Genomic DNA, 112819 nt, shown 5'->3' on the forward strand with positions numbered 1-112819 from the left:
GGGTCTCCTTCTTACCCATTATGCCCGCTCACACACGGAATTCCTGACAGTCCCTGAATCTGCGATTTCTCGTCCACACACAGCACCACCGCACGATTCGGAGGCGATAGGTAAAAGCCCACGATATCCTGTACCTTGTCGACGAACAGGGGATTGCTCGACAGCTTGAAGGTCTCTGATCGGTGGGGCTGTAGACCGAAGGCACCTCAAATTCCGCAGATCGTGGTATGCGACAGCCCAGCCTCGGCCGCCATCGAACGGATCGACCAATGCGTGCCGGCCTTGGGTGTGGTATTCAGCGTTCGCTCGATCACATGCGCCACTTGCGCGTCGCTCACCGTCCGCGGCCGGCCCGCCCGATATTCGTCGGTCAACCCTTCAATCCCGGGTTGCGCAAAACGACGAGGCCATTTGCCAACCGTGTGTTCGTGAACTCCAAGCCGTTCGGCTACTTCCTTGCTCTGCAGTCCGTCCTCACACAGCAACACCATCCCGCAAAGGTCTGATAATGAGCGAGGAACCTTACGACGCCGCACTTGCGATTCAAGGAATGTCCGATTTGCAGCGCTCAACTTGATAACATCTGCTTGACGACCGACCATCGCATGTCTCCTGTCAATGCAGGGCTTATACAATGCGGCTTATTTCGATTCCAGGTTACTAGGAACCATTGAACAGCAGGTGCTCGAACAAGTGGGCGAAGCCGGTCCGTTCCGGGCCGCTCGTCACGCGAGCCGACATGATACCAGATGCCGACGTGGACGAAGGGGGATGGTCTTGTCCTGGCTGGCGAGCACGCGCAGCCCGCTGGCTAGGGTTATCTTCTCGTACTTGATGACCGTCGACGCGTGGGCCTCGGCGGTTTCGGGCGCCAGCTTCGCGCCCGTGGTCTGCACCGCGGACAAGGCAAAGGCCAGGCAGCAGCGAAGTAGACAATTTCATTGAACCTCCCGAGGAAACGACCATCGAGCGCTTAGCGAGCGAGCTATGCCGCAACCTTGCGGGACGCCTTCGCCGCCCCCGATTTACCGAAACAGGGCCCTGACTACCGACAGGTGCGCCCAGGGGGGCGCGCGCCACGTTTCCCGCGCGTGAAATGACGCGCGGCGAGAGGAGACAAGACGATGACGGCATCGGAAACGCTCGATCTGGATCAGGCGATCCGCGACACCTACCGCTTGTGGAACGAGGGTAGCTATGAGGAACTCAACACGCTTTTCCGCACGATGGGGCCAAATGGCTTCAGCATCGAATACGTCGGTTCTCCCGCGGTGGATGGGCCTGCGGCGATAGAGGCGATGTGGCGCCAATATGGCGGAAAATGCACCACCGAAGCGGTCGAGGTGATCGTCAACGGTTCCGAAGGGGCAGCCTATGTCGCCAATCATCTCCAGACCGAGGAAGGCGTTACAATCCTGCCAAGCCTGGAAACCTACCGGGTCGACGACGGCAAACTGACGATCCGGTACTTCCACCGGACGGCGAACTGATAGCGGCCGTCCGGCGCGCGGTTAGTCGCCGGATTCCATGAACGCCAGCAGGTCGGCATAGTGGGGCTGGTGCACGAGGCCGCCGCCGGAAATCGAGATGTTCTCGCCGGTGATGTAGCGGGATTCGTCCGACGCCAGGAAGGCGACCAGCGCCGCTATGTCGTCCGGGGTGCCGAATTCCGGCGTCAGTATATGGCGCTGGATCATTTCCTTCAGCCCCGGCACCGTCTTCTCCAGCGCCTCGGTCAGTACCACGCCGGGCGCGATGCTGTTGCAGCGGATGTTCTGGCGTCCGTGCTGCGTCGCCACGTAGCGGGTGAGGCCGATGATGGCCGCCTTGGACGAGCCGTAGGCGATGCGGGCGAGGTCGCCAGCGCTGCCCGAATTGGACGCGGTGTTGATGATCGAGCCGCCGCCCGTCTCGATCATGCGCGGGATGGCGTACTTGCAACCCAGCAGGTAGCCGGTGAGGTTCACGTCCAGGATTTCGCGCCAGATGCCGATTGGAATGTCGGGCGCGGTGGTGTCCTGGGCGCTCTTGGCGGGATCGGTCATCGCCGCATTGTTGTGCAGGACGTCGAGGCGGCCGAAATGGTCGACCACGCGATCGACGAGGGCACTGACCGATTGCGGATTGGCCGCGTCGAACTGCACGGCCAGCGCCGCCTCCCCGAGCGGTTCTGCGGCCCGCAGCGCCGAATCCTCGAACAAGTCGGCAATGACGACACGGGCGCCTTCCGAAACCATCCGGCGCGCCACCGCCGATCCGATGCCGCCGCCACCACCCGTCACTATCGCAACCTTGCCGTCCAGACGCTTCATCCTTCGTTCTCCCGCAATTGGTTTCGTTCACGGCTGGCACCCGGTTCAACACCATCGTGCCAGTGTATCGCTGCGTGGCTGGTTGCCCGGGCTCGGGCACCCGTCCAACGGCAGGGCGTGCCCCCCTCGTAGCGAGGGTGACCCTGTCTGGAGAGAGGGCATTGCAGTCCCTATCGTGCCATCCTCAAGGCGTACAGCAGGTAAGGACGGGACCGCCAGCGCCTGCCACCGCAGTTCTGGAGGAGGAACAGCTTCATGAGCCAAAGAGCCCGTCATATCTGCGCCTTGCGTGATCGCGCGCTTCTGCTTTGTCTGGCCATGTTGATGGCGGGAGTATCGCCCAATGCCCTGACGCGGGCGGACGAGACCACCAACGCCGCCGCCAGGGAGGTGCGAAACGACGATATCGTCGTGACCGCCCGGCGCGCATGGGAGAATATCCAGGCGACGCGGTGTCGGTCGCCGCGTTCAACGAAGAGGTGCTGCGTTTGGCCAATATCCAGAGTTCGTCGGACCTCATGTTCAAGACGCCGGGCGTCTACTTGTCCGGATCGGGAGGCAGGGAAAACTCGGTGTTCCAGATCCGGGTCCAGACCAAAGCGCTGGGCGGCTCGAACGCGCTCGCCGTCGTCAGCTATCTCGCCGATGTGCCGCAGTCCACATTCGGCAGCGGGGTGTGGACTTACGACATGGCCTCCGTCCAAGTGCTGAAAGGGCCGCAGGGGACGCTGTTCGGCCGCAACACGACGGGCGGTGCGGTACTCTACTATCCGGCGGCGCCCGGATACGAATGGGAAGGCTATCTCCAGGCCGACTACGGCAACTTCGACCACAAGCAGCTCGAAGGCGCCTTCACGCTGCCGATGGTCACGGATCGCCTTTCCGTTCGCTTCGCGGGCCGCCACGACAAGCGCGACGGGTATACGCGCAACATCGGACTGGGCGGCGATCTGGATGACGTCAATTCCCCCGCCTTCCGCGTCTCGGTGCTGGCCGAACCGACGGATTCGATCCGCAATCTCACCATCTTCGACTGGTATCGCAACTATTATACTGGCGATGGTGCGATCCTGCTCAACGTCAACGATGCGCCGAGCTTGCTCGACCTGCTGGGCATAAAGGAATCCGCGCAGGCAGCCTTGGCCGCCCAGAAGGCGGGTGGTCCCCGCGTGGTGGACAGCGACGTCGAGCCAACCATGAACCGGACGCGGCGCTGGGGGCTGACCAACCGCACCGACATAACCTTGGGTGACATCGAACTGGTCGCTATCTTCGGGTACCGCAAGACTTACGTGGAATACAACTTCAATACAGATGGCGTTCCCCGACTGGACAGCACCCTGGCGCCTGGACTGAGCTTCCCGCTGCTGAATGCCGGCGCGATCAGCCATGTAGAGCAATATACCGAGGAAGTGCAGCTCAAGGGGCAGCCTGCTGGACGACAAGGTCGACTGGCTGCTGGGAGGGTTCTACCTGAAGAGCAAGCTCTACGGCACCACCGGCACCGGCAACGACGTGGGCTTTTGGACCAGTTTTGCGCTGGCGAACACCAAGACCCGGTCGCTCGATGCACCCGCAGCGCTACAGCCCTATCTCAGCGCACGGGAGATCCCGTTCGATCTGGTTGCCAAGACCACCTACACATTGGGCATGCAGTACGGTCTGCCGCTGGGGGACCTAGGCGATCTTGCCGCCAATGCGGACTATTACCATTCCAGTTCGCTGAAGTACGTCAACACCGCGCTGCCCGCCTATGGCATCGTCAACCCCAGGATCGAATGGCGCGGGTTGGCGGGGCGTCCGTTCGACCTGTCCGTCTACGCCACGAACTTGTTCGACAAGGCCTATGCCGCGATCGGTTCGGTGTCAGCTGCGGCGCTGGGGTTCGATGCGGCCATCTATGGTGCGCTTCGCCAGTACGCAGTGTCGTTGCGGTACCGCTTCGGCCCGTGATCGCTGGCGGCACGATCTGACTGCAGAAATGTCGCCCCGGGCGCGACAGGAAAGGAACAGCCAATGAGCAGGACCAAGGCCGTGTGGGCGCAACTAGTGCCGATGCCGGGGGACGCGCTGGTCGCGCTGGCGCAGTCCTACGAGGCGGCGGGGGTCGACGGGGTGTGGGCGCCGCAAATGTTCGGCGCGCCGTTCTCTACGCTCGCCGCCGTCGCGCCGGCCACGCGCAGCATCAAGCTGGGCACGGGCATCGCGCTAGCCTTCGTGCGCAGTCCGCTGGAGACCGCGTGCAGCGCGATCGACCTCGATCTCATCAGCCAGGGCCGCGTGGTGCTGGGGCTGGGATCGAGCGCGCAGAGCCAGATCGAGGGTTCGTTCGGCAGCCCCTACGGCAAGCCGCTCAGCCACATGCGCGAGATCCTCGGCATGATCCGCGCGATCGTGGCGCGCGGCCACACCGGCGAGCTGGAACGGTTGGAGGGCGAGTATCACACGCTAGACCTGTCGCATTTCCGGCTGCTGCATCCGCCGGTGCGGTTCGCCATTCCGATCGTATTGCCCGCGGTGTTTCAGAAGGCCTGTGCGCAGGCGGCGGAGATCGCCGACGGGTTGCTGGGCCATCCGCTGTGGAACGATGCCTGGATCGCGCGCGAGGTGATCGCGAACGTGAAGGCCGGGCTCGATCGCGGCGGCCGCGCGCGCGGCGACTTCACGCTCAACCTGTCGATCTTCACCGCGATCGCGTCTGACCGGCGCGAGGCGATCGAGGATTGCCGCGCGACGGTGGCCTATTACAGCCAGTCGCCCCAATACTTGCGCTATTTCCAGGAGATCGGCTTCGGCCGCGAGGCGGCGGCGATACAGGATGCGTTCGCGAAGGGCGATCACGCGGCGATGGCGGCCGCCTGCCCCGACGCCATGGTGGAAAGCATCGCCGTCGTCGGCACCGTCGACGAAGTGCGCGCGCGGGTGGCGAGCCGCGCTGAATATGCCGATGCGATCACCCCGGTCATCCCGCACTACGGCCTCTCGGCGGACAAGAGCGCCGCTTACACCCAGCGCATCGCGGACACCTTCTATGAATAGCGCCACCATCGCCGCGATGGCGGGCGGTGGGCAGTACAACCGCCATTCGCGCCTGCAACTGGCCAACCTGCAATCGGCGCTGCCCTTGTGGGAGCACGCGGCGGCGGCCGTGGGGCAGGACAGCGCCGGCCTCGTGACCATCGCCGACTACGGGGCCTCGCAAGGGCGCAACTCGATGGGGCCGATGGGCCGCGCGATCGACCTGGTGCGCGAGCGCGACGCCGACCGGCCGGTGCAGGTCGTCCACACCGACTTGCCGTCCAATGATTTCGCCTCGCTGTTCACGCTGCTTGCCGACGATCCGGCGAGCTACCTTCGCGGGCGGGGCGAGGTCCATCCGCTCGCGGTCGGACGCTCGTATTTCGACGCGGTGCTGCCGGCGGGGAGCGTCGACCTCGGCTGGTCGTCGAACGCGCTGCACTGGATGAGCCACAGCCCGATCGAGGTCGACGATCATGCCTGGGCGACCTTCAGCGCCTGCGCACAGGCACGCTCGGCGGTGGACGCGGTGCTGGCGGACGACTGGCTGCGGTTCCTGCGCGCGCGCAGCCGCGAGCTGCGGCCGGGCGGGCGCGTGGTCTGCCAGTTCATGGGGCGCGGCGAGGAGCAGCAGGGCTTCGAATGGATGGCCGACCATTTCTGGCAGGCGATCCTGGCCCTGCGCGCGGCGGGACAGCTTACCGAAGCGGAGACGCGGCGGATGACCGCGCCCTCGGCGGGCCGCTCGCCCGAGCAGATCGCGGCGCCGTTCGCGGCGGGGCTGGTGCCCGAACTGGCGCTCGATCACGTGTCGCGCTTCGTCTCGCCCGATCCGTTCTGGGACGAATACCGCGAGACCGGCGACGCCGCGCGGCTGGGGGCGCGATGGGCGGCGATGATGCGCGCCGCCAACGGTCCCAACTTCGCCGCGGCGCTGGGCTCTGGGCTGGACCCCGCCCGCGACCGCGACGCGCTGCTCGATGCGCTCACGCAGGAACTGGCGTGGCGGGTCGCCGCCGATCCGCAGCGCAGCGTTTCGTGGAACGTGCTGGTGTCGATCCGCAAGCGCGGCTGAGTTTCAGGCGAAGAACAGCGCCAGCAGGACGCCGCACACCGCGACGACCCATGACTGGAAGGCCCATAGCATCGGCGCCGGCGCATCGCGCAGACCCATGAACTCGCGCCCGACGAGCAGGACTTTGGCGAAGGCCACGACGAGGATCACCGCGCCGGAGGTGCCCAGCACGGTCGTCTCGAACGACAGCAGCGTCGCCGCCACCAGCACCGCCCAGACCAGGACGGCGCGATTGGCCAGGATCGAAGGCATCTTGGAATCGTTTCCTTACAAAAGATAAAGCAGCGCGAAGAGGACGATCCACAGCAGGTCGACCAGGTGCCAGAACGCCCCGCTGCCCTCGATCAGCGCCGCACCTCCGGGCATCCTACCGGCCTTGTCGAAGCGCGAGGCGGCGAAGCACAGCACGCCCAGGCCGATCAGCACGTGGACGAGGTGGATGGCCGTGAACATGTAATAGTAGATCGAGAAGCTGTTGGTGTTGAGCGTGAAGCCGTGGCTGATCTTGGCCGCGTATTCGAACGCCTTGACCACCACGAAGCCCGATCCCAGCGCGATCGTGGCCAGCAGCAGCGGCCGGGCCCGCCGGTCGTCGCGGCGCACGGCGGCGACGGCCTGCGCCATGCACAAGCTGCTGGTCAGCAGCAACGGCGTGTTGAGCAGGCCGAGCTGCCGGTCGAGCAGTCGCCGCGAGGCTTCGAACAGCGCATATTCCTGCCGGTGCGCCACGGCGTAAGTGATGAAGAAGACGGCGAACACCACCAGGTCGCCGCCGATGAACACCCACAGGCCTTCCTCGCCCGGCACATGCCCGCCGGATCGGCGTTCGGCGGTGGTCATGCCTCGGCCAGCGCGTCGCGCTTGATCGCCGCCAGCATCGCCACGATCATCAGGTTGAACCAGATGCCGAACACCACCGCCGGCACCCAGAAGGCGAGCACCCCGTTCCATGCGAAGGGGCCGGTCTTGAACAGGCCGACGGCGAAGCCGGGCAGCAGCAGCAGGCCGGTCCACAAGTTCATGTAGCCCAGCCAGCGCGGGAGAATGGGCCGGGCGCGCTTGTCCTGCAGGATCGCCACCCCGGTGACGACATTCTGCACGAAGGCCGGCACCGCGGGCATGACGAACAGGAAGAAGGCGATGTCGCTCAGCATCGCGATCTCGGCGTCGGGCCGGTCGGTGCGATAGGCGGCGACGGTGAAGAACAGGCCCGCGAAGAACAGGGTGACGAAGCCGTAGGCGACGATCATCACGAAGGCCCAGGTGAGCGGCGAGATCGCGCCTTCGATCTTCTTGAGGAACGTTGCGACGGCGGCGAGGAAGGGGAAGAACAGCACCGACGCAGAGGTGATGAGGATCCCCCCGACGAGGATCCCGGTCTGGTGTGCGCGGTAGTAGTCGGCCACCTGCGCCACCGGCAGCGCGGGGTCGAGCGGCGGAAACATGCGTGCGAGCGGCCAGATGCCGACGAACATCAGCGTCCCGGCCAGCGCCCCCATGAACGTGCACAGCTTCATGGTCGTGCTCTTGGTGTCCATGTTCCCTCCCCCGATCCGGTGCCCTGCCCGGCGATCGCGGCATGCTGGCGGGTCGCGGGGCGCACACCACCCGCCTTCGGATAGGGTTCCGGGCAGGCTCGGCGAGCCGATAAGAGCGCGCGGACAAAGGAGCAGTGACGATGACCGATACCGAGGCGAACAAGGCGGTGGCCCGTCGTTACATGCAGGCGGTCGAGGACGGCGACCTGGCTACGATCGAGGCCCTGCAGCACCCCGACTGCACGTGGTGGATACTGGGCTATGGCGACATGAGCCGCGCGGATTTCATCGCCAGCGTCACCGGCGGGCTGCTCAGCGCCAGGCATCGCAAGGCCGAAGTGGTGGGCCTCACCGCCGAGGGAGACCGGGTGGCGGTGGAAGTGCGCGGCGAAATGGTGTTCCCCGACCGGGTTTATCGCAACGAATACCACAACCTGCTGATCGTCCGTGACGGCCAGATCGTTTCGGGCCGGGAATATATGGACACCCGGGCGGCGGCTGAGGCATTCCCCGCCTGAGCCGATTTTCCCGTGTCCGCACGGGGCAGGCGAAAGCAGCGGCGCCCAGCGCCCGGACAGGAGACGGTGTTTGAGCAGCAGGAATGAAGACCTCGCAGGACGAGTCGCGATCGTGACCGGGGCGGGGCAGGGCATCGGCCACGAAGTGGCGACGGTCCTGGCAGAGCGCGGCGCGACGGTGGTTCTGGCCGACATTCTCGGCGACAAGGTAGATGCCGCCGCGCAGGCGCTGGGCGAGCGGGGCCTCAAGGCCGACGCGATCGCCTTCGATCTGGGCGACGAGGCGGCGGTGGCCGATGCCGTGGCGCGGATCGTGGGCCGGCACGGCCGGATCGACATCGTCCACAACAACGCCGCCTACCAGACGAATGAGCAGCGCGCCGGCGACCTCGACGTGATCCACCTCGATACGGGGGCCTGGGACAAGGCGTTCACGGTCAACGCGCGCGGGCCGATGCTGCTGTGCAAGCACGCCCTGCCGACGATGATCGCCGCCGGCGGCGGCGCGCTGATCCATTCGGCCTCAGGCTTCGGCCTGCTGGGCGAGATGACGCTGACCGCCTATGGCGCGTCGAAGGCCGCGCTCATCAACCTGAGCCGGTTCCTGGCGACGCAGTACGGCAAGCAGGGCATCCGCTCGAACGTAATCGCGATCGGCTTCGTGCTCAGCGAAACGGCGGTGGAATCGACGCCGCAGGTCGTCAAGGACGTGCTGCTCGATCACCACCTCAACCCCGAACTCGGCAGCCCGCGCGACATCGCCAACGTCGTCGCCTTCCTCGCCTCGGACGAATCCCGCTTCGTCAACGGCGCGCTGATCCCCGTCGACGGCGGGTTCACCGCGCACCAGCCGACGATGGTCGATTTCCAGAAGCTGTTCGCGGCGGCCGGAAGCAACCAGTTGTAAGCCCTTCTAAGTACCGCCCAGGCGCGCGTTGCCGACCCTATCTTTCTGCAGGTTGCCGGGCGACGGTCGGCCCTATCTTTCGCGTCTCGGACCCCCGCGGACACGGGGGCCGACACAGGACGGGGAGGACGATGCGCGAAGCGGCACTGGAACTGCTCAAGCGGACGATGGACGAACAGCTCGGGCGGTCGGATCATCCGGCGGAGTTTCCGGCTTTGCCGCCGATCCCCGCCGGGCGCTATACCGACCCGCGCTTCGCCGCGCTGGAAAACGACAGGCTGTGGACCGGAAGTTGGCTGCTCGCCGCGATCGAAAGCGAACTGCCGCAGCCGGGCGCTTATCGCCTGTTCGAGAATCTCGACCGTTCGGTGATCGTGTCGCGCGGCAAGGACGGGCGCATCCGGGCGTTCCACAATACCTGCCGCCATCGCGGATCACCGCTGCTGCTGGAGCCGCAGGGCCGCGCGATGCGCTTCATCTGCCCCTATCACTCCTGGGGCTATGACCTCGAAGGCACGCTGCGCTCGGTGCCGGGGCAGAGCGACTTTCCCTGCCTCGACAAGGCGCAGAACGGCCTGGTCGAAGTGCGCTGCGAAAGCCATCGCGGGTTCGTGTTCGTAAACTTCGACCCCGATGCGGCCCCGCTCGCGGATTTCCTGGGCGAATTCGTCGCGCTGACCGAGGGCTATCCGCTGGAGCGGCTGGTCGTGAAGGACCGCTTCCTGATCGAGATGGAGTGCAACTGGAAGATCGCCTACCACAACTTCCTCGAAATCTACCACGTCAACACCGTCCACCCGCGCACGCTGGCGCCGCACCTGGATTCCAGCAGCTTCGTGATCGCACTCTACGAAGGCGGGCACATGCGGTTCGGGACGCGCAAGAAGGGCGGGGATTCGCTGTTCGAGACGCCGCCCGTCCGGCCCGACGACATCGCCGAGGTGTTCCTCGAAAACACGATCGCGCTGCCGACTTTCCCCAACACGTTCTTCTCGCTCGATCCGGTGGGTTTCAACCTGCAGTGCTTCTGGCCGGCCGGACCCGACCGTTCGATCATGGAAGTGCGCCAGCTCGGCTGGGCGTCGGACAGCGAGGCGGACAAGACGTTCTGGTCGGGCATGCGGACCGCGACCGAGCACATCCTGTCTGAGGACATGTGCCTGTTCGCCAATATCCAGCAGTCGCTGCGCAACGGCGCGTTGCCGGCGGTCGTGACCGGCTACCAGGAGCGCGCGCTCTACTGGTTCGAGGAGGAGATCGACCGCCGGATCGGGCCGGAGCATATCCCGGCGGAGTTGCGCGTCGAACCGCGCATCGGCGCATTCATGGCACCGCGCAGCGCCTGACGGGCTGTGAAGGGGCACGCCATGTGACGCGCCCCCCGGTCACGCGCCCCGAGTCACGCGCCCATCGCGGCGAAGCAGGTGCGCAGTTCCTGCACGAACAGGTCCGGCTGCTCGAACGCGGCGAAGTGGCCGCCTGCCGGCAGTTCGTTCCAGTGGACGAGGTGGGGGTAGCTGCGCTCGGCCCAGCGGCGGCTGGGGCGGAAGATCTCCTGCGCGAAGATGCTCACTCCCACCGGCAGTTCCAGCCGCTGCGCCCGGAACGCGTTGGCGCTTTCCCAATAGAGCCGTCCCGAGGATGCGGCGGTGTTGGTGAGCCAATAGAGGCTGATATTATCGAGCATGGCGTCGCGCGACAGCGCGTCTTCGGGATCGCCGCGGTTGTCGGTCCAGGCCTGGAACTTCTCGTAGATCCACGCCGCCTGGCCGATGGGGGAATCGGCGAGCGCATAGCCGACCGTCTGCGGGCGTGTGCTCTGCAGCTTGGCGTACCCGGAATCGTGGTCCTGGTAATGCTGCATCCGCGCGACCGTCTTCGCCTCGGCTTCGGTGAGATCGGCGAAATCGCTCTCCTCGGGGAACACCAGCGGCATGTTGAGGTGGACGCCGGCGCATTCCGGCGGGCGGGCCATGGCGATCGCGGTCGTCACCGCCGCGCCCCAGTCGCCGCCTTGCGCGAAGAAGCGAGTGTATCCCAGCCGCCGCATCAGCCGGATCCAGGCATCGGCGATCTTCTCGACCCCCCAGCCGGTGCCGCTGGGCCTTTCGGAAAAGCCGTAGCCGGGCAGCGAAGGGATCACGACGTCGAACGCCGGCGCATCGGGCGCGTCCGGCGCGGTGAGCGGGCCGATCACGTTCAGGAATTCAAGCACCGAGCCGGGCCAGCCGTGCGTCAACAGCAGCGGCGTTGCACCGGGCCGGGGGCTGCGAACGTGGATGAAGTGGATCGCCAGCCCGTCGATCGGCGTGGTGAACTGCGGCAGCGCGTTCAGCGCGGCCTCGCAGGCGCGCCAGTCGTAGCCGTGGCGCCAGTGGTCGCACAAGGCCTGCAGCCGGGCGATGGGCACGCCCTGGCTCCAGTCCTCGACCGTCTGCGGCTCGGGCCAGCGGGCGGCGTCGAGGCGGCGGTGGAGGTCCTCGATCGCGGCTTGCGGGATGGCGACGGTGAACGGGGTGATCGCGTCCGACATGTGGGTTCCCTGAGTCAGAAAGAGAGGCCGAGCGCGTCGACGGTGCCCAGGTCCTCGCCCGCGACGAAGATGCGTTCGACGATGTGGAGGCCCTTCTGGCCCCATTCGTCCATGTTCGCGATCCACGCCTGCATCGCGTAAGGCGGCCAGCGCCGATAGTATTCCCAAAGCGTGTCGTCGTCGGGCACGCCTTGCGCCCCGGTCTCGACGAGGCACTGGCGATAGTGGCGCAGCAGGTCGCGGTCGTGGGCGCGGCGCTCCTCGATGGTCAGCGCGCCGAGGATGAAATAGGTGAAATCGCGGATCGGGCGTCCCTTGCGCACCAGTTGCCAGTCCAGCCACACGCGTTCGCCATCCGGGCGGACGTAGCTGTTGCCCTGGTGGCTGTCGCCGTGGACCAGGCACCAGGGGCCCTGCTCCTTGGTCTGCGCGAAATCGATCAGCGCGTCGAACACGGTGTGCAGGCGCGAGAGGTCGCTCTTGATCCACGCCGGCAGGAAGGCCTGGTATTCGGCCTTGACGTGATTGCGCTCGGCGAAGCTGTACATCATGTGCAACTGCTGCGTGTCGACCGGGGTGGCCATCGAGACTGGCAGCCAGTCCGCCGCGTGCAGCAGCGGGCTGTCCCAGAAGGCGCCATGGATGCGCGCCAGGCTGGCCACCCCGCGCGCGGCTTCCTCGACCCCCATGTGATCGGTGCTGACGCCGAAGTGGCCGCCCTCGATCGACAGGTCCTCCATCACCACCAGCCCCTGGCCGCTGTCGGCGCGCGGATCCCACGCCTCGAAGTAGGAGCGCGGCGCGGGGAAGGCGACGTGGCTGCGGAAATCCTCGTAGAAGCGCGCCTCCAGGCGGCAGATGCCCTGGCTTTCGAACTGCGCCCAGTTGGCCTTGAGGCACACGTTCTGCGGGATGCCCGCCGCCTTGCCGATGGCGTTGAGCGTCAGCTTGACCTGGTACTTGGTGGTGTGGCTGTTGCGCAGGAAGACCTTGTCCATCGCTTCCACGACGATGCCGGGATAGCGCGGCTGCATGATGGCGGTCAGCCACTGCGGCGTCACGTCTTCGAGGCGGGCGGGGATGCCGACCGGGTTCGCCCTTACCTCGTCTGCTGCTGCCGTCATCGCCCGCTCTCCTATTTCGTTTTCTTGAGTTCGCGCAGCGCGCGGTTGGCGGCGATGCGCCCGGCGATGCCCGAGACGCCGCCGCCCGGATGCGCCCCCGCGCCGCCGATCAGGAAGCCGGGGAAGGGCGGCTTGGGTCCGCCGAAGCCGGTGGCAGGGCGATGCACGCCCGATCGCAGCGCGCCGAAGTCGATGTGGGTGACGCAGCCGTTCGTGACGTTGAGGCGCTTTTCGCGCTCGCGCGCGGTTTCGACGAAGCGGCCGACCTCGGTGTCGAGACCGTCGTAGAACTCGCCCAGATGCGCCTTGATCGAGGCCATCGTGCTGTCCTTTAGCGCGGGCGACCAGCCCTCGCGCGCGTCGACCGCAACGCCCGGCAGGTAGACGTAAGCGAGCGAGCCGCCGGGCGGGGCCTGCGTCGGGTCGGAATTCGACAGCGGGCTCAGCGACATCGCGTGGCGCTGCGGAATGTCGCCGCGCCGGGCGGTGGCGAAGGATTCGCGCACTTCCTCGGGCGTGCCGATCAACCCGACCGCCTTGTTGAGATCGGCGCCGTCGTGGCGCAGGTCCTGGTGGCGCTTGAGCGTCAGCGGGCCCGACATCGCGATGTTGGCGAGGAAGGGGGCGGCGTTGGAGCGGTTGGCCGGCGCGTGTTCGATGCGGTGCACCAGTTCGCGCGGGACGCCGCCGGGTGTGGTCAGGCGCATCGCGGTGCGCGGATCGCAAGTGGCGATCACCATCTTCGCGCGGATCACCCGGCAATCGGCCAGCCGCACCCCGCGCGCGGCGCCGCCGTCGACGATGATCTCGGCGACCGGCGCGTTCAGCTCGATCCGCGCGCCCGACGCCTCGATGCTGCGCGCCAGCGCGTTCGAGAACGACTGCAGGCTGCCGATCGGCTTGCCGGTGCCGTATTTGTGCGTGACCGCGAAGATCATGTAGGCGGCGGCGTTGCCGTCGTCGTCCACCGGACCCGCGCCGGCGGCGATCCCCAGCAGCAGCGCGATCGTGGCGGGATGCTCGAAGCGTTCGCAGGCGATCTGGTCCGCGGTCGCCTTGGACATGGCGATCAGTTCGTCCTTCAGGCGCACGTTGCGCACCGCCGCGCCGATCATCTTGGACGCGTTGCGGAAGTCCGGCCGGCCGGGTTCGGCCATCATCATTGGAAAGCCGATGTCCATCATCACGTTCAGCGTCTTCATGAACGCGAGGTAGGCCTTGCCATCGTTGCGGTTGATCCGGGCGATGTCGTCGGCGGTGCGCTCGTAGTCGTAGAACAGCGCGATCGAACTGCCGTCGGGATGGAGATAGGCATACGTCGGATCGGGATCGACGGTGCGCAGGCCGTACTTGTGGAGGTCGAAATCCTCGATGATCCCGGACTTGCGTGCGAACAGCAGCTCCACCGCGCACGGCGTGACGAGGTGCTCGGGCGCTTCGGGGATCATGTACCCCGAACTGGTCATGCCGCCCACTTTGTCGAGCCGCTCGACGACGACGACCTTCTTGCCCTCGCGTGCGAGATAGCCGGCGGCGGCCATGCCGTTATGGCCCGCACCGATGACGACGACGTCCACCGCCTCGCCGATGACGCTTGCTGGTGCAGCCATGGTCAGGCGTCTGCTGCGGCGGTGTAGGCCTTGCCCCACTCGGCCAGGGCGATGAGGCGGGCCTTGCGGTCGGCCTCGATCTGCGGGATCTTCTCCTCGTCCGGGCCATCGGGCACCAGCACCAGCGGCTCCTTGCCCAGGCTGGCGAGCGCCAGCGCGCAGACGTCGGCGGGATCGTAGGCGGCCGAATAGTCCATGCCCAACCCTTCGGTGGCGCGGCGCAGCGTGGGCGTGTCCATGATCGGCGCGGCGATGCCGACGATGTCGACGTTGCGGCCCTCAAGCTCGGCCCACAGCGATTCGACGAAGTTCAGCTCGAACGCCTTGGTCGCCGAATACATCACCAGCCACGGCTGCCCGCCCAGCCCCGCGCCCGAGGACATGATGACGATGCCGCCCTTGCCGCGCGCCAGGAAGCGGTTGCCGAAGCCGTGCGTGGCTTCGAGCACGTTGGCGGCGTTCATCCTCAGCAGCCGCAGCGAACGGTCGACCGGCTCGCCGAAGAAGCTGTTGCCGGCGCCGTCCGCGCCCGCGTTCGAGATGTAGAGGCCGATGTCGAGGTCGGCCGTCGCCTCGACCAGCCGTGCGCCCGCGCCCGGTTCGGTGAGGTCGGCGGTCAGGCTGCGGAAGGCGATGTCATAGCGGTCTTCGAGGCTTTGCCCCAGCGCATCGAGCGCGGCGGCGCGCCGCGATACGAGCACGAGGTTGATGCCCATCGCCGCAAGCTGCTCGGCATAGCACGCGCCGGTTCCCTCGGACGCGCCGGCGATGATCGCCCAGGGGCCATAGCGTTCGACGAAGGCGGCTGTGTCCAGTTCGGGCAGATCGATCTTGCGCATCGGCTTTTTTCCTCTCGCTCGCGGTTGCCCGGCCGTGACCGGCGACCGCTGTTCGCGAGGGAGACTAGAAGAGCGCGCGGCAGGTCCCTCCTATCGGTGGGAAGGGGGTATGAAATGCCGGCCGGGTCCTGCCGCCGGGTAGGCCACGGTGCGGCGTGCGGATCGCATGCGTCGGGATATGGATTTCGAACTGCCCGAGGAATATCGCGCCTTTCGCGACATGGTCCGCCGCTGGGTGGACAAGGAAGTGCCCAAGGCCTGGGCGCGCGAACTCGAACGCGACGAGCACGCCTATCCCTTCGCCTTGTGGGACAAGTTCACCGAGGCCGGCTTCCACGGCATCGGCATCGCCGAGGCGTTCGACGGGCAGGGCGGCGACGTCGTCATGCAGATGCTGCTGGCGCGCGAACTGGCGCGCTCGCTGGGTGGCCTCGCGTGGATATGGGGCATCACCAGCTTTGCAGGCTCCAAGTCTATCGGGCTTTACGGGTCGCCGGCGCAACAGGCGAAGTACCTGCCGCTCATCGCCACCGGGCAGCTCAAGGCGGCGATCGCCTTCACCGAATCGGGCGGCGGCACCGACCTGCTGGGTGCGATGGCGACCACGGCGGAAAAGGTCGACGGCGGCTGGACGCTGAATGGCGAGAAGATCTGGTCGTCGTCCGCGCACGTCGCCGACTACCTGCTCGTCATCGCGCGGAGCGACAGGAATGCCGCGAAGAAGCACCAGGGCCTGACACTGTTCTGGGTTCCGACGAAGACCGCGGGCGTGACGATCACCCCGCTCGCCAAGCTGGGCATGCGTTCGATGGGCAGTTGTTCGGTCCATTTCGAGGATGCGTTCGTGGCCGACGAACAGGTGCTGGGAGAGCCGGATAAGGCCTGGTACATGCTGCTACCCACGCTTAACAACGAGCGTATCATGGTCGGCGCGTTCTGCCTGGGCGTGATCGACGGGGTGCTCGAAGACGCGGTCGAATACGTGCGGCAACGCAAGGCGTTCGGCGGCATCATCGGCCGTTTCCAGGCGCTGCAGCACTACATCGCCGATATCGCGACGATGCAGAAGACCACCGAACTGATGCTGCACTACTGCGCGGACAAGCAGGCGCGGGGAGAAAACGTCGGCGTCGAGGCCAACATGCTGAAGCTGATGGCGTCCGAGAACGCCAATGCCGCCGCGGACCTCGGCATCCAGATCCTGGGCGGCATGGGCTACTCGGCCGAAACCGACATGCAGCGCTACTGGCGCGACAGCCGGCTATGGCGGATCGGGCCGATCACCAACGAGATGGTGCGCAATGGCATCGCCGAAAGCCTCGGCCTGCCTCGGTCCTTCTAGAGGTCGAGACGGGCCTTCTAAAGGTCGAGGCAGGCCTCTTCGAAATCGAGGCGGGGATTGCGCGGGAACAGGCCGGCCGGGTCGCCGTAGCCGATGTTGCACAGGAAGTTGCTGCGCCAGCGCCCGTCGGGGAAGAACTCGGCGTCGAGCCCCGCCTTGTCGAACCCCGACATCGGGCCGCAGTCCAGGCCCAGCAGCCTGGCGGCGATCATCAGGTACGCGCCTTGCAGCGTCGAGGAACGGGCGACCGTCTCCTCGATCAGGTCAGGCTTGCCTTCGAACGCGGCGCGCATGTCGCGGGCGGGGAACAGCTTGGGGAACAGGTCGTGGAACCGGGTGTCGCCGGCGATGATGACGGTGCAGGGCGCCGCCGCCACCTTGTCGACGTTGCCGGGATTGACGTGCGGCAGCAGCCGCTGCTTCGCGGCGGCGGAGCGCACGAACACGAAGCGCCCCGGATTGCCGTTCGCCGCCGTCGGTCCCCACCGCGCCAGATCGTAGAGCGCCCGCACGGTGCGATCGTCGACGCGGCGGTCGGTCCAGGCGTTATGGCTGCGCGCCTGCAGGAACAGGCGGTCCATCGTGGCGGCATCGAGCGTGGCGGCATCGAGCGGGGCGGCATCGATCGGGTCGGCGGTCACGGTCATGGCGGTTCGCTTTGCGCAGGATGGCGCGCCGCCCACCGGCAGGGCGGGCGGCGCGTGTCGGCGATCAGTACGATCCGGGCGGCGAGATCGGGTCGGCCCCGGCCTTGTTGCGGCCGTAGATCTCGTAGCCGATGGTCGGGATGTTCTGGATGTGGCGCGTCGCCATCGACACGTCGCGCCAGTAGCGGTTGATCGGCTTGTCGGTCGCGAAGCCGGACGAGCCCGCCTGGAACATCAGCGATTCGCTGGCGCCGTGGACCAGTTCGATGATCTGCGCGGTCGCCGCGCGGTGGCGGGCCTTTTCGGGCAGCGTGTACTCTTCGCCGAGGCCCACGCGGTCGAGCTTGGCGGTCACGTCGAACAGGATCAGCCGCGCGGTGTCGATCATAGCCGCCGCTTCGCCGAGGTCGCGCATGTAAGCGCCCGAATTGGTGCGCGGGGTGATGAAGGTCGTCAGCACCGGCTTGCCGGGCGATTCGGCGGTGACGATCTCGAGCATCGCCTCGACCGCGCCGATCAATTGGGCGACACCGGTGACGCGCACCACGGGGACGGCGGGAAGCAGGTCCGAAGGCGCGCCGAAATGGCGCTTGGTGCGGTCGATCTGGCCGGCGCGCTCGTCCATCAGCACCATCTGCGCGTCGGGAATGAAGACGTCCTTGGCGATCGCGGTGTCCGAGCCCGTGCCCTGCATCCCGCTGACGAACCAGGTGTCCTCGATCGTCATCGCGTCCATCGGCAGGTAGCACATGCTGATACCGGGCACGACCGGGCCGTCGTAGCCTTCCAGCACCACGCCCTGCTGCGCCCATTTCGATTGGCGCGAGCCGGACATGTAGGGCCAGCGGCCGTTGATGATCCAGCCGCCGTCGACCTTGCGGGCCTTGCCGGGTGGGTTGTAGGCGCCGCAGACCGGCTGCGGTCCTTCGCCGAAGATCGCGTCCTGCACGCCGTCGGGCGCAAGGCTGGTGATCCAGCTGGTGCCGTTGACGATCTGCATCACCCAGCTGACCGCGGGGTCGCCCTTGGCGATCTCGATCTGGACGCGGCAGAAGTCGGTGGGCGAAAGCCCGAAACCGCCGACCCGCTTGGGCAGCAGCAGCCGCAGGAAGCCTTCGTCGGTCAGCATCTGGTGCACCGCCGGGGTCGGGCTGCGGCGCTTTTCGCCCGCCGGGGCCTCGCCCTGCAGGAAGCTGCGCAGGCTGCGGGCCTTTTCGACGAACGCGTCGGCCGTGGCCTTGTCGGCGAAGTCGCCGTCTACCCCGACCTCGATTTCAGCCATAGTCGCCATCGGTCATCCTTTCTCTGATTTTGTCTGATTTCTTGCGATCTTGAGCGCCCATTCGTACAGTCGGTCGGGAGCGTCGTTCCAGATGTTCAGCCACTCGTCGGTGGCGGGGATGATGAGCGTGCTCAGTTGCAGGCGCACCATGGTGTCGCAGAACGTGTCGCGGTCGAGCGGGCAGCCGACGACGGTTTCGAAATGGTCGAGCACGGGATCGAGCGCGCGGCGCACCGCGGCCTTGTGCCGGGCGAAGTGGGTGCGCAGGAAATTGAGGTGGAAGGCCGGCTCGACCTCGAAGATGCCATCCGGCGAACGCTCGACGGTGAACCGGGCGTAGAAGCGCATGACCGAACGGAAGCGCTCGATCGGCTCGGCAATGGACTCGCCCGCTTCGACGATGCCCCGTTCGAAATTGATGCACACGTATTCGCTGACGGCGGCCAGCACCTCGTCCTTGGAAGCGAAGTAGCGATAGAGCGTACCGCGCGAAACGCCGCTGCTTTCGCTGATGTCGCTCATCGAGAGCCGGCGCGCGCCCATGCTGCCGATCGCCCGCAGCGTCCCGTCGAGAATCTTGAGGACGCTGCCGGTCTGGTCGGTCTCGACCAGATTGCTCCAGTTCGGAGGTGGCATCAGTTTCATGTTTGCGCTTCCATCTCGGCGAGATTGTGGGGAACGCTCACATAGCCCGGTAGATGCTGGCCGCCATCCACATTGATAAGCTCGCCATTGACGAAGCGGGACATTTCCGAGGCTAGGAACAGCACGACCGGACCGATGTCCTTTTCCGGGTCGCCCGCGCGTTTCAGGGGATTGCTGGCGGTCGCCATGTCGAGGAAGCCGGGAACGGTGTCGACCAATTCGGCGAAGACCTGGCCCATGCCGGTTGGCGCGATCGCGTTGGTGCGAATGTTGAAACGCCCCCATTCGACCGCCGCGCTGCGGGTGAGACCCAGGATCGCGCCCTTGTTCATGTTGTAGTCGGCGTGGAGCCACGCGCCGGTCTGCGCGTCGATCGAATAGAAGTTCACCACCGAGCCGCCGCCGCGCGCCTTCATGTGCGGGAAGGCCGCGCGCATCGCCCACCAGGTGCCCCAGGTGCCGATCTCCAGCGTGCGCTGGAGCATTTCGTCGGTCTTCTGTTCGAGCAGGATGTTGTCCGAGAGCAGCGAGGCGTTGTTGACGAGGATGTCGAGACCGCCGAACTCGGCGACGGCGCGTTCGACCATCGCCTCGACCTGGTCCTTCACGCCCATGTCCGCGGATAGGCCCGCCGCGCGCACGCCGAACTCTTCGGTGAGTTGCGCCGCGACCGCTTCTGCGGCGGCCCCGTCGCGGCCGGTGACGAGCACGTGCGCCCCGTCGCGGGCGAGGCAGCGCGAGATGCCGTAGCCCAGACCCTTGGCGCCGCCGGTGACGATCGCAACTTTGCCCTTTACCAAACCCGTCATGCTGCAAGTCCCGTCGTTTGCTCGCTCAGAGCGCGGTCCATGTTCATGCGCTCCTGGCAGTAGTCTTGTGTGAAAACGTAGCCGCGCACGGAACCGCGCCGATCGCGGAATAAGTACTTCAGGCCCTTTTCGTCGTTCGCCGTCTCCTCCCAGGCACCCTCGACCCCTTGCGGGGCGGGCAGCAGGACGACGGGGCACGCGGTGGTCTTGACCTGCACCGAAAGCGGCGGGAAGCGGATTTCCATCGGCGTGCCGAGCACGCTGGGCGCGATCGCCCGCGCCGCCGCCATAATCGGAGTGACGTAGGCGGCCAGCCCTTGCGGATACTGCGCGCAGTCGCCGATCGCGAAGATGTGCGGGTCGCTGGTGCGGCCGGTCTGGTCCACCACGATGCCGCGCGCGACATCGAGCCCCGCGTCTGCCGCCAGTTGCAGATGCGGGCGCAGGCCCACGGCCGAAAGCACCGCCGCGGCTTCGATCGTCTCGCCGCCGTCCAGTTCGGCACGGATGCCGGTGCCGGACTTGTGGATCGCGAGGACCTTGCGGCCGAGGTGCCATTCGACGCCCTTTGCGGCGAGCGCCTCGCGGATAGCCGATCCGACGCCCGCCGGGACCAGTTGTGCCAGCGGATGCGAGAGCATGTCCACCACCACCGGGCAGTAGCCGGTGGCGGAAAGGTCGTTGGCGAACTCGGTGCCGACCAGCCCGCCGCCCATCACCAGAACGCGTGCGCCCTCTGGCAGGATCGCGCGGAATTCGCGGTAGTTGTCGAGGTTGTTGACCGCCAGCGCGCGATGGGCGGCGTCGCCGTCGATCGGTGGTCGCACCGGATCGGCGCCCAGCGCCAGCACTAGCTTGTCGTAGAAGATCGGCCCGCCGGTGGTCAGCACCGCCTTGTCCTCGCGGTCGATCGCCTCGACCTCGCGCCCGGCGCGCAAGTCGAGGCGAAGCTGCGCGGCCATCTTTTCGGCAGGCGTGGTGACGAGCGTGTCGGCGACCTTGCCCTTGGCCAGCGCGGTGGACAGCGCCGGCTTGGAGTAGAAGTGCCCATCGTCGCGCGTCACCAGCGTCAACCGCGCGTCCGGCGCAAGTTTGCGAAGCTCGCGCACGACGCCGTAGCCGGCCAGGCCACTGCCGATCACCACGATATGCGGGGATGCCGTCACCACCGTGCTCCCGGTCAGAGGAAAATGGCGAAGTTGGACATGCCCAGCGTCGACTGGTCGACGATGATCTCGCGCCGGGCCAGCTTGTATGCGCCGTCGACGAGCCGCCAGACGTCGCGGCGCTCGGCGGTGATCGTCTCGTTGTCCGGATTGTCGAAACGGCTGCGCTCGACGTAGAGGTAGCTGACCACCTCGTATTCGCCGGGTGTGTCGCATTCGGCGGCGCGCACGTTGGTGACGAAGCGGCGGGTGCGCGAGGGCGGGTCTTCCGCCCAGGCGCTTTTTGACAGGCGTCCGGTGCGCATCAGCATCGAATCGTAGTTCTCGTCGAAGTGCTTCATCGTGCGCACCACGTCGCGGTCCTTGTTGGGACCGTTGCGGGTGAGGCGCAGCGGCGCGGTGTAGCTGAGGTCTTTTTCGAGATAGGCGACCCAGTCGTCGAACCGGCGCTCGTCCAGCGCGGCCGCTTCGTCGTACAGCGTTTCGAGCAGGCGGTTGTAGACTTCCGAGCCGAGCGGAACGCGCTTGGTCGAGACCAGGCCGCGCATGACGCCGGTCTTTTCGACCGCGGCAGTGGCGTAGTTCACCATGATGGTATCCTCTCTCTTGTTCGGGCGGCTCAGGCGCGGGTCATTAGGTCGTAGTAGGCCATCCACCAGGCCCACTGCGTGTCGTCCTTGGTGAAGCCGGGGTAGAGATCGCCGCCGCCGACCCAGCCTTCGGGACGTTCGTGGCCGTGGAGCGCCTGGTACTTGAGCGTGATGGTCTTGCTCATGTGGCCGCGCGAATTGCGCATGATCTGCGGCCAGGTGTCGGCATCGTCCTGCTCGATCGTGCCCGAGGTGCCGGTGCTCCAGATCGCGTTCTGCAGCATGTCGCGCTTGACGTCCTCGGGTGCGTCCTTCTCGGCGAAGATGAAGTTCACGAACTCCACCCGGTCCGGCCCCTTGGGCACGTAAGTGTGCAAGGACAGCGCCCCCGAAGCACCGCCGTCCGCGCGCGGGGCGAAGATGAAGGCGATCAGGATGTTCGGGAACATGCCGCCGACCTGCGGCGGGATGGTGGCCAATTGCTTCACCTGGTCTTCCGACAGGTTCTTGAATAGCTGCGGGATCAGGTCCTTGGTGATGCCCGGCGGCGGCAGCAGGTGGAGGCATTCCTCGACCGACTTACCCTCGAAGCTGACGTCGGCGAACATCTTGAAGGTCTGCGCCGCCTCGAGGCAGCGCAGCGTGTGGCCCTGCGGCACCGACAAGTCGACGCCGTACATGCCCGGCGCGGTGTCGTAGATCGATTCGGCGGTGCCGCCCATGATCCCGCCTTCCATCAGCGAGCGGTGCAGTGTCAGCGTGTGGAAGCCGTCGGAACCGGACTGCTCGCCAGGAATCTTCCAGTTGCACGGCAGCACGAAACGCTGCGGGGGGCCAAGCATCTCCAGCCCGCTGTCAGTGCGGCAGAACAACTGGTCGAGGTAGAACTTGGCGTCGCCCAGGTACTCCTCGAAAGGCAGGTCCTCGTTCCAGGTGGCGAAGATCAGGCCGCCGTAGAGGTGGACCTTGGCCTTCTTGAGCCCGAGTTCGTCCTTCCCCCGCTTGTTGCCGTGCATCTGCTCCTTTTCGATCGGCGCGCCGATGAAGCTGCCGTCGGCGCGGAACGCCCAGCCGTGGTAGATGCAGCGGTGCGCGTGGGCGTTGCCCGCTTCCGCCGTGCACACCTTCATCCCGCGATGCGGGCACACATTAAGCATGACGTGGATTTCGCCGCTGCGATCGCGCGAGACGATGACGTTGTCCTCGGCCATGTCGCGCATGACGTAGTCGCCGGCCTTGGGGATCTCGGTCTCGTGGCCCAGCAGCAGCCAGGTGCGCGCGAAGATGCGCTCCATTTCGACTTCGTAGAGTTCCTTGTCGTTCATCACCCGCAGCGAGACTTCGTTCATGTCGCGATCGATGAGGTCGTCGATGGTCGTGCCATCGGTCAGCGTAAGCCCCGAGTTATGAAGCATTTTCCTCTCCTTGGAAAATATCGTTGTTCGCATGATACATATTGAACTAAAACTGTTCAAGCTGTAATATCAGTGGGAGAGGAGAGAAAGCGATGACGCTGAAGGTTGTGATCGATAAGGCGGCGTGCTGCGGGTACGGGGTCTGCGCGGAAATATGCCCGGACGTGTACAAGCTGGACGCCAACGGCATCGTCTACGTCGATGACGAAACCGTCCCCGAGGGGATGGAGGACCTGGCCCGCGAAGGCGCCGAAGCCTGTCCTCAGTCCGCGCTCGCGGTGGTCGATGCGTGACGTTTCTCTCCCTCGGCCGCGCGCCCTTGGCTGCGCGCGATCGCCGCTGGAAAAACCTGCCCTCGGATAGGTCCTATGACCTGTCGCGCTGGACAGGATCCATGCGCGACAAGGGAGAGATACTGGTGGGCGCCGATACCGACATTCTGTTCACGCCGTTCGATGCGGGCGGGCTGACGCTGCGCAACCGGTTCGTGATGGCGCCCATGACGCGCAATTTCTCGCCCGGTGGCATCCCGTCCCCAGGCGTGGCCGACTATTACCGGCGGCGGGCAGCGGCGGACGTCGGCCTGATCGTGACGGAGGGGGTCGGGGTCGATCATCCCGCGGCGCTGGGCCGCGAATCGGTGGGCGGCGGCGCCTCGCCCGTGCTGCACGGCGAGACGGCACTGGCACGCTGGCGCGAGGTCGTCGCTGCGGTGCACGAGGAGGGGGGTAAGATCGTCCCGCAACTGTGGCACCAGGGCGTGATCCGCGCTCCCGGCACCGGCTATCACCCCGAAGCGCCATCTGCCCGGCCGTCGGGAACCTGGGGGCCGACCGAGGGGGCGATGGTCCCCCCGAACTACCTCGAACTGGTCCGGCAAGACACCGCGCCGCTGACCGAGAGCGAGATCGGCGACATCATCGCCGGCTTCGCGCGCAGCGCCGCCAACGCCCGCGCGGTCGGCTTCGACGGTGTCGCGCTGCACGGGGCGCACGGCTACCTGATCGACAGCTTCTTCTGGCAGCAGACCAATCGCCGCGCCGATGGCTGGGGCGGCGACCTGCCGGCGCGCGCGCGCTTCGCAGCCGAAGTGATCCGCGCGGTGCGTGCGGCCACCGCGCCGGACTTCCCGATCGTCTTCCGCTTCTCGCAATGGAAGCTGCAGGACTACGACGCCAGGATCGCCGCAACCCCGGCCGAGCTGGAAGCCTTGCTCGCCCCGCTGGTCGATGCCGGGGTCGACGTGCTGGACGCCAGCACCCGCATCTTCACCCGGCCCGCGTTCGAAGGGTCGGACCTTGGGCTGGCGGGCTGGGCGAAGAAGCTCACCGGCAAACCCACCATGGCGGTGGGCGGAGTGGGCCTCGACAAGGACCTGCAATCCTCCTTCGCGCAGCCCACCGTCATGACCGACAACCTCGCCCTCGTCGCCGAACGCGTTGCGAAAGGGGAGTTCGATCTCGTCGGCGTCGGCCGGGCGCTGCTGATGGACGCCCAATGGGTCCGCCGCATGCGCGAAGGGCAGGCGGTGAATCCATTCCGGCTGGAAGCCTACGGCTCGCTGGACTGACCCGCGAGCAATCCGTCGTCCCGGACTTGATCCGGGACGACGCCCCCCGCTTAATGGGTATCCGCCGCAGCGTAGACCTGGATGCGCGCGAGGTTGGTCCGCTCCGGCTGCAGCGCCATGTGGACGATGGCGCCGGCCACGTCCTCGGGCTGCATTGGCGGAATGAAGCTGTCCCAGCCCGGTTCGCCGCGGCTCTTCATGTCGTCGAAGATTTCGGTTCTGGTCGTGCCGGGCGCGACGATGCCGACCTTCACCCCGCTGCCTGCCAGTTCGACGCGCAGGCAGTCGGTGAACGCCTCCAGCGCGCGCTTGAGGCCGCCGTAGACGCCGACGCCAGGAGCGACGATCTGGGCGCCGATGCTGGAGATGTTGATGATCTGGCCGCGCCCCGCCGCCTTCATCGTGCGCCCGAACAGCGTGCTGGTCCGCACCACCGCTTCGTAGTTCAGCGCGATCATCGGGCGCAACTGGTCGAGATCGAACAGGTCGAGCGGCGCGGCGTGGAGGATGCCGGCGTTGTTCACCAGAATGTCGGTCCGTCCGAAACGGTCGAGGACGAAATCGTGCACCGCCTGCGCCGCGTTAGGTTCGGCCATGTCGATGGCGAAGGGCTGGCTGTCGGGCCCTAGCGCGCGAGCCAGGGCCTCAAGCCTTTCCGCCCGGCGTGCGACGGGGACGATGGTAGCGCCTTCGCGGGCCAACGCGCGCGCCGTCGCCTCGCCAATGCCCGAGGATGCTCCGGTCACGATCGCCACTTTTCCGTCCAGGTTCATGTGAAATCCATCGTCCTTGCGATCGTTCAAAGTTGCGCGGCATGGCCCGCGCCGCGCGGCAGGATCGTGGTCCCCCCGGTCAGTCCGCGGCGGATCATGGGCGCGGCGAGGAAATCGTGCGGGAAGCCCGGTTCGAACCGGCTCGCCTCTTCCAGCCGCGCGACGTGGTCCGCTTCGAGGGCGACGCCCAGCGCGCCCAGATTGTCGTCCAACTGCCGCATGGTGCGCGCGCCGATCAGCGGCGAAACCACGGCGGGGTTGCGCAGCGTCCATGCGATGGCGACTTGCGCGGAGGTGACGCCGATCTCGTCCGCGACCGCCTTCACCGCATCGGCGATCGCGACGGCGCGCGCGTTCACCCGGCCCGTCGCCGCGAGCAGCGGCGCTCGCCCTCCCGGTTCCTCGGCCGTTTCCCCGGCCGTCGCGCCGGTCGCATATTTTCCGGCGAGCCGCCCGCTCGCCAGCGGAGACCACGGCAGCACGCCGATGCCCAGCGCCTGCGCGGCGGGGATCAGGTCGCGCTCGGCGGTGCGCTCGATGAGGTTGTATTCGACCTGCAGCCCCGCGAACTGCGTCCACCCGCGCAACTCCGCCACGGTCTGCAGCCGGGCGATCTGCCATGCGGGGGTGTCCGAAATGCCCAGGTACAAAACCTTGCCCTGCCGCACCAGATCGTCGAACGCGCGCAGGATTTCGTCGCCGGGCGTGGTCCCGTCCCAGACGTGGAGGAAAAACAGGTCGATCCGGTCGGTGCGCAGGCGCTTGAGGCTGGTCTCCACCGTCTGCATCATCGTGCGGCGGCTGTTGCCCGCGGCGTTGGGATCGCCCTCGCCACGCGTGAGCGAATACTTGGTGGCGAGGACCAGGCGTTCGCGCTTGGCATGGGCGAAAGCGCCGGTCAGGTCTTCGGAGCGGCCGTCGGCGTAATAGCCTGCGGTATCGATGAAGTTGCCGCCGCGATCGACGTAGGCGTCGAACATGCGGCGCGACTCGTCCTCGGGCGCGCCCCACTCCTCGCCGAAGGTCATGGTCCCCAGCGACAGCGGCGATACGCGCAGGCCGGAGCGGCCGAGCAACCGATACGTGTCGAGCGAAAGCGGCGCCTGTGTCATCGAATGTCGTGTCTCGAACGTGTCCCGCGCCTATTCACCAAGCGCGGCCGCGCCGGTCCCCCGCCGGGCGACAGGGCCCGCCGTCATTCGTCGAGGCTCGCCTTGACGAGGGTGAAGCGGCGGCGCGCGATCTTCCAGCCATCGGACGTTCGCACCAGCGCATCATCGTAGTACCCCTCTGCGCGGTGCGTGACGCCCGAGTGGACCGGCGTCAGGATCGCGTCGACGTAGCTTCGCGCCAGAACTTCGTTGTTCTGGTTTTCGATGGTGATGTTGGTGATGCGAAACAGAGTCGGCCCCAGCCGCCGGTGCGTCGCCTCCATGAACTCGGCGATCTCGCGCAGGCCGCGCCAGTGCCCGAACGCGCCGTAATCGGCTTCGCAATCGGGCGAGAAGCAGGTCCTGAACAGCGGCCAGTCGCGATTGTCGATGCTGGTCGCGTAGCGGAACAGCAGCCTGGATATTTCCCGCTCGTCCTCCGCGCAAATCGGTCGTCGCCGCGCCAGGCTGCAGTGTCCTCGCATGGTGTCGCTCCTGTTTGCCTCGACCGACACCATACGTGTACCGTGTAGTGGCTGGCCCGCCGAACGATAGGGGGCAGCGCCGATCGCAGCGTTTTCGTCCACCGACGGGCGATCAGCCGGGCAGTTGCGCGGCGAGCCAGTCGGGCACGTTCAGGCTGTAGCATTTCTGCTCGTAGAGGCGGGCGATCCGCCACCCTTGGGCGGTGCGCACGAAATCGTGCAGGTACCACAGGCCGAACACCAGCGTATCAATGGTGGTGCCATCGTTCACCGTCATCGGATTGTAGCAGGCGGTGCGGGTCTTCGCGCGATCGCCGTCGATCTCGTAGCGGGTGGTCGACACCGCGTGCTGGAAGGCCTGGATCGGGGCCAGACTTTCCGACAGGAACCGCTTGATCTCCGGCAGCCCGCCCTTGACGCCGACCATTTCGGAATAGTCGATCACCGCGTCATCGGTGAACACCGCGTCTAGCGCGTCCCAGTCGCGCGAATCGACCGCATAGCAATAGCTGACGATCAGGTCCTGAATCTCGAACCGATCGGACATTTCCTGCACACTGAGCGGCATGGCTTCTCTCCCGTTTCCTGAAGCGGGGGCTCGCATGCGCACAGTGTCTCGCGGCCTTCCGTCGGGTAGGTGCCGGTAGATGCACGGCGAATGAAGAAAGCGGTACCACGGCGCTGCTGCGGACAATTTTACGATAAAGGAGAGATATTTATGGGCCTCGCCCCATTCACCGAAGCCGATTTCGTTCTGTCCCCGGAGAAGCGGGCGGAAATTACCGATGGGCTGACTGATCGCCAGGCGTTCATGGTCAACCACTGGATGGACCTGCACGAAGTCATCAACCGCGGCGACTGGGACGGCATGGACGCCTTCTTCAACACCGAAACGATGACCTACGACAATCCGAACCGCCCGGATCTCGGCACCTATCACGTCTGGAAGACCTCGCCGCAGGGCCTCTACACGACGTTCCCGCCCAGCATCTACCGCACGCTGAAGGCCTGGGGCCGCGGCGAGGACGAGATCTGCGTGCTGTGCCACCACCACGGCAAGCACACCGGCGGTCCCTACATGGGCGTCCAGCCGACCGGCAACGAGCTGAACGTGCTGTGGTTCTCGTGGCTGCGCTTCCGTGGCGACAAGATCGACCACATCTATTCGATCTCGGACGTGCTGACGATGCTCAAGGACCTCGAAGTCATTCAGGTTCCGCAGCCGGTCGATCCCTACAAGTGATTACTTGCGCTACCCGGTCGGCGTGAAGCCGGCCGGGGGCGTGTGGATATAATCGTCCCCGTCGCGCAGCGATGGGGAGGGGGGAGGACTAAGGGCTCACCTAACTAAGGCCTCTCCTACAAGCTGAACCCGCCGTCGACGATCAGCGTCTGGCCGGTGATATACCGCGCGCGATCGGAGGCCAGGAAGGCGACCGCCTCGGCGATCTCCTCGCCGCTGCCGAAGCGTTGCAGGGCGATGCGTTTGCGCTGCGTTTCCCAGATTTCGGGCGTGTAGAGCGTTTCCAGGAAATCGGCACCAAGCCCGGCATCGATGATCCCCGGCGCGACCATGTTGGCGCGGATGCCGTAGCGGCCCTCTTCCTTGGCGACCGCGCGGCCGAGCGCCTCGATACCCGCCTTGGGGACCGACGACAACGCATCGCCCGGCGGGAAGCAGTAGTTGGCGACCGACACGACCGACACGAAGTTGCCGCGCCCCGCCTTGCGGAAATAAGGCAGCGCGGCCGCGACGATGCGGGAAAAGCCGATCAGTTCGACCTCGATCACCTCGCGCCATTGGTCCTCTTCGATGCGGCTGACGAAGGGTTGCGGGATGGCGACGCCGCCGGCGAATATCACCGTGCCGATCATGCCGTACGCGCGCTCGGCCGTGTCGAAGGCCGCTGCGATCGAAGCGCGGTCGGCCAAGTCGCAGTGCACCGCGCGCGCATCGCCGGCGCGCTCGCCCAGCGTGTCGATCACCGCGCGCGCCTTGTCGGTGCTGGAGCGGTAGCCCACCGCGACGCCGTCCCACTCCGGGGCGAGGCGGCGGCAGATCGCACTGCCCAGCCCGCCTGTCCCGCCGACGACGAAGGCTGCGCCGTCGTTCATGCCGGCATGTACCGGGCCAGATGGTGCAGCAGGCGCTCGGCGAAGGAATCGTTGCGGTCGCCTGTGAACATGTGGCCGACGCCGTCGGCCTGTTCGACTTCGAGGTGCGGGGTCAATTCGCGAAAGCGCCGTACGCTGTCGGGCGAGACGATGTCGCTCAGCTCCGCGCGGATCAGCACGACCGGGGCTGCGACCTGCCGGGCTGCCGCGATCAGGGTCTCGCCTTCCGACGGCGGGTTGAGGAATTCGGGCGAAGCGGTGCGTGGATCCCACTGCCAGAACAGCCTGCCACGGTCCTCGCGCAAGGCGCTGGCAAGACCCGACGAATCGGCAAGGAGCGGGCGGCCGAGGTGCACATGCAGCGCTGCCGCTGCCTCGTCGGTGGAGACGAAGCCGTCCTCGCTGGCGCGAAAGAACGCGCGCACCCCGTCGACCCCGGTATCGTCCATGTAGGGCGAGACGTCGGCCAGCATGATGAGCCCTACCCGATCGGGATGGCGCGAGCCCCCTACCAGCGCCGCCTGGCCGCCGCGCGAGGCGCCGACCAGTGCGGCGGTGCGGCCAAGCGCGGCCAGTATCGCTTCGACGTCGCGGCCGAAGGCTTCGAGCAGGTAGTCACCATCGCGCGCCCAATCGCTTTCGCCGTGGCCGCGCAAGTCGAAGCTGAGGCCGTAATAGCCATGGCGCGCGACCTGGCGGGCGGAGCCGCGCCACGACCGGCGGCTTTGTCCCCCGCCGTGGAAAAAGCACACCGGCGGGCCCGACGGGTCGCCATAGGCATCGGCGACCAAGGTGAGCCCCGCGCCCGGTAGGCGAATGCGATGGGCCATCGTCATGCCGGGCTCAACGCGTCATTCGGCGGCGATCGGGGCGATCTCGGCGAACGAGGGGTGCTCGCCCGGGCCCTTGTACGCGAACTTGCCGGGCGCGTGGTGCCACTTGCCGTCGTTGCGGCTTTCGTAAGGCGAGGCGACTTCGATCAGGCAGCCGTGGGTGCTCTTCGGGCCGACCCAGCTCCACTTCTGCCAGGTCATGTCGGGATCGTTGTAGGTCTTGCCGCCGCCCATCACGTGCAGGCCTTCGGCGGCGAGCTTCTCCATCGCGCCCGGCACGTCGTCGGTCGCGAAGCAGAAGTGGTGGACGTGCTCGCCCACCTTGTCGAGCCGTTCGCCCATCGGCGTGCCGGGGGCGGGCTGGATGAACTGGATTTCGGTGCCGGTGGGATTGACGAAGGTCGCCCACTTCATGCCGGCGTCATCGCCGCTGGAAAACTCGTCGTACTTGACGATCCGGTCCTCGAGCGAGGCGGGATCGAGGACGCGCAGGATCTTGGTCCAGTCCTCGATCGCGGTGTCGAGGTCGCGCACGACCATGCAAACATGGGCGAAGGGTCCGCTTGGCATAAATTCACTCCTCTCGAAATCAGGTTTCTATCGTTGCGGTGCCGGAATTGACGATGCCCCGGCCTTCTATCTCCAGCACGAACTCGCAGGTGACCGCGCCGTCTTCGATGGCGGCGACCTTGCCGGTCACGGTCGCGCGGTCGCCGCCGTAGACGTTGTCGAGAAAGCGCGAATCCATCGCCGTGATCCGGCCGCCGGGGAAGGCGCGCGTCAGCATGTTGATCATGTAGGCGACGTTGATCGGCCCCTGGTTGATGACGCGGTCGCCCAGTCCCTTGGCCTTCACCACTTCGGCGTCGAGGTGGATCGGATTGGGGTCCGCCAGGAACACCGCCCACTGCTTCATCGCCTCGGGGCTGACGCTTGCGATCGTGAACGGCGGCAGGGTATCTCCCACAGCGTAGATCATGCGGCGAACTCCTTGCGGGGCAGGACCCATACGTTGTCGGTTTCCAGCACTTGCGTGCCGTCCAGCAGGTGGAGGCGCAGGCGGTAGGTCAGCACGTCCATCACCCCCAGCTTGCGGCTGCGCTTGCGGATCAGGCTGAGGATCTCGCCCGTGACCTTGTAGCTTTCGCCGACCTGCAGCGGCGCGTCGAAGCGCACGCCGCTGCTGCCCATCATCGGGCCATCGTCGACGTCGAATTCGCAGGCTTCGCACACGCCGGCCACGGTCTTGCCCATCGCGACCTGGGTGGCGATGTAATAGTAGATCGGATGCGCGGTGCCGTCCGCCGCCGGTTCGATCCCGGTCGAGCGGCACAGCGCCGTGTTTTCCTCTGCCGAAATGGTGAACACCGCGGTGCCGTCCAGCGAGGTGCCGGCGGCGAGGGGAGCGGGGGGAAGGTCGTCGAGATCGCTCATGGATCGTCCCTTCAGAAGGAGCGCGGCAGGCCGAGGCTTTCGGCGATCGTGTTGCGGACCATCTCGTTGCTGATCGGGGTCATCCGCAGGATGCGGTGGTCGCGCCAATAGCGCTGCATGTCGGTTTCGGCCGAATAGCCCATGCCGCCCAGGATCTGGATGCCCAGGTCCGCCGCCTTCACCGCGTTCTCGGTGGCGACCATCTTGAGCATGTTGGCCTCGGTGCCGCAGGGCATGCCCTGTGCCTGCATCCAGGCGACGTTGTAGAGCAGCAGTTCGGTGGTCTTCTGCCAGGTGGCGATGTCGGCGACGTAGTGTTGCAGCACCTGGAAGCGGCCGATGATTCCGCCGAAGGCCTTGCGCGTCTTCATGTAGGCGAGCGCGTCTTCGAGCACGCCGTCGATCGCGCCCAGGCACTGCGCGCCGACCATGATACGCTCGTTGTTGAGCGTGGGCAGCATCGCGTACCAGGCCTGGCCGGGCGTTCCCAGCACGTCCTCGTCGGGAACGAACACGTCTTCGTAATGCACCTCGCACGAGCCCATCGCGCGCATGCCCAGCTTGGGCAGCAGCGAGGCGGTGATGCCTGGCGACTTGGCGTCGACGAAGAACATGGTCAGGCCGTGGTGCTTCTTCTCGACTTTCCTGTCGGTCCGCGCCAGCACCAGCAGGCGGTCGGCGACCTTGGCCGCCGTCGTCCACATCTTGGCGCCGTTGAGCAGCCAGCCGCCGTCGACCTTCTCGGCGTGCGTCTTCATCGCGCCCAGCACGTCGGTGCCGCCATCGGGCTCGGTCATCGAGATAGATACGCGCAATTTGCCTTGCGCCATCGGTCGCAGCCAGCGTTCCTTCTGCTCGTCGGTGCCCACTGCGCCGATCGTCTTGGCGCCGCCGAACGACGTCAGGCCCCAGACCCACAGCAGGCCGCCGGCGGTGCGCGCCAGTTCGCGCGCGAAGATCATCTGCGTAACGACATCGCCGCCCAGCCCATCGTATTCCTCGGGAATGCCGACGCCGAAGAAGCTCTGTTCCGCCAGCTTGTCCCACAGCGCGAAGGGATAGTTCTCTTCATCCGCTTCCAGCGCGCGCATCCAGTCCTTGGGGGCTTCGGCATCGACCCAGCGGCGCACGACGTCGCGAAACGCCTGCTGTTCCTCGGTCAGCGAAAAATCCATTGTCGTTCCTTCCTGTCTCGAAGGTATCGTGGCCGCTGGCGGGTCGTTCCGAACCTATCGTCCTATAGGGTGAGGGGGCGGCTCATATTGACAGCCCGCCTTCCACGGGGATGACCGAGCCGGTCACGTAGGCACCCGCGCGCGAGGCGAGGTAGATCGCGGTGCCGGCCAGATCCTCGGGCGTGCCGACCCGGCCGCGCGGCACCATGCCCTCGACCATCGTGCGCATCTCGTCCGAGGTGATGACCGTCATCTCGGATTCGAAGAAGCCCGGCGCAATGACGTTGGCGGTGATGTGTTCGCGCCCCAGCCGCTTGGCGAGGCCCTTGGCGAGCCAGTGGATCGCGCCCTTGGACGCCTGGTAGGCGTAGTTTTCCTTGGGTCCGACCTTGAGCGCGCCGACCGAACCGATGTTGATGACCGTCGCGGGGCGCTGCGCTGTGCCGCCTGCGCGCAGCAGCGGCAGGAACTTCTGGAGCACGAAGAACGGCGCCTTCAGGTTGAGGTCGATGACCGTGTCCCAGGCGTCCTCGCCCGTCTCGTCGATCGGCGCTTCGGCCATCGTGCCGGCGTTGTTGACCAGGATGTGCAGCGCGCTTTCCTGCGCGCCGATCGTCGCCACCAGCGCGTCGATGCCGGGCAGGGTCGCCAAGTCGGCGGCGAGACCGATGCAGGTGCCGCCGGTGGCCGCGCCGATGTCTGCGGCGGCGGCGAGAATATTGGCTTCGGTGCGTGCGCAGATATAGACCTTGGCGCCCGCGGCGGCGAGGCCGGTGGCGATGTGCCGGCCGATACCTGTCGATCCGCCGGTGACGAGGGCGATGCGGCCCTCGACCGAAAACAGCTCGGTGACGTTCATGCCGCCACCTTGCCTTCGGCGATCGCGAGGATCAGGTCGACCGTACCTTCGGGGTCGCCGACGAGCAGCGCATGGTCCCCCGGGTGGTCGTGGATCGTCCAGCCGAGCGCGCGGGCGCGATCGTGCATGGCGGTCATTACCGTCACTGCGGCGGCGATGTAGTCGACCGGCTGGGCGATCGTCTCGGCGCCGACCGGGATCAGGCAGGCGGTCGCTTTCATCGGCTGGTCCGAAAGGTTGTCGAGCAGCCACTTCTCGCGCTCGGGCGCCATCAGGTGGGGGTGCTCCTTGGCGGCGGCGCGCTGCATTTCGTGGACGCCCGACCCGATCGGGCCCTCGCCGGCGTCGAGCATGGCATCGAGGCCCGCCAGTTGCTCCTCGGGCACGTAGCCCATCAGTGAGGCGATCCGTTCGCCCGAATGAGGGACGATCGCGTCGAGGTAGATAACTTTCGCCACCCGGTCGCCCACTTGCGCCAGCACGCCCGGCGCCACGGTGCCGGCATAGCTGTGCGCGACGACCACGACGTCGTGCAGGTCCTCGAACCGGAAGACGTTGACGATGTCCTGAACGTGGGTGGCATTGCCCACTTCGCGGCCGATCAGGTGCTCGCGCTCGCCGAAGCCGGTGAACGTGGGGGTCAGCACGCGATGGCCGTTGGCTTCCAGCAGTTCGCGGACGAATTTCCAGGTCCAGCCGCCCATGCCGCCGCCGTGGAGAAGTACGAATGTGGTCATGGCGCTCAGGCCTCCGCTGGTTGTTCGGTGTTCTGGATGAATTCGGGGAAGGGGTCTGGCCCCCACAGGAACATGCTGTCTTCGGGTGCGTGGTTCGCGGCCGGCCAATCGACGTCGTGGGGGATGAAGTCGATGTCGGCGGAATATTCGCTGAAGCTGCCCCAGGGGTCGCGCACGTAGAAGAAGTAATTGGCGCCGAGCACATGCTGGCCCACGCCCCAATTCGGACCATAGCCCGCACGCGCCATCGTCGCGCCGCCCAGGCCCACTTCCTGAACCGAGCCGACGTCCCAGCTATTGTGATGCATCCCGCGCCGGTCCGACAGCACGAGCGCGAGAAGGTGGTGGTCGCTGCCGTGGGCGCCGTGCAGGAAGGCGACCGCAGGCTCGCTCTTGTCCGACAGGCGCAGGCCCAGCGTCCTTTCGTAGTAGTTGATCGCGGCGTTCACGTCGGTGGTGAAGATCGCGAAGTGCGACAGGCGGCGCGGGTGGACCGGCGGGGCCTTGCTGTTGGGGATCGCGCCCGACTTGCCCGGTTCTGAACTGACGAACGAGAAGCGGCTCTTTTCGTGCGGGGTCGTTTTGTCGGCCACGCGCACATTCACCGGCAGTCCGTCGAAGCTCTCGAACCAGATGCCGTTGGAATCGGCGCTGGTCGGGGCGTCGGTGAAAGTCACGCCGCATCCTTCGAGGCGGGCGCGGAAGGCGTCGATCTCGTCCTCGTAGACACCGAAGCTGAGGTAGCGCAGCTTGCGCCCGCCGGTGCCCGCGGTCACGATCGCCCAGCGATGTGGATCGCCCTTGGCGTACAGTTCGAGGGCGCCGTCCCGGTCGCGCACGTCGAGCCCGAACAGCGTGTAGAACGTGCGCGCGTCTTCGAGGTCGGGGACCTCGATCGCGAAGTGGTCGATTGAATGGACGCCCAGCGCCCCTGCCCGCCGCCCGCCCTTGCTCATTTCACTCATCCCGTCCTCCACAGCCGGGGCGGGCAGCGCCGTTCCGCTGCCCGCCGCCACGATCATCCCGTCAGCCTGCCTTGATCGGACTGACCAGCAGGCCGATCTTCTCGATCTCCACCTCGCACACGTCGCCGTCCTTCATAAACAGCGGCGGCGTGCGGGCCAGGCCGATGCCCGAAGGCGTACCCATCACCAGCACGTCGCCTGCTTCGAGCGTGAAGCAGGTCGACAGCAGCGCGACCGTATCGACCACGTCGAACACCATGTCTGATGTATTCGCGCTCTGCACCACCTGGCCGTTGAGCCGCGTCTCGATCTTGAGACCGGCGCCGCCTGCGGGCAGTTCGTCGGCGGTGACCAGCCAGGGGCCGAAGGCGCCGGTGTCGTCGAAGTTCTTGCCCACCGTCCACTGCGGCGTCTTGAGCTGATAGTCGCGCACAGAACCGTCGTTGAACACCGAATAGGCGACGATGTGCGAGAGCGCGTCCTGCCTGGCGATGTCCTTGCCCGCGGTGCCGACGATCGCGACCATTTCGCCTTCGTAGTCGAGCTGGTCAGAGGTCGGCGGCTTGATGATCGGCGCGCCGTGGCCGATCAGGCTGGAATTGAAGCGACCGAACACGGTCGGAAATTCCGGCACCTGGAAGCCGCCTTCGGCCGCGTGGTCCTTGTAGTTGAGGCCGAGGCAGATGATCTTGGGCGCCTTCACCAGCGGCGGCAGGAAAGTCAGCTCCGCTTCCGCGACCGACTCGCCCTCGGCTGCCACTTTGGCGCCCGCCTGCTGCAGCGAGTCGCCGCCTTTTGCGATCAGCGCATCGATGTCGCTCAGCGCATCGTCACCGAACACCACCTTGATTTCGTTGCCGTTCGAGACTGCCAGTCCCGTAATTCCATTCTTGGAAACCTTGGCCAAACGCATGTTTCAATCCTTCTGAAGCCTCTCCCATCGTGCTGATCGAACGCACACCGGTCAACATGAAATATATTCCGTAAATCAAAATAGACTATTGTGAGTTGCGTCCTAGTTCAAAACTGCTATGTCTTCAGCGATGACGAAAAAGATCAGCCTGACCGAGCGGGCCTATCGCCAGTTGCGCGACGATCTGCTGACCTGCCGCCTGGTTCCGGGCGAGCGGATCAACATCAAGGACCTGGCCGAGGTTCGCGGCTTCAGCCTCGGCGCAGTGCGCGAAGCGCTGGCGCGGCTCACCTCCGAAGGTTTCGTCACGCAGGACGACGCGCGCGGGTTTCGCGCCACGCCTATCTCGATCGCCGATCTGGTGGACCTCGTGCACGTGCGCAGCGACATCGAGGGGCAGTGCCTGCGGCGCGCGATCGCGGCGGGCGGGCTGGAATGGGAATCGGCGATCGTCAGCGCCGCGCATCGCCTCAGCCGGACGCCCACGCGCGATCCCGAGGATGCCGCCCGGCTCAACGAGGATTACGCCGAGGCGCACGCCGCGTTCCATCACGCGCTCGTGGCGGCGTGCGACAGCCCCTGGCTGCTGCGCATGCGCGACTGGCTCTATGCCCAGTCCGAACGCTATCGCTATCTCACCGTGCCGCTGGCGCGGGCCGAGCGCGACCTCGTTCACGAGCATGCCGCCATCGTCGAGGCGGTGCTGGCGCGCGACGCCGATCGCGCCGTCGCGCTGCACAACGACCACCTTGCCGCGACCGCGCGCATTCTGATCGACGGGCAGGAACTCCCGCTGCCGGCGTTCGCGCTGCATCTTCCGCGGGACAAGGTGGCCTGAGCGCATCTCAGCGCTGCCGCTGCTGCCCGGTGCCGCCGCCGCTGGCGGGCATCAGCATGTTGCTCATGCCGCCGTCGACCAGCACGTCGATGCCGCTGATGTGGCCCGCGTGCGGACCGATCAGGAACAGGATCGCATTGGCGACATCCTCGGCCATACCCAGCTTGCGCAGCGCGATGTTGGCCTCGCGCTGGTCGCGGCGCGACCGGTCCTCGTACCCAGCGGCGGTCATCGGGGTGTAGGTCGGCCCCGGCGAGACGGTGTTGCAGCGAATGCCGTCGGGGCCCCATTCGATGCAGAACTGGCGCATCAGCATGATGAGCGCGGCCTTGCTCGACGAATAGAAGCCCAATCCCGGCGTCGGCTGCGTGCCCGACATCGAAGCGGTGGCGACGAACGAACCCCGGCTCGCCTTGAGGTGGGGATGCGCCGCCTTGGCCAGCAGCCAGGTCGAGCGGGTGTTGATCGCGAATATCCGGTCGAAGTCGTCCGCGGGCTGGTCGATCAGCGCGCCGCCCATGATGATCCCGGCATTGCTGACGACCGCGTCGATCCCGCCCATGTGCGCCAGCGCCGCCGCGACGATGCGGTTTCCGCAGTCAGGCTCGGCAAGATCGACGACGCAGCCCGCCGCCGCCGGGCCGATCGCCTCGACCACCGTGCCGAGGTTGCCCGCATCGCGATCGGCCAGCAGCACCTGGTGCTCGCCCGGCACGACAACGCCCGCGGCCAGCAGTTCGGCGCAGGCGCGGCCGATGCCGCTTGCCGCACCCGTGATGATTACGCGCATTCTTTTCTCCCGTGCATCCGCATTGCGTGCAGTTCTCGCATCAGTCTGCCAGCCCCAGTTCGTTCATCAGCGCGGCGCGCAGCTTGAACTTCTGTATCTTCGACGCCGACATCGGCCATTCGTCGATGAACCGGATATGCCGGGGGACCTTGAACGATGCGAGCCGCTCCTTGACGTAGGCGATCAGTTCTTCGGGGGCGACCGCGACGTCGCCGTCGCGCTCGACATAGGCGGCGGGAATTTCGGCCAGCCGATCGTCGGGCAGCCCCACCACTTGCGCGAGGCGCACGGCGGGATGGCCGGCGAGCACGGCTTCCACTTCGGCGGCGGCTACGTTCTCGCCGCCGACCTTGAGCATGTCCTTGAAGCGGCCGTGGAACATGACGTGGCCATGGGCGTCGATCGAACCGATGTCGGCGCTGTGATACCACCCGTCGGCGTCGAAGGCCTGGGCGGTCTTTTCCGGATCCTTGTAATAGCCGTCGAACAGGTTGTAGCCGCGGATAAGGATTTCGCCGCGCTCGTCGGTGCCTTTCCCCTCGCCGGTCTCGGCGTCGACGATCTTCATCTCGATTCCGGCGAGCGGATAGCCCAGTTTGCGAAAGCCCATTTCGGGGGGCATCGCGTAACCGCCGGTGGTGACGATGCCGGTCGCCTCGGTCATGCCCATCGTGCCGACCTGGACCATGTTCGGCGCCTTGTCGCGATAGGCCTGGCCCACCCGGTCGGGCATGAAGGCGAAGCAGCTATTCTGCAGGCGGACCGAGGACAAGTCGGCGCTCGCCCAATCGGGATGAGCGATCATCGCCTGGTGGAAGGTGACGAAGGGCAGGAACATCATCGTGACGCGCTCCTCGCCGATCTGCCGGAGGCTTTCCCCGGCGTCGAAGTGGGGCTGACCGATGAACGTTCCGCCCACATCCATCGCGCCGAGCATGCACAGCATCGCCGCGATGTGGAACAGCGGCAAGGGCGACCACGCGCGCTCGTCGCTGCGGAATTCCCAGCGATAGCGAGCAAGGTTCCCGGCTTCGCGCGTCACCGCCTCGTGGCTGAGCAGGCAGCCCTTGGGGTTGGCCGAGGTGCCCGAGGTGTAGAGGATCATTGCGGTATCGCGCACGCGCACCGTCAGGCGGGTGGCGTGGATGTCCGCCTCGCTCACGTTCTCGACGGCCGCGTCGAACCGGGCCTCGTCGACGAAGCCGGGCAGGCTGTTGCCACCGAGCATGACGATCCGCCTGAGGCGCGGCGCTTCGGCCAGGTGCAGTTCGCAAGGGTCGGCGGCGGATGCCACACCGGGCAGGGCTTCGTTCAGGCGCGTGCCGAAATCGACGTGCTCGCTGACCAAGTCGTTGGTGACGATCGTCGTCAGGTCGGCGTTGTGGGTGACGTAGGCGACTTCGGGCGCCTTGTAGCGCGCATTCATTAGCACCGACACGGCGCCGAGCATCGCGTTGGCGAACAGCGTTTCGACGAATTCGATGCTGGACGGCAACAGGATGCCGACATGATCCCCGCGCTTGACCCCCAGTGCTTTCAGCCCGCGCGCGCGGCGCAGCACGCTGGTGACGACCGCGTCGTAGCTCTTGCGCTCGCCCGGGAAGACCAGCGCCTCCTTGTTTCCCCCCCCGAGGTCCCGGCCGCGCAGCAGCAGGTCGCCCAGCGTCGTTGCCGAAATTCGGATGGCGGCGTAATCTTCGCCCTCAGTGCCCACCAGTGTCCGCTCCACAATGCTCGAGTGTCTGAATGTCCCGCGAGATTGCAGCGACGCCGCACAGGTGCGCCTTTCGTCGGATAGGTGCGGACAGGCTCGTGCGATCCAACAGCAGGACCACGATACTTCGTGGGATCACTTGTCGGGAATTTACGATGGAAGCCTATATCTACGATCACGTGCGCACCCCGCGCGGCAAAGGTCGCCCGGACGGCGCGCTGCACGAAGTCACTTCGGTCGAAATGGCGACGCAACTGCTCAAGGCGCTGCAGGAGCGCAACGCCCTTGATACCGCGCTGCTCGACGACGTGATCATCGGCATGGCGCAGCCGGTGGGCGAGCAGGGCGGCGTGCTGGCGCGCGCGGCGGTGCTGCAGGCGGGTTATGCGCAGACCGTGGCGGGCCAGCAGATCCATCGCTTCTGCGCGACCGGGCTGGACGCGGTGAGCCTGATCGCGGCGCAGGTCCATTCGGGCATGATCCAGGCCGGCATCGGCGGCGGCGTCGAATCGATGAGCCGCACCACCATGGGCTACGATTCCGGCGCCTGGACCTCGGACCCGGCAGTCGCCTACGGCAACTATTACGCGCCGCAGGGCATCGGTGCCGACATCATCGCGACGCTGGACGGCTACACCCGCGAGGATGTCGATGCCTTCGCGGTCGAAAGCCAGCGCAAGGCCGCCCATGCCTGGCAGAACGGCTACTTCGAGAAGTCGATCGTCCCGGTGAAGGACATCCTGGGCAAAGTGCTGCTCGACCATGACGAGCACATGCGCCCCGGCACGACGCTGGAAAGCCTGGCCAAGCTCAAGCCCGCCTTCGAAGGCTTCGGCAAGGCCGGCTTCGAAGCGGTCGCCAAGGCGCGCTATCCCGAGATCGAGGACATCGGCTACGTCCACCACGGCGGCAACAGCTCGGGCATCGTCGATGGTTCTGGGCTGGTGCTGGTGGGCTCGCTGGAGTTCGGCGAGAAGGCGGGGCTCAAGCCGCGCGGGCGCATCCGCTCCTACGCCAACATCGGCTCGGAACCGACGATCATGCTGACCGCCCCTGCCGCGGTGTCGCGCAAGGCGCTCAAGGCCGGCGGGATGGAGGCGGGCGACGTCGACCTGTGGGAGCTGAACGAGGCGTTCGCCAGCGTCGTCCTGCGCTACCAGCGCGACATGGACATCCCCGACGAGCGGATCAACGTCAACGGCGGCGCGATCGCCATGGGCCACCCGCTCGGCGCCACCGGCGCGATGATCCTGGGCACCGTGCTCGACGAGCTGGAACGGCGCGATCTCAACACCGGCCTTATCACGCTGTGCGCCGCCAACGGCCTCGGCACCGCCGCCATCATCGAGCGCGTCTGAGCGCCAACTGACAACCAGATCGGGAACACCCATGGAAACTATGCGACTGGACAAGGCCGCCGACGGCTTTGCGATCCTGACCCTCGACGCCGAAGGCGCGATGAACGTCGTAAACGACGCGTTCATCGCCGACATGGAAGCGGTGACGCAGCAAGTCGCCGAGGATGATGCGATCAAGGGCGTGGTGGTCATGTCGGCCAAGACGACCTTCATGGCCGGCGCCGACCTCAAGCAGCTGGTCAACGGCTTCGAGACGCTGAGCGTCGACGAGGCCTATGCCTTCGCCAAGCGCGCCACCGACATGCACCGCGCGATCGAGCGCTCGGGCAAGCCCTGGGTCGCGGCGATCAACGGGCTGGCGCTGGGCGGCGGGTTCGAACTCGCGCTCGCGTGCCATCGCCGCATCCTGGTCGACGATCCCAAGGCCGTGGTCGGCCTGCCCGAAGTCAACGTCGGCCTGCTGCCGGGGTCGGGCGGCACCGTGCGGCTGGGCATCATCGCCGGCATGAAGACCGCGCTCGACCTGCTGCTCTCCGGCCGCTCGGTGGCCCCGGCCGAGGCGCTTAAGCTCAAGATCGTCGACCAGGTCGTACCCGCCGGCGCGCTGGTCGAGGCGGCGAAGGCCTGGCTCGCGACCGGACCCGATCCGGTCAAGCCGTGGGACGTCAAGGGCTGGGTCCCGCCGCAGAAAAAGGGCATGACCGTGCCCGAGGATTCCGCCGCCTACATGATGGCGGCCGGCGGCATCGCCAAGTCGGGCTACAACCAACCCGCGCCGCTGGCGATTCTCAATGCGGTGTTCCACGGCCTGCAGATGCCCTTCGACAAGGCGCTCGCGGTCGAGGGCAAGTATTTCGCCAAGTTGCTGACCAACCCGGTTTCGCGCAACATCATCCGCACCACGTTCATCTCCAAGCTCGCCGCCGAAAAGGGCGCGCGCCGTCCCGAAGGCTTCCCGAAGTTCACGGTGAAGAAGGTCGGCGTGCTGGGCGCCGGGATGATGGGCGCGGGCATCGCCTATGTCTCGGCCAACGCCGGGATCGAGGTGGTGCTGATCGACCGCGACACCGCGACCGCGCAGAAGGGCAAGGACTATTCCGCGAAAGTCCTGGGCAAGCTGGTCGAGAAGGGCAAGCTGACGCAGGACAAGGCCGATGCCGTCCTGGCGCGCATCACCCCGGCGGACGATTTCGCGCTGCTCGATGGCTGCGACCTGGTCGTCGAGGCGGTGTTCGAGGATACCGCGATCAAGGCCGAGACCACGCGCAAGGCCGAAGCTGTCCTGCCCGAACATGCGGTCTACGCATCGAACACCTCGACGCTGCCGATCTCGCAACTGGCGCAGGCGTCGAAGCGGCCCGACCAGTTCATCGGCCTGCACTTCTTCTCGCCGGTCGACCGCATGGCTCTGGTCGAAGTCATCATGGGCAAGCAGACCAGCAAGGAGACGCTGGCCAAGGGGCTCGATTACATCGCCCAGTTGCGCAAGACCCCGATCGTCGTCAACGACAGCCGCGGCTTCTACACCAGCCGCGTCTTCCAGATGCTGATCCACGAAGGCGCCGCTATGCTGGCGCAGGGCGTTCCGCCCGCGGTGATCGAGAATGCCGCCAAGGCCGTCGGCATGCCGGTCGGTCCGCTGGCGTTGCTCGACGAACTGACGCTCGACCTGCCGCTCAAGATCGTCGACCAGGCGATCGCCGAGGAGGGCGATGCCTATACGCCGCCCGCCGGGGTGGCGGTGATGCGCCGCATGCGCGACGAGATCGGCCGTTCGGGCCGCAAGACCGGCGGCGCGTTCTACGACTATCCCGAAGGCGGCAAGAAGCGCTTGTGGAGCGGGTTGGCAGAGCACTTCCCGGTCGAGGACGGCTGGGACCTCGAGGAACTCAAGACCCGCTACCTTTACGCGCAGGCCATGGAAACCGCCCGGTGCCTCGAGGAAAACGTGCTGGAAACACCGCAGGACGCGGATCTGGGCGCGCTGTACGGCTGGGGCTTCCCGTCGTGGACCGGCGGCACCGTCAGCTACATCGACACCATCGGCGTCGCTCGGTTCGTGCAGGAAGCCGATCGTCTGGCGCAACTCTATGGCCCGCGCTTCCTGCCCTCGGCCTGGCTGCGCGAAAAGGCCGCTAAGGGCGAGGCGTTCTATACGCCAGCGCAGGCCAGCGAGACCAGGGAAGCGGTGCCCGCATGAGAAGGCTCACGTTCGAGGCGGAGCACGAGCAGTTCCGCGACAGCGTCGTCAAGTTCATGAAGGCGGAAGTGGGCGCTCACGCCGAACGCTTCCGCGCGCAGGGCATCGTCGATCGCGAACTGTACCTCAAGGCCGGTGCGCAAGGCCTGCTGTGCACCTGGGCGGACGAGAAATACGGCGGCGCGGGGATCGACGATTTCCGCTTCGAGCAGATCATCATAGAAGAGAACATGCGCCACGGCGACGTGGGCTTCTACATCAACCTGCACAACGATCTCGTCGCCCCCTACATCGCCAAGCTGGGGACCGAGACGCAGCAGGATCGCTGGATGCCCGGCATCGTCAGCGGCGAGAAGATCCTCGCCGTCGCGATGACCGAGCCATCGACCGGAAGCGACCTTGCCGGCATGCGCACGGCGGCGGTCGACAAGGGCGATCACTGGCTGCTCAACGGCGCGAAGACCTACATCTCCAATGGCATCCTCGGTGATCTCGTGATCGTGGCGGCGCGCACCGATCCGGAAAGCCGCCATGGCCTGGGCCTGTTCGTGGTCGAGCGCGGCATGGAAGGGTTCGAACGGGGGCGCAAGCTCGACAAGATGGGCCTCAAGGCGCAGGATACCGCCGAGCTGTTCTTCAGCGATGTGAAAGTGCCCAAGGACAACGTGCTCGGCGAACCGACGCAGGGCTTCCGCTATCTCGCGCGGTTCCTGTCGCAGGAACGGCTGGTCGCCGCGATCGGCTTCCTGGCGACGGCGCAGACTGCGTTCGACCTGACGCTGGACTACGTGAAGGAACGCCGTGCCTTCGGCAAGCCGATCGGAGCGTTCCAGAACACTCGCTTCAAGATGGCGACGATGCGCGCCGAACTCGACGCGCTGCAGACCTACGTCGACCAGAGCGTGCTGCTGCTCAACGCGGGCGAACTGACGGCTGAGGATGCCTCTTCGGCCAAGCTGCTCGCCAGCGAACTGGAGGGCAGGGTGATGGACGAATGCGTCCAGTTGCACGGCGGCGCGGGCTATATGGAAGAATACCGCATCAGCCGCATGTACACCGACGCGCGCATCAGCCGCATCTTCGCCGGAACGAGCGAGGTCATGCGAGAAATCATCGGCCGCGGACTCGGCCTCGACGAACGGAAGCTGAACTGATGGCGGTGCTCGATATCGAAAAGCTGCTGGCCTACCGGTTGCCGGAATATCGCGAGAGCTACGACATGCGCGATACCATCCTCTACGCACTGGGCGTGGGGGCGGGGCAATCCCATACGGTCGACGAACTCGACTTCGTGTTCGAACGCGACCTCAAGGCGCTGCCGACGATGGCCTTGGTGCTGGGCACGCCCGGCTTCTGGGCGATGGACCCCAAGGCGGGGCTCGACTGGAAAAACATCCTCCACGGCGAGGAATCGCTGGTCATCCATCGCGCGATCGAAGCGACCGGAGAACTGATCGGCACCACGCGTATCCTCGACATCGCGGACAAGGGGCCCGGCAAGCCGGTGATGATCCGCAGCCGCCGCGACCTGACGACGCTCTCGGGCGTTCCCGTGGCGCAGACCACCGGCGTTTGGGTGCTGCGCGGTGCGGGCGGGTTCGGTGGCACGCGAGATCTTGGCGGCGACCCGCTGCCCGCCGTGCCCGAGAGGTCCGCCGACTGCGTGATCGACCTGCCGACGTCGCGCAACCAGGCGCTGGTCTATCGCCTGTCGGGCGATCGCAACCCGCTGCACGCCGATCTCGCGCTGGCGCGCAGCGTCGGGTTCGACGAACCGATCCTCCACGGCCTTTCCACGATGGGCGTGATCGGCAGGGCGCTGCTTCACAAGTGCGCCGACGGCAATCCCGACCAGATGCGCTCGATGCGCCAGCGCTTCACCGCGCCGGTGATCCCCGGCGACACGATCCGCGTCGAAATCTGGGACGAAGGCGATGGCTCCGCCCGGTTCCGCGCCTCGGTGCCCGAACGCGGCGTCGTCGTCGCCGACAGCGGCGTGGCGACGTTCGGATTGCCGTGATCCCCAGCACCATCGTGGCCGCGCCTTCCCACCCGGCTCCGGCCGGGCCGGGGCTGGCGTTTCTCGTCGGCACGACCATCATACTCGCCGGCATTTTGTTGTGGTGGCTACTGTCCGGCGAACGGGCGCGGCAGGGCTATCGACTGCCGCTGGTCTTTGCCGGCACGGCGTTGTCGGCGGTGCTGATCGAGCCCATCTTCGACAACACCTTGCTCTACTGGTATCCGCCGGTGAACGATCTGGCGTTCTTCCGCGGCTACGACCGGACTATCCCGTATTACGTACCGCTAGGCTACGCGTGGTTCTTCGGCGGAACCGCCTACCTGCTCGCGCGCGTGTTTGCCGCAGGGACCAGCTACGCCCGCGTGTGGCGGCTGTTCGCGGGTACCGTCGTGGTCGACTGGCTGGCCGTGTCGATATGCGAGTGGTGCGACCTGAGCGCGTTCTACGGGCGGCAGCCGTTCCATATGTTCGGCTCGCCGCTGTGGTTCTCGTTCTGCGACGCCACGGGCGCTTTTGTCCTGGCCGCCGCATTGAGAGCGTTCGACAGGCATCTCACCGGCGGACGCCAGGCCTGGCTCCTGCTCCTGCCGACGTTCACGTACGGTGGGACGCTTGGGGCGGTGACGGCGCCGATCGCGCTGGCGCTCAATTCGGGATGGCCCGCGGCCCTGCTGTGGGCGGCGGGTGGTGCGACGATGGCGCTGTGCATGGTCGCCATCCACGCCATCGCGCTCTACGCGGCGCGCGCTAAGCCCTGACTCGCCGAGTCAGGGTCGCTCCATTTCAGCCGCAGCCGACGACCCCGCCGTCGACCGGAATCTGCGCTCCGGTGACGTAAGCGCCCGCGCGCGAGCACAGGAACACGACGATCCCGGCGATGTCCTCGGGCGTGCCCAGGCGCTTCATCGGAATATGCGCCAGCAGCGCGGGGTCGACGACGTCTTCGTCGCGCATGTGCGCGGTCATCTTGGTCGGGAAGAAGCCCGGGATCACCGCGTTGACGGTGATGTTGCGGCTCGCCAGGTCGCCCGCCAGATCGCGGCTCATCATATGGACGGCGGCTTTGCTGGCGGCGTAGCTGTAGGCGCTCAGCCGCTCGGTCTTCATACCGGCCACCGAGCCGATGTTGACGATCCGCGCCGGATCGAGCGGCGTGCCCGAAGCGCCCAGTTCGGGAAGCAGTTCGCGGATCATGGTGAAAGGGGTCTGGACGTTGACCGCCATGACGCCGGGCCAGGCCTTGTCGGGGAAGGTATCGATGTCCCCGCCCCAGGTCTTGCCGGCGTTGTTCACCAGGATATGGCACCCGCCCAGCGCTTCGCGGTACCGCGCGACGAGATCGACTGCCGCTTCCGGGGTCGACAAGTCCGCCGGCAGCGCGACGCAGGCGCCCAGCGCGCTCATCTCCTGCGCGGCGGCTTCGCAGATCTCAGCCTTGCGCGAGGTGATCGCGACCGTGGCGCCGGCATTGAGCAGGCCCTCCGCGATCATCCGCCCCAGCCCCTGGGCGCCGCCGGTGACGAGCGCCTTGCGGCCGGCAAGACTGAACAGGTCGCTCACATCGTCACCACGATCTTGCCGAACTTGTGCGCATCGCGCAGGTGGAGCAGTGCCTCCCTGGCCTGTGCCAGCGGGTACGTCGCCTCGATCACCGGCTTGATCGCGTGTTCCTGCGCGAAAGCCAGCATGTCCCTGAAGTCCTGCGGATCGCCCACCTGGCTGCCGACGATGCTGGCGCTCTTGAGGAAGATGTCGGTGGCGTTGAACTTGATCTCGTTACCGGCGGTGGAGCCATAGATCACGATCCGCGCGCCCGGCTTGATCGCACGCACGTAGTTCGCGAAGCTGGGCGAGGGCGCGCCGTCGAGGACCACGTCGATGCCGCCGGTCAGCTTGCCCACCTGCTTGCGCCAGTCGGGGTTGGTGTAGAGCAGGCCGCCCTTGGCGCCCATCGCGATGGCGCGGTCGATCACCTCCTGGCTTTCGCCGGTGACGTAGACGTTGGCGCCCTTGGCCACCGCGAAGGCGAGGCCGAACGTGGCGACGCCGCCGCCCACCCCGCTTATCAGCAGCGTCTCGCCGGCCTGGAGCCGGCCCTTGAACATGAGCGCGCGCCACGAGGTGAGCGCCGTCAGCGGCATCGCCCCGGCTTCCTCGAAGCTCATGAAGGCGGGCTTGGGCGCAAGGTTCTCCGCAGGAACGCAGATGTACTGCGCGATCGTGCCGGCGAACGGCATCCCTAGCAGGCCGAAGTCTGCAGCCGGCGCATGGCGATCCGGCCCCCAGTTGCGCGCCGGGTACAGCACCACTTCGTCGCCTTCCGCCACGCCCGAAACGCCTTCGCCGATCATGTCGACCACGCCCGCGCCGTCGCAGCCCAGCGTCGCGGGCAGGGTCATGCCGGGGTATTGGCCATGCGTAACGAACAGTTCGCGGTGATTGACCGAGGCGGCGTGGATCGCGACGCGCACTTCGCCGGGACCGGGCACCGGCGTCTCGACATCGGTGACGACGGCAGCCTCGGGACCGTCCGCCTTGTCGAGATAGAGAGCCTTCATGGTCGACCTTTCCTGATTTGGGCCCCGATTTGGGGGGGCATCCTCGATTATCGGCATGGACACTGTTCGCCGTGCCTGATGTCCTATCTGCGGATAGGGAAAGCGCTTGCATTTAAGATTTTGGTGCGTGAAATATATTCCGAATAAAAAACGAATCGCAAAGATTCGCGAGTTCTCGGGAGAGACGAGATGAATGTTGTGCCAACAACGATTCTGCCGCCGCAGGCGGCGCGTACGGTAGTGAGCCGCCGCGCGATCGAAGATCTGACGGACAAGGTATCGCAATCCCGGCTGACGGCGGTTTCCGCCCCGGCGGGCAGCGGCAAGACCACCGCGATGCTCTATTGGGCCGAACGGCTGCGCGATCAGCGTCGCCCGGTGCTGTGGCTGGCGGCGCGCGCCGGGATCGGTGGCAAGGCTTCGTTCCTCCAGGCGCTGAAAGCGGCGGGCACGGCAGCCGGTCTGGACTGGGAAGGGCTTCCGGTCTCGGCTCCGGACGAGGCGTGGCTGCGCACCCTGGCGGCCGCGCAAGGCCCCAGGCTGGCGGTCATGATCGACGATGCCCAACTGCTCGACACGCCGACGCTCGAATTCATCGCCCAGCTTTCCGCCAGCGCGCGCGATGCCATGACGATCGTGGTCGCCGCGCGCGGGGCGATCGGCCTGCCGCTCGCCAGGATCCGCGCGCTGGGCTTCCTCGTCGAAGTGGGCAACGCGGACCTGTCGTTCACGCTGGGCGAGGCGACCGAGCTGATCACCCGCACCGTCGGCGTTCCGGTCGACACGCAGGCGCTGCGCGAGATCGTGCGCGACACGCAAGGCTGGGTCTCGGGCATCGTCATCGCCTGCGAACTGTATCGGCGACAAGGCCTGGGTTCGAGCACCTTGCAGATCACCGGCCTGCGCCCGGAGTTTGCCGAATATTTCCATGAGGAAGTGCTGACGCAGCAGCAGGACGACGTGCGCCGCTTCCTCGTCGACACCTCGATCCTGGACGAACTGACGCCGTCTGCCTGCGCCGCCGTGACCGGGGACGAGAACGCCCGGACGATGCTCGACCAGGTGTTCCGCCAGGGCCTGTTCCTCAACGCCGTGGACGAGGAGCGCGGCCGCTATTGCTACCATCGGCTGTTTCGCGAGATGGTGCTTGGCCGCTTGATGGACCGGGCGCCGTCGCGGGCCGCGGTGATGCACCGCCGCGCGAGCCTGCACTTTGCGAAACAGGGCGAACTGCAGATCGCCATCGAGCATGCCCGCCTCAGCGGCGACGCTGAATTCCTCGCCGATCAGCTCGATCGCCTTGCTGATCCGCTGATCTATTCGGGATATCTGTACCGTATCGACGAACTTGGCGCGGAGCTGCCCTGGCCGCTGCTCGAACGGCGCCCCAGCCTGCTGCTCGCGCTGGCCTGGCGGCGCATCCGGCAGCTTGCGTTCGCTTCGGCCGACCGTTTCATCGCCGCGGCCCAAAAGGCCCGTGACGATCAGCACGCGGCGGGGAGCATTTCCGACCACGATGCCGATCGGCTCCAGCTCATCATCCGCCACCGCCTGGTCATGCTCCACGCCGCCCGCGACGACATGGTCAGTGTCGAGGCGGATGCCGAAGTGCTGCTGCGCGAACTCGACGAAGGCCATGCCTATCTGAACTGCACGCTGCTGGCGCAACTGATGTCGGCGCGCCGCGAACTCTATCATTTCAGCGACATGCTCAAGCTGGAGGCCGAAACGCGGGTCGCCCTGGCGCGCCCGGGTTCGGGTTTCGCCTCGATCGCGCTCAAGGCGTCCGTTGCGCCGACGCTGATGGCGCAGGGCAAGACGCAGTTCGCCCGGCGTTTCCTCGAAGAAGCCCTGAACCTGGCCCACCAGATCCACGGCGAAGGATCGGGGCTGGCGGCGCTGCCGGCGCTGCCGCTGGCCGAACTGCTCTACGACGCCAACGACGTCGACGGCGCCGCAGCGCTGGTGGACACTTATCTGCCGGTGGTGCGCGAATGGGCGTTCGCGGACCAGATGGCCTCGGGCTATCTGGTGAACGCGCGTCTTCGTGCCGCGCGCGGGGACCTTCCCGGCGCGCTGTCCACCCTCAACGATGCGCACCTCGTGGCGATCGAGTGCGGGCTGGAGCGCCTGCGCGCCATCGTGGTGGCGGAGGAAGTGCGGCTGCTGGTCAAGGCGGGGCAAGTCGAGGAGGCGGAGCGCCATTTCCTCGCCGGCGACCCCCAGATCGATGGCGAGCCGATCCCGACACTGCGCCCCACCCGCCGCAACGAGAGCATCGCCATCGCCTGGCTGCGCATCGAAATGCAGCGCCACCGGCTGGGACGCGCGCGCAAGGTCGCCTATCGCTGGCTCGAATTCGTCAAGCGCAGCGGCGCGACGCGGTCGGCCGTCACCTTCGAATTCTTGCTTGCCGAGATCGCGGTGCTGCAGGGCAACCGTTCGGAAGCGCGCCGGGCGGTCCGCGCTGCCGTGGAAATGGCGGAGCCGGCGGGATGGGTACGCATGTTCCTCGATGAAGGCGAAGTGATCGCATCGCTGCTGGTCGAAGCCTATTCGACCGGACCGGACCTCGACACCCCGGCGGACCGTTTCGCGGTGAGCCTGGTCTCGCTGATGCGGGCAGGGCCGAAAGTGCGCACCGACGAAGAGGACGAGGAAGACGAGGAAGACGACTTCGGCCTCACCGGACGCCTTGCCAACCGCGAGGTCGATATCCTCACCATGGTGGGCGGCGGCCTGCGCAACCGCGAGATCGGCGACCGGCTGGGCCTGACCGAGGGCACGGTCAAGTGGTACATGCAGCAGATCTACGACAAGCTCGGGGTGCGCCGCCGTCCCCAGGCGGTCCTTCGCGCCCGCCAGTTCGGCATCCTGCCGTAACGGCCTCGGGCGCGATCGGCCGCGGTCGCGCCCGTCATCCTATCGAAGGATAGATTGCCGCGAACGGGGGGCCTGCCAAGGCCACCCGGCGCGAAAGGAATTGTCATGGCCAAACGTAAAGTCATCATCAGCTGCGCCGTCACCGGCGCCATTCATACCCCGTCGATGTCGCCCCACTTGCCCGTCACCGCCGAGGAGATTGCGGAATCGGCGATCGGCGCCGCCGAAGCGGGCGCGGCGATCATCCACCTCCACGCGCGCAATCCCGTCGATGGCCGCCCCGATCAAAACCCCGACTTGTTCGAGCCTTTCCTGAAGGTCATCCGCCAGCGCAGCGACGCGGTCATCAACCTGACCACCGGCGGCCACCCGTCGATGACGGTGGAGGAGCGCATCCGCCCGGCAAAGACGTTTGCGCCCGAAGTCGCCAGCCTCAACATGGGCACCATGGGCTTCGGCCTGTTCCCGATGCTCGACCGCTACAAGGACTTCAAGCACGCGTGGGAACCCGCCGCGCTCGAGGCGTCGCGCGATCTTGTGTTCAAGAACACCTATGCCGACATCGAGCACCTGCTGACCACGCTGTCGCCCCTGGGCACGCGTTTCGAATTCGAGTGCTACGACACCAGCCACCTCTACAATCTCAAGTATTTCCTCGATCGCGGGCTGGTTAAGGCGCCGCTGTTCATCCAGACCTGCTTCGGCATCCTGGGCGGCATCGGCGGCCATCCCGACGATGTCATGCACATGAAGCGCACCGCCGATCGCCTGTTCGGCGACCAGTACGAGTGGTCGGTGCTGGGCGCGGGCGCGCGCCAGATGGGGATCGTCGCGATGGCCGCCTCGATGGGCGGGAACGTCCGCGTCGGTCTGGAGGATTCGCTGTGGGGCGGCCGGGGGCGGCTGGCCGAGACGAACGCCGAGCAGGTCCGCACCGCGCGCCAGATCATCGAAGGGATGGGCCTCGAAGTCGCCACGCCCGCCGAGGCGCGCGCGATGCTCGATCTCAAGGGCGCGGACCGGACCAACATCTGATGGAGGAAGCGAGGGGGCCGCTCGCCGGCATCCGCATCGTCGAGATCGACGCGATCGGTCCGGTTCCGCTCGCCGCGATGCTGCTGGCGGACCTCGGCGCCGACGTCGTGCGGGTCGCCCGCCCGGCCAGCGCGGGGGCAGGTGCGTGGGAGGACGTCGGCGGCGATATCCTCCACCGCAGCCGGGCGGTGACGCATCTCGATCTCAAGCAGGACGCCGACCGGGCCCGGCTGCTCGACCTGATCGCCCATGCCGACGGGCTGATCGAGGGGTACCGGCCGGGGGTGATGGAGCGCCTCGGGGTGGGGCCCGATGCCTGCCTCGAACGCAATCCCCGCCTCGTCTTCGGGCGCATGACCGGGTGGGGCCAGTCCGGGCCGCTGGCGCTGCGCGCCGGGCACGACATCAATTACCTGGCGATCACCGGCGCGCTCCATGCGATGGGCGAAAAGGGCGCGCCGCCGCCGGTCCCGCTCAACCTCGTGGGCGATTACGGCGGCGGCACGATGTTCCTCGTCATGGGCATGCTCAGTGCCTTGCTGGCAGCGCAGCGCACCGGACGGGGGCAGGTGGTCGACGCGTGCATCGGCGATGGCGTGGCCTCTCTCATGAGCCTTTTCTACGCCTGGCAGCCCAAGGGCCTGTGGCAGGATGCGCCGGCGTCCAACTTGCTCGACGGGGCCGCCCCGTTCTATCGCAGCTACGCCTGCGCGGACGGGCGCCATGTCGCCGTCGGCTGCCTGGAGCCCAAGTTCTTCGCGCAGATGCTGATCGGGTTGGGCCTGTCGGACCACGATTACGACCAGAACGACCGCACCGCGTGGCCCGCCATGGAGGCGGACTTCGCGGCAGTGTTCGCCACCCGCCCGCGCGACGAATGGGCGGCGGTGTTCGAGCCGACCGATGCCTGCGTGACACCGATCCTGTCGATGGCGGAAGCGCCGCACCACCCCCACAACCGGGCGCGCGGCACGTTCGTCGAGCGCGGCGGGTTTGCGCATCCGGCACCCGCGCCGCGCCTGTCGGGCACGCCTGGCCAAATCGGCGAACCACGCGTGGTCGACATCGCGCAGGCGATACGGGACTGGTCCTGATCGTAGGGTCGCGTCGGGGCGTCCGCCCTGGAAGGCAATCACGCAAGAAACAGGATCAAGGTTTACGCGGCCTATCGCGAGATAGGTGGAGAGAACCCGGCAAGGCGCGCAACTAGCGCCACCACTGGCCCCGACCCAAAGATCGCGGCCGGCAACGATAACAGTATTTGGACGGGATAAAAATGCATACGAAAATCCTGAAAGGCGCGCTTTTCTCGACTGCCGCCCTGTTCGCCATCCCGGCCGCCGCGCAGGAGAGCGCCGCGCCGGCACGGCAAGCCGAAGCGGCGAGTCCATCCGACATCGTCGTGACGGCCCGCAGGCGCGCCGAGCGGTTGCAGGACGTTTCGGTCTCGATCACCGCGTTTTCGGCCGATGCGCTCGAGCGCAGCACGGTCCAGACCGTCAGCGATGTCAAGACCATCGCGCCCGGTTTCACGTTCTCGTCAGAGGGCGGCAAGGACAACGTGGCGCTTACACTGCGCGGTATCGGACAGTTGCCGCTGGGCGAAGTGACGCCCGGCGTGGTCATCTACCTGAACGACATTCCGCTTCCGTCCGTCGGTTCGAACGTGCCGACCTACGACATCGGCAGCATCCAGGTGCTCAAGGGCCCGCAAGGCACGCTGTTCGGGCGCAATACATTGGGCGGCGCGGTCGTGATCGGCAGTGAAAAGCCGTCCTACGAATTCGAAGGCTACGTCGAAGGCACGTATGGCCGCTTCGATTACCGCGAGATCCAGGGCGCGGTGAACATTCCCATCGTCGAGGACAAGGTGGCGTTTCGTGCGGCGGGCCAGATCCGCCGCCAGGATCCGCGCACGATCGCCTTCGACGGCGGCCCCGGCTTCGACAATATCCATCAGGACGGTTTCCGCCTGTCGTTGCTGCTCGAACCCGTCGACGGACTGAAGAGCACGACCATCTACGAATACTTCAAGGGCGACGAACTGGCAGGCGGGCTGTATCTGCTGCGCGAGAACTATCCGTTCGCAGCGCTCGGCCTGGGCGCGGCCCAGCCGCAGGTCGGTGCAGCGCTTGCCACGCAGCGGGCGAACAGGCGCGGTTCGTTCGACGGCGGGATCGACGGCGGCGCGGCTTATCGCAAGACCACCTCGATCACGAACGACACCTCGTTCACCTTCGGGGCGCTGACGCTGCGCAACATCTTCGGCTATCGCAAGAACTACAGCTACCAGCTCATCAACACCGGCGGCCTGCCGATCCTGGAGATCCCCACGGGGCTCGCCAACCCGGCGTCGGTGCCGTTCACGCTGTTCACGGCCTCGTCGGTGCTCGACCGCCAGTATATGACGAACGAAACACAGTTGCTCGGCGATTTCAACGGTTTCAACTTCATCGCAGGCGTATTCTACAACAACGACAAGCCCGCGGGTGCCAGCGGTTCGCAGTTCACCGCCTTCTCGGTCGGCTCGGTTCCGGCGCCGGCGGTTACGGCCCATGTGCGCAACAAGAACTGGGCGGTCTACGGCCAGATCGGCTACGAGATCACCGACAAGCTCAAGCTCAACCTGGGCGCACGCTATAGCTGGGACAAGGTTTCCGCCTGTGGCGGCGCGATCGGCACCACCTACGCCACCGAAGCGACCTGCCTCGCCGTCGCGGGGACCGGCGCGATCGACGGCGTTGGTACCGTATCCAACAAGGGCCAGGAGCCGAGCTGGACCATTGGCCTCGATTACAAGCCGAATCCGGACTGGCTGCTCTATATCGTGTCCCGGCGCGGCTATCGCGGTGCCAACGTCAATACGCCGCTTTTCGAAACCCCCTTCACCACCGGCGGCGTCGATCCGGCCTGCGTATCGACCGGCGGCGTCTGCGCCGACTTGCGGCCGTTCCAGAAGACCGGCGAAGAGACGATCACCGACGTCGAAGTCGGCTCGAAATATAACTACCACGTCGGTTCGGCGCGAGGCCTGCTGAATATCGCCGCCTATTACAGCAAGTACAAGAACGCCCTTCAGTTCCTGAATTCCCAGACGACCGTCCCGAACGGCACGCCCGATTCGCCGAGCAACGGATCGCTGGCGGTGAACGCGGCGGATTTGCGTATCTGGGGCGTCGAACTCGAAGCGTCGATCAGCCCGGTGCCGAGCATGACGATCAGCTTCAATGCCGCTTACACCAACGTACAGGTCGAGCGCGTTACCATCCCGGGCACCTTGCCGTCGACGATCGTGCTGGGTCCTGATCAGGTCAACAAGTATTCCCCCACCTTCTCCGGCACGGCCAGCCTTAGCTGGATCATGCCTATCCGTCCGGCGGACGGGGAACTGACGTTCAACGCAGATCTGTTCATGACCGACGACTTCGGCGGCCAGAACGGAGAGAAGCTGCCGGGCTACGAACTCGCCAATGCCCGTCTCGATCTGCGCGGTATCGCCGGGACCAGATTGGACCTTGGCGTCTTCGTGAAGAACGTGTTCAACGTGAAGTACTACTCCGCGTCGAGCGTGCTGCTGCCCTCTTTCCCGACCAGCTCGGTCTATGCGGGCGAGCCGAGGACGTGGGGGGTATCGGCGAAATACTCGTTCTAATCAGTGTGCCGGGCTGGGGTCGCCATCCCAGCCGGCAATGGTCTGGTCAAGGCGTGGAGCCAAAACGTGGAGTGTGATGTGACGTTGGACAGGCTCTATCAAAGCGACGGGAATGCGCAGGGTATCGCCAGCCGGCTCCTGCGCGTTCGGCCCGACGCCATGATGGCGGCGGCGGAGGCCGCCACGCTGGCCGGGCACGGGCACCGCGTCACGTATTCGCGCAAGGTGTTCATCCCGCTCACCAGGCTGTGCCGCGACGTCTGCCATTACTGCACCTTCGCGACCACGCCCGCGCGGTCGGGGACGGCCTATCTGGATCCGGAGGAAGTCCTGGCGATCGCGCGCGCGGGCGTTGCGGCCGGGTGCCGCGAAGCGCTGTTCACCTTGGGCGATCTGCCGGAGGCCCGCTATGCCGCCGCGCGCAAAGCGCTGGCCAACCTGGGCTATGAATCGACGCTGGCTTATCTTGGGGCGATGGCGCAGCTCGTCCTGCGCGAAACGGGGCTGCTGCCGCATCTCAATCCCGGTCTCATGGATACGCACGACTACGCCATGCTCCGCCCGCATGCGGCCTCCATGGGGATCATGCTGGAAAGCGTATCCGAGCGTCTGTGCGCGCGCGGCGGGCCGCATTTCGGCTCCCCGGACAAGGCCCCTTCCCGCCGCCTCGCCGCGATCGAGGACGCGGGAAGGGCGAAAGTACCGTTCACGACCGGCCTGCTGATCGGGATCGGGGAGACCCGCGGCGAACAGGTCGAGGCGCTGGTGGCGATCCGTGATCTGCATCGCCGTCATGGGCATATCCAGGAAGTCATCGTCCAGAACTTCCGCGCCAAGCCGGGCACGCGGATGGAAGGTCACGCGGAACCTTCGCTCGAGGATCATGTGTGGGCCATCGCCGCCGCGCGGTTGATCTTGGGGCCGGAGATGACCATCCAGGCGCCGCCGAACCTGCACGAACGGGTCGATCTGGCGCCGCTTATCCGCGCCGGGGTCAACGATTGGGGCGGGGTTTCTCCGGTCACGCCGGATCACGTGAACCCCGAAGCGCCCTGGCCGCACCTCGAAGTGCTGGAGACCGCGACCCGCGATGCCGGTCGCACGCTTGCGCAGCGGCTGGCGATCGGCCCGCGCCATGCGCTGGGCGCGAAGGAATGGGCGGATCCTGCGATGGCCACGCGCGTCCTGCGCGCGATCGACTCGCGCGGCTTGCCCAAGCGCGACGACTGGGCGGCCGGGCGCGGTGACGCGGTGCCCGAGGTCGCCTGCATCGGGGCGCGGCCCGTATCTCCGCAACTCGCATCGATCTTGGACCGGGCCGAGGCGGGGCAGCCGCCGAGCGAGCGCGAGATCGAGGTGCTGTTCGATGCCGAGGACGACGATTTTGCCGCCGTCGTGGCGCTCGCCGACCGGCTGCGGCGGCACAGTTCGGGCGAAACGCTGACGTATGCGGTCAACCGCAACATCAACTACACCAACATCTGCCTCTACAAATGCGGGTTCTGCGCCTTCTCCAAGGGCAGCACCAAGGCGATGCGCGGCCCCACCTACCGGCTGGACATGGCCGAAGTCGGCCGCCGCGCCGCCGAGGCGTGGGAGCGCGGCGCCACCGAAGTGTGCCTGCAGGGCGGCATCCACCCGGACTATGATGGCAATACCTACCTCGAGGTGTTGCGCACGGTGAAGGCGGCGACGCCGGGCATTCACATCCATGCGTTTTCGCCGCTCGAAGTCACGCACGGCGCGCAGTCGCTGGGCCTGCCGTTGGAAGACTACCTCGCGCGTCTGAAGGCCGCCGGGTTGGGCTCGCTTCCGGGCACCGCCGCCGAGATTCTCGATCCGGAAATCCGGGCCGTCATCTGTCCCGACAAGGTCAGCGCCGACGAATGGATCGAGGTCATGCGCGTGGCGCACGGCGTCGGGCTGCGCAGCACGGCGACGATCATGTTCGGCCACGTCGAACAGTATCGCCACTGGGCGCGCCACCTGCTGCGCATCCGCGCCTTGCAGGAGGAGACCGGCGGCTTCACCGAATTCGTGCCGCTGCCTTTCGTCCACATGGAATCGCCGATCTGGCGCAAGGGCCTCGCCCGGTCCGGGCCAAGCTATCGCGAGGCGGTCCTGATGCATGCCATCGCGCGCATCGTGCTGCACCCGGTCGTCACCAATATCCAGGTGTCGTGGGTCAAGATGGGGCCGGAAGGTGCCGCCGCGGCGCTTCAGGCGGGGGCGAACGACATGGGCGGGACGCTGATGGACGAATCCATCACGCGCGCGGCGGGCGGCGTCAACGGACAGGAATTCGGTCCTGCGGAGATGCGTGCGCTGGCGGCGTCGGTCGATCGGCCGGTGCGCCAACGCACCACGCTTTATCGCGATGTCGCTGCGCGCGTTCCGGCGCACGGCGTGGGTTGAAAAACGAAGGAAAACCTCAGCATGACCCTAGCAACCATAGCCGTCGTGGGCGGCACCGGGAATCTGGGCGCGGCGATCGCCTGGCGGCTCGCGCGGGCGGGCTATCCGGTCGTGATCGGGTCGCGCGGCGCGGAAAGCGCCGAGAAGGCGGCGGCAGATCTCGGTCATGGCCTGCGCGGTGCGACCAATGCCGAGGCAGCGGCCCACAGCGATATCGTCATCGTCACCGTCCCCTTCGCCGCGCAGGAGGCGACGCTTGCCGACATCGCTCCGCACGTGAGCGGCAAACTCGTCGTCGATACCACCGTTCCGCTGCTGCCGCCGCGCGTCATGCGAGTGCAACTGCCGTCGGAAGGATCGGCAGCGCTCAAGGCGCAGGCGGCGCTGGGCGAGGGGGTGACGCTGGTTTCGGCATTCCACAACGTTGCGGCGCACAAGCTGGCGCAGGACATCGACATCGGTTGCGACGTGCTGGTCTTCGGGGATGACAAGGCAGCGCGCGGGCGCGTCGTGGCGCTGGCCGACGCGATGGGTCTGCGCGGCCTGCATGGCGGCGCGCTCGCCAACTCCGCCGCTGCCGAGGCGCTGACTTCGGTGCTGATCTTCCTCAACAAGACGTACAAGGTGGACGGCGCGGGGATTCGCATCACCGGAGAGCTTGTTCCGCTCGAGGATTAAACCCTCAGACAAAGGACCGTTCGCTTGCAACGATGGACTGCGCTGGTAGCGATGAAGCAGGGTTCACAGGTCAAGTCACGCCTGTCGAACCTGCTCGACCTCCCGGCGCGGACCAGCTTGGCCCAGGCGATGGCGCGCCGTGTCGTGACAAGCCTGCGGGCGGTCAAGGGCATCGAGGACGTGCGGTTGCTGGCACCCACGCCCGTCCTGACCGGAATGACGACATGGATGCGCGATCGTGGTGCTGGGCTTAACGAGGAACTGGCGCGTGCCTGCGCGGCGCTGCCGGATCGGCCGCTGCTGGTGATCCATGCCGACCTGCCGTTCCTGTCGCCCGAGGACGTGGAGGAAATCCTCGCCGAGGCATTCGACACGGGCGTCGCCATCGCCCCCGATCGGCATGGCGAAGGCACCAACGCGCTGGCGCTGGCCAAGGGCGGCGCGCGCCGCTTTGCGTTCGGGCCGGGCAGCCTGGGGCATCATCTCGGTTTCTGGCCTCAGGCGGCGATCGTGCGCCGGCGCGGCCTGGCGTTTGATCTCGATACGCCCGACGACTTCGCCGAAGCCCGGCACTGCGCATCGGCGCTCGTTTCAGGCTGAAGAAGCGGCGCCCTTCCGTTTGGAAGGTGCGATCGCCCGGTGCGGGCCGATCATCGCGGCCGACACAAAGGCGAAGAGGGGAAGAGGGTATGAAGCTGAACGTGGGCGTGCCGAACAGCATGCACGTCGCGGCGATGACCCAGCCGTGGGAACACGCGCTGACGGGTGACGACATCGGCCACGCGTTGCAGGTCGCGGACGATCTGGACTTCAACAAGTGCATGCTGGGCGAGCACTTCATCATACCCCGGGAGCACATCGCGCTGTCGGGCGACCATTACGTGCATGGCACCGTGGCGCTGGCGTTCCTGGCCGGGCGCACCAGGCGGATGCGCGTCAGTTCCTCGGTTTCGATCCTGCCGCTGCAGAGCCCGATCGTGCAGGCCAAGGCCTGGTCCACCCTCGACTGGTTGAGCGGCGGGCGGGCGACCGCGCTGTTTGGGGTGGGCTGGCTCAAGGACGAGTTCGACATGCTCGGCGTCGACTTCCACCAGCGCGGACGCATCGCCGACGAATACGTCGCCGCGATCATCGAGCTGTGGACGTCGGACGATCCGGAGTTCGACGGCGAATTCGTGAAGTTCAAGGATGTCGGCTTCGCGCCCAAGCCGGTGCAGCAGCCGCGGCTGCCGATCTGGTTCGGTGGTGATGCCGAACCGGTGCTCAAGCGGGTGGCGAAGTTCGGCGATGGCTGGTCGCCGTTTCGCACACCGCCCGAGAAATTTCCGGAATGCATCGACGTCATCCGGGCGCAACCGGAATACGACGGTCGTCCGATCGACTTGTTCTTCGCGCTCGAAATGCTCAACGTCGGCGCGCATCACGAGATCATGGACGATCCGCGCGCGCCGGGCACGCGCGATGCGCAGAAGATCATCGACCAGATCGGGTGGCTCAAGGATTTGGGCGTCAACGAGACGATCGTGCCGCTGCCGCCCGGCATTTCGGGGATCGACGAATACCTGGATCGGCTGCGCTGGGTAGCCGAAGAGATCATGCCCAAGGTCTGAACCTACCGGGCGGAGGGGGCAATGCCCCCGAAACGGGCGAGAGTGAAGCAGGACAGGGAGCGGGAGACCCCGATGCGCGAATTTGACGTGGTAGTAGTGGGATCGGGCGCCGCAGGCATGACAGCGGCCTTGCGCGCGGCTGCTACAGGCGCATCGGTGCTGGTGCTGGAGAAGGCGCCGCAATTCGGGGGCACCACTTCGGTATCCGGCGGGGGCATCTGGATCCCCGATAGCCCCCAGGCGCGCGCGGCGGGGGTGAAGGACAGCCGCGCGGTTGCTCGCCAGTACGTGCTCGACGTGATCGGGCCGACCGCCGAGCCGGACCTGATCGACGCGTACCTCGATGCCGGCCCCGAAATGGTCGAATGGCTGGAGCGGCACAGCGCCGTACACTTCCTGCTCTCCCTCCCCAGCAGCGACTGGTACCCACAAGTCGCCGGAGCCGCCGACCACGGCCGACTGCTGGCGCCGCAGGAGTTCGACGGCAAGAAGCTGGGCGTGCACTTCGCCGATCTGAAGCCCGCGCGCGAGGAGTTCAACGCGCCCGGCGGTTTCATGATCGACTTGTTCGACTTGCCTTACCTGGCGCAGATGCCGTCGGCGCGGTCCATCATCCATTTCGGCAAGCTCGCCGCGCGGTTCGGCGCCGACAAGGTGCGTCGCTATCCGCGTGGAACCCGGTTGACGATGGGCAATGCGCTGGCGGCCCGGCTGCTGCGCTCGGCGCTCGACGCGGGGGTCGTGATGGAGAAAGGCGCTGCCGTCGACCAGCTCGTCGTGAAGGACGGCCGGGTGACGGGCGTGCGCGTCGGCGCGGAGCAGATCGGCGCGCGAATGGGGGTGCTGCTGGCCTCGGGCGGTTTTTCGGCGAGCGAGCAGTTGCGCAAGGCCTACATCCCCTTTGCCGAGCAGCACGTCTCGATCCTGCCTTACGAGAACACCGGCGATGGCATGAACATGGGACTGGACGCCGGCGCGGCGCTGGGCGGTGAAAACATCGTCAACGCGGTCTGGGCGGTGGTTTCCAAGCTGACTCGTCCCGACGGTTACGTGGCACGCTATGCCCACCTCATCGACATGTCGAAGCCGGGCTGCATCGCGGTGAACGCCAGGGGCGAACGCTTCGGCAACGAGGCGTCGGTTCACTTCGTCGAAGCCATGCACGCCGACGGTGCGGTGCCCGCGCACATCATCGGCGATGCGGCTTTCGTCAAGAAATACGGGATGGGCATGGTCTATCCCGGCGGTGGCGGCCTCAAGAAGCTGGTGGCGGCGGGCTACGTGATCGAAGCGCCGACGCTGCGCGCGCTCGCCGCCAAGATCGGCGTCGATGCCGATGGGCTGGAAAAGACCGTCGCCAGGATGAACCGCTTTGCCGAAACCGGCACGGATACGGAGTTCGGCAAAGGCGATACGCAGATCGACATCGAGATCGGCGATCCCAAGCACAAGCCGAATCCCTGCCTCGGCCCGGTGGAGAAGGCACCGTTCTACGCGATCAAGATCTATCCCGGCGATGGCTCGACCACCGTTGGCCTGAAGATCGATGCCCGGTGCCGGGTCATCGGTGCCGACGGACGGGCCGTGTCGGGGCTCTATGCCGCCGGGCTCGACGCCAATTCGATCTGGCGCGGCAAGTCTCCGGCCCATGGTTGCAACGTGGGCCCGGCGATGGTGACGGGCTTCATCGCCGGCAAGGCGATGGTCGAGGAGCTGGTGCCCGCCTGATGCGGTGGGGCGCGGCGTCGCGCCCCTGCGGCTTAGGGCTCGCCTGAAAGCACCGCATAGGATGGGTCGCTGCGGTCGCGCGTGCCGCCGAAGGCGCCGACCAGCGGGGCGCCGGCGTCGCGCAACTCGTCCATGTCCTGCACGTAGATGCGGTGGTCGATGGCCCAGTGCCCGTCGCGCAGCGACCAGCGATCGAGATACCGTCCGAACACACTGCCGACCATGTTCCGGCCCTCGCGGCTGAACCGCAGGGTGGCGTGGACGTAGGCCTCGCTCGAAGCCCGGTCGCCGCGCACGTCGATGAGCACGTTGGTTATATGATGGGCGTGAGCGGTCATCTGGGCATGCGTCGCACAAACCCAGTCGACGAAGCCCCGGCCCCTGCCCCGGAACATGGTGCCATAATCGGCGGTGCCGTCTTCGTGCCAGACGCGGTAGCCAAGTTCAGGGTCGATGCGGTCCACCGCGCGCGCATAGTTGCTCAACTGGTCGGCGATGGCCTGGCGCGCGGGTATCGGGTCCTGCGTCCTCGTCACTGCCGCCCTAAGCCGATTGCAGCGCCGCGCCGGCCCGTGCCTTGGCGGTGGCGACCAGCTTGAACAGGCCCGCGTTGTATTGCGTCAACTGGTCCATCGTCAGGTCGCGATAGGGCGTCATCGGGCAGAGCGAGTCGACCACGTCCCAGAACGGCTCGATCTTCTCCAGTACCTCATCGATCGGGCCGCAGGTCACGAAGGCTTCGACCATCTCGTCCGAGACGTTGCCGATGACCTTGGCGATGTCGCCGTGTTCGCCCAGACTGAGCTGGCAGGCGCGCGCCTGGTCGCCGAAGCCGATCGCTTCGAAGAACGGCTCGTACTCCTTGTAGCCCGAATAGGCGGCGACGGTGGCGCGGCTGTCGTCGATGGCCTGCTGCTTGTCGTCGTTGACCGCGATCCACGGCCAGGCGTTGATCTCGATGTCGGCGCGCGTGCGGCCGAAGCGTGCCAGTGTTTCGTTGAGGAAAGGCAACTTGCTTTTGGTGTAGGCGGCAGACCACAGCGCGTGGACCATCAGCCCGTCGCCGATTTCCAGCGCCAGCGCGGTCATCTTGTCCTGCAGCGCGGCGATCCAGATCGGGATCTCCTCGCGCACGGGCGGGGCGGTGAGCATCATTTCCTCGAAATCGGCCGAGAAATACTCGCCCGCGATCGGATCCAGGCCCTTGTGGGCATTGGCGATCACGTAGCGGATGACCTTCACGCTTTCGCGCAAGTGTGTGAGCAGCTTGCGCTCGGGCTCTCCGTACATGCCGGTGACGCAGCTCTTGATGCTCGAACCCAGGCCCAGCACGAAGCGGCCGTCCGAGATGCGATCGACGTCCATCGCGGCGTAAGCGGTTTCGACCGGGCTGCGGGTGCCGGCAATGGCGACCCCGGTGCCGACCTTGAGCGTGCTGGTCAGCGCCGCCGTCGCGGCCATCGGCACGAACGGCGGGCCGTAGATCTGGAGCGAGAAGCAGCCTTCGAAGCCCGCCTGTTCCATCTGCTGGCCGATACCGGCCATCGCCGGGGCGGGCAGGGTAGGCATGACGGCCCACCAGCGGCGTTCACCGCCGACGGCGTTGGTGAAAGTGGGCATGTACCCTCCCGTTATCGGAAAAAAAGGGCGGACTCGCGGCCCGCCCAGTGGAGAGATCAGGTCAGAACTGGAACAGTTCCTTGCGCAGGCCGATGATGTCGCTGCAATCGGCGCTGACGTTGTCCCGATAGGCGAAATCGCCCTTCTCCTGGCGCTCGGCGAGTTCCATCATCGCCATGCGATAGCGCTGTCCGGCCTGGTCGAACTTGCTGTGCAGGTCCTTGCGGTCGGTATGGCGCATGTAGCGCGGGCTTTGCGGCGAGGTCATGTAGCTGTCCTGGCGCGAGACCTTGTAGCCGGCCTTGGGCATGACATGGCGGAACATGAGCCCGGCATTGGAGGTGTTCATCACCATTTCCATGCGCGTGCGGTCGCGCGTTTCGGGCGTGCAGGGGTGGAACAGCGGCACGTCGTCGCCGGGGTTGAACTGGCCATAAGCGATCGCGCAGTGCGAACGCAGATAGATGCGGATCACCTGGCGCACGTTCTGGGTCGGCTGGCGGATGCCGCTGAAGAACTTCATCACCGGCGCCACCGACTTGTTCACCAAGGTGCGAACCATGGTGACGGTCTCGCTGTCGTAGAAAGTCTCGACCGTTTCGCTGTCCGAACGTTCATCACCCACGACGTCGGCATGCAGAAAGTCGGCATGCGTCAGATCGATCAGGTTTTCGAGGCTGATGGGCGCGGAGGATTCGAACCGCACGGTGGCGGTCATGTGTTTGGGCAGGCCGCCCTTTGGGGGCAGGAACGGCAGGCTCGGCAGGTGGACCGGGTCGGCGGCCTGGGGGTTCCCGAACCACACCCAGACGACACCGTAGTGCTCCATGGTCGGGTAATGACCCTTTACGTCGGTATAGACGCTCTTGTCACGGGCTATGCGTTCGTTGGGGTGGAACTCGCTGGCGACGACGACGCCGTCCTCGCGCCACAGGAAGATCGGGTGCGAATAGATCGCGCGCCGCACTGGCTTTCCGGTCACGGAATAGTTGTGGGCTACCGGAAACCAGCTATCGCGCATCACGATGTCGTGCGGAACCCAGCGGTTGATTGCGTTCAGCGAAATCGGCGTGGACGCGCGGGTGGTCGGGCTTTCGTCCGTTTGCAAGGGACGGTCGGCTACTTCGAGCATTGGGGTATCCTCCTTCAGGCAGCCACGGTACGATCAACCGGAGGCTGGGAGCTGTCATGAGTGGCGCCGCGCAATTCCGCGCGCAGGTCTTCGCCGTGCAGAGAGACCGTCGGCTTGGTGGTTCGCAGCTTGGTTCCGTCGATCGACGAGAGGACCGAAAGCGGATTGCTGCCGCGCAGCAGCGCGCCCCGGATGCCGGCGTGGCGCTCGCCCAGTTCGGCCCGCCAGCGTACCGCCGTGACCCCGCGTGCCGCCGGTACCGGCGCCAGCACTGCGTGGAGCAGTTCCTTCGCCTGATCGTCGCGCAAGGTGAGTTCGGTTTCGCCGCTGACCGGATCGGTGCTGGTCAGCAAGGTGAGCGGAAACTCGGCGACGAAGTGGGCCGGCCAATGCGGCGTCTTCCACTGGCAACTGCGTTCCATGACCAGCCTGCCACCCTGCTCGTGCAGTTCCGACATCAGATAAGGGGTGAAGTGCACCGCGCGGATGGCGATCAGCAGGCTGGGATCGTCATAGAGGGCATCGAGGTATTCCTGATGCCGCAAGCTCACGTTGGCGGTGCCGCTGTACTTGTAGTGCGGCGACGCACTGGCCGGCGCCTCGGCCTTGGGATCGAGGCATACGCGCACGAATCCGGCCTGCTCGCTGACGGCGAAGGCGGTAGCCTTGTAGACCGGCGGAAACTTCTGCTGGTCCTTCATGTTCGGGATTTCCTTCAGGCGCCCCGTTTCGCCGTCGTAGCTCCAGCCGTGATAGCCGCACTGGATCAAGCCGTTGTCGCGGATGCAGCCCAGCGAGAGCGGGGCCCGGCGATGTGGGCAGCGGTCTTCCAGGGCGCGCGCGATGCCATGATTATCGCGCCACAAAACGATGGGCTGATCGCCGATATCGACGGACAACGGCTTGTCCGAAGTGACTTCCTCCGACCGTGCGACGGCCCACCAAACATCCTTCTGCAGACTCATAGCGGCATCCATTCTCCTTGCGTTTAAATTGACGGATGACAATTTATAAGTCAACGCCCATTCGCTAAGGGACACGCAATGCTCGATCAGCCCCAACGCAGCCGCGGACGCCCCGCCCAGAACGCCGACCATTCGGTGGATGAAGACGTATTGCTTGGGGTGGCCTTCGCGACTTTCGCCGAGCGCGGCTACGAAGGGACGACGCTGCGGGACCTCTCGAAGCGGCTGGGGGTAAGCCACAATCTGCTCAACGTCCGCTTCGGGCGGAAGGAGGACCTGTGGGTGCGTGCGGTCGACTGGCGCATGGCGCAGGCCTCGCCTTTCGTCGAAAGCGTGTTCGAGGAACGCGCCGATGCCGAAAGCCGCCTGCGCCATCTGGTGGAGCGGTTCTGCCTGTGGGCGACGCTCAACGCCGATATCGTGGCCTTGACCAACGTGGAAGGGTGCCGGTCGACCTGGCGGCTCGATCATATCGTCGATCGCTTCGTGCTGCCGTTCCAGCACCGCCTGGACGACCTGCTGGATGCGGTGCGGCGCACGCGCCCGGTGAACCATATCTCGACCCCGGCGCTGATGGCGTTGCTGGTCCAGGGCGTGGGGTACTATTTCAGCGCCGTGCCGATGCAGCAAAGGCTGGGCGCGGGCTCCGAGGTGGACCAGGATCACGCGACGGAACAGGCAGGGCGCATGGCCGCCTTCCTCCTCGCCGGCCTGCTCCCTCCGGTTCAACCGTAAGGACGCACGGCGTGCGCGGGAGATCGAGTTCCCACGCACGCCGCCGGTGATGCCGATCGCTCGGATTACTTATAGGGATCGACCGGCTGCGGCACGTCGACCACGCCGATGTCCTTGAGCATGGTCAGCACATCGGAAATGCTGAAGATGTTGATGATCTTGTCGCCCGCGAACTTGACGATCGAGAACCAGTTGACCTGGAATTCGTTGCCGGTCGGCTGCACGCCCATGTAAGGGCCGCCCACGTGCTTGCAGTAATGGGTGGCGTAGATCCAGATCTCGTCCTCGCCCTTGCCCACCGCGTCGATGGTCTTGTAGGCGGCCGGGAAGAAGGTCTTGTAGAGCGCGACGGGTGAGGTTTTCCATTGCTCGTACGTGCCAAGGTCGGGCCGGTTGGGGTTGCCGTAGCGGAAATCGGGATGGAAGAAGCGGTCCATCCCGTCGAAATCGCCAGCGTTCAGCGTTTCCTGAAGGTCGGTCCAGTGCTTGACCATCGTTTTCTGCCGGTCGGTCAGCAGGGTCGAGCCGGTTACGTCCAACTGCTCGCGAATGGGTTCTTTCCAGGCCACTGTGTTTCTCTCCGTTTCGTTCTGTTCGGGTGCGGATCGGTAGGGACTTCAATCTTCGGGTGCGATGGTGACATGCATTCCGGCAAGCGCGGGAGTCATCATCACCTGGCACGACAAGCGCGAATATTCGCCGCGATGGGAGGACCCGTCCAGTAGATCGCTTTCGTCTTCGGAGATCGGTGGCAGCGCCTGCGCAAAGGCCGGATCGACGAAGATGTGGCAGGTCGCGCACGAACAGCATCCGCCGCAAAGTGCCAGCAGTTCGTCGAAGCCGGCATCGCGGATCGCCTCCATGACGCTGACATCGCTTGCGGCCTCGATCGTCCTGAGCGTTCCATCGCGCGTGACGACGTTAAGTTCGGGCATTGAATACCTCTTGAGAGACGGGGTGATGCCCACTCATAAGGAGCGTCGCCGGGACGCCGTCCTGCCGGACGGTAGGAATGCAAGGGCCCGATCTTATCGGACCTCGACCTTGACCGGAAAGCGCTCGAAGTAGAAGTCGAACGGCCGCCGCAGGTCTTCTCCGGTGACGTGGAAATCGCGTTCGAGATCGTAGACGATCTTGCCCTTCTTCTGCTCGCCATGCTCGGCAAGATAGGCGTGAAGGTCCGCCAGCACGTCGTCGGTCAGCGGGATGTCGGCGATGCGGTAGATTTCCTTGACGATGGGGTCGGGGTTGCGGATCCAGTCGTGGAAATAGACGTCGATGGTCTGCTCCGGTGGCAGCACGTCACGGTCGCGCACGCAGGCGCGCAGCAGGGTCTCGTAGCGGGCGGGCCAGTAGCCGAGCGGTTCGCGGATGTCGACGGACTTGCGCAGCATCCGCGCGGCATAAGTATACATCGTAAGCTGCGAGCGGATCGAGCCGACCGGATCGCGGTGAGTCAGCACGAAGGTGGCTTCCGGAAACGTCCGGTATAGCGCCGGCAGTTGCTCCATGTGCTGCGGGCACTTGATGACCCAGCGGTTGGGCCCGTTGAGGAACGTCAGAACCTGCAGGCATTTCCTGAGGTAGGCGTAAGTGCCGGACTGTTCGTGGCTGAGGTAATAATCGCGCCAGCGCGGTACGTGGGCCAGCCATTCGATCAGGTAGGACGAGAAGTCCACCGCCTGCAACTCGATGTCCTCGCTGATATGGTCGGGCGAGAATTGGTGCATGATGGCCATGTACGGCAGGATCGATTCCATCGCCCGCCATCCATGTTCGGCCTTGGTCCAGCGGGGGTTAGCGTCCTGCGAGGTCGGTTCCTCATCCGGGGCCGGGACCGGGGCGATCGCCTCCCACCAGGGCAGGGAGCGGAAACGACGGTCCGCCGAGAGCAGCCCGAGCAGATGCGTGGTGCCGGAACGCGGCAGACCGGCGACGATGATCGGCCGCTCGATCGCGATCTCCAGGATTTCGGGGTGCCGCTTCACAATGTCCTCGATACGCAGCCGTGTCGCGGCGAGGCGGATCATCATCTGGAACAGGTTGGCGCGGGCGACGGCAGAAGCATTCGCGTCTTCGTCGACCGCCTGGCACCAGACAGCGAGGCGCTCGCGGAAATCGGCGGGGCCGAAATCGGTCAGGCCGGTCTGGCCTTGCGCGTTGGCAAGGATCACGGCGGGATCGAACACGATCTGGTCGGCGCCGGCCTCTGCGCCCGCCAGGACCTGCTTTTGTATGTCGGTGAGGATCGGTTCGTGCAAGTCGGTGATGTCGATGACGTTGCGGCTTGCCGCCTGTTCCTGCGCGAGGCTGCTCATGTCGCTCTCCCTTGTCCATGGTCGCTGTCCGTCGAGGACGCGCCAGAGCACGATCTAACAAGGCCGACCCTTTCCTTCGCAAGGTGCGCGGCTATCGCCGCCGCGCCAAATTCGGCGCGAGAACGCCATGGTTGAGGAAGCGGGCTGATGGAGAGCACCTCCCACGTCTACGATCTGCCGACCACGTCGGGCATGGACTGCGCGATCCGGGGGCGGATCACGTTGCCCGGCGTGGTGATGGAACTGCACGACTACCGCTTCGACGGGCCGCAAGGCGGCGTGTTCTCGTCGCCGCGCAGCTTTCTGGACCTGGCGCTGTCGCCCCGGCCGGGCAGGCCGCGCGGCGGCTATGCGGAGATCGATCACGGCGCGACCACGGCGCTGGGGCCGGTCATCTTCATCCCCGCCGGGGCCCGGTTGCACACCTGGTGGGGGGAAGGGCGGCAGACCTCGATCTGCTGCGGTTTCGACGGATCTGGCCTCCCGGCCGAGGAGATCGGCATCTGCGAGGATACGCTGCGCGCCACGCTCGATATTCGCTGCCGCGCGCTGGACCAGGCGCTGCGGCGCATCGCCGAGGAGATCGCCCGGCCCGGATTTTGCAGCGACATGCTGGCGCACGCTGTGTGGATGCAGGCGACCATCGAGCTGCATCGCTATCTGCACCAGGCGACCAGCCGCGAGGCTGGCGATGCCGCCCGCCTGTCGCCTATGCAGATCGCCCGGATAGACGAACGCGTCGAGCAGCCCGGAAAGCTACCCCAGGTCGCCGAACTCGCGGCGGAATGCGGCCTGTCGACACGGCACTTCTTCCGGCTGTTCCGCGCCACCACCGGGCAGACGCTCACCACTTACGTCGCCGAACGCAAGATCGCGATGGCGCGCCGGTTGCTGGCGCCCGGCGGCCCGGCGATCAAGGTGGTGGCGTGGGAGTGCGGCTTCGACAGCGCGGCGGCGTTCTCGGCCGCGTTCCGCAAGGCGAGCGGCTTGACGCCGCGGCAGTTCCGGCAGGCAATGTTGTCGTGACCGGCCAGTGGCCGCGCCAGGGCGGTTTGACGATGATATTGGCACGATGACGAAACACCGCCTGCTTGCGCAGTGACGGGGGCGACTGCAGGTTTCCCCAAAGCGCGGCCGTTTCGGGCCGGCGTGAGCGGAGAGAGCGATTGCCGGAAAATCTGTTCGACCTCACCGGCAAGGTGGCGCTCGTCACGGGTGCCAATTCGGGGCTGGGTTTCGGCTTCGCGCAAGGGCTGGCGCGCGCGGGCAGCGACGTGGTCCTGTGGGGGCGCCGCGCCGACAAGAACGAGGAGGCCGCCGCAGCGCTGCGCGCCTATGGCGTCAAAGTCTTTGCCGACAGCGTCGACGTGGCCAGCGAGCCAGACATCGTGGCCGGCTTCGCGCGGGCGCTGGAGGCGATGGGCCGGATCGATACGGTAGTCGCCAACGCCGGCATCGCCAGCCAGGTCGCCTTCACCGACATGGACGTCGGCACCTACCGCAAGCTCATCGACGTCAACCTGGACGGCGCCGTGTTCACCTTGCGCGAAGGCGCCAGGCACATGAAACAGCGCAGCGAGGCGGGCGATCCCGGCGGGTCGCTGATTATCTGCGGCAGCGGCTCGATCTTCCAGGGCGTGCCGACCATGGCGCACTACGGCATCGCCAAGGGCGCGCTCAATTCGCTCGCGAAGGCGCTTGCGGCCGAACTCGGACCGATCGGGGTACGCTGCAACGTCATCGCGCCGGGCTTCATCGAGACGGAGATGACCTTCGCCGATCCGGCAGTGGGCCGGATGCTGGCCGACATGGTCGCGGCCAAGGCGCCGCTTGGTCGCGCCGGGAAACCCTCGGACCTCGCCGGCGCCGTCGTCTATCTCGCCAGCGACATGTCCTCCTACCACACCGGCGATACGCTGGTCGTGGATGGCGGCAAGATGTTCGCCAACTGACCATCCGGCAGGGTGCATGCGGCCGTCCCGGCCATAGCGTGCGCTGCGCATCGAGGAATTCAGCATGTTTGCACGGCCCAATAGCCAGCACTGCCAGGTCGCCTACGTGACCAACGATCTCGTCGCGGCCATGGCCCTGATGAAGGCCGAATACGATGCCCCCGGCTTTTTCGAACTGACCAATATCCAGCCCGGCGAAGACCCGGCGGGAAGGCCGGTGCTCAAGGTCGCGCTGACGGTCGTGGGCGGGGTCGAGATCGAATTGATCGAGCCGGTCGGCGATACGGCGCCGCTGTTTCGCGACGTCCTGCCCGGTGGCGATGCCCTGGCGATCCGTTTCCACCACGTAGCGACCCGTATCACTGGCCCTGTCGAAAACTGGGAGGCGCATCTCGCCTCGCTCGACCTTGCACGCCATCCCGTCGTGTTCGAGGGCAGCGTCGGCGAGATGCTGCGCTACATCTACACCGACGAGCGCCATACGGTGGGCCATTTCGTCGAGCATGTTTGGATGTCGGACGAACTGCTTGGCCAGATGGCCGCGGTCGTGCCTTCTTATCCCCCCGCCAAGGACCCTAGCTGATGACTGCAGCGCTTTCCCGTCTCAATTTCCGCGACGTGGGCGGCCTGCCATGCGCAGGCGGGCGGACCGTGCGACCGGGCATCCTGTTCCGTTCGGAAGGGCCCGCCAGCTTCCTCGACGAGCATAATGCGGAGCTTGCCGAATTCGGCTTTCGCACGGTCGCCGATCTGCGCTCGTCGATGGAGCGCGACAAGGCGCCGCACTTGTGGTGCGGACCTGAGTGCCGCCTGCTCGACCTCGACATGAACACCGACTTGCGCGCGCAGGGCGAGGACATGTGGCAATCGCTCGGCCGCGATCCGACCGCTCGGCGGGCGACCGAGGTGATGACTCACAACTACGGCCTGATGCCGCAATCGTTCCTGCGCCATCTTGCAGCGATGACCGACGCGTTGCTGGAAGGGGAAACGCCGATGCTGGTGCATTGCACGGCGGGCAAGGACCGCACGGGTGTCGTTGTGGCCCTGTTCCTCGACCTCGTGGGTGTGCCGCGCCCGGTCATCCTCGACGATTATCGCAAGTCCGATGTCTTTGGTGCCAATCTCAAGATGTCGGGCAACCTCAAGCACGATCTTCACGCGACTTTCGGCTTCGTGCCGCCGGACGACATGGTCGCGGTGCTGATCGGCGTGGACGATGGCTTCCTCCAGGGGGCCTTTGACGTGCTCGATCGCCAGTGGGGCGGCATCGAGGGTTATTTCGAGGCGGCCGGCATCGACGCTGCCCGGCGCGAGGAACTGAGGGACCTGCTTGCCACACACTAGGCGCGATATCTGCGCGGGCGCTTCGGCCTTGCTGGTCGGCGCGGTCCTTCCCGTGGATCGCGTTCTTGCCTCGCCCGGCATCAGACAGACAGTGGAGACGGACATGACCGATACCGGCATCTACCAATGGGAAGACCTGCTCGACCAGTTGCGACCGCTGGGCCAGAAGATGCGCGAGCGTATTCCCGAACGTCTGCGCGACGACCCGCAGGTCATGCAGGAATCGCTGCGACTGCTGCTTTCGGGCGTGTTGCGCACCACCAACGACGCCATCATGCATGATCGTAGTCACCCGATCTTCGTGCCCGAACTGAACATCTGCCAGAACATCTTCCAGCCCAACGCCGACACAATCTACAAGGCGGCGCTGATCGAAAAGGGCGGCACGTACCGCATCCGCGGCGATCGCGGCACTACGCGCATGATGATCCTGGCGCAGTTGGGGCCGGACACCTTGCGCACCGGCCAGCACCATCCCGCACAGGACGCCAACGACTTCGACGACCTGAAGATCGCGGCGGACGGCGGTTTCGACGTCATCCTTTCGCCCAGCCGGCCCGAAGGTCATGCCGGCGACTGGTGGGAACTCAAGCCCGAGACCGAGAAGCTGATGCTGCGCATCGTCGGATGCGACTGGGGCATCGAGCGCGAGCCGCGCCTCGGCATCGTCCGGCTTGATGCGGCGCAGGCTTCGAAAGGGCGCCCCACGCTGGCGCAACTCGCCCACAGGTTCGCCGAGATACCCGGCACGGCTGCGGTCTGCGCGCTCGCCTTTCCCGACAAGGTCCAGAAACTGCGCGACGAAGGGTTGATCAACACGTTGAAAGTCGTCGACTTCTCGCAGATGAGCGGGCTGGCGCGGCAATCGTACTACGAAGGCGCCTACGATCTTGCCGAGGATGAAGCGCTCGTCACCGAAGTGCGCATTCCCAAGGAGGTCGATTACTGGTCGCTCATCCTCACCAACGAATTGTACGAGACGACCGACTGGTACCACAACCAATCCAGCCTCAACGCCGCACAAGCGGTGATAGACGGCGATGGGGTGTTCCGCGCGGTCATTTCCGCGCGTGATCCGGGAGTGCATAACTGGCTGGACACCTCCGGCTATCCGCGCGGGGCGGTGCAGGGGCGCTGGTTCAACACCGAGGAGCGGCCGACGCCGACGATCAGGAAAGTGAAGCTGAGCGAGGTGAACGCGCATCTTCCCGCCGATACCGTGCGTGTCACGCCCGAGCAGCGCGCAGAGGCCATTCGCGAACGCACCTTGCGCGCGCACATGCGCGTGATCTGGTGAGGGTGCGGACATGACCGACGATCTGGCAAGGCTGCTCGACTACGAAGCCATACGCATGGTTAAGGCCCGCTACTGCCGCTTTCTCGACACCAAGGACTGGGACGGCTTCATCGGTCTGTTCACGCCCGATGCGGTGATGGACGTTCGCGAAGACACCGGCAATCCACCGATCTCCGGCCATGCGGCGATCCTCGACCAGGTTCGCTTCGCCGTGATCGATGCGCGTTCCGCCCATCAGGTCCATTCCTCGGAAATCGACTTGCGCGAGGACGAGGCGGATGTCGTCACCGCCATGCAGGACCGGGTGGTGTGGTCGCCGGGCAAGTGCCCGATCCCCGGCGGGGCCTCGATCACCGGGTTCGGCCATTATCACGAGCGCTACGTCCGGCAGGACGGGACCTGGAAGATCGCCGCGCTCAAGCTGACCCGGCTCTATGTCGAGGTTCATCCCGCCCCTGTCGCCTGATAGGTTGCGGTGAAGGACGGCGGGGGCAATCCCGACGCGTCGACAAGAGAGGACGAATGTGATGACGCAAGTGCGGCACGTGGCGCAGGAGCCGGGGGCGCGGGCCCTGTTCGACAAGTTCGGCACGTACATCCTGCCCGGCCGGGTCAGCGATCCGCGCCGGGGTATCGAGGAAGCGCAGGAGGCCGAAAGGATCGGCCTGGGCTGCGTCTGGATTTCCGAACGCTATTCGCTCAAGGAGCCGGCGGTGCTGGCCGGCGCCGTGTCGCAGGCCACCTCGAAGATCCGCATCACCGGCACCATGTATGCGACGATGCGGCACCCGCTGGTCACGGCCAGCGTCGCCGACATGATGCAGGCGATGAGCGGCGAGCGGTTCCGCCTGATGTTCGCGCGGGCCGTGCCTGCCTACATGAAGATGCTGGGATCGCCGCCGATCACCATGGAGCGGCTGGCCGATCTGATTTCGATCTGCCGCCGTCTATGGGCGGGGGAGAAGGTCGATTACGATGGCATCCTCGGCAAATTCCCGGCGATCAGCCTGACGGATCGGCACGGCGGCACCCCGCCGCCGATCATCTTCACCGCCATCGGGCCCAAGAGCCTGGAATTCGCGGGCGCACATTGCGACGGTGTGCTGCTGCACCCCTTCGTCTCGGCACAAGGCGTGCGCAACAGCACCAAGATCGTGCGCGATGCGGCCGAGAAGGCCGGGCGTGATCCGATGTCGGTGCGTATCTATCACAACATCATCGTCGCGCCGGACTTGCCCAAGGCGGAGGAAGAGGCCGTCGTGGGCGGCCGGGCTATCACCTATTTCGAACTGCCCGGCTTCGGCGACCTGATCGTCGACATCAATGGTTGGGACAAGACGGTACTGGACGCCATTCGCGCCCATCCCAAGATCGCCGGGCTGAACGGCAAGCCGGCCGACCAGGCCTATACCCGGCAGGAACTGGTCGACGTGAGCAAGCTGCTTCCGCAGCAGTGGCTGGACGAAGGGGCCGCCGTAGGCACCGCGGCGCGCTGCGCGGACCAGTTGATGGATTTCCTCGACGCCGGTGCCCACGAGATCCTGCTCCATGGATCTTCGCCCAAGGACATGGGGCCGCTGACGGCCGAGTTGAAGCGCGCTCTGGCCGCGAAGGGGCTCTGACATGGAAGTTCTGACCCCCGACCGCATCACCGTGCAGTTGCAGGACTGGCTGGCCACGCAGAAGCCGGACTGGCGCGACATCGTCGTGAAGCCCTTGAACGTCACGCTGGGTGCCGGTTTTTCGGCCGACATATTCTTCGTCGACGTCGATTACGTCGAAGCCGGCGAAGCGCGGGGCCAGACCCTGGTGGTGCGCCGGCAGCCCACCGATCTTGAGGTCGTGTTCGGCAGCAGCCTGGCGCTTCAAGGCAAGATGATGGCCGCGCTCGATGCGCGTGGCGACCTGCCGGTGCCGCCCTGGATCGGCATGCATCTGGAGTCCGATATCCTGGGCCTGCCGTTCCTGGTGATGGGCAAGGTCGAGGGCGAATGCGCCAAGCAGAAGCCCAACTACAACCTGGAAGGCTGGCTCGTCGAGATGACGCCGGCCCAGCGTGGCCAAACCTTCGCCAACGCCATCGCGGCCTTTGGCAGCATGGCGCGTATCGACTGGCACGATGGCTTCGAGTTCCTCGCCCTGCCGGACCTCGGCAAGCCTGGACTCGACCAGTACGTCGGCGCGCTGGAAGCCTGGCACAAGGCGGCGGGCAAAGGGCGCGCGATGCCGATCGTCGATGCCGCCATGGCCTATGTCCGCGACAATATGCCCGACGATGCCGGCGTCAACGTGCTGTGGGGCGATCCGACCCCGTCGAACGTGATGTTCGCGCCCGATGGCGGCGTCAACGCGCTGATCGATTGGGAACTGGCCGCGCTGGGCCCCGCCGAACTCGATCTGGCGTGGTGGCTTTATTTCGACGACCTGTTCGGCCGCCGCTTCGGCGTGCCCCGGCTCGAAGGCCTGCCGAGCCGGGATGAGACCATTGCCCTGTGGGAAGCGGCCAGCGGGCAGACCGCCAGACACCTCGACTATTACGATATCGTTGCCGCGCTACGCATGGCGCTGGTCGCGGTCGGGGCCTTCGACCGTCAGGTCGGGATCGGCAACATCCCGGCGACGAACAAGTCGCTCAACGACAACTTCATGACGCAGTATCTGGCGGAAAAGCTGGGCCTGCCGCTGCCCGAGTTCGGGCCGGACTTCGTGGCCTTCATGAAGAACCTGACGCCGGTAAAGGAATAGGGCTTCGTTCGATGCCCGCTGCATTCGGGTGATGCGGTGGGCGGGTCGCCCTGACCTTCAAGTGTATGGCGGCTCCGCCGGTTGGGACGGGACCCGGGGGTCCCGTCCAACACCTTGCCGAGCTGACGCGAACCGTCAGAGCTTCTTGAGTTCGGCGTTCGTCAGGCTGGTCGTCAGGCCCTTTTCGCCGGTGCTGAGCGTCTGCACCGGGATCGTGATGAACTTGCCGCGATAGATCACGCGCACCGTGCTGGCAGTGCCGTCGGCCCCCGGCAGGACGCGGTCGATCTTGCCCAGCTTTGTTCCTTCTGCCGAAAAGATCGCCTCGTTGCGGTCTATCACAGGCGCGTCGGCGGCAAAGGCGGGGGCTGATAGGGTGAGGGCGGTGAGAGCGGTGAGAGCGAGCAAAAGCGATTTCATTGGCGGAATCCCCGATAGCAGTTTGACCTTGCTGTTGGCCCAAGCCCCTTTCCAGTTCAAGAAAAAATTGTGCAAATGAGAAGAAATCTGTTCAATATGTTCAATGCGCGAGACAAGACCTTGTCCGTGTTGGGAGAGAACGTAGACATGGCAGTTACAGGCTTTGCCGCCAGGGACCGATGGTTCCTGACCTTGCTGGGCGCGATTTTCATGATCAATTTCGTCGATCGCACGATCATCGCGGTCGTCGGCGAAGCGATCCGGCGCGATCTGCAATTGAGCGATCTGCAGTTGGGAATGATGGGCGGTCTGGCCTTCGCGCTGTTCTACGCGGTGTTGGGAATACCCCTGGCCCGCCTGGCGGAGCGCTTCAATCGCGTGCGCCTGATCGCTGTGGTTACGGTGCTGTGGTCGATCATGACCGCTCTGTGCGGCGCGGCCGGGGGATACGTGCAACTGCTGCTCTGCCGCATGGGCGTGGGCGTGGGCGAAGCCGGTTTCACACCGGCGCTGGTTTCGATGATCTCCGACCGGTTTCCCGTCGGGCGCCGCGCCCTGGTATATTCGCTGATCGCGCTGGGCGCGCCGCTTGGCAGCGCCTTCGCCGCGGTTGCGGGGAGCGCCTTTGCCCAGCATTTCGGCTGGCGCTGGACGATGGCGGCGGTCGGTGTGCCGGGTCTGGTGCTCGCCCTGCTGCTTTATACGACGATACCCGAACCCGAGCGCAACGACGCCGGCGACAAGGCGCTGACCCCACGCTTCACCGAAGTTCTCCGGCGGCTTGGCCGATCGGCATCGTTTCTTCACTTGACGTGCGGCAGCGGCCTTGTCGGGCTGGTCGGCTTCGGGACCAACTTGTTTCTGATCCCTCTGCTGGTGCGGCGTTTCGAATTGCCGCTGTCGCAGGCCGGGCTGATTTTCGCGATGTCGTTCAGCCTCGCCACGATGGTCGGCCAGATCACGGGCGGCAATATCGCCAGCCGCTTGATCGAACGCGATATACGATGGGGGGCATGGGCACCGGCGATTACCGTCGGGATGGCGCTGCCGCTATATCTGCTGGCGCTCTACCAGTCCGACTGGCGCGTCCTGGTCGGTTTCCTGTTCGTCGCCACGGCGCTGCTCTACGCCTTCACGCCTGCAGTGATGACGGTGACGCAAACCCTGGTCGAGCCGCGCATGCGCGCATCGGCGGCGGCGTTGCATGCGTTCGGGCAGACGGTGGCGGGGCTGGGGATCGGTTCGGTCGCCTTGGGTTATCTGAGCGATCGGCTGGCGGACTACCATTTCGCGGGCGACTATGCCGCGCAGTGCCTTGCGGTGCATGGCGCCAGTCCGGCACCCGGTTGCCTGGCCGCGTCGGCGACGGGATTGCAGCAGAGCATGCTGATATCGGCGCTTGTCCTGATCGTCGCGGTGTTCAACTACCTCGTTGCCGCGAAGCATCTGCCGTGCGAGGCAAAAACGGCCTGACCGCAAATTGCCCGAGCGGTCGCGGTGACGCGAGCCGCTCGGGGCAGGAAAATTACGTCAGTCCCACTGCAGTTGCAGGTCGGGCACGTGCAGGATGTTGCCCACGAAATAGGGAACCTGGAAACCGTCCTTGGTCCGGAACTCCGGGACGCGCTTGACGAACTCTTCGACCGCGATCTGCAGTTCGAGCCGCGCGAGGTGCATGCCGAGGCACTTGTGGATGCCGCTGCCCAGCGACATGTGCGGGGCCTTGCGGTCGAACCGGATGTCCTGGGGATCTTCGTAGAACGCCGGATCGCGGCCGACGACCGGCGAGCAGAACGCCACGTATTCGCCGGGCATGATCGTCTGGCCCTGGATTTCGATGACCTTGGTGGCGATACGGAACGCCGTGACCGGCGCGAAGGCGCGCAGGAATTCCTCCACCGCGAGCACGATCTGCGAAGGGTCGGCACGAAGCTCGCTCTGCTTCTCGGGATGCGAGGCCAGGTAGTTGAAGATGTTGCCGAGCAGCGAGGTGACCGTGTCGAGACCGCCGATGTAGAGGTTGAAGCAGTGGCCGAGCACTTCGTCGTCGGTCCAGAGACGGCCGTCGACGTCGAAATCCAGCACTTTGGTGATGTAATCGTCGCGCGGTTCCCTGCGGCGCGCCTCGATTTCCTCAAGCAGGTAGTCCTTGACGCATTTCACCGCGTTGCCGCGTACCTGCCAGTCGTTGGTGTGCAGCAGTTCCTTTTCCCACTTGAGGAACTGGGCCATCCGCTCCTGCGGCAGGCCCAGCAGATCGAGCACGATGAAGATCGGGAACTTCTCGGAGAACTCGACGATGAAATCGCAGTGTCCGCGATCCTTGAAGGTGTCGATCAGGACGGCCGCGCGTTCGCGCACCTGTTCCTTCATCGCGAACATCTTCTGCGGCGAGAAATGCCCGTTGAGCGCCTTGCGGTAAGCGGTGTGGACCGGCGGATCGGCTTCCGTGGGAATCACCAGCCAGTTTTCGCCGATGTTCTGGGCCCACTTGCCCATGCCGTTCTTGGTGAAGTTATCGGGATCGCGCAGCATCGCCTGTACGTCGGCGGCGTTCTTCAGCAGCCAGCCGGGCTGGTCGCCCGGAAAGATGTTGGTGACGTAAGTGATCGGCGGCAAGTCGGCATGCATCGCCGGGATCAGCGTTTCCTGCGGGTTTTCATAGACCACCCGGCGAGAGAACAGCGGCAGCGCCATCGCCAGTTCTGGCGGGACATGATCGGGCAATGGCTGTTGCACAAGTTGGGTCATGACGATCTCCGAAAAATCACTGTGTTGTATTGTCGCGCCGGGACCTCGGCGTTCGTGGACCATGAGGGTCCTCGGGAAAGGAAGATGGCCCGTTTCCTTTCCCGAGGATTTTCGCTCTATTCGTGGACGTGCTTCAGAACTTGAACGTTGCTTCGACACCGTACGTGGCGGGCTGTCCGACGTAGGCCGCGGCGATGCCCAGGGTCCGGTAGAGGTCCGGGAAGCGTCGCAGGAGGTACTTCTTGTCGAAGATGTTGCGGCCGTAGGCGGCGATCTCGATGTTCGAATCGTCGAGCTGCAAGGCGACGCGGCCGTTGAAGATGCCGTAACCGGGCACGCGGCCCAGGGCATTCTCGGTTGCGTAAGCCGCCTTGGTCGCGGCCGAGGCCTGATCGGCGGCCTTCACGGCATCGAAATGCTGCGCACCGACATAGGCGTAAGCGCCGGTGACCGCGAGCGTGGCCGAGCCGACCGGGATTTTCTGCGTCGCGCTGATATTGAGCTGCTTCTTGGGAAGCTGCAGCAGCGGCAGCCCGCTCAGATCGACCACGCATCCGTTGGTCACGCCCGCACTGTTGGTGCAGCCGCTGCCCGCCACCACCTGGATTTCGCTGAAGGTGCCCTTGACGTACTTGCCGTCCTGCAGCGACCCGTTCGCGGTGACCGTCATGCCTTCCCAAGGCACTGCGGTCAGTTCGCCTTCGATACCCCAGAGGCGGACCTTGCCGTTGTTCTGGATGTACTGGGTCACGCCGATGCCTTGAACGAAGCTGTTGACGATGGCCTGGTTGTCCGACTTCCAGGTGTGGAACACCGCCGTATTGAAGCGCACGCGCCGATCGAACAGGTCGACCTTGAGGCCCGCTTCGACGTCCTTGACCTTCTCAGGCGCGAAGGCGGGCAGACCGCCGGCACGAAGGTTCCAGCCACCCGCCTTGGCCGCACCACGCGTGGCGGCGTAAAGGAACAGATGGTCGCTCGCCTGCCAGTCGACGCCGAAGTTCCACGAGGGATAGCTGAACTTGGCGTTCTGGTCCTGGTTGCAGGTCGTCGCCGTCACCGGGACGGTCGGCGTTACCGTGCAGTTGATCCCGGTCGGGGTGCCGGCCACGGCTACGTTGTAGGGTAGGCCCAGCACCTGCGCGTTGTGAAGGACGCTGTCGCGCGTGTCCCAGGTGTAGCGGAAACCGCCCACGGCGCGCAGGTTGGACGTAAGTTCGTAATAGGCCTGCGCGAACAGGCCGAGCGTCTTGTTGGTGACATCGGCGTTACTGTCGCGGATCAGCCCGCCGAAGATCTGCGAGCGGCTGAATTCATAACCGCTTTCCTTGCCGCCATACGCGCCCGCGATGAAGTTGAGGCTGTCGGTGATGTCGCCCGAAATCTGCAGTTCCTGCGAGATATAGTACGAACCCGAACCCGCATAGGTGCCCAGCAACGGGACCGCGGTGCCGTCGGTGTCGCTCAGGCCGTAGTTCATCGAATGACGATAGCCCGTGATCGACTTCAGGTTGAGGCCGCCCAGTTCCACGTTGAGAGTTCCGGAAAAGCCGTAGACTTCCAGCTTGTTGAACGGCTGGACGCCGTAAAGCGCCTGAACGTCGGCCGGAAGCGCGCTGATGCCGGCGTTGGTCGCGGTGCCGGTGGCGGTGTTTTCCCACCAGTGATCCTTGCTGAGCAGACCGGCGGTGAGGCCCGGCTGGAAAGCCGCGGGCACGATGGCCGGATTGAACGCCCAGAGCGCGATCTGCTGGCCGTGGTTCGACTGGCGGTTCCAGTCGCCGGTCAGCGTCAGGTCCCAGCCGTTGCCTTCGTACTTGATCTTGCCGCGCAGGAACTTGCTTGAATTGTCGGCGAAATCGCGGTCGGTATTGGGATTGTTGCCGTAGCCGTCGCGCTCGTTGATTGCCCCGCTGACGCGCATCGCCAGTCCTTCCGCGAGCGGGATGTTGAAGCTCGCCTGGACACCGAGATTGTTATAGTTGCCGTATTCGACCTTGAACTTGCCGCTGAGTTCGTCGGTGGGGTCGTTGGTGATGATGTTGATGGCGCCGCCGGTGGTGTTGCGTCCGAACAGCGTGCCCTGGGGACCGCGCAGAACTTCGAGGCGCTGGATGTCCTGGATGTCGGTCATGCCGGTCGAAGGGCGCGGAATATAGATGCCGTCGACATAAGTCGCCACGGCGGGGTCGTTCGCCAGGATCGGTTGCAGGTTGCCCTGGCCGCGAATGGCCACGAACACGATGCCGTCGCCGCCCGCCGAGCCGCGTCCGATCACCAGGCCCGGAGCCGTCGCTTGAAGATCGACGACGTTTTCGACTTTCGCCGTCGTCAGCGCTTCCGAGTTCAGCGCCGTCACCGCGATCGGCGTCGTCTGAAGGCTTTCCTCGGTCCGGCGTGCCGTGACGATGATGTCCTGGATCTCGTTGGTCGTTCTTGTCGAAGTGTCCTGTGCCCACGCCGGCTGCCCAAGGGCAGTAACCATGGCGCCGATCGCGATTCTCCCGAGAATGTCCGCTTTATTCATTTATGCCTCCCAACGGTTTTTATTTCCGCTCCGTCGTTGTGCGGCGCGGTGATGCCGTGGGGACCTATCCAAAGGATGGCGGCCGCCAAAGATATCGAACCTGAATTGACCCGACAGCGACAGGTTTTGGCCGTCGATCGATACTTCCACCCGGCAAGGGCCTGTGCTGCATCCCCAATGCCCATCGGGCATTTTCAAACAGGGCCTCAGTGCACCTGTTGCGGCAGGCAGCGATAGTCCTTGGGCGTCTGCCCTGTCGCGGCGCGAAAGGCGGCGGAAAATGCGGAGGTGCTGGAAAAGCCGCAGCGCCAGCTCACTTCCTTGACGCGCACGTCACTGCCGCGCAGCAAATCCTTCGCAAGGCCGATTCGGCTGCGCGCCACGAATTCGCCCAGACTTACGCCGGTGTCGTTCTTGAACACGCGCGCGACGTGGCGCACGCTCATGTTGCAGTTGAGCGCGATGTCGGCAATGCCCAGCGGCGCCGAGAGATTCTCCATGACGTAGTCGACGATCTGGCGCACCTGCCGCGCATTGCGCGTGCCCGATCGGTCGGTGTCCCGCGCGCCAAGATGGCGGTACAGTTCGACGGCCATGCTCATGAGCATGGACTGGATCATCGTGGCGCTTGCGAAGCCGGGCGCGCGCAATTCCGTCGCCAGCGCTTCGAACAGGCGGCGCATCGCAGCATTCTGCAAATTCACGCAGGGGTCGAGGCCCAGCAGCGGGCGTTCGCCATCGAACAGCGTGTCGAGAAACTGATCGCCCAAAGCCACGCAAACCAGATGGCGTTCCTGCAATGCGGGCTCGCCGATATATTCGCGATGGGGGGGCATGTAGAGAATATCGCCCGCCGGCATGCACCGATTATGCGCCCCCAACCTGATGAGGCTGCGCCGTGGCTGGCTGTCGAGCGAGTAGTCGAGGTAGTGCTTTTGCGGGCTGAAGATTCCGCGGGACGGCAGGACCCAGTTGAAATGACGCACGTCCACGGTAGCGTCCTGCACGGTCGCCATCGCCTCGATACAAAAGTCCTTCACGCCGAACCTTCCCTGTCCGGTCCAATCGCTCTCCGGTCGAAACATTGCCTCTCCGCCTGTCCCGTTTCTCGTCGGCCATTCGATAGGCAGGTCGTCTCCCGGTCTTCTATCCGCCGATAGGTGCCGGGCGATCTGTTCTCGCCAAACGCTGGCCGCCGGTGAGCATAGCGCAGGACCGACGAAAACCGCCAGAAAAGTTGCGCGATCAATCGGGCACAATCGGAGAGGCATACCATGCAGACACAACCGACGTCGCGGCGGCACGCCCGATGAGCACGGCGACGCAGGTGAGCAGGTATCCCTGGTATGTTCTGGGCCTCTTGACGCTGGCCCAGACCTGCCATGGGATCGATCGCGCGATCATCGGTCTGGTGCTGGCACCGCTGGGCCGTGAATTCGCTCTTTCCGACACTCAGCTCGGCATCCTGGCGGGATTTGCGTACGGCATATTCTTCGCCCTGGCGGCCTTGCCCTTCGGTATTGCGGTGGACAAGTTCAATCGGCGCAACCTGATGACGGCGGCGCTGACGTTGTGGAGCGGAGCGACCGCGCTGTGCGGCCTGGCCACCGGCTTCTGGACCCTGCTGGCCGGCAGGGCCTGCGTGGGCGTGGCGGAAGCCGGAGGATCGCCGACGGGCATGTCGCTGCTCAGCGACTACTTCGGGGAAGACCGCCGCGCGACCGCGATCGGCATATGGTATCTGAGTTCCGGGATCGGCCTGGCCATCGCCTTCATACTGGGGGGCATGATCGTGCAGGAGGCGGGCTGGCGATGGGCGTTCGTCGCGGCCGGCATTCCCGGGCTGGTGCTGGCGCCGCTGCTCCTGTTCACCGTCCGCGAGCCGCGACGCGGCGCACACGACGCCGTGGTGGTGGCCGAGGCCGACCAGCCGCTCGGCCTCTTGCAGCGCATCGGGCTGCTGGCGGGGCGGCCCGGGTTGCTGCTGTGCATTTGCGCGATCGTGCTCATCGCCGCCGGAATCTACGGGATGAGCACCTGGCTCACCACGTTCCTGATCCGCGTCCACGGCATCCCGATCGCGCGGGCAGGCATGTTCATCGCGATCGCCTATGGCGGCCTCGGTTCGCTGGGCGGGTTCCTGGCAGGATGGGTCATCGATATCGTCAACCGTCGCCGAGGTGGGTTCGCGCCGGCGCGCACCACGCTGTTCGGCGCCACCATACCTTTGCTGACGGCGGCGACCGGCATCGGGACCGTCCTCGTCCGGGATCTCGATTCGATGCTGGCGCTGCTGATGGTGTGCGGTTTTCTGAGCGCTTCGTACAATGGCCCGATCTACGCGGTGATCGTGACGATCGCCGGGCCGCGCCTGCGCGGTCTTGCCGTTTCGCTGGTGCAGTTGGGCGCGAACCTCATCGGCGTCGGGGCCGGCACGTATCTGATCGGCGCGATCAGCGACTACGTCGGCGGCACCGAGGGTGTGGCCTGGGGGATCGGCACGGCGATGCTCTTCACGTTCGCGGGAGGCGTGCTGTTGCTGCTGGCATCGCGATCGATCCGGCGCGCCAGCGGGCGATAGGCGATCGAAAAAGCGGCCCGATCGTTTCGGATCGGGCCGCCGTTTTTACCTTCAAGTCTATACGCGCTTACTTCGCGGCGGCGCGTTCCTTGCGGCGTGCCTTGGCCGCCTCGATACCGCGGAACACGGCGGTGGTGTTCCCGGCTCCGGCGTAGAACAGGACGAAGTGGGGAATGAAATCCAGCTCCTCGTCGGTGAACTCGCCGTTGATGAGGGCGCCGTTCATCTGGATCTCGACGAGGTCGGGCCGGCCGAGCATCGCGGTCGCACCCAGCACGAGCAGGCGCTTTTCACGCATCGAGAAGACGTCGCTCGCCCACAGGTTGGCGAACTGGTTGCCGACGATTTCCTGATTGAACGCGGAATCGCGGTAAGGCAGCGTCATTTCCGACGAGCCGGGGCCGTAGACCGCGTCGAACGTCTTGAGGCCCTTGTTCCACTGTGCGTCGTCGATGCTCATGCTTTCTCTCCCATCACGTCGGCGAGGCCGACGACGGCGTGATCCGTCTTGCGGGTCAGTTCGACCAGCGGCACGGTGATGCCGTAGCTGCGGGCCAGGTCGATCGCCGCATCCAGGTCCTTGACCATCAGCCCGCGGGTATATTCGCGAATGGCGGCTTCCTGCGCGCTGGACTCCGGATCGTCGCGCACGGCGAGCATCAGCGGGCCGCCGACGCTGTCCGAACTGGCATCGATGACTTCGCTCAACTGGCGAATGTCGACGCCGGCGTTGCGGCACAGGATCGACGCCTCGTATCCGGCGCGCAGTCCGCCGAATACGATGACGTTACGCGCGATCTTCGCCGCCATCCCTGCGCCGGGACCGCCCATATGCGCGACGAGCTTGGCGAAGCCGTCCAGCACGGGGCGAACTTTCGCGACCGCGCCGTCGGTTCCGCCGACAAGGCATACCAGGCCGTTTTCGCGGGACTTGGGCCCGCCGGTCACGCCGCAGTCGATCAGGTCGACGCCCGCCGCGTCCGTCAGCGCCCGGATCGCATCAAGGTCCTCGATCGAGACGGTGGCGACCAGCACGACGCTCAAGCCGGGACGCGCCTGCGACAGGACGCCGTCGAGCCCCGTCAGCACGTCCACCGTCTGCTTCGCGTTGACGACCGCGATGATGACGACATCGGCCTGCCGCGCCAGTTCGGCCGGCGTCGCCACGACGGCGGGAACGCCTTCGAGCGTGGCGGCGGCATCCGGGCGAATGTCGTACACCGCTGCCAGTTGGCCGGTCCGCGCGAGGCAGATGGCGACACCCGCTCCGATCTGGCCGAGCCCTATAACGCCTGCTTTCCCCATTCTTGATCCTTTCCGCTGTAGGTATGGTTTTTGTGCAATGCCGGATCGTGACACGCCGTCTTCGCGGGCGTCATCCTGTTATCCGTGATTGGCCGGATGCCGACACGATTGCGCGGCATCGCGACACTTTCGGCGGTCCATGCCGTAGGTTCCGCGCGGTGCCGCGAGGGTATTCCTGGCAAGACTCGTCAATTCTCGTTCCAGCAGATCGGCAACGTAATGGCGCAGCGCGCCGTGATCCGTTCCGGGATGGAGTTCGCAGTGCGCCATCATGGCCCAGGCCAATGATGAAGTCGGCCAGCCTGAAGCGCTGCTCCGGCAGCGCCAGCGGGGCGAGGCAATGGAGCGCTGAATCGAGGCTGCGGCGCAACCGTGCGTCCTGGGCGAGGTTGATCGCCGCGATCTTGGGATTGCGGCCGACTTCGGCCAGAAGCTCCGACATCAGCCGGCGGTTCTCGGCCGACGGTGTATCGGTTGCGATCCGGGTGATCCAGGCGCGGATGGCGGTGAAATCGCGCCGCTCGACGGCAGCCTGCAGTTTGGCCTCCTCAAGCCACGCGATCAGGTTCGCTTCGCAGATGGCGGCGACGATTTCCTCCTTGTTCGCGAAGTCCCGATAGATCTGGCCCACTGCGATCCCGGATGCCTGGGCGATCTGCGCGATGCCGGCCTGGTGGAACCCTTTCTCGACGAAAATCCGGCGAGCGGTGTCCAGAAGGTGCTGGCGGCGCACCGCGTATCGTGCGGTGCGGGGCCGATCGGGGGCGTTCACATCCGGCATTTTTTCCACGTTGCGGTTCCTGACGAGATCGTGGCGATGAAGATCACGCGGAACATGGGCGCGCACCTGTCCGAATGCGGGGCCTTGGAAAAATAGCCGACGGGCCGGTCGGCAGGATGAAGTGCCTTCCTTTCGGCAGGTCCGATCCCCGGCGCGCGGCACCTATGGGGCCACCAAGCGACGGATCAACGTCGCAACTGGGGAGAGCCGGATATGCGTAGAACTGCTTGCCTGCGGGCGCTGATCGCTTCGACAACGATGCCGCTGGCAGCCATGCCCGCGATCGCGGCCGCGCAGGACGCCAATCCTCGGCAGGACACGGCCGCTGCTGCATCGCAGGACATCGTGGTCACGGCCCGCCGCGTCGCGGAGAACATCCAGTCGACCCCGGTATCGGTCACTGCGTTCAGCGCCGACACCCTGCGCCAGGCCACGATCCGCGACACCCAGGACCTGCTCGTCAAGACGCCCGGCGTGTTCCTCGCCGGCTCGGGCGGGCGGGAAAACACGAACTTCTCCATTCGCGGCCAGGCCAAGGCGCTGGCGGGCAACAGCGCCGCCGCGGTCATCAGCTATTTCGCCGAAGTACCGTCTCCCACCACCGGGTCGAGCATTCCCACGTACGATCTGGGTTCGGTCCAGGTCCTGAAAGGTCCGCAAGGAACGCTGTTCGGCCGCAATACGACAGGCGGCGCCATCCTCTATTACCCGACGGCGCCTGACTATTCGGTGGGCGGCTACCTCCAGGGCACCTACGGAAACTACGACAGTCGCCTGCTGGAAGGCGCGCTCAACATGCCCATCGTGGATGGAAAGCTGGCCCTGCGCATCGCCGGCCAGTACCAGAAGCGCGACGGGTGGACGCGTAACATCGGCATCGGCAGGGATGCCGACGATTTGAATTCCCGCGCCTTGCGCGGCTCGCTCCTGTTCGAGCCGACCGACTGGATCTCCAACACCACCATCGTCGATTTCTATCGCAATCGCTCCACCGGCGGTGGTTCGGTCCTCACCAACGTATTGCCGGGGCCCAATGCGCTTTCGGCCACCGGGACCTTGTCAGCGGCGCTCGCGCAACTGGTCCTGCAGCGGCAGCGGGGCCCGCGGGTCATCAATTCCGACGTCGACGCCTTCGAGCGGGTCAATCGTTTCGGCATCACGAACCGCACGGAAATCCAGCTTGGCGACGATACCGAGTTCGTCAGCATCTTCGGCTATCGCCACACGAAGGTCGACTATTACTCCAGCGTGGATGGCTTGCCGACGCTGATATCGGACGGCACCGGCGCCATTCCGGAGGGCCTGCCGGTTACGGTCGTGGGTGGCCGGCAAACCTCGGATGTGGAGCAGTACACCCAGGAAGTGCAGCTTCGCGGCAAGCTGTTCGACCAGAAGCTCGACTGGATCGTGGGCGGGTTCTACCTCGCCAGCGACCCGTCGGGCCCGAGCGGCACGTATATTCCGACGTTCATTCTGCCGGGCATCACCGATGCGCCGTTCAACTACAATTTCTACTCGGAACGCAGCAAGGCGCTGTTCGCCAACATCGGCTACGATCTGGGTTCGGCGGTCGAAGGCCTGCGCTTCGACGCCGGTTTCCGCTACACCTGGGACGACATCACTGCCTGCATCGGCAGCGGCACCTCCTCGCAGCCGCAGGCGACGCGGGCGGACTGCCGCAACGGTTCGCCGCTGATCCGCAACGCCAGCAACAACAAGACCTCGTCCAAGGCCCCGACCTGGACGATCGGGCTGGACTGGCAGGCGACCAGCGATCTGTTCTTCTACGCCGTGACGCGGCGCGGCTATCGCTCGGGCGGCATCAACGGCCCGACGCTGGCGGGACGGCTGACGCAGTTCCAGTCCTTCGCGCCTGAAAAGGTGACGGATGTGGAACTGGGCGTCCGCTCGGACTTCGACGTCGGCGGCGTCGCCATCCGGCTCAACGCATCGCCGTTCATCGGTTGGTACAGCGGCGTGCAGGTGCCGATTTCCGGCCTGAATACCCAGGCGACTTGCAGCCTCACCGCGCCGGGTGGTACCGACGCACCGCGCTCGCCCGATGGCGACTGCACCACCAGCAACGATCCCGCGGGCGGTACCCTGCTGGTCAACGCGGGCAAGACGCGTGTCGCCGGCGTGGACCTTTCGGGCCGGATCGCGCCGACGCATACGCTGTCGCTGGACCTTGGCGCGACGCTGCTCGACCCCAAGTCCCGCGCGTTGACGGTTCCGGCGGCGCTGCTGCCGTACCTGCGGATCGCCGAGGTGCCGTTCAACCTCGTCGCCAAGACCACCGTGACGATCGGCGGGCGCTGGGAACTGCCGCTGCCCGCGCACGTGGGACAAGGAAGCCTCGCGGTCGACTACTACCATTCCAGCAAGGTGCGCTCCTCGGACAACGTGCTGCCCGCCTACGATCTCGTCAATGCCCGCCTCGACATCCGGCAAGTGGGCGGGACCGGGCTGGATGCGGGCGTCTTCGTGCGGAACATCTTCGACAAGAACTACCTTGCATCCAGCAACGTCGGCTCCGCCCAGCTCGGCATCATGAGCGGCTTCTACGGCGCGCCGCGCACGTACGGGATCGAGCTGCGCTACCATTTCGGAAACTGAACGCGATCGCCCCTGCTGCGTGAACGGCGGCGTGAACGAAGGAAAAGGCATGGCCCGGCTCGAGGACAAGGTCTGCATCATCACCGGCAGCGGGAGCGGCATCGGCCGGGCCAGCGCGCTGATGTTCGCGCGCGAAGGGGCGAGGGTGATCGTCGCCGACATTCGCGGCGACACCGCCGAAGCGACCGCGCACGCGGTCTGCGAGGCGGGCGGCACGGCGCTGGCGATGACCGTGGACGTCGCGCGGGAGCCTGATCTGGAAACCATGATCGCGCGGACGGTGGCGGAGTTCGGACGGATCGACGTGCTGTTCAACAACGCGCTTTACGTGAACAAGGAGCACGCGCTGCGGGACATGGATTTCCTGTCGTTCGACCCGGACATCTTCCTTGCGAACTTGCGCGTGAACGTGCTGGGCGCGGTCGTGGCGAGCAAGCTGGCGATCCCCTACATGCTGGAGCGTGGCGGCGGCTCCATCATCTCCACCTCGTCCGGCAGTTCGATGGGCGGGGACATCACCGCCTACAGCTACGGGTCCTCCAAGGCTGCCCTGAACTGGTTCGTCCAGGCGATCGCCGCGACTTATGGCAAGCGCGGGATCCGCAGCAACGCGATCCTTCCGGGCCCCACCCAGACGCCCGCCAAGCTGGACTGGTCGACCCCGGAAATGGACCGCCTGTTCCTCGAGGTGCTCAACACCCCCTTCATCGGCGAGCCCGAGGACATCGCCGCCATGGCGCTGTTCCTGGCTTCGGACGAATCCCGCTACGTCAACGGGATGCTCTACCCCGTCGACGGGGGGCAGAGCTGCACCGTGCCGTTCATCGGCGTCACCCGGGCGCTGATGCGCAACTGAACGCGCAACCGTTACCGCAAAAGGACAGATCATGGGAATCGAGATCGAGGACAAGGTCCGCGAGTTCTGCGCGGCGTGGGGCGATGGCAGCGATGCAAGCCGGCCGGACGTCGACAGGATCCTGGCGATGATGGCGCAGGACGCCGAATGGCAATTGTGGGTGCCGGGCGGTCCGATCGTGAAGGGGCAGGCCGCACTGCGCGCGGAGATCGAGCGCCAGATGGGCTTCGCCACCAACAACAAGTGCAACGAAGTCAACATCGTGTCGAACGAGCGGATGGTGATGCAGGAGCGCTCCGACACCGCGATCATCATGGGCAGGCCTTGCCCTCACCAGATGGTCGCGATCTACGAATTCGACGACGACGGACTGATCGTGCGCTGGCGCGAGTATCTCGACATGGCCGATCTCACCCGCAAGATGGGCATCGACGAGGCAGCGGCGGGTGGCAGCGAAATCCCCGAGCAGGCCGCCACGGGGGCCTCGGCATGACCGCGCCTTCGGCCCTCAATGTCTACGACGATGCGGCGGTGGCGCGGATCACCGCCTTCGTCGAGCGCGAAACCGGCGGCAAGGTCGTCGGGCTCGAGCGTCTGGTGCGGTGGCGGCCTTCGTGGTTCGTCGACGTGGAGAGCGCCGGTGCGGTGCGCCGCTTCCACTTGCGCGGCGATCGCGGCGGCGACGTCTCCATCTTTCCCGATCTCAAGCGCGAGGCGGACATCATCGCGCTGCTGCACGGGCAAGGGCTGCCGGTGCCGGAGGTCCACGCCTACCTGGCTGATCCGCCCTGCATCCTCATGGAAGCGATCGCGGGCACGCGCGATTTTTCGGCATTGGACGCCGCCACGAAAAGCGCGATCGGCCGGGTCTACATGCGGGCGGTCGCCGCTATGCACCGCCTGCCGGTGGAGCCGTTCGTCGAAGCCGGCGTGCATCTGCCCGAAAGCGCCGAAGCCGTCGCGCTGGTGGGGCTGGATGCCTACATGGACCACTACTTGCGCACCAAGAGCCGGCCCGAGCCGCTGATCGAGTTCGTGATCGGTTGGATGCGGCGGAACGTCCCGCGCCATCGCGGCGGGCGCGCCGGGTTCATCCAGTTCGATTCCGGTCAGTACCTGGTCGATGACGGGGCGATGACCAAGCTCTACGACTTCGAATTCTCGATGATCGGCGATCCCTTGTTCGACATCGCCACGATGGGCATGCGCAACAGCTACGAGCCGCTTGGCGCGCCTTTGCCCGAGCTTGTGCGCTATTACGAAGAGGCAACCGGCGAGCCGCTCGATCACGCGGCGGTCGTCTTCTACGTGCTGCAGTTTTCGGTGCTGGGCACGATGCAGTTCACCGGGACCGCGGGCGAACCGGTTCCCGGCGATCCGCATTCGGTCTATCTGATGTTCGACCTGTCGCTGCGGCGGTCGATCCTGCTGGCGCTGTCGGCGCTGATGGGCGCGCCCTTGCCGGAACTGCCGCCGCTGCGGCGGGATGCCGGCGACAACGGCCCCCTGCTGGCCAAGCTCGCCGACACGCTGGCCACGCTGCCGGTCGAAACCGAAGCGGCGCGGGCGCACAAGGTGCAGGTTGCCGAACTCGTCGAATGGGTGCGCCGGGCGGACAGCCACGGCGCCGATGTGATCGCGCGCAACCTCGCCGACGTATCGGCATTCCTCAAGCGCCCGTTCGGCACCTGGGGTGAAGCCAGCGCCGCGCTGGAGGCTCACATCAAGGTCGCGAGCCCGGACGAGGACACGGCGATCTTCACCTTGCTCGCCGCCCTGGAGGGGCGCCGCCTGCAAGTGTTCGGACCCACCGCGCTGGGGGAAGCGGCGATGCATGTCGTATTGCCGGATACGCGCGGTTAGACCGGCTTAGAAGCGGCAACGTCGGTTCTGCAAATTACCGTCGCGCGGGTCGTTCGGCGGCACATTCGAGTGAAGGCACGCTCAAGTCCAGCCCCAGAGGCGGCTTTCCACCACACGGACAAGCGGCCGAAGAGGCGGGCAGGGCCCGACCAGCCCCGACGCCGCGTAGGCTGTTCGATTGGGACCTCGACCTCAGCGGAGTGAGGTTCGAGCGCTGTTCGATGCGCGGCGTGCGGGTCGAGCGCGCGTTGCTGATCTGCGCGATGTTCCACGGCTGCCGGGGGTCGCAGCGCCTCGTTCGCGGGGGATGACCTGTCCGACACGGCGATTGATGGGGGATTTCAACAACGCCTCGTTCTGCAATGCGCGGTCGAACGCTGCAAGCTGACCGGCGCCGATCTAATCAATGCTGGCACGATGGGCCTCGATATCGAGGAAGTGCAGTTCTGCTGCGCAAAGCTGCCGGGCATCTCGTTCCGTTAGGCGGCGCTCAAGTGTGTGGACTTGTCCGAGGCGGACTTGCGCGGCGCGGATCTCTGCGGGATCGAGATGATGGACGCGCGGCTGTTTCGCGGCGCCCTGATCTCGCGCGATCAGGCGGCGGACCCGCTGGCGCAGATGGGGCTCAACGTGCTGTGAGTGCGATCAATCCGCGCGCGCTCAACTTGTCGCGGCCCTCGGTCTCGAGCACGATTGCGCTACGCGAACGCCGCTTGGGCTTCGTCTTGTTCGAGCGGCGGCGTGGCGGCATCGCGCTGACTCACGAGGGCGAAGTGCTGCGGCGCCGGGCCGAGGCGCTCTCCACCCTGCTGGCCGACGCCGCCAGCGAGGTCGAGCATGCCCACCACGACATCCTCGGCCCCTTGCGCATTGGCGGGACCCACCGGCGCGCTGCTGACGCTGCTGCCCGGCGCGATCATGAGGCTGGAGCACGCAGTGGGCGATTTCGCGCTCAGCGTGGTCGAACGGCTCGACGAGCAATCGCACGACATGCTGCGCTTCGGCGCGATCGAGGTGTTCAAGATCCTGGTGCTGCAGGCGCTTTACTCGCTGGCTGACGAGGGCATCGAGTTCCAGATTAAGGGTCGCTTGGCCGATCCGGTTATGCCGCCACTGGATAGCAGCGTTCAAAAGTTGCTTGCTGGTGCAAGGCTGCCCAAGCGATCCGCGCCAGCTTGTTCGCCAACGCCACAACCACAGCGTTGAGTGAACGCCTCTCTCGATCATCGCTTTCGCAGGTTGCGGAAAAAGGGTTGGCAGAGCCCGCCATTGGCCCCGCTTTCGCCGTTTTCCAGCCCACGGGGGTCAGTCCAATCGGGGTGCCCAGCGGGAGGCTAGTTCTCTAATCGCGCTTTCTTCGTCAAGCCTTGCTTAAAGCTACTTCGCCCGGGTCACGGTTCTCTACGCGGTCGGCGTCTGCCGCCGCAACATCTGGTCCGGTCCGGAAGCGCAGGTGCTGCAAGGTCGACAACGGGTTTGCGCTCGTGGCGCACCCAAGGCCCCATACCGCGCACCTACACCCTCGCCCGAGCGCGACAGTAGCGTCCGGCACGTGCCGGACTAGCGCGACTTGTCAGGCACGCAGTGTGGCAGCAGACCAGCGGAATGCCTCTCCTGATCGCAAGATGCTGTGCAGGATGACGGAAAGTTTGCGAGCCAATGCGATGCGCGCTTTTCCCGGTCCGGCTCGTTGAGCGATGGCCTGAGCCCATTCACTCAGCTGTGACCGTCGCTTGACCGGATGCAGGATCACGATGGCTGCTTCGTACATCAGAGTACGCGCCAGACTGTCGCCGCATCGTGAAATCCGGCCACTGCGATCGATGTCACCAGACTGGTATCGCCGCGGCGTCAAACCCAAGTGCGCTCCCACAGCACGTGATAGCGAGAACCGTCTCGGGTCCTCGACAGTGCTCACGTAAACGAGCGACGACAAGGCACCGATCCCTGGAACGCTCATCAACAAACGGCAGGTTGGATCGGCCCAAACCTGCCGCAGCACCGCTTTGTCGAACGTGGTGATCTGCTCACCCACGTGCCGCAATGTCGCAAGCAGCGGACGAACAACCATGCCGACTTCCTGGTCGTCTTGGATGAGCTCTTCGACGCGCCGATCGAAGCGTAGGCCGCACCCGGATCCTGGCAGCATGCCGTAGGTCTCGAGGATGCCGCGGATCATGTTGGTGAGGCGCGTCCGCATGCCGACTAGCTGCGCTCTGGCACCCGGCAAAGATCTTGCCCGGTGAGCGTCCAGCGACTTTAAATGCACAGGGAGTACCACCCCGTGCGCATCACCTGGGCCAAGCCTTCGGCGTCGTTCTGATCTGTCTTGTTGAGCCGCATCTGCAGAGCGGCCTTCACTCGCGGTGCTTCTAGGCGATCCACCGTTAGGTCGGCCTGCCGCAAGCCATGTACGAGCCATGGTGTCATGGCGCCAGTCTCGATGCCAATCCTCGCGTCCGCGCCCGCGCGACCCTTAAGCTGTGGGGCCAGAACATGCGGGTCACCGGGACAGTCACCCGGATCGCGGCACATTATCATCAGCTCGACTCAGACCGCGATTACCCGAAGTCTACACATTGATGCCTGAGGTGTTGGCCGCGTTAGCCTGAGTTAAAAGATGGCTGTGCCCGTCGGACAGATCTAGCGTTGCCGCAAAACGCATTATTCTACATAACCTAATTGTCTTCCCGAGAGTGGGCTTTGCCGCTGGGCGTTGGGGCGGCGGTCATAGATCGAGTCCCAGGTTCTTTTCCGGCAGGCCCGGAATTTGGCCGTCATCACGGCCAGGCATCGGCGGAATGCCGGTGAGGTCATCAATGGTGGTGTCGACGATGCCGAGCCCATCCCCCTCGAGGTGATTCAGCAGTGCTTGCCGGAGCGGATCGGCGTCTTCCTTGTTCTGCGCGGGGGCAGGGGGTTCATCAGCGCCGGGATCGTAGATCTGATCGGCACTGGCATCGAAGGTGGAATAGTCAGTTTCCGATGGTCCCATCGGGGGCAGGTCATCCAGATTCATTGAATCGGGGCCGGACATGCCGTTTTGGCTCGTCTCGACTTCGCTGCGCCCTGCGGCCGCGTTCTCGTTGCCATTGACGCCAGTTCCAGCGCCGCCGTCTTGTGCATCGGCCGCGGGCATGGGCGGCAGGTCGCCCAGATCGGGCATGGCATCGCTGCCAGGGCCGTTTGGCAGGCCACCGGCTGCTTTCTCGCCCTCGAGCGCATCGAATGCGGCGGTAAGTGCAGCGTCAGCCGCTACCTGCTTGGCATCACCACCATCGATGTCGAGTTGGCCGGTACTTTCAAGTGCGGAGGTCTTGTCACCGGGATTGGAGTTCAGGCGCCATTCCAGCTTCTCTCGATCGTCAACGATCATGGTGAGGCCGTCGCGCACGCGGGTGACGAGGACATTGAAAAGACGCTGGTTCGACAGGTTGTGCTCGTAGGAGAGCATGACGCCGATGCCCTTGTCGGCGGTAACACCCTGCGCCATGTGCATGTTGAGGGCATAGGCGAGGTCGATGCGGCTCAGCATGGGATCGCCACGCTCAAGTGTGACCTGTTCCTTGTTTGCCGTCTCGAAGGTGACGCTGCCGCCCTCGATCGCGACAATTCTGGCGAGTGCTGAGTTGTCGAGGCCGCGTTCCTTGTCGGTGGCAGTCCAGCGGATTGTGTCGCCTTCGTGGATCTTCAGGGTCTGGAGTGTGGTCAGCTCGAGACGGTCGCGACGTATGGCGGGATCGATGCGCTGAGGATCGAAGCGAATGGCGCGCCCGTTGGGCCCGGTGATCTGGACCTTGCCGTTGTCGAAGATGCGACTGACCTGGTACTGGCCGCGCCCGAGACCAACCTCGCGCACCTGGCCGGTGACGGTGAGCGTCTGACCCACGGTGTAATGATGGGCATAGCGCAGCTGCTCGCGCTCCTTGCTGATCCGGTCATGCACGGTGACATAGAGCCCGTCGCCCTTCAGCGTCCCCTCGCGCAGAAGCCCTTCCTGGATCGCGGAGTTGATCTCGGCGCGGGTTTCGCGGCCCGAGGCGAAGACCGCGGTGGTTGCCCGGTCCTCTGCAGGCAGTGCCAGCCAGGTCTCGGCCGCTTGCGATGCGGGCTCGGAATGCTCGGTGACGTTCTCGCCAAGAACCTTGAGCGCGGCGCCGGCCCTGCCGTTGTTGGCGAGGGCGGCAACGGTGAGAAGCTGCTTGTTCTCGGGGTTGATGCGCACGTTCTGCTCCATGCGCTCCATGGTGATGCCGCCCGCCTGCACCATCGCGAAGGACTTGCCCCAATCGATCGAGGAGAGCTGCTGGCGGTCCCCGACGAAGGCCACGGTCTCGATGCCGAGTGCCTCGGAGATGCGCATGAGCTTGAGCATATCCTCGCTCGAGACCATCGAGGTTTCGTCGACGACGACGATCGTGCCGGCCAGTTCATCGCGCCGTGCCTGCGCACCCGGACTACCGGGATCGCTGAGGTACTTCTCGTTCTGCCAGACGAAAGACGCAATCGTCTGTGCCGAGACCCCGGCCTTCTCCATGTCCTCGGCGGATAGGTGTTTGGGCACCATGCCTTCGCGCATGTCGCCGACCATCTTGTTCTGGAAGGCGAGGCCGAGCACCTGTTTGCCTTCCGCGCGCGCGAGGGTGGCGACGGCCTGCAACATGGTGGACTTACCGGCGCCGGCGACGCCCTGAACGACGACATAGCGATCCCCGCTCGAGACGATCATGGTGGCGGCCGCGAGCTGCCCCTGATTCAGTTCCCGGGGCGAAGCGGCCTCCTGGAGGCGGGACGGGGCACTGGCAGCATCAACGATCGATGTGCCCTTGCCCTTGCCTGCATCAACGTGATCAAGAATCGATTGCTCGATCTTCAACGCCTCGGGCGTGGTCACAGCATCGACCAAACTGCCCTTGTGTCGGATCTGACCGGATACGAGGTCGCCATTCTTGATGAGCCGATCGATCCGAGCTTCGACGTTGTCGATAGTCACGCCCTTGAGGCCAAGATCGAGAGCCGTCTTGGAAACCTGATGGACCTGAAACGCGGCTTCACGCTGGCTGAGAATGCGAACGGCCGAGGCGACGGCGAGCTGGGCACGGGCATCGCCAGGCGAGCGGGCCAGACGCGCAATTCCGGCATCAACCAGTGGTTCAGGGGATCGCAGAAGGCCGGAGACAAATTCGCGCGCGGTGCTCACCACCTCGAGCATGGCCTGGTAGCTACGGACAGCGAGGTTTTCCGGTTGATCGCGAGAGGCGCGCAAAGCGGCGGCGAGGACGTCCTTACCGTCGAAGCCGAGAGTTTCTGCTCGATCGACCCACCCTTTGACCATGCTTTCCCGGTCTTCGACGTTCAGCTTGGGGTTGCGCGTGTTAACGGTGACGCTGTCGCGGCCTTTGGGGGACACGATCCCGAGCTGCTCGGACTTCAATAGGATCTCTTCGCGGCGGGTGCTGAATGCGTCGATCACCTTCTTGGGCACATCAACAATCTCGAAAGTTCCGTGCTTGCCGTCGAGGCGAACCTTATAGCCCAATTCCTCCACCCTACCGCGAAAGTAGGAATGCTGGACCGAGCCGATGACGATGTTGTTAGACCAGATTTTGTCGGCGTGGAGCGCCTGCCATTTGCCGTCTGGCATGCGTGTCATGTTGGCGACGATCGAATGGTAATGGAGTTGGGGATCGAGCGCCCGGCTCGTGTCGTGCTGGAACATGGCATACACCAGGTTTCCAGTCGCAACGGCGGTGGTCTTGCCGTCAACCGTCTTGCGACCTTCGGCGAGGTTCCGTTCGACCCAGGCCATGGTATCCTTGACGGATAACGCGAACGCTTCCACGAGCCGCTTGTCACCGGCAATGTAGGCCATGATCGACACAGATTTTGGCGCCGAGAAGGTCAGGTCGTACCCCGGTCTACGGTTCTCCTTCGCCTCAATCTGTTCGCCATTGGGCGTCTCACCCAAAAGAACCTTCTCGAACGCTTCGCGGGTGACAGCGGAGCCATCGGCGATCGCGCTGCCGGCAAGGCCTTCACCACCCCATTGACTTACCTCTCCTGCCTGTTCGTTGGTGTAGTAATCTCCGGCAACGAAATCGTCGTTGGTAAAATATTTGGCGGCACCACCAGCGGAACGAACTGCTGCGATGGAGTGCATCGTCAGTCCCCCATCCCGATGCCGGAATCACCAAGATCGGGATGATTGTGGTGATGGCTCTGGGATGCATCGGTGCCAACGCCTGCGTCCCGAGCTTCGCGCACGCCAAGATCCTCATCCAAGGGGTTGCTCGAAGCGCGAGAAATCTCAACGTCCCTGTGTGATGATCGCGAGGCGACCTCCTGGTCATCGCGACTGGAAACCGCGTTGTTGGAACGAATGCCTGAGCGCTCTGGTGTGTCGAGACCGCTATGGTCGACTGCATCGCCCTTGGCCGCATCGCCTCTGGTGGTTGCGGAATGGCTTGCTCCAGGGTCCATGCGATCAAGGGCTTCACGCGCATTGGGATCGCGTCCCTCCTGTGCTTCGCGATCCTGTTCCGAGGGTTGCGAAAGGATGTTGGCGGCAAGCGCGATCGGCGCATCTCGCGCCGCCATTTCCTCGTCGCTAAGCGCGATATTTTCACCACGCCCACCGTCATCACCACCCTTCGGCCTACCCCCACCTCCGCGAACCTTGCCGTCTGGATCGTCCGGCTTGGTCTGAGGTCGCCGGATGAATCCTTCTGCAACCTGCGGGTATTGTTGCCACTGCAGACGGACGCGCGCAGCAGGGAAACCGTCAGGGAATTTCACGAAGCCGTGCATTGAAGGCAGGTTCATGATGTCGTCGGGAATGACGAGCGGTTCGATCTGCTTGCGAGGCGTCAGCGTCGATGCGTCGCGGGTGGAATTGTAGCCGTAGGAATAGCCCTCATCCATCTGGCGGATTTCGCGATTGCCGATGTAGCGGGCGCACTGTTCGGCCGTGTCGAGATCGGCTGCGGCGAGCATCAGCTTGGTACGCGCGAGCGAGGACAGGTTGCGGGCGTTTTCTTCGCCATAGACCTGCACCAGCTTGTCGAAGGAGTGGAGGCCAAGGATCATGGCGCCGCCAAAGTTTCGGGCAGTCTGGAGGCCGTCCTCGATAGCCGGCAGGCGGTGCAATGCACCCAGCTCGTCGAACATGAACCATGTCCGCAGTGAGCGAGTCTTTTTCATGGTCATGAGCGAGTGGATGGCAAGGTTCGACCACAAGGTCAGGAGCGCCTTGTTCATCTCGAGGTCGGTATAGGTGCAAGTGATGAAAAGGATCGATCCGGGGGCCTTGTCGGCTGTGATCCACTGCTTGATCGAGTAGGGCTTACCCTCGTCGGGAAGGAAGCGTAACGCCTGCGCATTGGTGTTGAAAACCGCACGGATCGATTCCGCCATGCGGGCCGCTTCCGGTGCGGTCAGAGGGTCGGCAATCGTCTTCTGCAGGTGCCTGTGGACCTGCTTGAGGTCGGCGGTCATCAAGTTGTCTGCGAGTGCCTGGTTGGAGGTCTCTCCCCTCTCGATCAGCTTCATGCACATTTCGATGAAGAGGGTACGCGCTGCGAGGGCCCAGAACGGTTCCGACGAGCCACCATCGGAGGGTATTAGCGCGGCGGCGGCGGCCGTGAACTCACTGTAGGTTTGGCAATCATTGAAGATCGACCACGCCGGGCAGCGCACGTCCATGGGATTGAGGATCGTATCTCTCTCGGGGTCGTAGAACGCCTCGACGTAAGCGCCGGTAAGATCGAACACGACGGCATTGTCTTCGCGCTCACGCATCTGTTCCAGATGCTTGCGAAGGACAGTAGTCTTGCCGGTGCCGGTGGTGCCCAGCAGCATGGTGTGGGATTGCTCGAGCCGATGCGGGTAGGGGGTGCCGGCGATGTGGTAAGGATGGTGTATTCCAGCTGCCTTGCGAGCCACGAAGGGGAGGGCGAGCACCTCCTTTGCTGACAGGTCCGGGAAGAGGTCTTTGGCTTCTTCGACGAATTTGGTCTGGTTGTGCTGGCTGATCTCCTTGTAAAGAAGATCTCGGTCGACCAGCATGGCGCCGCGCTCGTGCCGTTCTTCCATGATCGAATGGCCCCGACGCTTCGAGAAATCGACGTACCAGATGGATGCCGGGATGGTCGCGAAGGAGGCGATAAGAGCCGAGCCTATTATGCCGCGCATGGCCTTATGCCAGGCGAGAGCCACCTCGGGGACATAGGGGACGTATCCCATGTATGTGTGCCGCACGGTATGGTCGGGAAGCTGCAGGTTAGCCTGCTTCATGGGATCGAGGGCACACCAGTCCCACAGCCACGACAGCACGCGCATGCATATGAGCTGAAAGTTGTTTTCGTCGAGCGTGAACGAGAGGATCGTGAAGTAGGAGAGGGCGAAGATTCCGAGCCACATGAGGAAGGGCATTTTCGCGCCCTGCAGCCACATGATGACCTGGGTGTTGAGCAGCTGACTCCCGCGCACGAAATTGCCGTTGTTGCGGGGCGTGTCACCGCGCGCGGAGTGGTGCTTCAAGGGGACGGGTCTACCGTCATTTCGGATGTCACCGCGAGCCATGATAGCGCTCCATGCGGCGGTTCACCTCGTCCATGACGACCTGACGGTGATCGGGATGATCTTCACGTATAAGCGTATCGACTGCAGCCTGGGTGTATTCGGCGAGCCGCGCTAGGCGAAGGTGGCTGTCGGAGACAGCTTTGATGCCGTCCAGGTGCTGCTTGATCAGATCGCGCAAGACATCTGAAATGGCGCATTTACGCCCAGCGGCCAATCGTTTGAGTTGGCCATACTGGTCAGGGTCGAAGCGAACGCTTCGCTGAATAGAGACTTTAGTCAATCCAACCTCCTAGCAGGGAGGCTGGTGGGCATTACGTAAAGCGAAATTTGGCTAGTAGATGTGGGCTATATCGTCAAGTCCCATTGAGTATTGACAGAAAAACTCAATGAGTGTCGAAAACTCATTGAGTGTCGCGTTAGCCATTATTATTATTCCATAAAATAGTAAAACCTCATTGAGTGGCGGCGTGAGTGTCGCTGAGTGTTACATTTTAATTTTATCTAACACATTGTAATAGAACAATAATCCTGCAACACCGTTGCGTAGGGTGTGCTGTCAAGAGACAGCATTTTCGTCTCTCGAAGGACCGAGCAGATCGGCTTCATCCCGGCCCGGATTATCCTTTCCAACGAGGCATTTGCGCGCGTCTGACCTCGCGCAAAAGAGCTCCGGCGGAGACGTTGCCGCTGTCGTTCGTTCCCGATTTGGACCGAATTGGGGACCAAATAGCCATCACGATGGGCGCTACTGTAAAAGCCAAAACGACGGGCGGCGCGACGCCTCATTTCGCGATGTCGTGAGGTCTGCGGCAGGCAATAGATGCTGAGCACAATCCGTTCCTGAACTTGACATTCGCGACGCCTCGCAACAGCCGCTTTTGTGAGTCCGTTCCGGCCAAAAGTTTCCGCATTATGCATGGCGTGGAGATGGTACCTGGGGCCGGCGTCGGCCACCTTCCGGGCCCGTCCGATACGGTACGGAAGGGGGATCATTTCGGCTGCCAGATTCGGTCAACACTGCGAGCCCCATCCGCGCGCTTGAGCTGAATAATCAGATCCAAAGAACGGGTCACATAACGCACCACATCGTCCCATTGCATGTTGGCCCCGGCCTGCAGGACGAGCAGCGCCAGTTGGTCAATCGCTCGCTCAGGCGTATCGGCGTGAATGGTGCTCATCGATCCGGGATGCCCGGTATTGACGGCACGCAGGAACGTCAGTGCTTCACGCCCCCGCATTTCGCCGAGGATGATACGATCGGGCCGCATGCGCAGCGACGCGACGAGCAGGTCTTCCGCGCTTACTTCGGCTTCACCCAGCACACCGCGCGCGGCGAGAAGACCCACGGCATTCTCGTGGCTCATCTGCAGCTCCGCGGTATCCTCAATCAGGATCAGCCGCTCGCTTTGCGGCACTTCGCGCAGCAGGGCATTGAGGAAGGTCGTCTTGCCGGTCGATGTCCCTCCGGAGATCAGGATATTGCGCCGCGCCAGAACGGCATCGCGCAGTGTTTCCATCATGCTTGCGCGGCCTTCGCCGGTTTCCATCTGGCCGTGGCCTGAAGCGGTTGTGACACCGTGCTCTGCACGCGCGAAAGCCCCGCTGTCGTGGTAGTCCTGCAGGCCGAGCCCTGCCGAGACATGCCGCCGAATGGCAAGCGCGATCTCGCCTCGTGTGGCGGGCGGCAATACGATCTGGATACGCGAGCCATCGGGCAATGAACCGGAGAGCAAGGGATGCTCACGGCTGATGCCTTGTGCATTGAGCGCCGCCACCTGCCGCGCCAGGCGGGCAAGTACCTTGCTGGTCAGTGCAGGCGCCTCGACGCGCTCGGGATTGCCACCCAGCACCTCGACCCAGACCTCGCCGGGACCATTGACGTAAATGTCGGTGACATCCGCGCGCGACAGGAACGGCGCCAGTGGCTCCAGATAGCTGCCCAGATAGACATCGCGCTGCAACACGTCAGCGCTCGACCGAAGTGAAGTCCAGGTCGCGCGCCACGAACACCGAGACGCTCGCCCCCTGCCGGATCTTGAGCGTCGGCTTGATGTCGGTTGGGTTCTGGATGGTGGCGGCCTGCGTCGTCGATCCGGGCAAGCCGACGATCACGGTGTTGCCATCGACCTCGCGCGTCGCGGCCCGCACCCCGACATCGAGCACCGATTGCAGAATCGCGCCGCTGAAGCGCTGGAAGAAATGGGTGTTCACCTTGCCCTTGAGACCCGCACGCCCGAGCGGATCGGCGGAGGGGGAATCGAGCTCGATGAGCGAACCGTCGGGGCGGGTGAGGCGCTGCCACTGGATCAGCGCGCGCTTCTGTCCCAGGCTCACATCAGCGGCATAATTGCCGAACAGGCGGCTGCCCTTGGGGATCAGTACGCGGGTGCCGTCGAAGCTCATCACATCACGCGAAACGATGGCGCGGGCAAAGCCGGCGCGCGTGGAATCAAGCGCAGTCTCCATAACCGCCTGGATAACGCTGCCTTGCGGGACCGTGGTACCCGGATTGACGAACGAGCGGGCCTGCACACGCCCATCGGCCGCCTTCACCCCGCCCTGATCAGGCGCGCCAGGCAAGGACTGCGCCGGGGCCTGATAGGCGATCCCCGGACCCTGCGGTGCCGCCAGCGGAGGGTATCCACCCGGCGCCATTTCCGGACGCCCTGCATCGTCCGCGCGCGGCGTGTAGGGACGAACGTCCGGCCGGTATGCCGATGGCGAAGGTGGCGCCATCGCAGGAGCTTGCGATACCGGCGCTTCGGTCGTGATCGCGACCGGCGCCGCATAAGCCGGGGCCGGCGGCACGATGAGGTCCGGCGGCGAAGCGATGACGCCGCCGGCGTCCCCCCCGCGCGGTGCAGTAAGCGACGGGTTCTGCAGGTCGGCACGGCGCATCTGCAGGGCGTAGAACAGGCCCCCGCCGACCGCGAGCAGGATGCCCGCAAAGATCCAGACGCTGCGATTGCCCGAAGGCCGTGCGATCATAGGCCGTGCATCGCCTGAAGATGGTGCCGGGATGCCTTCCGGTTGCGTGCTCCGATCGACCCTCGATTCAGCCATGGTCACCGCCCTTGCCAAGGCGGGTCGCGGTGGCGCTCTGCTTGTCGATCCGGAAAATCAGCGTCTCGTACACGCGGTCGATGGTGTAGATGCCGCCGCGCATGTATCCGTCGACCATCTGCTCGTCGCCCGTCGGCCCCAGCGCGAAGGTCGCCGGCATTGCCTGGTCCCCCGGCCACTCGATATACGTCTTCGCGCCATCGTCGCTGATAGCCGCAGGACGCAGCGCCTTGCTGCCAGAGATCCGGTAGGTGAAACGATCTCCGGGATCCACCGAGGCAAGCGGGAGCGGCATTGGCCGGTAGGTCTGGTCCTGCTCGATGAGCCGCACCACCGCCGGGGCGGCAGATGCCGAGCCGGTCACCAGCTCGAACTCATAGGAACGAAGGCTTGTCCGCACGTTCAGCACCCCGAATGCCGAGGGGCTTGCGGCGCGCAGCGCAAGGCTATCCCCCGTCCCGGCGACGGTGACAAAGAAGGCGGTAGGATCGCTGAGGATCACCGACGTGATCCGCTCGCCCTGCCGGAACAGCAGCGACTGCGTCACGTCCGAAGCGGTACGCAGTTGCAGATAGCCCGAGGACGTCACCGGCATCGTGACGATGCGCGTATCGGATGCATCGAGCCCTTGCGCATGCGCTGTGCCAGCCTGTAGCGCCAAGGCAGCGAGTATCGCCCGCCTCATGGCGCGGAGCCTGCGGTGGCACCGGACCGCGCTTGAGCCGCAACGGGCGGCGAAGGTTGTGGAGCAGACGCGGACGGCTGGACCTGCGGCACCACCATCTCGGCGTTGCGCCGGTAACGGGTGACCTGGAAGCCCAGCGGATTTTGCAGGCGATCGGCCTCGCTCATGCGCGCGGTAGAGAAGCGGTACTTGATGACGGCGGCCCAGGTCTGTTCCTGCTGGCGCTGCCCACCGGGATCGGTGCGCCAGGTGACAAAGCGCACCAGCGCGGTATCGGCATTGAGTGAGGAGATGCTGCGCACCTCGGTCTCGACCAGTGCCTGCCGGGGCAGCGATGCGAGCGGGCTGGCCGGGTTGGTCGCCTGCATCGCGGCGAGATAGCGTTCCCGGGCTTCTTCGGCCGACCAGATCGCGACCTTGCGATAGTCATCCTTCAGCGAATTGATGTCGAAGCTTTCGCGGGCGATGACGTACTGGGCGAGGAAAGAGCGCACGAGGGCGTCGTCGGGCGTGACGTTCTGCTGACCCAGCGGCTTCAGGGCCTGGACATTGCCGGTCTGGCGATCGACGAGCAGCGTATAGGGAACGACCGTCTTGAGCGGCAGCAGTGCTATCAGCGCAATCGCCTCGAGCACGGCTACCGTGGTCGCCGCACCCGCGACGATCCAGGCGATCCGGCGCGAGGCTGAAAGGCCGCGCTGGCGATCGGCCGCCCAGGAACCGGCTTGCTCGTAATACTGCTTGAGATTGTCGTCGCTCATGTCGTTCATCACTGTCCGTCCCGGCGGCGTGTCGCGCCCGAGGATCGCGGGGAAGGTCGCCGCCAGGTGCTGCCCAGCGCGTCCTCGCGGTGTTGCGGTCCGGTCTGGGCCGCCAGCGCCGTAGGCGCGGCACCTGCCCGATCCGACCAGCGCCCTTCAGTGCGGGCGATATCCGCGATCCGCTCCTCGCGGCGCAGGCTCTCGGTGACCGATCCGGCAACAAGAACGGCGCGCGAGGGTTCGTCGTGCCCGTGGCGGACCGACAAGGCCTGTTGGCCTGGCACCGGCTCAGCCCGCTCCTCGGGCGAACGCAGCATCATCGGCATCTGGAACTGGCCGTGGAAGGCAAGCCTCGCCACGAGGAACAGGGCTGCCAGCGCAACGACGGCGAAGCTCAGCGTCACCACCAGCACTTCAACCGGAGCATCGAGCGTCTGCAGGTCGCCCGTGCGGCGCTGCAGGGCGTCCTGCAGCCAGGGTTCGATCAGTGCGAGTTCGACCCCATAGACGATGGCGAGCATGATCGAGCCGAGGAAGGCCATGACCAGTCCCCGTGCCCAGCCCTCGAAGATGGGACGGGTAATCCCGAACAAGAGCAGCCCCGCCATCAGTGGCGCCAAGGCCAACAGGAAGCCGGCGGTAAGCCGCACCAGTGCGAGAGGCACCAGCGTGCCGACCAGGAAGGCGCTGCGTGCAAAGCCCAGCTGAAACCAGTCGCCCTGCGCCACGCCAAGTCGGCCACTGCCAAAGACGTTGAACGCGGCAAGGCCCTTATCGACATTTTGGAGCCGCTCAGCGAGGTCGCCGCCACTTCCCGGCAGACCTGCTGCCCCGCCGATGGCCTGCGCGATCTGCCCCGGCCCATGGATGATGAGATCGTAGCCGACGATGCGCCATGCCGGCCAGCTGGTGGCCAGCGTCAGGACGATGCCCAGCTTTAGCACGTCGCCCACGACGTCGCGCGTGCCCATCGGATAGCCCAGCAACAGGCGGATACCGAAAAGGGCGATGAAGATGGTCAGCAGGCTGGTGAGCGCCAGCAACACCGGAGATCCGGTGCTCGCTAGCGCGGCAAAGCCATAGCTGCCGATCGTCTGCGCCTGGCAATCGACATGCGCCAGCGCATTGGCGAGAAACTCCTGACCGGTCTGGACGATGGGGCAAGCCATCACGCGCGCGCCAGCAAGGGGGCCATCCAGCCCTCGGGAGCGATGCCGGTCTCGCTGACAAGCTCATCGAAGATGCGGACCGTCGCCTCGCGCCCGGAGAGGATCGTGAGGATGTCCTTTTCGCCCGAGAGGTTGAGCCGCGCGACCACGCTGTCCTGCCCATGCTTGATGAGGAAGCAATGCGAGGAATCGGGGAGGCTGCGCACCAGTTCGTATTCATGCGGCGTCAGGCCGAAGCCGTCGATGTAGTCCTCCGCCCGTGCCTTGGGGTTGACCATGAAGATCTGCGTTGCCGCCTGCTCGATGATGGCGCTGGCGATCCGGCTCTCCAGCGCATCCTGCGCGCTTTGCGTGGCAAAGCCCACGATGCCGTTGCGCTTGCGGATGGTCTTCTCCCAGTCCTTGATCCGCCGCACGAACACATCGTCATCGAGCGCCTTCCAGCCCTCATCGACGACGATGATCGCAGGCGTACCGTCGAGGCGCTCTTCCACCCGGTGGAAGAAGTAGAGCAGAGCGGGCGTGCGCGCTGCCGGATCGTCGAGGATCGCGGTCATGTCGAAACCGACCGTTGCGGCTGAGAGGTCCGTCAGGTCCTCTTCGTTGTCGAAGAGCCAGGCCCGCTCGCCTTCGCCCCACCAAGGGCGCATACGCGAATAGAGGTCGCCGGCACGCGGGCGGGCAGCCCCGCGAAACAGTTCGACCAGATGGCGCAGTCGACGTCGGGAACGGATCTGACCGAAGTTGGCATCGATCGCGTCGGTGACGATCTCGGCCTCATCGGCATCGAGGCCGCCTGCCAGCAAGCCCAGCCATTCCATCAGGAACTGGCGGTTGGCAGGCGTGTCCCCGATCTGCAGGGGATTGAGCCCGGATGCGCTGCCCGGGCGCAAGCGGTCGTACTGCCCGCCGATCGCGCGGATGAAGAGTTCGGCTCCGCGATCCTTGTCGAAGAAGACGATACGCGGCGCGAACTTGCGGGCCTGCGCCAGCAGGAAGTTCAGCACGACGGTCTTGCCCGAGCCCGATGGGCCGATCACCGTGAAGTTGCCGAGATCATGGTGATGGAAGTTGAAGAAGTACGGGCCTGCCGCCGTGGTCTCCAGCAGCGTCACCGCTTCGCCCCAGTGATTGCCACGGGCCCGGCCGACCGGGAAATTGTGCAGGCTGGCAAGCCCCGCGAAGTTGCGGCTCGATACCAGCGCGCGGCGACCAATGTACTTGAAGTTGGCAGGGAACTGGGCCCAGAACGCCGGCTCGAGTGCGATATCCTCACGTACCCCGACGATGCCGAGGTCAGCAAGCACCGCCGTCACTTCGGCGACCTCGGCATTCAGGAGTTCAAGGCTCTCGGCATGAACGGCGATGCTGGCGTGATGCTCGCCGAACGATGCGCGGCCAGCGGCGACATTATCCTTGGCGCGCGATAGCTCGTCGCGCAGCGAAAGCGCCTCGTCCTCGGCCGAACGCATGCGTCGCAGCGCGAGGTTCATCCGGTTAAGAGCAGGTCCGCGCTCGACGAAGGCGAAGGACTGGCTGACCGTCATCTCGAAAGGCATGCGGTAGAGTTCGTCGAACATGCCGGGCAGCGTCTGGGCCGGGTAGTCCTTGATCGAGATGAGCGCACCGAAGCGGCGCGGCAGATGTCCGGCAGCGCCGAGCTCGAAAGCGTCCTGCCCGAAGCTGACACGGCGAAACGGGAGATGCTGACCGAGATCGCCGTGGGGCAGGCCCATCGGGCGCATATCGCCATTGTAGAGGTAGGACAGAAACTCCAACGGCTCGGAGCGGTAGCCGAGTTCCGAGTTGTAGACGGTAAGTACGCGCGGATCGTAGCTGCCCAGTGCCGCCACCAATGCCTCGGTCGCGGCATCGAGCGCGCGCTTCTCGGCGCCGAAGGCGGCATCGCGATCCGCGCCCGAGCGCGATACCCATCCGCGCAGGCGATCGACCCAGCCCAGGCGGCCTTGCATCGGGCGGCGCACGATCGTCAGGAACAGTTCGTTGACGTACATCTGGCGCGATGCCAGGCGCTCACGCCAGCGGGCATCGAGTTGCTGGGTGAAGGCGTCAGGATAGCGGGCTTCGAGCGAGGCTTCGGCCTTGCGGCGCACAACATGGTGATAAACCGCGAACTGTGAGTTGCCGATAGCCCGGAGCATCGCATCGCGCAGGTCCGCGCGGTAGTTGAGTTCGTCGGTATCCGCCGTCTCGAACAGGAGGCCGCCGAGGCGCACGGTCTGCATCAGCAGGCCATCGCGGGTCTCGAGCGTGACATCATCGACATGGCGAGCATAGGGCAGGTGATCGCCCGCCCTATGCTCGCGCTCCACCACCCTGGGGTCGCTGGTCAGGGGCGGTAGGAGTTGCATTGCCACAAGGCATGATTCTTGACGCGCGGGCAGCGGCTGACGCGCACGATCCACAGATCGAGGAAGCGTGGCTCGCGCAGCGACAGAACCGCGCCGATCGCATGGACGAGCAGCGCCAGCGGCAGCACCCAGAACGACTTGAAGATCAGGAACAGCTCGGCCGAGACGATGCCGTTCGCCACGAACCAGGTGTAAGTCACGCCTGCGAACATTTGCGGCCGCGTCAGAGCGGTAAAGACGGTCGTGCGCTGGAGCTGCGACGCCATATGGAGCTACAGGCTGGTCGCGGCGGAGCGGATGCCGGCGACGATCGAGGCGGCGCCGAAAAGGATGAAGCAGCCGAGGATCACCACGGCGCCGTGGCGCCAGTTGAGCCGGCCGGTCAGCATCATGAAGCCGACGGCGGCGATGGCGATGACCGCCACCGTCGTTGCGACCGTGCCGAGCAGCGTGCCCTGGAGCCAGTTCACCGCACCGACGATAACACCCGAGCCTTCGGGGTCGCCGTAGCTCTGGGCATACGCCGGTGAGGACACCATCGCCAACCCCAGAAAACGAAACATAACTGAACGCAAAAGAGCCCCCCGGCTGCAAGCCCTATAAGGACAGCACACTTGCATAGGTTCGCAATGAAAGCCAACCTAGATTGTCATCAGCCGCATCGACAAATACGGATATTCAAGCAGCATTCTCATGATAGATTGAGCCATGTTTGACAACATCGGACAGCGTTCAGAAATAGCAGGTGGCGCGCTTGTGGGCGCCATCGGATGGATTGCCGAGATCATGACTGGGCCGCTTGCGACCATTGTCGCTACGCTTGCAGTCGCCACGCTCGGGCTCGCATTGCTACAGGGTCGGCTATCAATGAGGCACGGTGCCCAAGTGATCCTCGGGTGTTTTATTCTGTTCGGCGCGCCCTTTATCGCCATGGAGTTAGTGCGTGTCGCGCCGCACGGGATTCGCGCACAAGCCGTGTTCAGCGCATCCAATCAGCAAATGCCAGACATCCCCGCTGTGCCTCAACCGAACCCAGATCCCTACGCAGGGGCCTCGGTGCCGATGCAGTGAGGCGTTAATCGTGGACCTGTCGCCGCGTGCTTTCGCGCCACAGGGCCTACAAACTCCGGCTGGATAATCATCAGCCTTGCACACTCAGCAATAGCGACAGTTGCAGGAATAAAATCGTACTTGAGGCTGTGGTTCTACCGTGCAAGAAGCGAATAAAGCGTGTTTCGGGGGTGGCATGAACGCGAGAGCTCGTCTGTACGGAAGTGTAGCGTCCAAGGGAGCATTTTGGGGGTTGCTTCGGGGCACCAGGGGGCTTTCGTACCTCGGCGTCACGGCAATCATTTCATGCCCATCCGCATACGCTCAGCAGGCTACCACCGAAAGTGCGGTAGGGTCGAATTCAACCGATCTGGATCAAGACGGCGGGATAACGACGAATGCCGTCGGCGGTGGCGGGGATGATGGAGGTGATTCGGGCGGTGGGACAACCACACCTACGGTCGCCGCTGACATCGTGCCGCCCCCTGTCTATACGACAACCCCTACCGGAGTGAGCCTGGCGGATGGATCTTTCTTATATTCAAACATCGATCTCTCGATGGGCGGGTTGGAGCTCCAAAGGTTCCATAGAACTGGGCTTACTCAGCCCAATGACCCCATGTTCGGAAAAAACTTCTCCAGCAACTTCGATATATATGCTGAAGCAAAGTTAAACAGCAACGGCACAGTATATTATATTAATTTCCACATTGGCAACTCTTCATTCGGCCGGTATTCTCGCGCCGCAACTTCATCGGCCGTCAGTCCGACCAGCATGAGTGCGGAAGCAGGTAGCGCAACGTGGAATGGTAGTCAGTATACTTTCACCAATACCGCAGGCGATGTTTACACCTTCAGCTCCACAGTCACTGGAAGTGTTGCGACACAAAAAAAGATTCAACAGATCGATTTTGTAGATGGCCGCAGACAGACATTTTCTTATGATTCGACGGGCTTTCTCAAACTCGTTGACGACACATCAGGATTCGCGATCGTTTTCGATAAAGTAAATACCAACGATGTTTCGAACGCCTGCATTTTCAACCGATCGGCAACTTACGTAAGTGCTGCATCTACCTGCACCGGCGCGGCAATGAAAGTGTCCTACGCGTACGCGACATCACCTGCAGGCCTTGCTAGTTTTACCGATGTCATGGGTAATGCGACCACTTATGAAAATGCAAACGCTGGAATAACTTGCATAAAGCCGCCAGGTTACGCGAGTTGCAAGATGTCTTTTACCTATTCTGGCGACAGGGTTCTCAACCAAACTCTGCTGGATGGAGGAACATGGTCAACGACCGGGATGAACAGCGCGTTTGTCAAAAACGATGAATTCTATATCGACGGTACGCCGAACGAGGCAGGATCGACTGACCCAGCAGGAAACCAAACTTCGGCCGTGTTCGTAAAGACGTCCTTGAGCGGCTATAGTGATCCGCTTGGCCGTGGTTCGACATACGTTTACGTGGGCAATAGACCGTATCTGCAGGTCAACAATGGTTTGCCCGATCATGGTGCGTATCTGAAATCAGCGACCTATCCTGGCAACAGTGGTCAATACCTTGCAGAATACCTTGGACCCTACAACGCAATCAGTAAGGAAACTCGCGTTGCTAAATCCGGAAGTGGCCTACCCGACTTAGTCAAACTGTACGGTTATCCATCCTCCGGGACAATAGCTCAGCGAACGAAGCCAATTTCGATAACGGACGCAAAGGGCTTCCAGACTAATTATACCTACGCAAGTTTCGGAGGCATTTTGTCAGAAATGCCGCCCGCTGCCGTATCCGGCGCTGCTCGCCCGTTGAAATTGACAACGTGGACACAGCGCTATGCTTCCGTAAAAAATAGCGCGGGTTCTCTTGTCCAGGCCGCAACACCCATTTGGGTGAAAGCTACAGAAACACAGTGCCAGACTGTCGCTGGAACATCGCCCGCCGCATCCTGTGATGCGACTGCAACGCAGACGGTTACGACCTATGAGTACGGGACCACTGGGACTAACGAAGCCCTGCTCGTCAAAGGCATTGCTGTGTCATCCGGCGGCGTCACGCTTCGAACCTGCTACCGCTATGACCAATATGCTCGCAAGATCAGCGAGACCAAGCCCAATGCCAACCTTGCAACGTGTCCGTAAGGAGGATGCCATCATGAAGATCAAGTTATTGATGGCTATGTTCGCGGCGTTCATCGCTGTCCCTGCCGCTGCGGCTGAGACAATCACCTATACCTACGACGCATTGGGGCGCCTGGTGAAAGCGCAATCGGCGGGTACCGTGAACAGCAATCAGACTCACTCCTCGTGTTACGACAAGGCGGGCAACCGGATCAGATATGTTTCCAGTTCTGCTGGTACGCCTGCGGCCTGCGTGACGCAGGGGTAATTGACTACACCATCTCCAACCAGGTTTGAGGCGTCGGGGGGACGGCCTGTTATGATCTATTCGCGTTTATATTATGCAACGATGGCTGGGTTGATCGGAGCCGTTGTACCGACTCATGCGGGCGCACAAAGCGCTGCATCGGCTTACACTTCAGCGACGCGGTACGATCTCATGGGAAGAGTAACGGGAGTAATCGCCCCGAATCCTGACGGCACCGGAGCCTTGGCCTACGCCGCTACCCGCAACACCTACGACGCTGCCGGACGGCTTGTTAAGATCGAGACCGGCGAGCTCTCCTCTTGGCAGTCCGAAAGCATTGCCCCTTCGAGTTGGGGCAATGCTTTCACGGTTCTATCCAGCGTTGAGACATCCTTCGACGCTCAAGATCGTAGAACGAAGGAAACTACGAAGGGTTCGGATGGCGGGATCGTATCGGTCACGCAGTATTCGTACGACATCGTCGGGCGGCTTGAATGCACGGCGCTGAGGATGAATCCGGCCGTTTATGCAAATTTGCCAACTAGTGCCTGCACCCTTGGGACGATTGGGACATATGGCCCGGATCGCATCGCCAAGAATGTCTATGATGCGGCCGGGCAGTTGGTCCAGGTCTGGAAGGGCATTGGCACATCTCTGGCTCTCGTCGATGCGACCTATACCTATACGGCTACCGGCAAACGGCAGACAATCGTCGACGCCAACGGTAACAAGGCTGAACTGCGTTACGATGGCTATGATCGCCTGAGCCGTTGGGTGTTCCCTTCCACGACACGCCCCACGGCATACAATGCCAGTACTCCCGCGAATGCGGCCGCCACCGCCGGGGCGCTCAACGAGAACGACTATGAAGAGTACGGTTACGATGCCAACGGCAACCGTACCGCACTGCGCAAGCGTGATAGCTCGACGTTGACATACGCATATGATGCGCTCAACCGCGTGACTATTAAAACAGTGCCCGAACGAAGCGGACTTGGCACAACCCATACGCGGGACGTATATTACGGCTACGACGTTCGTGGCTTACCAATCTATGTCCGCTTTGACAGCGCCACCGGACAGGGTTTAACAAATGTTTA

108 protein-coding genes and 3 pseudogenes (1 of these 111 cut by a window edge) are annotated in these 112819 nt (G+C 65.2%); 49 read left to right on the forward strand and 62 right to left on the reverse strand.

The window, feature by feature from the left end; translation table 11 throughout:
• Positions 1–47: 47 nt before the first annotated feature.
• Both PKE80_RS17040 and PKE80_RS17045 read right to left on the reverse strand, forming a co-directional pair.
• Positions 48–602, reverse strand: a pseudogene (locus tag PKE80_RS17040) (IS630 family transposase); the annotation flags it as partial.
• Positions 603–725: 123 nt separating this feature from the next.
• The gene (locus tag PKE80_RS17045; protein ID WP_271183533.1) at positions 726–905 is read right to left on the reverse strand and encodes a hypothetical protein; all 180 of its coding nucleotides are present in this window, start codon (positions 903–905) and stop codon (positions 726–728) included.
• A gap of 219 nt (positions 906–1124) precedes the next feature.
• Between PKE80_RS17045 and PKE80_RS17050 the strand changes: the two genes are divergently transcribed.
• Positions 1125–1490 carry a nuclear transport factor 2 family protein gene (locus tag PKE80_RS17050; RefSeq protein ID WP_069709794.1) on the forward strand — a complete coding sequence of 122 codons (366 nt, stop codon included), beginning with the start codon at positions 1125–1127 and terminating at the stop codon, positions 1488–1490.
• Between the two features lie 21 nt (positions 1491–1511).
• On the opposite strand, the gene PKE80_RS17055 is transcribed toward PKE80_RS17050, so the two are convergent.
• A complete protein-coding gene (locus PKE80_RS17055; protein ID WP_069709795.1) occupies positions 1512–2312 on the reverse strand; it encodes an SDR family NAD(P)-dependent oxidoreductase in 801 nt (266 codons plus the stop codon).
• Positions 2313–2740: 428 nt separating this feature from the next.
• Here PKE80_RS17055 and PKE80_RS17060 point away from each other — a divergent pair.
• The 4 genes and pseudogenes from PKE80_RS17060 to PKE80_RS17075 form a co-directional block, all read left to right on the forward strand.
• Positions 2741–3010, forward strand: a pseudogene (locus PKE80_RS17060) (TonB-dependent receptor); the annotation flags it as partial.
• A gap of 817 nt (positions 3011–3827) precedes the next feature.
• On the forward strand, positions 3828–4265 hold the full coding sequence (locus PKE80_RS17065) for a TonB-dependent receptor (protein WP_069709798.1): 438 nt from the start codon (positions 3828–3830) through the stop codon (positions 4263–4265).
• Positions 4266–4328: 63 nt separating this feature from the next.
• Positions 4329–5351 (forward strand): LLM class flavin-dependent oxidoreductase, encoded by a 1023-nt coding sequence (locus PKE80_RS17070; RefSeq protein WP_271183534.1) that lies wholly within the window; start codon positions 4329–4331, stop codon positions 5349–5351.
• Positions 5344–6405 carry a class I SAM-dependent methyltransferase gene (locus PKE80_RS17075; protein ID WP_271183535.1) on the forward strand — a complete coding sequence of 354 codons (1062 nt, stop codon included), beginning with the start codon at positions 5344–5346 and terminating at the stop codon, positions 6403–6405. The genes PKE80_RS17070 and PKE80_RS17075 overlap by 8 nt, the downstream gene beginning before the upstream one ends.
• A gap of 3 nt (positions 6406–6408) precedes the next feature.
• Here the strand turns inward: PKE80_RS17075 and PKE80_RS17080 are convergent, their stop codons facing one another.
• Genes PKE80_RS17080 through PKE80_RS17090 form a run of 3 tightly spaced genes read right to left on the reverse strand, consistent with a single transcriptional unit; the run spans position 6409 to position 7943 of the window.
• A complete protein-coding gene (locus PKE80_RS17080) occupies positions 6409–6657 on the reverse strand; it encodes a cytochrome C oxidase subunit IV family protein (protein ID WP_271183536.1) in 249 nt (82 codons plus the stop codon).
• A gap of 15 nt (positions 6658–6672) precedes the next feature.
• Positions 6673–7245 carry a cytochrome c oxidase subunit 3 gene (locus PKE80_RS17085; protein WP_271183537.1) on the reverse strand — a complete coding sequence of 191 codons (573 nt, stop codon included), beginning with the start codon at positions 7243–7245 and terminating at the stop codon, positions 6673–6675.
• Entirely contained in the window at positions 7242–7943 is a 702-nt protein-coding gene (locus tag PKE80_RS17090; RefSeq protein WP_271183538.1) for a hypothetical protein, read from the reverse strand. Before PKE80_RS17090 ends, PKE80_RS17085 begins: the two co-directional genes overlap by 4 nt.
• Before the next feature lie 140 nt (positions 7944–8083).
• Between PKE80_RS17090 and PKE80_RS17095 the strand changes: the two genes are divergently transcribed.
• The 3 genes from PKE80_RS17095 (at position 8084) to PKE80_RS17105 (ending at position 10714) form a co-directional block, all read left to right on the forward strand.
• Positions 8084–8461 carry a nuclear transport factor 2 family protein gene (locus tag PKE80_RS17095; RefSeq protein WP_069710193.1) on the forward strand — a complete coding sequence of 126 codons (378 nt, stop codon included), beginning with the start codon at positions 8084–8086 and terminating at the stop codon, positions 8459–8461.
• Positions 8462–8531: 70 nt separating this feature from the next.
• Entirely contained in the window at positions 8532–9368 is an 837-nt protein-coding gene (locus tag PKE80_RS17100) for an SDR family NAD(P)-dependent oxidoreductase (protein ID WP_271183539.1), read from the forward strand.
• 131 nt (positions 9369–9499) lie between these two features.
• On the forward strand, positions 9500–10714 hold the full coding sequence (locus PKE80_RS17105) for an aromatic ring-hydroxylating oxygenase subunit alpha (protein ID WP_271183540.1): 1215 nt from the start codon (positions 9500–9502) through the stop codon (positions 10712–10714).
• A 53-nt stretch (positions 10715–10767) separates the two neighbouring features.
• On the opposite strand, the gene PKE80_RS17110 is transcribed toward PKE80_RS17105, so the two are convergent.
• The 4 genes from PKE80_RS17110 to PKE80_RS17125 are packed head-to-tail and all read right to left on the reverse strand — an operon-like array spanning position 10768 to position 15474.
• Entirely contained in the window at positions 10768–11901 is a 1134-nt protein-coding gene (locus tag PKE80_RS17110) for an epoxide hydrolase family protein (protein ID WP_271183541.1), read from the reverse strand.
• A 14-nt stretch (positions 11902–11915) separates the two neighbouring features.
• On the reverse strand, positions 11916–13025 hold the full coding sequence (locus PKE80_RS17115; RefSeq protein WP_271183542.1) for a phosphotransferase: 1110 nt from the start codon (positions 13023–13025) through the stop codon (positions 11916–11918).
• An 11-nt stretch (positions 13026–13036) separates the two neighbouring features.
• The gene (locus PKE80_RS17120; RefSeq protein WP_271183543.1) at positions 13037–14635 is read right to left on the reverse strand and encodes a phytoene desaturase family protein; all 1599 of its coding nucleotides are present in this window, start codon (positions 14633–14635) and stop codon (positions 13037–13039) included.
• Positions 14636–14637: 2 nt separating this feature from the next.
• The gene (locus tag PKE80_RS17125) at positions 14638–15474 is read right to left on the reverse strand and encodes an SDR family NAD(P)-dependent oxidoreductase (protein ID WP_271183544.1); all 837 of its coding nucleotides are present in this window, start codon (positions 15472–15474) and stop codon (positions 14638–14640) included.
• Between the two features lie 178 nt (positions 15475–15652).
• Between PKE80_RS17125 and PKE80_RS17130 the strand changes: the two genes are divergently transcribed.
• Positions 15653–16816, forward strand: coding sequence for an acyl-CoA dehydrogenase family protein (locus PKE80_RS17130; protein WP_271183545.1), 1164 nt, complete (start codon positions 15653–15655; stop codon positions 16814–16816).
• Between the two features lie 17 nt (positions 16817–16833).
• Here PKE80_RS17130 and PKE80_RS17135 read toward each other — a convergent pair whose 3' ends face one another.
• The 7 genes from PKE80_RS17135 to PKE80_RS17165 form a co-directional block, all read right to left on the reverse strand.
• A complete protein-coding gene (locus PKE80_RS17135; RefSeq protein WP_271183546.1) occupies positions 16834–17463 on the reverse strand; it encodes a malonic semialdehyde reductase in 630 nt (209 codons plus the stop codon).
• Between the two features lie 64 nt (positions 17464–17527).
• The gene (locus PKE80_RS17140; RefSeq protein ID WP_069709813.1) at positions 17528–18754 is read right to left on the reverse strand and encodes an acyl-CoA dehydrogenase family protein; all 1227 of its coding nucleotides are present in this window, start codon (positions 18752–18754) and stop codon (positions 17528–17530) included.
• Between the two features lie 3 nt (positions 18755–18757).
• The gene (locus PKE80_RS17145; RefSeq protein ID WP_271183547.1) at positions 18758–19390 is read right to left on the reverse strand and encodes a TetR/AcrR family transcriptional regulator; all 633 of its coding nucleotides are present in this window, start codon (positions 19388–19390) and stop codon (positions 18758–18760) included.
• On the reverse strand, positions 19387–20199 hold the full coding sequence (locus tag PKE80_RS17150) for an SDR family NAD(P)-dependent oxidoreductase (RefSeq protein WP_271183548.1): 813 nt from the start codon (positions 20197–20199) through the stop codon (positions 19387–19389). The genes PKE80_RS17145 and PKE80_RS17150 overlap by 4 nt, the downstream gene beginning before the upstream one ends.
• On the reverse strand, positions 20196–21365 hold the full coding sequence (locus PKE80_RS17155; RefSeq protein WP_069710195.1) for an NAD(P)/FAD-dependent oxidoreductase: 1170 nt from the start codon (positions 21363–21365) through the stop codon (positions 20196–20198). Before PKE80_RS17155 ends, PKE80_RS17150 begins: the two co-directional genes overlap by 4 nt.
• A gap of 14 nt (positions 21366–21379) precedes the next feature.
• Complete coding sequence (locus tag PKE80_RS17160) at positions 21380–21955, reverse strand: aromatic-ring-hydroxylating dioxygenase subunit beta (RefSeq protein ID WP_069709816.1); 576 nt, start codon at positions 21953–21955, stop codon at positions 21380–21382.
• A gap of 29 nt (positions 21956–21984) precedes the next feature.
• Positions 21985–23370, reverse strand: a complete 1386-nt coding sequence (locus PKE80_RS17165; RefSeq protein ID WP_069709817.1) for an aromatic ring-hydroxylating dioxygenase subunit alpha — start codon at positions 23368–23370, stop codon at positions 21985–21987.
• Between the two features lie 92 nt (positions 23371–23462).
• Here PKE80_RS17165 and PKE80_RS17170 point away from each other — a divergent pair, with 92 nt between their 5' ends.
• Entirely contained in the window at positions 23463–23663 is a 201-nt protein-coding gene (locus tag PKE80_RS17170; RefSeq protein WP_069709818.1) for a ferredoxin, read from the forward strand.
• Complete coding sequence (locus tag PKE80_RS17175; protein ID WP_271183549.1) at positions 23660–24940, forward strand: NADH:flavin oxidoreductase; 1281 nt, start codon at positions 23660–23662, stop codon at positions 24938–24940. Before PKE80_RS17170 ends, PKE80_RS17175 begins: the two co-directional genes overlap by 4 nt.
• Positions 24941–24990: 50 nt before the next feature.
• Here PKE80_RS17175 and PKE80_RS17180 read toward each other — a convergent pair whose 3' ends face one another.
• The 4 genes from PKE80_RS17180 to PKE80_RS17195 all read right to left on the reverse strand — a co-directional run bounded on the left by PKE80_RS17180 (position 24991) and on the right by PKE80_RS17195 (position 27917).
• Positions 24991–25713 (reverse strand): SDR family oxidoreductase, encoded by a 723-nt coding sequence (locus tag PKE80_RS17180; protein WP_271183550.1) that lies wholly within the window; start codon positions 25711–25713, stop codon positions 24991–24993.
• 26 nt (positions 25714–25739) lie between these two features.
• Positions 25740–26825, reverse strand: coding sequence for an aldo/keto reductase (locus tag PKE80_RS17185; protein ID WP_069709819.1), 1086 nt, complete (start codon positions 26823–26825; stop codon positions 25740–25742).
• An 83-nt stretch (positions 26826–26908) separates the two neighbouring features.
• Positions 26909–27349 (reverse strand): nuclear transport factor 2 family protein, encoded by a 441-nt coding sequence (locus PKE80_RS17190; RefSeq protein WP_069710198.1) that lies wholly within the window; start codon positions 27347–27349, stop codon positions 26909–26911.
• A gap of 112 nt (positions 27350–27461) precedes the next feature.
• The gene (locus tag PKE80_RS17195; RefSeq protein WP_271183551.1) at positions 27462–27917 is read right to left on the reverse strand and encodes a nuclear transport factor 2 family protein; all 456 of its coding nucleotides are present in this window, start codon (positions 27915–27917) and stop codon (positions 27462–27464) included.
• Between the two features lie 150 nt (positions 27918–28067).
• Here PKE80_RS17195 and PKE80_RS17200 point away from each other — a divergent pair, with 150 nt between their 5' ends.
• On the forward strand, positions 28068–28592 hold the full coding sequence (locus PKE80_RS17200; protein ID WP_069709821.1) for an ester cyclase: 525 nt from the start codon (positions 28068–28070) through the stop codon (positions 28590–28592).
• A gap of 116 nt (positions 28593–28708) precedes the next feature.
• Here PKE80_RS17200 and PKE80_RS17205 read toward each other — a convergent pair whose 3' ends face one another.
• The 10 genes from PKE80_RS17205 to PKE80_RS17250 form a co-directional block, all read right to left on the reverse strand.
• Positions 28709–29464, reverse strand: a complete 756-nt coding sequence (locus PKE80_RS17205) for an SDR family NAD(P)-dependent oxidoreductase (protein ID WP_271183552.1) — start codon at positions 29462–29464, stop codon at positions 28709–28711.
• Positions 29461–30294, reverse strand: a complete 834-nt coding sequence (locus PKE80_RS17210) for an alpha/beta fold hydrolase (RefSeq protein ID WP_271183553.1) — start codon at positions 30292–30294, stop codon at positions 29461–29463. The genes PKE80_RS17205 and PKE80_RS17210 overlap by 4 nt, the downstream gene beginning before the upstream one ends.
• Before the next feature lie 21 nt (positions 30295–30315).
• Positions 30316–30867, reverse strand: coding sequence for a VOC family protein (locus tag PKE80_RS17215; protein WP_231958459.1), 552 nt, complete (start codon positions 30865–30867; stop codon positions 30316–30318).
• 19 nt (positions 30868–30886) lie between these two features.
• Positions 30887–31276: a MaoC family dehydratase gene (locus PKE80_RS17220; protein ID WP_069709825.1), complete on the reverse strand. Its 390-nt coding sequence runs from the start codon at positions 31274–31276 to the stop codon at positions 30887–30889.
• Entirely contained in the window at positions 31273–31731 is a 459-nt protein-coding gene (locus PKE80_RS17225; RefSeq protein WP_069709826.1) for a hypothetical protein, read from the reverse strand. Before PKE80_RS17225 ends, PKE80_RS17220 begins: the two co-directional genes overlap by 4 nt.
• Before the next feature lie 11 nt (positions 31732–31742).
• Positions 31743–32906, reverse strand: coding sequence for an acyl-CoA dehydrogenase family protein (locus PKE80_RS17230; protein ID WP_271183554.1), 1164 nt, complete (start codon positions 32904–32906; stop codon positions 31743–31745).
• Between the two features lie 82 nt (positions 32907–32988).
• Positions 32989–33765, reverse strand: a complete 777-nt coding sequence (locus tag PKE80_RS17235) for an SDR family oxidoreductase (RefSeq protein WP_271183555.1) — start codon at positions 33763–33765, stop codon at positions 32989–32991.
• Positions 33762–34502 carry an alpha/beta fold hydrolase gene (locus PKE80_RS17240; protein WP_271183556.1) on the reverse strand — a complete coding sequence of 247 codons (741 nt, stop codon included), beginning with the start codon at positions 34500–34502 and terminating at the stop codon, positions 33762–33764. The genes PKE80_RS17235 and PKE80_RS17240 overlap by 4 nt, the downstream gene beginning before the upstream one ends.
• A 5-nt stretch (positions 34503–34507) precedes the next feature.
• Positions 34508–35467: a VOC family protein gene (locus tag PKE80_RS17245; protein WP_271183557.1), complete on the reverse strand. Its 960-nt coding sequence runs from the start codon at positions 35465–35467 to the stop codon at positions 34508–34510.
• Between the two features lie 61 nt (positions 35468–35528).
• Positions 35529–36380: a fumarylacetoacetate hydrolase family protein gene (locus PKE80_RS17250; RefSeq protein ID WP_271183558.1), complete on the reverse strand. Its 852-nt coding sequence runs from the start codon at positions 36378–36380 to the stop codon at positions 35529–35531.
• A 130-nt stretch (positions 36381–36510) separates the two neighbouring features.
• Here PKE80_RS17250 and PKE80_RS17255 point away from each other — a divergent pair, with 130 nt between their 5' ends.
• Positions 36511–37218 (forward strand): GntR family transcriptional regulator, encoded by a 708-nt coding sequence (locus tag PKE80_RS17255; RefSeq protein ID WP_271183559.1) that lies wholly within the window; start codon positions 36511–36513, stop codon positions 37216–37218.
• Positions 37219–37225: 7 nt separating this feature from the next.
• On the opposite strand, the gene PKE80_RS17260 is transcribed toward PKE80_RS17255, so the two are convergent.
• Both PKE80_RS17260 and PKE80_RS17265 read right to left on the reverse strand, forming a co-directional pair.
• Positions 37226–38008: an SDR family NAD(P)-dependent oxidoreductase gene (locus tag PKE80_RS17260; protein WP_271183560.1), complete on the reverse strand. Its 783-nt coding sequence runs from the start codon at positions 38006–38008 to the stop codon at positions 37226–37228.
• Positions 38009–38048: 40 nt separating this feature from the next.
• The gene (locus PKE80_RS17265; protein ID WP_271183561.1) at positions 38049–39722 is read right to left on the reverse strand and encodes a class I adenylate-forming enzyme family protein; all 1674 of its coding nucleotides are present in this window, start codon (positions 39720–39722) and stop codon (positions 38049–38051) included.
• Between the two features lie 155 nt (positions 39723–39877).
• Here PKE80_RS17265 and PKE80_RS17270 point away from each other — a divergent pair, with 155 nt between their 5' ends.
• Genes PKE80_RS17270 through PKE80_RS17290 form a run of 5 tightly spaced genes read left to right on the forward strand, consistent with a single transcriptional unit; the run spans position 39878 to position 46061 of the window.
• Entirely contained in the window at positions 39878–41080 is a 1203-nt protein-coding gene (locus tag PKE80_RS17270; protein ID WP_271183562.1) for an acetyl-CoA C-acetyltransferase, read from the forward strand.
• 31 nt (positions 41081–41111) lie between these two features.
• A complete protein-coding gene (locus tag PKE80_RS17275) occupies positions 41112–43280 on the forward strand; it encodes a 3-hydroxyacyl-CoA dehydrogenase NAD-binding domain-containing protein (RefSeq protein ID WP_271183563.1) in 2169 nt (722 codons plus the stop codon).
• The gene (locus PKE80_RS17280) at positions 43277–44434 is read left to right on the forward strand and encodes an acyl-CoA dehydrogenase family protein (RefSeq protein ID WP_271183564.1); all 1158 of its coding nucleotides are present in this window, start codon (positions 43277–43279) and stop codon (positions 44432–44434) included. Before PKE80_RS17275 ends, PKE80_RS17280 begins: the two co-directional genes overlap by 4 nt.
• The gene (locus tag PKE80_RS17285; RefSeq protein WP_069709835.1) at positions 44434–45300 is read left to right on the forward strand and encodes a MaoC/PaaZ C-terminal domain-containing protein; all 867 of its coding nucleotides are present in this window, start codon (positions 44434–44436) and stop codon (positions 45298–45300) included. Before PKE80_RS17280 ends, PKE80_RS17285 begins: the two co-directional genes overlap by 1 nt.
• Entirely contained in the window at positions 45297–46061 is a 765-nt protein-coding gene (locus PKE80_RS17290; RefSeq protein WP_069709836.1) for a hypothetical protein, read from the forward strand. The genes PKE80_RS17285 and PKE80_RS17290 overlap by 4 nt, the downstream gene beginning before the upstream one ends.
• 25 nt (positions 46062–46086) lie before the next feature.
• On the opposite strand, the gene PKE80_RS17295 is transcribed toward PKE80_RS17290, so the two are convergent.
• Both PKE80_RS17295 and PKE80_RS17300 read right to left on the reverse strand, forming a co-directional pair.
• A complete protein-coding gene (locus tag PKE80_RS17295; protein WP_069709837.1) occupies positions 46087–46863 on the reverse strand; it encodes an SDR family oxidoreductase in 777 nt (258 codons plus the stop codon).
• Entirely contained in the window at positions 46860–47861 is a 1002-nt protein-coding gene (locus PKE80_RS17300) for a quinone oxidoreductase family protein (protein ID WP_069709838.1), read from the reverse strand. The genes PKE80_RS17295 and PKE80_RS17300 overlap by 4 nt, the downstream gene beginning before the upstream one ends.
• A 189-nt stretch (positions 47862–48050) precedes the next feature.
• Here PKE80_RS17300 and PKE80_RS17305 point away from each other — a divergent pair, with 189 nt between their 5' ends.
• The 9 genes from PKE80_RS17305 to PKE80_RS17345 all read left to right on the forward strand — a co-directional run bounded on the left by PKE80_RS17305 (position 48051) and on the right by PKE80_RS17345 (position 61862).
• The gene (locus tag PKE80_RS17305; protein WP_271183565.1) at positions 48051–50744 is read left to right on the forward strand and encodes a winged helix-turn-helix domain-containing protein; all 2694 of its coding nucleotides are present in this window, start codon (positions 48051–48053) and stop codon (positions 50742–50744) included.
• Between the two features lie 105 nt (positions 50745–50849).
• A complete protein-coding gene (gene kce / locus PKE80_RS17310; RefSeq protein ID WP_271183566.1) occupies positions 50850–51779 on the forward strand; it encodes a 3,5-dioxohexanoate:acetyl-CoA acetone transferase in 930 nt (309 codons plus the stop codon).
• Positions 51779–52873 (forward strand): CaiB/BaiF CoA transferase family protein, encoded by a 1095-nt coding sequence (locus PKE80_RS17315; RefSeq protein WP_271183567.1) that lies wholly within the window; start codon positions 51779–51781, stop codon positions 52871–52873. The genes kce and PKE80_RS17315 overlap by 1 nt, the downstream gene beginning before the upstream one ends.
• A gap of 182 nt (positions 52874–53055) precedes the next feature.
• Entirely contained in the window at positions 53056–55431 is a 2376-nt protein-coding gene (locus tag PKE80_RS17320; RefSeq protein ID WP_069709841.1) for a TonB-dependent receptor, read from the forward strand.
• 78 nt (positions 55432–55509) lie between these two features.
• Positions 55510–57846: a 5-amino-6-(D-ribitylamino)uracil--L-tyrosine 4-hydroxyphenyl transferase CofH gene (gene cofH / locus PKE80_RS17325; RefSeq protein WP_271183568.1), complete on the forward strand. Its 2337-nt coding sequence runs from the start codon at positions 55510–55512 to the stop codon at positions 57844–57846.
• A 21-nt stretch (positions 57847–57867) separates the two neighbouring features.
• Positions 57868–58524, forward strand: a complete 657-nt coding sequence (gene npdG, locus PKE80_RS17330) for an NADPH-dependent F420 reductase (RefSeq protein ID WP_271183569.1) — start codon at positions 57868–57870, stop codon at positions 58522–58524.
• A gap of 51 nt (positions 58525–58575) precedes the next feature.
• Complete coding sequence (cofC, locus tag PKE80_RS17335) at positions 58576–59124, forward strand: 2-phospho-L-lactate guanylyltransferase (protein ID WP_271183570.1); 549 nt, start codon at positions 58576–58578, stop codon at positions 59122–59124.
• An 89-nt stretch (positions 59125–59213) separates the two neighbouring features.
• Positions 59214–60134, forward strand: a complete 921-nt coding sequence (locus PKE80_RS17340; protein WP_271183571.1) for a TIGR03619 family F420-dependent LLM class oxidoreductase — start codon at positions 59214–59216, stop codon at positions 60132–60134.
• A gap of 72 nt (positions 60135–60206) precedes the next feature.
• Positions 60207–61862 carry an FAD-dependent oxidoreductase gene (locus tag PKE80_RS17345; RefSeq protein WP_069710203.1) on the forward strand — a complete coding sequence of 552 codons (1656 nt, stop codon included), beginning with the start codon at positions 60207–60209 and terminating at the stop codon, positions 61860–61862.
• A gap of 32 nt (positions 61863–61894) precedes the next feature.
• Here PKE80_RS17345 and PKE80_RS17350 read toward each other — a convergent pair whose 3' ends face one another.
• The 4 genes from PKE80_RS17350 to PKE80_RS17365 form a co-directional block, all read right to left on the reverse strand.
• Positions 61895–62398 carry a nuclear transport factor 2 family protein gene (locus tag PKE80_RS17350; protein WP_069709846.1) on the reverse strand — a complete coding sequence of 168 codons (504 nt, stop codon included), beginning with the start codon at positions 62396–62398 and terminating at the stop codon, positions 61895–61897.
• 7 nt (positions 62399–62405) lie between these two features.
• Complete coding sequence (locus PKE80_RS17355; RefSeq protein ID WP_069709847.1) at positions 62406–63482, reverse strand: LLM class flavin-dependent oxidoreductase; 1077 nt, start codon at positions 63480–63482, stop codon at positions 62406–62408.
• A gap of 61 nt (positions 63483–63543) precedes the next feature.
• Entirely contained in the window at positions 63544–64614 is a 1071-nt protein-coding gene (locus tag PKE80_RS17360; protein ID WP_069709848.1) for an aromatic ring-hydroxylating oxygenase subunit alpha, read from the reverse strand.
• 14 nt (positions 64615–64628) lie between these two features.
• Positions 64629–65579 carry a Rieske 2Fe-2S domain-containing protein gene (locus PKE80_RS17365; RefSeq protein WP_069710204.1) on the reverse strand — a complete coding sequence of 317 codons (951 nt, stop codon included), beginning with the start codon at positions 65577–65579 and terminating at the stop codon, positions 64629–64631.
• 78 nt (positions 65580–65657) lie between these two features.
• Between PKE80_RS17365 and PKE80_RS17370 the strand changes: the two genes are divergently transcribed.
• A complete protein-coding gene (locus PKE80_RS17370; RefSeq protein WP_069709849.1) occupies positions 65658–66314 on the forward strand; it encodes a TetR/AcrR family transcriptional regulator in 657 nt (218 codons plus the stop codon).
• A gap of 65 nt (positions 66315–66379) precedes the next feature.
• On the opposite strand, the gene PKE80_RS17375 is transcribed toward PKE80_RS17370, so the two are convergent.
• The 3 genes from PKE80_RS17375 to PKE80_RS17385 form a co-directional block, all read right to left on the reverse strand.
• The gene (locus PKE80_RS17375) at positions 66380–66883 is read right to left on the reverse strand and encodes an ester cyclase (RefSeq protein ID WP_069709850.1); all 504 of its coding nucleotides are present in this window, start codon (positions 66881–66883) and stop codon (positions 66380–66382) included.
• Positions 66884–66931: 48 nt separating this feature from the next.
• Positions 66932–67249, reverse strand: coding sequence for a 2Fe-2S iron-sulfur cluster-binding family protein (locus PKE80_RS17380; protein WP_069709851.1), 318 nt, complete (start codon positions 67247–67249; stop codon positions 66932–66934).
• Positions 67250–67342: 93 nt separating this feature from the next.
• A complete protein-coding gene (locus PKE80_RS17385; RefSeq protein WP_271183572.1) occupies positions 67343–68632 on the reverse strand; it encodes a sulfotransferase family protein in 1290 nt (429 codons plus the stop codon).
• Between the two features lie 147 nt (positions 68633–68779).
• Here PKE80_RS17385 and PKE80_RS17390 point away from each other — a divergent pair, with 147 nt between their 5' ends.
• The 8 genes from PKE80_RS17390 (at position 68780) to PKE80_RS17425 (ending at position 75973) form a co-directional block, all read left to right on the forward strand.
• Positions 68780–69658, forward strand: coding sequence for a helix-turn-helix transcriptional regulator (locus tag PKE80_RS17390; RefSeq protein WP_271183573.1), 879 nt, complete (start codon positions 68780–68782; stop codon positions 69656–69658).
• A 140-nt stretch (positions 69659–69798) separates the two neighbouring features.
• Entirely contained in the window at positions 69799–70584 is a 786-nt protein-coding gene (locus PKE80_RS17395) for an SDR family NAD(P)-dependent oxidoreductase (RefSeq protein WP_271183574.1), read from the forward strand.
• A gap of 64 nt (positions 70585–70648) precedes the next feature.
• The gene (locus PKE80_RS17400; RefSeq protein ID WP_069709855.1) at positions 70649–71167 is read left to right on the forward strand and encodes a VOC family protein; all 519 of its coding nucleotides are present in this window, start codon (positions 70649–70651) and stop codon (positions 71165–71167) included.
• Positions 71167–71931: a tyrosine-protein phosphatase gene (locus tag PKE80_RS17405; RefSeq protein WP_069709856.1), complete on the forward strand. Its 765-nt coding sequence runs from the start codon at positions 71167–71169 to the stop codon at positions 71929–71931. Before PKE80_RS17400 ends, PKE80_RS17405 begins: the two co-directional genes overlap by 1 nt.
• Before the next feature lie 103 nt (positions 71932–72034).
• Complete coding sequence (locus PKE80_RS17410; RefSeq protein WP_271183575.1) at positions 72035–73228, forward strand: DUF1214 domain-containing protein; 1194 nt, start codon at positions 72035–72037, stop codon at positions 73226–73228.
• Between the two features lie 10 nt (positions 73229–73238).
• Positions 73239–73694 carry a nuclear transport factor 2 family protein gene (locus PKE80_RS17415; RefSeq protein WP_069709857.1) on the forward strand — a complete coding sequence of 152 codons (456 nt, stop codon included), beginning with the start codon at positions 73239–73241 and terminating at the stop codon, positions 73692–73694.
• A 61-nt stretch (positions 73695–73755) separates the two neighbouring features.
• On the forward strand, positions 73756–74850 hold the full coding sequence (locus PKE80_RS17420; RefSeq protein WP_271183576.1) for a TIGR03857 family LLM class F420-dependent oxidoreductase: 1095 nt from the start codon (positions 73756–73758) through the stop codon (positions 74848–74850).
• 1 nt (position 74851) lies between these two features.
• A complete protein-coding gene (locus PKE80_RS17425; protein ID WP_069709859.1) occupies positions 74852–75973 on the forward strand; it encodes a phosphotransferase family protein in 1122 nt (373 codons plus the stop codon).
• Between the two features lie 135 nt (positions 75974–76108).
• Here the strand turns inward: PKE80_RS17425 and PKE80_RS17430 are convergent, their stop codons facing one another.
• Positions 76109–76669: a hypothetical protein gene (locus PKE80_RS17430; protein WP_271183577.1), complete on the reverse strand. Its 561-nt coding sequence runs from the start codon at positions 76667–76669 to the stop codon at positions 76109–76111.
• Here PKE80_RS17430 and PKE80_RS17435 point away from each other — a divergent pair.
• The gene (locus PKE80_RS17435) at positions 76604–77866 is read left to right on the forward strand and encodes a spinster family MFS transporter (RefSeq protein WP_271183578.1); all 1263 of its coding nucleotides are present in this window, start codon (positions 76604–76606) and stop codon (positions 77864–77866) included. The genes PKE80_RS17430 and PKE80_RS17435 overlap by 66 nt on opposite strands.
• 57 nt (positions 77867–77923) lie before the next feature.
• Here the strand turns inward: PKE80_RS17435 and PKE80_RS17440 are convergent, their stop codons facing one another.
• The 3 genes from PKE80_RS17440 to PKE80_RS17450 form a co-directional block, all read right to left on the reverse strand.
• Positions 77924–79144 carry a cytochrome P450 gene (locus PKE80_RS17440; RefSeq protein ID WP_271183579.1) on the reverse strand — a complete coding sequence of 407 codons (1221 nt, stop codon included), beginning with the start codon at positions 79142–79144 and terminating at the stop codon, positions 77924–77926.
• Positions 79145–79277: 133 nt separating this feature from the next.
• Positions 79278–81629 (reverse strand): TonB-dependent receptor, encoded by a 2352-nt coding sequence (locus tag PKE80_RS17445; protein ID WP_271183580.1) that lies wholly within the window; start codon positions 81627–81629, stop codon positions 79278–79280.
• A gap of 248 nt (positions 81630–81877) precedes the next feature.
• Positions 81878–82711, reverse strand: coding sequence for an AraC family transcriptional regulator (locus PKE80_RS17450; RefSeq protein WP_231958466.1), 834 nt, complete (start codon positions 82709–82711; stop codon positions 81878–81880).
• Between the two features lie 269 nt (positions 82712–82980).
• Here PKE80_RS17450 and PKE80_RS17455 point away from each other — a divergent pair, with 269 nt between their 5' ends.
• Positions 82981–84252 (forward strand): MFS transporter, encoded by a 1272-nt coding sequence (locus PKE80_RS17455; protein WP_271183581.1) that lies wholly within the window; start codon positions 82981–82983, stop codon positions 84250–84252.
• A gap of 67 nt (positions 84253–84319) precedes the next feature.
• Here the strand turns inward: PKE80_RS17455 and PKE80_RS17460 are convergent, their stop codons facing one another.
• From PKE80_RS17460 to PKE80_RS17470, 3 genes are read right to left on the reverse strand one after another with little or no spacing between them, the layout of a single operon-like run.
• Positions 84320–84712: a carboxymuconolactone decarboxylase family protein gene (locus tag PKE80_RS17460; protein ID WP_069709865.1), complete on the reverse strand. Its 393-nt coding sequence runs from the start codon at positions 84710–84712 to the stop codon at positions 84320–84322.
• Entirely contained in the window at positions 84709–85611 is a 903-nt protein-coding gene (locus PKE80_RS17465; RefSeq protein ID WP_271183582.1) for an NAD(P)-dependent oxidoreductase, read from the reverse strand. Before PKE80_RS17465 ends, PKE80_RS17460 begins: the two co-directional genes overlap by 4 nt.
• Positions 85612–85627: 16 nt before the next feature.
• Complete coding sequence (locus PKE80_RS17470; RefSeq protein ID WP_271183605.1) at positions 85628–86338, reverse strand: TetR/AcrR family transcriptional regulator; 711 nt, start codon at positions 86336–86338, stop codon at positions 85628–85630.
• Positions 86339–86551: 213 nt separating this feature from the next.
• Between PKE80_RS17470 and PKE80_RS17475 the strand changes: the two genes are divergently transcribed.
• The 6 genes and pseudogenes from PKE80_RS17475 to PKE80_RS17500 all read left to right on the forward strand — a co-directional run.
• Entirely contained in the window at positions 86552–88954 is a 2403-nt protein-coding gene (locus tag PKE80_RS17475) for a TonB-dependent receptor (RefSeq protein ID WP_271183583.1), read from the forward strand.
• A 49-nt stretch (positions 88955–89003) separates the two neighbouring features.
• Positions 89004–89810, forward strand: a complete 807-nt coding sequence (locus PKE80_RS17480; protein WP_271183584.1) for an SDR family NAD(P)-dependent oxidoreductase — start codon at positions 89004–89006, stop codon at positions 89808–89810.
• Positions 89811–89841: 31 nt separating this feature from the next.
• Positions 89842–90303, forward strand: a complete 462-nt coding sequence (locus PKE80_RS17485; protein ID WP_271183585.1) for a nuclear transport factor 2 family protein — start codon at positions 89842–89844, stop codon at positions 90301–90303.
• The gene (locus PKE80_RS17490) at positions 90300–91673 is read left to right on the forward strand and encodes a phosphotransferase (protein WP_271183586.1); all 1374 of its coding nucleotides are present in this window, start codon (positions 90300–90302) and stop codon (positions 91671–91673) included. The genes PKE80_RS17485 and PKE80_RS17490 overlap by 4 nt, the downstream gene beginning before the upstream one ends.
• Before the next feature lie 498 nt (positions 91674–92171).
• Complete coding sequence (locus tag PKE80_RS17495; protein WP_271183587.1) at positions 92172–92312, forward strand: hypothetical protein; 141 nt, start codon at positions 92172–92174, stop codon at positions 92310–92312.
• Positions 92309–92389: pseudogene (locus PKE80_RS17500) on the forward strand (hypothetical protein); the annotation flags it as partial. The gene PKE80_RS17495 and the pseudogene PKE80_RS17500, both read left to right, overlap by 4 nt.
• On the opposite strand, the gene PKE80_RS17505 reads toward PKE80_RS17500, so the two are convergent.
• Entirely contained in the window at positions 92372–92557 is a 186-nt protein-coding gene (locus PKE80_RS17505; RefSeq protein WP_271183607.1) for a hypothetical protein, read from the reverse strand. The pseudogene PKE80_RS17500 and the gene PKE80_RS17505 overlap by 18 nt on opposite strands.
• Here PKE80_RS17505 and PKE80_RS25430 point away from each other — a divergent pair.
• Positions 92544–92879: a hypothetical protein gene (locus PKE80_RS25430; protein WP_271183608.1), complete on the forward strand. Its 336-nt coding sequence runs from the start codon at positions 92544–92546 to the stop codon at positions 92877–92879. The two genes, PKE80_RS17505 and PKE80_RS25430, sit on opposite strands and share 14 nt — an antisense overlap.
• A gap of 367 nt (positions 92880–93246) precedes the next feature.
• Here the strand turns inward: PKE80_RS25430 and PKE80_RS17515 are convergent, their stop codons facing one another.
• The 12 genes from PKE80_RS17515 to PKE80_RS17570 all read right to left on the reverse strand — a co-directional run bounded on the left by PKE80_RS17515 (position 93247) and on the right by PKE80_RS17570 (position 108866).
• On the reverse strand, positions 93247–94095 hold the full coding sequence (locus PKE80_RS17515) for an IS110 family RNA-guided transposase (protein WP_271183588.1): 849 nt from the start codon (positions 94093–94095) through the stop codon (positions 93247–93249).
• 306 nt (positions 94096–94401) lie between these two features.
• Positions 94402–97833, reverse strand: coding sequence for a MobF family relaxase (gene mobF, locus PKE80_RS17520; protein WP_271183589.1), 3432 nt, complete (start codon positions 97831–97833; stop codon positions 94402–94404).
• Between the two features lie 2 nt (positions 97834–97835).
• On the reverse strand, positions 97836–100253 hold the full coding sequence (locus PKE80_RS17525; protein WP_271183590.1) for a type IV secretion system DNA-binding domain-containing protein: 2418 nt from the start codon (positions 100251–100253) through the stop codon (positions 97836–97838).
• Positions 100240–100431, reverse strand: a complete 192-nt coding sequence (locus PKE80_RS17530; protein WP_271183591.1) for a hypothetical protein — start codon at positions 100429–100431, stop codon at positions 100240–100242. The genes PKE80_RS17525 and PKE80_RS17530 overlap by 14 nt, the downstream gene beginning before the upstream one ends.
• A gap of 811 nt (positions 100432–101242) precedes the next feature.
• A complete protein-coding gene (gene virB11, locus PKE80_RS17535; RefSeq protein ID WP_309298995.1) occupies positions 101243–102217 on the reverse strand; it encodes a P-type DNA transfer ATPase VirB11 in 975 nt (324 codons plus the stop codon).
• Position 102218: 1 nt separating this feature from the next.
• A complete protein-coding gene (locus PKE80_RS17540) occupies positions 102219–103241 on the reverse strand; it encodes a TraB/TrbI/VirB10 family type IV secretion system protein (RefSeq protein WP_271183592.1) in 1023 nt (340 codons plus the stop codon).
• Positions 103242–103308: 67 nt separating this feature from the next.
• The gene (locus PKE80_RS17545; RefSeq protein ID WP_271183593.1) at positions 103309–104001 is read right to left on the reverse strand and encodes a TrbG/VirB9 family P-type conjugative transfer protein; all 693 of its coding nucleotides are present in this window, start codon (positions 103999–104001) and stop codon (positions 103309–103311) included.
• A complete protein-coding gene (locus PKE80_RS17550) occupies positions 103998–104771 on the reverse strand; it encodes a VirB8 family type IV secretion system protein (RefSeq protein WP_271183594.1) in 774 nt (257 codons plus the stop codon). The genes PKE80_RS17545 and PKE80_RS17550 overlap by 4 nt, the downstream gene beginning before the upstream one ends.
• Positions 104771–105931, reverse strand: coding sequence for a TrbL/VirB6 family protein (locus tag PKE80_RS17555; protein WP_271183595.1), 1161 nt, complete (start codon positions 105929–105931; stop codon positions 104771–104773). The genes PKE80_RS17550 and PKE80_RS17555 overlap by 1 nt, the downstream gene beginning before the upstream one ends.
• Positions 105931–108303, reverse strand: a complete 2373-nt coding sequence (locus tag PKE80_RS17560; protein ID WP_271183596.1) for a VirB4 family type IV secretion/conjugal transfer ATPase — start codon at positions 108301–108303, stop codon at positions 105931–105933. Before PKE80_RS17560 ends, PKE80_RS17555 begins: the two co-directional genes overlap by 1 nt.
• A complete protein-coding gene (locus tag PKE80_RS17565) occupies positions 108282–108569 on the reverse strand; it encodes a VirB3 family type IV secretion system protein (protein WP_271183597.1) in 288 nt (95 codons plus the stop codon). Before PKE80_RS17565 ends, PKE80_RS17560 begins: the two co-directional genes overlap by 22 nt.
• Before the next feature lie 6 nt (positions 108570–108575).
• Complete coding sequence (locus PKE80_RS17570) at positions 108576–108866, reverse strand: TrbC/VirB2 family type IV secretion system protein (RefSeq protein WP_271183598.1); 291 nt, start codon at positions 108864–108866, stop codon at positions 108576–108578.
• A gap of 145 nt (positions 108867–109011) precedes the next feature.
• Between PKE80_RS17570 and PKE80_RS17575 the strand changes: the two genes are divergently transcribed.
• The 4 genes from PKE80_RS17575 to PKE80_RS17590 all read left to right on the forward strand — a co-directional run.
• Complete coding sequence (locus PKE80_RS17575; RefSeq protein ID WP_271183599.1) at positions 109012–109374, forward strand: TrbC/VirB2 family protein; 363 nt, start codon at positions 109012–109014, stop codon at positions 109372–109374.
• A 490-nt stretch (positions 109375–109864) separates the two neighbouring features.
• On the forward strand, positions 109865–111493 hold the full coding sequence (locus tag PKE80_RS17580) for a hypothetical protein (protein ID WP_271183600.1): 1629 nt from the start codon (positions 109865–109867) through the stop codon (positions 111491–111493).
• Positions 111494–111506: 13 nt separating this feature from the next.
• Positions 111507–111740: a hypothetical protein gene (locus tag PKE80_RS17585; RefSeq protein WP_271183601.1), complete on the forward strand. Its 234-nt coding sequence runs from the start codon at positions 111507–111509 to the stop codon at positions 111738–111740.
• A gap of 51 nt (positions 111741–111791) precedes the next feature.
• On the forward strand, positions 111792–112819 hold the beginning of the coding sequence (locus tag PKE80_RS17590; protein ID WP_271183602.1) for an RHS repeat-associated core domain-containing protein. It continues 1708 nt past the right edge of the window; only the first 1028 of its 2736 coding nucleotides appear in the window; its start codon is at positions 111792–111794; the stop codon falls past the right edge of the window.

Source organism: Novosphingobium resinovorum (assembly GCF_027922145.1).
Classification (GTDB): Bacteria; Pseudomonadota; Alphaproteobacteria; order Sphingomonadales; family Sphingomonadaceae; genus Novosphingobium; species Novosphingobium resinovorum.

Coding starts and splice junctions, on each gene's coding strand:
- PKE80_RS17540 (WP_271183592.1), bottom strand. CDS start 103,241: ATGATCGCACGGCCTTCGGGCAATCGCAGCGTCTGGATCTTTGCGGGC.
- PKE80_RS17050 (WP_069709794.1), top strand. CDS start 1,125: ATGACGGCATCGGAAACGCTCGATCTGGATCAGGCGATCCGCGACACC.
- PKE80_RS17490 (WP_271183586.1), top strand. CDS start 90,300: ATGACCGCGCCTTCGGCCCTCAATGTCTACGACGATGCGGCGGTGGCG.
- PKE80_RS17570 (WP_271183598.1), bottom strand. CDS start 108,866: ATGTTTCGTTTTCTGGGGTTGGCGATGGTGTCCTCACCGGCGTATGCC.
- PKE80_RS17260 (WP_271183560.1), bottom strand. CDS start 38,008: ATGCGCGTAATCATCACGGGTGCGGCAAGCGGCATCGGCCGCGCCTGC.
- PKE80_RS17160 (WP_069709816.1), bottom strand. CDS start 21,955: ATGGTGAACTACGCCACTGCCGCGGTCGAAAAGACCGGCGTCATGCGC.
- PKE80_RS17075 (WP_271183535.1), top strand. CDS start 5,344: ATGAATAGCGCCACCATCGCCGCGATGGCGGGCGGTGGGCAGTACAAC.
- PKE80_RS17115 (WP_271183542.1), bottom strand. CDS start 13,025: ATGACGGCAGCAGCAGACGAGGTAAGGGCGAACCCGGTCGGCATCCCC.
- PKE80_RS17390 (WP_271183573.1), top strand. CDS start 68,780: ATGGAGAGCACCTCCCACGTCTACGATCTGCCGACCACGTCGGGCATG.
- PKE80_RS17460 (WP_069709865.1), bottom strand. CDS start 84,712: ATGAGCATCGACGACGCACAGTGGAACAAGGGCCTCAAGACGTTCGAC.
- PKE80_RS17360 (WP_069709848.1), bottom strand. CDS start 64,614: ATGCTCGAAGTAGCCGACCGTCCCTTGCAAACGGACGAAAGCCCGACC.
- PKE80_RS17205 (WP_271183552.1), bottom strand. CDS start 29,464: ATGAACGACGGCGCAGCCTTCGTCGTCGGCGGGACAGGCGGGCTGGGC.
- PKE80_RS17255 (WP_271183559.1), top strand. CDS start 36,511: ATGACGAAAAAGATCAGCCTGACCGAGCGGGCCTATCGCCAGTTGCGC.
- PKE80_RS17245 (WP_271183557.1), bottom strand. CDS start 35,467: ATGAGTGAAATGAGCAAGGGCGGGCGGCGGGCAGGGGCGCTGGGCGTC.
- PKE80_RS17370 (WP_069709849.1), top strand. CDS start 65,658: ATGCTCGATCAGCCCCAACGCAGCCGCGGACGCCCCGCCCAGAACGCC.
- PKE80_RS17135 (WP_271183546.1), bottom strand. CDS start 17,463: ATGACCGTGACCGCCGACCCGATCGATGCCGCCCCGCTCGATGCCGCC.
- PKE80_RS17280 (WP_271183564.1), top strand. CDS start 43,277: ATGAGAAGGCTCACGTTCGAGGCGGAGCACGAGCAGTTCCGCGACAGC.
- PKE80_RS17140 (WP_069709813.1), bottom strand. CDS start 18,754: ATGGCGACTATGGCTGAAATCGAGGTCGGGGTAGACGGCGACTTCGCC.
- PKE80_RS17120 (WP_271183543.1), bottom strand. CDS start 14,635: ATGGCTGCACCAGCAAGCGTCATCGGCGAGGCGGTGGACGTCGTCGTC.
- PKE80_RS17250 (WP_271183558.1), bottom strand. CDS start 36,380: ATGCGTTTGGCCAAGGTTTCCAAGAATGGAATTACGGGACTGGCAGTC.
- PKE80_RS17400 (WP_069709855.1), top strand. CDS start 70,649: ATGTTTGCACGGCCCAATAGCCAGCACTGCCAGGTCGCCTACGTGACC.
- PKE80_RS17235 (WP_271183555.1), bottom strand. CDS start 33,765: ATGAACGTCACCGAGCTGTTTTCGGTCGAGGGCCGCATCGCCCTCGTC.
- PKE80_RS17315 (WP_271183567.1), top strand. CDS start 51,779: ATGGAGGAAGCGAGGGGGCCGCTCGCCGGCATCCGCATCGTCGAGATC.
- PKE80_RS17525 (WP_271183590.1), bottom strand. CDS start 100,253: ATGGCTCGCGGTGACATCCGAAATGACGGTAGACCCGTCCCCTTGAAG.
- PKE80_RS17440 (WP_271183579.1), bottom strand. CDS start 79,144: ATGACCCAACTTGTGCAACAGCCATTGCCCGATCATGTCCCGCCAGAA.
- PKE80_RS17415 (WP_069709857.1), top strand. CDS start 73,239: ATGACCGACGATCTGGCAAGGCTGCTCGACTACGAAGCCATACGCATG.
- PKE80_RS17220 (WP_069709825.1), bottom strand. CDS start 31,276: ATGATCTACGCTGTGGGAGATACCCTGCCGCCGTTCACGATCGCAAGC.
- PKE80_RS17475 (WP_271183583.1), top strand. CDS start 86,552: ATGCGTAGAACTGCTTGCCTGCGGGCGCTGATCGCTTCGACAACGATG.
- PKE80_RS17565 (WP_271183597.1), bottom strand. CDS start 108,569: ATGGCGTCGCAGCTCCAGCGCACGACCGTCTTTACCGCTCTGACGCGG.
- PKE80_RS17305 (WP_271183565.1), top strand. CDS start 48,051: ATGAATGTTGTGCCAACAACGATTCTGCCGCCGCAGGCGGCGCGTACG.
- PKE80_RS17165 (WP_069709817.1), bottom strand. CDS start 23,370: ATGCTTCATAACTCGGGGCTTACGCTGACCGATGGCACGACCATCGAC.
- PKE80_RS17550 (WP_271183594.1), bottom strand. CDS start 104,771: ATGAACGACATGAGCGACGACAATCTCAAGCAGTATTACGAGCAAGCC.
- PKE80_RS17240 (WP_271183556.1), bottom strand. CDS start 34,502: ATGACCACATTCGTACTTCTCCACGGCGGCGGCATGGGCGGCTGGACC.
- PKE80_RS17090 (WP_271183538.1), bottom strand. CDS start 7,943: ATGGACACCAAGAGCACGACCATGAAGCTGTGCACGTTCATGGGGGCG.
- PKE80_RS17420 (WP_271183576.1), top strand. CDS start 73,756: ATGACGCAAGTGCGGCACGTGGCGCAGGAGCCGGGGGCGCGGGCCCTG.
- PKE80_RS17425 (WP_069709859.1), top strand. CDS start 74,852: ATGGAAGTTCTGACCCCCGACCGCATCACCGTGCAGTTGCAGGACTGG.
- PKE80_RS17435 (WP_271183578.1), top strand. CDS start 76,604: ATGATCAATTTCGTCGATCGCACGATCATCGCGGTCGTCGGCGAAGCG.
- PKE80_RS17185 (WP_069709819.1), bottom strand. CDS start 26,825: ATGACACAGGCGCCGCTTTCGCTCGACACGTATCGGTTGCTCGGCCGC.
- PKE80_RS17355 (WP_069709847.1), bottom strand. CDS start 63,482: ATGCCCACTTTCACCAACGCCGTCGGCGGTGAACGCCGCTGGTGGGCC.
- PKE80_RS17410 (WP_271183575.1), top strand. CDS start 72,035: ATGACCGATACCGGCATCTACCAATGGGAAGACCTGCTCGACCAGTTG.
- PKE80_RS17230 (WP_271183554.1), bottom strand. CDS start 32,906: ATGGATTTTTCGCTGACCGAGGAACAGCAGGCGTTTCGCGACGTCGTG.
- PKE80_RS17080 (WP_271183536.1), bottom strand. CDS start 6,657: ATGCCTTCGATCCTGGCCAATCGCGCCGTCCTGGTCTGGGCGGTGCTG.
- npdG (WP_271183569.1), top strand. CDS start 57,868: ATGACCCTAGCAACCATAGCCGTCGTGGGCGGCACCGGGAATCTGGGC.
- PKE80_RS17385 (WP_271183572.1), bottom strand. CDS start 68,632: ATGAGCAGCCTCGCGCAGGAACAGGCGGCAAGCCGCAACGTCATCGAC.
- PKE80_RS17575 (WP_271183599.1), top strand. CDS start 109,012: ATGTTTGACAACATCGGACAGCGTTCAGAAATAGCAGGTGGCGCGCTT.
- PKE80_RS17345 (WP_069710203.1), top strand. CDS start 60,207: ATGCGCGAATTTGACGTGGTAGTAGTGGGATCGGGCGCCGCAGGCATG.
- PKE80_RS17145 (WP_271183547.1), bottom strand. CDS start 19,390: ATGAAACTGATGCCACCTCCGAACTGGAGCAATCTGGTCGAGACCGAC.
- PKE80_RS17225 (WP_069709826.1), bottom strand. CDS start 31,731: ATGAGCGATCTCGACGACCTTCCCCCCGCTCCCCTCGCCGCCGGCACC.
- PKE80_RS17480 (WP_271183584.1), top strand. CDS start 89,004: ATGGCCCGGCTCGAGGACAAGGTCTGCATCATCACCGGCAGCGGGAGC.
- PKE80_RS17210 (WP_271183553.1), bottom strand. CDS start 30,294: ATGGCCCATCGCATTCGCCTACCGGGCGCGGGGCTCACCTTGGTCGCC.
- PKE80_RS17190 (WP_069710198.1), bottom strand. CDS start 27,349: ATGCGAGGACACTGCAGCCTGGCGCGGCGACGACCGATTTGCGCGGAG.
- PKE80_RS17405 (WP_069709856.1), top strand. CDS start 71,167: ATGACTGCAGCGCTTTCCCGTCTCAATTTCCGCGACGTGGGCGGCCTG.
- PKE80_RS17215 (WP_231958459.1), bottom strand. CDS start 30,867: ATGCCAAGCGGACCCTTCGCCCATGTTTGCATGGTCGTGCGCGACCTC.
- PKE80_RS17485 (WP_271183585.1), top strand. CDS start 89,842: ATGGGAATCGAGATCGAGGACAAGGTCCGCGAGTTCTGCGCGGCGTGG.
- PKE80_RS17200 (WP_069709821.1), top strand. CDS start 28,068: ATGGGCCTCGCCCCATTCACCGAAGCCGATTTCGTTCTGTCCCCGGAG.
- PKE80_RS17275 (WP_271183563.1), top strand. CDS start 41,112: ATGGAAACTATGCGACTGGACAAGGCCGCCGACGGCTTTGCGATCCTG.
- mobF (WP_271183589.1), bottom strand. CDS start 97,833: ATGCACTCCATCGCAGCAGTTCGTTCCGCTGGTGGTGCCGCCAAATAT.
- PKE80_RS17150 (WP_271183548.1), bottom strand. CDS start 20,199: ATGACGGGTTTGGTAAAGGGCAAAGTTGCGATCGTCACCGGCGGCGCC.
- PKE80_RS17095 (WP_069710193.1), top strand. CDS start 8,084: ATGACCGATACCGAGGCGAACAAGGCGGTGGCCCGTCGTTACATGCAG.
- PKE80_RS17545 (WP_271183593.1), bottom strand. CDS start 104,001: ATGAGGCGGGCGATACTCGCTGCCTTGGCGCTACAGGCTGGCACAGCG.
- PKE80_RS17470 (WP_271183605.1), bottom strand. CDS start 86,338: ATGCCGGATGTGAACGCCCCCGATCGGCCCCGCACCGCACGATACGCG.
- PKE80_RS17585 (WP_271183601.1), top strand. CDS start 111,507: ATGAAGATCAAGTTATTGATGGCTATGTTCGCGGCGTTCATCGCTGTC.
- PKE80_RS17380 (WP_069709851.1), bottom strand. CDS start 67,249: ATGCCCGAACTTAACGTCGTCACGCGCGATGGAACGCTCAGGACGATC.
- PKE80_RS17180 (WP_271183550.1), bottom strand. CDS start 25,713: ATGAACCTGGACGGAAAAGTGGCGATCGTGACCGGAGCATCCTCGGGC.
- PKE80_RS17285 (WP_069709835.1), top strand. CDS start 44,434: ATGGCGGTGCTCGATATCGAAAAGCTGCTGGCCTACCGGTTGCCGGAA.
- PKE80_RS17340 (WP_271183571.1), top strand. CDS start 59,214: ATGAAGCTGAACGTGGGCGTGCCGAACAGCATGCACGTCGCGGCGATG.
- cofC (WP_271183570.1), top strand. CDS start 58,576: ATGAAGCAGGGTTCACAGGTCAAGTCACGCCTGTCGAACCTGCTCGAC.
- PKE80_RS17320 (WP_069709841.1), top strand. CDS start 53,056: ATGCATACGAAAATCCTGAAAGGCGCGCTTTTCTCGACTGCCGCCCTG.
- PKE80_RS17125 (WP_271183544.1), bottom strand. CDS start 15,474: ATGCGCAAGATCGATCTGCCCGAACTGGACACAGCCGCCTTCGTCGAA.
- PKE80_RS17515 (WP_271183588.1), bottom strand. CDS start 94,095: ATGGCTCGTACATGGCTTGCGGCAGGCCGACCTAACGGTGGATCGCCT.
- PKE80_RS17195 (WP_271183551.1), bottom strand. CDS start 27,917: ATGCCGCTCAGTGTGCAGGAAATGTCCGATCGGTTCGAGATTCAGGAC.
- PKE80_RS17300 (WP_069709838.1), bottom strand. CDS start 47,861: ATGAAGGCTCTCTATCTCGACAAGGCGGACGGTCCCGAGGCTGCCGTC.
- kce (WP_271183566.1), top strand. CDS start 50,850: ATGGCCAAACGTAAAGTCATCATCAGCTGCGCCGTCACCGGCGCCATT.
- PKE80_RS17130 (WP_271183545.1), top strand. CDS start 15,653: ATGGATTTCGAACTGCCCGAGGAATATCGCGCCTTTCGCGACATGGTC.
- PKE80_RS17445 (WP_271183580.1), bottom strand. CDS start 81,629: ATGGTTACTGCCCTTGGGCAGCCGGCGTGGGCACAGGACACTTCGACA.
- PKE80_RS17055 (WP_069709795.1), bottom strand. CDS start 2,312: ATGAAGCGTCTGGACGGCAAGGTTGCGATAGTGACGGGTGGTGGCGGC.
- PKE80_RS17110 (WP_271183541.1), bottom strand. CDS start 11,901: ATGTCGGACGCGATCACCCCGTTCACCGTCGCCATCCCGCAAGCCGCG.
- PKE80_RS17455 (WP_271183581.1), top strand. CDS start 82,981: ATGAGCACGGCGACGCAGGTGAGCAGGTATCCCTGGTATGTTCTGGGC.
- PKE80_RS17555 (WP_271183595.1), bottom strand. CDS start 105,931: ATGGCTTGCCCCATCGTCCAGACCGGTCAGGAGTTTCTCGCCAATGCG.
- PKE80_RS17270 (WP_271183562.1), top strand. CDS start 39,878: ATGGAAGCCTATATCTACGATCACGTGCGCACCCCGCGCGGCAAAGGT.
- PKE80_RS17085 (WP_271183537.1), bottom strand. CDS start 7,245: ATGACCACCGCCGAACGCCGATCCGGCGGGCATGTGCCGGGCGAGGAA.
- PKE80_RS17105 (WP_271183540.1), top strand. CDS start 9,500: ATGCGCGAAGCGGCACTGGAACTGCTCAAGCGGACGATGGACGAACAG.
- PKE80_RS17365 (WP_069710204.1), bottom strand. CDS start 65,579: ATGAGTCTGCAGAAGGATGTTTGGTGGGCCGTCGCACGGTCGGAGGAA.
- PKE80_RS17070 (WP_271183534.1), top strand. CDS start 4,329: ATGAGCAGGACCAAGGCCGTGTGGGCGCAACTAGTGCCGATGCCGGGG.
- PKE80_RS17170 (WP_069709818.1), top strand. CDS start 23,463: ATGACGCTGAAGGTTGTGATCGATAAGGCGGCGTGCTGCGGGTACGGG.
- PKE80_RS17560 (WP_271183596.1), bottom strand. CDS start 108,303: ATGCAACTCCTACCGCCCCTGACCAGCGACCCCAGGGTGGTGGAGCGC.